The following is a 113,637-nucleotide window of genomic DNA, read 5'->3' on the forward strand; positions in this document are numbered from 1 at the left end:
GACGCGTCCGGCCGAGGATGCCGGCGTACGCGTGGTCCGGATGCGGATCGGCCTGCCGCTGCATCGCGACGGCGGGATGCTCAAGCCCCAGTTGCTGCCGATGCGGCTCGGGATCTCCGGGCCGCTCGGCGGCGGGCGGCAGTGGTGGCCGTGGATCTCGATGGCGGACTGGCTGCGCGCCACCCGCTTCCTGCTCGACTCCGACGAGATCGCCGGACCGGTCAACCTGGTGGGTCCGGCGCCGGTGACGAACAAGGAGTTCACCCGGGAACTGGCCCGGCAGCTGCACCGGCCGGCGTTCCTGCCGATCCCGGCGCTGGCGCTGAAGGTGGTCCTGGGCGGCTTCTCGGTCGAGGCGCTGAGCAGCAGCCGGGTCCTGCCCGGCGTGCTGACCAAGGCCGGCTTCGCGTACCACCACCCCGACCTGCGCTCCGCCCTGCACGCCGCCCTGCAGGAGTGACCGCCCAACCGGGTGATCATGAAGTTGTTGCCGCGACACGCGGGGGTGACGGCAACAACTTCATGATCAACCCGGCGGGGGCGGCGTCAGCAGCCGATCACCCAGTAGTTGGGGCCGGTCTGCTTCAACGTGCTCGTGTAGAAGGTGTTGTAGAGGCCCATCCGCTGGTTGGAGCCGTTCGCGTAGGCGTACCCCAGCGAGTGGTAGGCGCGGCCGGCGGCGACGTGCGCGTAGTTGCTCGCGGTGACGCACGTCGGGCTGGTCGTCGGCGTCGGCGAGGGCGACGCGGTCGGGCTGGCGGTCGGGCTGGGCTGGGTGCCGCCGTTCAGGCCGAAGAAGACCGCGTCCCGGTAGGTCGAGCAGATGGTGTCCAGGAAGTACGCGCCCGCGGTACCGCACTGCTCCGCCCCGGAGCCCGGGTCGACCGGCGTGCCGTGGCCCATGCCGGAGACGCGGTACACGCGTACCCGGTCGGCGCCGTAGACCTCGAGGCTCGTGCCGGCGGGCAGCGAGGACGTGCTGGTCGGGGTCTGGCTCACGCCGAGGACGTTGGTCCACTGGTCGCGGGACTCGGTGGCGTTCGCCACCGCCACCGTGTAGTCGCTGGTGCCGTGCCAGATGGCCACCTTCGGGCGCGGTCCGGAGTAGCCGGAGTACGCGCCGCGCACCAGGTCGCCCCACTGGGCGGGCGTCTTGTCCACGCCCGGGTTCATGCAGGAGAACGCGTTGATCGTGCTGGTGGCGCAGCGGTACGGGATGCCGGCGATGACCGACCCGCCGGCGAAGACGTCCGGGTACGCGGCCAGCATGACCGCGCTCATCGCACCGCCGGCCGACAGGCCGCTGACGTAGACCCGGTTGGTCGCGACGCCGTAGTTGGCCTTGGCGTGGTCGACCATCTGCTTGATGGACAGCGCCTCGCCCTGGCCCCGCGCGGTGTCGCCGGTCTCGAACCAGTTGAAGCAGGTGTTGGAGTTGTTGGCGGACCGCTGCTCCGGCACGATCAGCGCGAACCGCCACTGGTCGGCGTACTTCTGCCAGCCGGAGTTGGCGAAGTAGCCGGTCGCGTTCTGGGTGCAGCCGTGCAGCAGCACCACGGCCGGCGCGCCCGCCGGCAGGTTGTCCGGGCGGTACGCGTACATGGCGAGGTTGCCGGGGTTGGAACCGAAGCCGGTGACCTGCTGGAGGCTGGCGGCCTGGGCGGGGGTGGCGGCGACGACGGCCGCGGTGGCGGCCAGCACGAGACCGGCGGCGACGCCGGCCAGCCGGGCGAGGAGGGAGTGGTTGCGGCGCACGGGGGCCTCCTGACGGGAATGTGAACTGGGTCACCCGCGAATTGCCGCGACGTTACGCCCGAGTGTCGAACCTGTGACATGGGTCGGCGTCACACATTCACCGTCATGGACGTGTGTGCCGGCCGGGGCGGTGTCAAGAGGGGGAGCCTCTGCGACGCGAGGCGTTAAGAAGGGTCCCTTCCTTGCAGGTCTGACCGGCGTGTCCAGGTCCGGTTGGTAACGTCCGCTGCGTGTCGACCTCCCCGTCCGTGGCGTCCGCGCCGGCCGCACCGTCCCGGGTCCACCGCGACCGCCGGGCGGATCTGATCGTGGCGCTCGTCGCGCTCGCCCTGGCCGTGTGGGTGACGAGCGGGCTGTGGCGCGACCCGAACGGCCGCGCGATCACGGTCAACTCCAGCGACCAGGCGCTGTTCGAGTGGCTGCTGGCGTTCGGCGGGCACGCCCTCACCCACGGCCAGGACCCGCTCTTCACCCACCTGATCAACGTCCCGGACGGGGTGAACCTCGCGGTCAACACCTCGATCACGGTGTACGCCGCCGTCTTCGCGCCGCTGACGTACCTGATCGGGCCGCCGGCCACGTTCCTGGTGATCCTCACCCTCAACCTCGCCGCCACCGCGTTCGCCTGGTACTGGCTGCTCAACCGCCAGTTCGGCCGCGGCCCGCTCGCCGCCGGGCTGGGCGGGCTGTTCATCGGTTTCTCCCCAGGCCTGGTCTCGCACGCCAACGCCCACCTGAACTGGACCGCCGGTTGGCTGGTGCCGCTGCTGATCTGGCGGGCGTTCGCGCTGCGCCGTCCCGGCCACCGGTTCCGCGACGGTGTGATCCTCGGCGTGCTGGTCGCGGTCGCCTTCTCCATCGCGGCCGAGGGGCTCTTCTTCACCGCGCTCGCCCTCGCCCTCTTCGTCGCCGTCTGGGCGCTGCACCCGGCCAGCCGTGCCGAGGCACGCGCGGCGCTGCCGGGCTTCCTCGGCGGGCTCGCGGTGACCGCCCTGGTCGCCGCGGTGCTGCTGGCGTACCCGCTGTGGCTGCACTTCGCCGGTCCGCAGCGCTTCGAGGGCACCGGCTTCGACCCGGTGATCCACTCGGAGGACGTCGTCTCGTACGCCGCGTACCCCCGGCGGTCTCTCGCCGGCGAGGCCGGGCTGCGGACCAGCCTCGCCCCGAATCCCACCGAGGAGAACTCGTTCTTCGGGATTCCGCTGCTGCTGCTCGCCGTGGCGGCCTTCGCGCTGCTGTGGCGGCGCACCGCGGATCCGTCCCGACGCCCGGCACCGGCCGGAGCGGCGGCGCGCGACGGGGCCGAGGCACGCGACGGGGCCGAGGCGCCGGGCGGGCCGCCGCGCCGGGCCACCCTCTGGGCGCTCGGCGCGGTGGCGGTGGTCTTCACGGTGCTGTCGTTCGGGCCGGAGGCCAAGGTCGACGGCCGCCGGTTCGACCTGCCGCTGCCCTTCGACCTGCTGGGCCACCTGCCGGTGGTGAACGCCGCCCTGCCGGCCCGGCTGGCGCTGGTCGTGGCGCCGGTGATCGGCGTGCTGCTCGCGTACGCGGTGGACACGCTGCGGGCCGGTCCGCCCCGGTCCCGGCCGGCCCGGGTCGCCTGGGCGGCCGCGTTCGCCGTGGCGCTGGTGCCGCTGGTGCCGACCCCGCTGCTGACGACCGAGCGGGAGCCGATTCCCCGGTTCTTCACCTCCGGCACCTGGCGGGAGTACGTGTCGCCGGGCGGGGTCCTGACACCCGTGCCGCTGGCCCTCGACGTCTACCCGGACGGGCAGCGCTGGCAGGCGTACGCCCTCGCCCACCGGCAGGGCGAGTTCGCGATCCCGTCCGGGTTCTTCCTCGGGCCTGGCGGCCCGGACGGCCGGGGCCGGATCGGCCCGCCGCCCCGGCCGTTGAGCGCGTTGATGGACGAGGCCGCGCGGCTCGGCGCGGTGCCGATCGTCACCGAGGGGACCAGGAAGGACGTGCAGGCCGACCTGCGCCACTGGCGGATCGAGACGGTGGTGCTCCCGGACCGGGTGCACGGCGCGAAGTGGGACGTCGACGAGGACGCGGTCCGCCGCACCGCCACCGCGCTGTTCGGCGAGCCGGAACGCGTCGAGGACGTCTGGGTCTGGCGGACCCCGCAGGAGTGACCCACCAACCGTCCCACGCGGGGCGCGGCCCGGTGAGCCGGCTCACGCGCGGGGGTGACCGGCCAGTACGGGACTAGGCTGAAGCCGTGAGCACGACGACCTCCGGCCTCACGGCCGTCCGCGCCGGTGTCCTCGACTACCAGGCCGCCTGGGCGGAGCAGCGCCGGCTGCACGACTCGGTGGTGGCCGGCGAGCGCGGCGACACCGTGCTGCTCCTGGAGCACCCGAGCGTCTACACCGCCGGCAAGCGCACCGAGCCGTGGGACCGGCCGATGGACGGCACTCCCGTCGTCGACGTCGACCGCGGCGGCAAGATCACCTGGCACGGGCCGGGGCAGCTCGTCGGGTACCCGATCCTGCGCCTGCCCGACCCGGTCGACGTGGTCGCGTACGTGCGCCGCGTCGAGCAGATGCTGATCGACGTGTGCGCGGAGGTCGGCCTGACCGCGGGCCGGGTCGAGGGGCGCAGCGGCGTCTGGGTGCCGGCGGACGACCGGGGTCCGGCCCGCAAGGTCGCCGCCATCGGCATCCGGGTCGCCCGCGGCGTCACCCTGCACGGCTTCTCCATCAACTGCGACTGCGACCTGGCGTACTTCGACCGGATCGTGCCCTGCGGCATCCGCGACGCCGGGGTCACCTCGCTCACCGCCGAACTGGGCCGCCCGGTCACCGTCGCCGACATGCTGCCGGTGGTCGAGCGCCACCTGCGTACCGTCGTCGAGGTCTGAGCCCGCCCGGCGCCTACCCTCGCCGGATGCGTCTCGATCTGGTCACCGTGGTCGTCGCCGAGTACGACCCGGCCATCGCCTTCTTCACCGACGTGCTCGGCTTCGAACTCACCGAGGACTCTCCCTCGCTGACCACCGACGGCCGCCCCAAGCGCTGGGTGGTGGTGCGCCCGCCGGGCGGCGGCACCGGCCTGCTGCTGGCCCGCGCCGACGGTGACCGGCAGGCGGCCGTGGTCGGTGACCAGGTGGCCGGCCGGGTCGGTTTCTTCCTTCGGGTGGACGACTTCGAGGCCAGCTACCGGCGGCTGGTGGCGGCCGGAGTGCGGTTCGTCCGGCCGCCCCGCACCGAGGCGTACGGCAGCGTCGCGGTCTTCCTGGACATGGCGGGCAACCGGTGGGACCTGCTCGGACCCGCACGGCCCGGCACGGCGGCCTGAGCGGGACGGCCGGTTCCGCATCGAGGTGGCCGTGACCAACCGCCGGTTCGGGCCGCTGTTCGGCTACACCGGCAGCCTCTCCGTCCGCTACCTGCGGCCGGACCGCGCGCCGGTCCCCGCCGCCGTACGCCCGTTGCGCGAGAACCCACGGGACTGACCGGCGCGCCCAGCCGCCCGCGTCCACGGTGTCAAGAAGGGACCCTTCCGTTCACGGCGTCAGGCGGTGCAGGTCGCGCGGGAAGGCCGTCACCTCCCGGACGTTGGCCGCGCCGACCACCCGGGCCACGAAGCGCTCCAGCCCGACGGCGAAGCCGCCGTGCGGCGGCATGCCGTGCCGGAACGCGTCGACGTAGGCGGCGTACGGCTCGACCGGCTCGCCCCGCGCCGCGAGCGCCGCCAGGTAGTCGGCGTGCCGGTGCAGCCGCTGCCCGCCGGTGACCAGCTCCAGGCCGCGGAACAACAGGTCGAACCCGTTGGCGTACGCCGGCCGCTCCGGGTCGGGGTGGGTGTAGAAGGGGCGTTTCGCCATCGGGTACCCGGTGACGAAGACGAACTCCGACCCGTGCTCCCGCCGCGCCCACTCCCCCAGCGCGCGCTCGTGCGCCGGGGCGAGGTCCGGCTCGTCGGCGGGCGCTCCGGCGATCTTCAGCGCCTCGGTGAAGTGGACCGCGGGGATCTCGGCGGGCACCTCCGGCGCGGTCACGCCGAGGGTGGCCAGCGCGCCGGCGGCCCGGTCACCGACCGCGTCGAGCATCCCGGCCAGGGCGTCCCGCAGCACCGCCATGACGTCCCGGTGGTCGGCGACGAAGCCGAGCTCGGCGTCGAGCGAGGTGTACTGCGCCAGGTGCCGCACGGTGTCGTGCGGCTCGGCGCGGAACACCGGGCCCACCTCGTACACCCGCTCGAAGACGCCCACCATGAGCTGCTTGTAGAACTGCGGGGACTGGGCCAGGTACGCGGGCCGGCCGAACCAGTCCAGCGCGAAGACGTTCGCCCCGCTCTCGGTGGCGGAGGCGGTCACCTTCGGCGTGTGGATCTCCACGAAGCCCCGGCCGTCGAGCGCGGCCCGGAAGCCGGCGACCGCCGCCGCGGAGACCCGCAGCGCCGCCGAGCGGGTCGGGTGGCGCAGCGCGGACGGCGCGTGGTCGAGCTGCGTGGGCAGGGTGGCGGTCAGCGCCGGCCGGTACAGGTCGAACGGCGGCGGGACGGCGGCCGGGCCGAGCGGCCGTACCGCCGGGCCGGTCAGCTCGACCCCGGCGGGGGCGGCGCCGTTCGCGATTACCGTGCCGGTGACCTCCACGACCGTCTCCTCGGTGAGCTGCTCCAGCTCCGCGCGGACGCCCGGGTCGGTGACGACCACCTGGGCCAGGCCGGCAGCGTCCCGGACGATCAGGAAGGCCACCGACTTGAGCAGCCGGCGGCGGTGGACCCAGCCGGCGATCCGCACGGTCGCGCCGACGTGGGCGGGGAGCTGGGAGGACAGGATGCGTTGCACGGGTGACTACCTCCTTGATCATCGCAACGCGATCCCCAGGGAGGTGTGGGCGAGCGGGAACCTCGCGGTGCCACCACACCTTCGCCCCCGCCGCAGCGGGGGCCTCGTTCGTCGCCTTTTCGCCGGGGCCAGCCGGGCGGGTTCTACTGGGTGTCAAGAGGGGCCCTGCCGCCACCGGAGGGGCCCTTCCCTACCGTTCTTCCCGCGGCTCGGGAGGGTCTTCGCGGCCCGGCGCCAGACCGCCTCGCAGCGAACGGCGGCTCTCTTCAACTGGCGGTCGGGGCGCTACTCGGCTCCGTCACAGCTCTGCGCGCACGCTAGCACCGCCCCGGACCGAATGTGACGGCGTTTTTCCGTCCCGGGTGTCCGGCGTCACAACGTTCCGGGCGTGACGGCGGTCGCCCGAGGTGTATCGACCGGCGCCGACGGGCGTAGGCTCGGTTTCGTGACGATCGAGCACTCCGCGCCGACGAGCCAGGCAGCGCGCCCCGCGACGCCCGCACCCGAGGGGCGGCGTCTCCTGCGGATCGAGGCGCGCAACGCCGAGACGCCGATCGAGCGCAAGCCGCCGTGGATCAAGGTCAAGGCCAAGATGGGCCCGGAGTACACCCAGTTGCGCGGGCTCGTCTCGCGCGAGGGGCTGCACACCGTCTGCCAGGAGGCCGGCTGTCCCAACATCTACGAGTGTTGGGAGGACCGGGAGGCCACCTTCCTCATCGGCGGTGACCAGTGCACCCGCCGCTGTGACTTCTGCCAGATCGACACCGGCAAGCCGGCCGAGTTCGACGCCGACGAACCGCGCCGGGTCGCCGAGTCGGTGGTCTCGATGGGCCTGCGCTACGCCACCATCACCGGCGTCGCCCGCGACGACCTGCCCGACGGCGGGGCCTGGCTCTACGCCGAGACCGTCCGGCAGATCCACGCTCTCCAGCCGGGCTGCGGCGTCGAGCTGCTGATCCCCGACTTCAACGCGGTGCCCGACCAGCTCGCCGAGGTCTTCGGGTCCCGGCCCGAGGTGCTCGCCCACAACGTCGAGACGGTGCCGCGGATCTTCAAGCGGATCCGGCCGGCGTTCCGCTACGAGCGCTCCCTCGACGTGATCCGGCAGGCCCGGGCGGCCGGCCTGGTCACCAAGAGCAACCTCATCCTGGGCCTGGGCGAGGAGCGCGCCGAGGTCTCCCAGGCGCTGCGTGACCTGCACGAGGCGGGCTGCGAGCTGATCACCATCACGCAGTACCTGCGCCCCTCCCCCCGGCACCACCCGGTGGAGCGCTGGGTCAAGCCGGAGGAGTTCGTCGAGCTGCGCGAGGAGGCCGAGGAGATCGGCTTCTCGGGCGTCATGAGCGGCCCGCTGGTGCGCTCGTCGTACCGCGCCGGCCGGCTCTACCAGCAGGCCCTGGCGGCCCGCACGGTCGCCGTCGGCTGACGACACCCGGCCCCCGCGGGGCGCACCGCGGCACGCGGGCCGCCGGCCGGGTGCCATGATCGGCGCATGACCGTCCGGGTACGCGAGGGGCACCGCGCCGCGCCGCGCGCGCTGCCGGCCGCCCGGTGGCCCCGGCTGCCCGACGCGCTGGCCCTCGCGGTGCTCACCGCCGGTGTGGCGTACCGCCTCGGCCTGCTGCTGCACGACACGCCGCCGACGAACAGCGACGAGGCGACGATGGGTCTCGCCGCGCTGCACATCGCGCAGGGGCGGGAGTTCCCGATCTGGTTCTACGGCCAGGCGTACATGGGCGCGCTGGAGGCGTACCTGGCCGCGCCGCTGGTCGCCCTCGCCGGCCCGTCGACCCTGGCGCTGCGCCTGCCCACCCTCGCCCTGTACGCCGCGTTCGCGCTGCTGGCCTGGCGGCTGTCGGTGCGCCTCACCGGGGACCGGTGGTACGCGCTGCTGGTTGTCGGGGTGCTCGCCTTCGGCTCCGACCGGATCGTGAAGAACCAGCTCATCGCCGGTGGCGGCTACCCGGAGATGAACGCCGCCGGGATGGCCCTCGCCGTGCTCGCGTACGACCTGGCGGCCGGCCGGCCGGGCCGGCGGCTGCCTCGCTGGGTGGCGTGGGGGTTCCTCGCCGGACTGATGGTGTGGGTCGATCCGCTGGCGCTGCCGTACGTGGCCGCCGGCGGAGCCGTGCTGCTGGCGTTCCGCTGGCGGGAGCGGCGCGGCCTGCTCCTGCTCGGCCTCGGCGCGCTGGCCGGCGCCGCGCCGCTGCTGCTCGACAGCCTGGCCACCGGCCGCGGCCCGCTGTCCGCCGTGCTCGCCGCGGGTGGCGCCGGGCAGCCGGCCGGCTGGGGCGAGCGGCTGCACGGGGCGCTGGTGCTCGGGCCGGCACTCGGCATGGGCTTCTGTTCGCCCGGCCGCTGCGCCGGCTGGCAGCTCTGGTGGTCGGCCGCCCTGCCGCTGCTCCTGCTCGCCGCCGCGGTGGCGGCGTGGCACCGACTGCGCGGCCCGGGCGATCGGGGACAGGTTCCGGTCGGAGCCAACGGAACCTGGCCAGGATCCGGCGACGACGCGAACGTGACCCGGGTCCGGGCCGCGCTGGCGCTGGCCCTCGTCGCGGCGGCCGCCCTGACGCTGGCCGTGTACGCGCTCAGCAGCTCCGCCGGCCGTACCCCGGTCGAGAGCGCGCGGTACCTGTCCTGCCTGCTGATCTCCGTACCGGTGCTGCTGTGGCCGCTGTGGGCGGCGACCCGGCGGCGGACGGCCGACGGAGCGCGCGCCGGCCGGCCCCAGCTCCCGGGGCTGCCGCTCCGCGCCGCTCCGCGCCGGGCCGTCGCCGTCGCGGTGCTCGCCGCCACGCTCGGCACCGCGGCGGTCGCCACCGCCGGTGCGGTCGCCGCCGCGCCCGCGCACCGCGCCGAGGCGGCCCGGCACGCCGACCTGGTGGCGGCGCTGCGCGAGCTGGGCGTACGGCACGTGTACGGCGGCTACTGGACCTGCAACCGGCTCACCTTCGCCAGCGCGGAGGACGTGGTCTGCGCCGTCGTGGACGACGACCTGGGCCCCGGCCACGACCGCTACCCGCCCTACCGGCGCGCCGTCGACGCGTCCCCGGCCCCGGCCTGGGTGGCCCCGGAGGGTTCCCCCCTCGCCGCCCGCCTGGACGCCCACCCGGGCCCGCTCACCCCGCACACCGTCCCCGGCTGGCGCCTCTACCTCCCACCGCCCTGACCTCGACTCCGTCGATCATGGAGTTCTGCTGCCCGAGAAACCGGCACCAGACGGGACGGAACGCCCACCAGGACTCCATGATCGAAACGACGGGAGGGGCTAGCGCGTGGCGGGGTCGGCCAGCAGGTTCAGGCGATGGGCCAGGGCGGCGGCCTCGACCCGGTTGCGTACGTCCAGCTTGGCGATGATGCGGGAGACGTGGACGCTCGCCGTCTTCGGCGAGATGAACAGCTCCTCGGCGATCCGGCTGTTGCTGTGCCCCTCCGCGACGAGCCGCAGCACCTCCCGCTCGCGCTCGGTGAGCAGGTCGGCGCCGGGGCGGCCCCGGGTCGCGCCGCGCAGCCCCACCCGTCGGGCCAGGGTCGCGGCCTGCTCGGCCAGCGGCGCGGCGCCGAGCCCGTCGGCGAGCGCGGCGGCCTCGGCCACCGCCGCCGCCACCTCGTCCCGCTCCCCCGCCGCGGCGGCCGCCTCGGCCAGTGCGAGGAGCGCCCGCCCGAGCGGGTACGGCTGGCCGTCGACCCGCCAGGCCGCGACCGCGGCCCGCCACCGGGTGAGCCCGTCGACGGGTTCGGCGGCGGCGCGTGGGACGGGCACCACCGGCGTTTCGCTGGCCGGCAGGGGCACGCACAGGGTCGCCGCGATCTGGGCGGCGTGGGCCCGCTCGGCCGGGAAGCGAGCTGGCAGGGCGGCGGCCAGCGCGGCGGTACCGGCGGCCAGGTCGTCGTCGCCGAGGTGTCGGGCGACACGGGCGAGGGCGGCGAGCACCGCCCAGCCGTACCGGGGGTGCCCGGCGAGGGTGGTGTCGGCCAGCGCCGCCTCGGCGGCCCGCCGCGCCTCGGCCGGGTCGTCCGCGGCGAGCGCGCTCTCCAGCCGCAGCTCGAGCAGGGGCAGCCGCTGGTGCGGATGCAGGTACGCCTTGCTGAGGAAGCTCAGCGCCCGCCCGACCGTCTCCTCGGCAGCCGGGTGGTCCTGGGCCAGCCGCAGCGCGGCGCACAACTGAAGCCAGTGCGAGCCGGTCACGCCCGGCGGGTCGATCCGCGCGGCGTCGGCGAGCACCTCCTCCGTCTCCGTCCAGCGGCCGAGCGCCAGCAGCGCCTCGGCACGGTTCGACAGCAGGTACGCGCCGGTCGAGCGGCTGATCCCGTACCGGCGCGCCTCGGTCACGCCGTCGGCGGCGGCGCGGGCCGACTCCTCGTACCGGCCCAGCTCGTACAGCACGTCGGAGATGTTCACCAGGGCGGCGACCAGCTCCGGCGCCGCCCCGGCGGCCCGGGCCAGCGCCTCGGCGCGGCGCAGCTCGGCCAGGCCCAGGTCGGGTGCGTCCTCGCCTCGGCGCAGCGCCGCCAGCTGCATCGGCAGCTGCGCGGCATCCATACCGGCGGCCCGCGCCGCCGCCAGCACCTCGGCGGCCAGCCGGGTGCCCTCGGCCCGGTCCACCCGGGCCACGTGCGAGGCCACGTCGGCGAGCAGCCGCAGCCGCTCCGGGCCGGCCGGCACGCCGGACGCCAGCCGGTAGGCCTCGCGCAGTTCGGCGCCGCCGTCGCTCTTGCCGAGCATGGCGAACATCCGGCCACGCCGGTCGAGCAGCCGCGCGGCGCGCAGCGGCTCGGCCCCCTCGTCCACCTCGGACAGCGCGGCCCGGGTCAGGGTGAGCACCCGGTGGTAGTCGCCGGCCGCGGCCGCCGCCGCGATGGTCTCCTCCAGCAGCGCGAGATGGTCCATGCCCAACCGGTCGCCCGCGTCGGGGACCAGCTCCCACAGCTCGAGGGCCCGCTCCAGCAGGCGGCTCTGCTCGGCGTACGCGTAGCGGTCCGCCGCCGCGCACGCGGCCGTCCGGGCGGCGACCAGCGCGCGGGGGTGGTCGTGCGCGGCGTACCAGTGGTGGGCGATCTCGGCGGGCGCGCGCCCCGCGGCCACCAGGTGCGGCTGTGCCTCGATCGCGGCGGCCCACCGGGCGTGCAGCCGGGCGTGCTCGCCGGGGAGCAGCTCGTCATGGACGGCCTCGCGGACCAGCGCGTGCCGGAACTCGTAGTCGCCCTCCGGGTCGGCGACGACGAGCTGGGCGGCGACGGCGGCGCGCAACGCGTCCTCCAGTTCGGCGTCGGGCAGCCCGGCGACCTCGGCGAGCAGTTGGTGCGCGAAGCGGGTGCCGCCGGCCGCCGCGATGCGCAGCACCCGCTGGGCCGGCTCGGTCAGCCGGTCCACCCGGGCGAGCAGCAGGTCGCGCAGCGTCTCCGGCAGGGTGGCGCAGCCGATCGGGTCCCCCGCCGCGGCCAGTTCCTCGATGAACAGGGGGTTGCCCTGCGTCCGGTCGTGGATGTCGTCGACCGCGCGGGCGGCCGGCTCGCTGCCCAGCAGCCCGGCCAGGACCGCGCCGGTGCCGTTGCGGTCGAGCCGGCTCAGTTCGAGCCGCTCGACACCCCGGGCCCGGTCCAGCTCGGCCAGGAACGGCCGTAGCGGATGGCCGCGGTGCAGCTCGTCGGTGCGGTACGTGCAGATCAGCAGGAGGCGGTCGGCTCGGGCCGCGCGGACCAGGAAACCGATCAGGTCGCGGGTGGAGCGGTCGGCCCAGTGCAGGTCCTCGATGACCAGTACCAGGGGCGTGTCCGCGGCGAGCCGCCCGAACAGGTCGGCGACCAGGTCGAACAGGTAGCCACGGGGCGCGTCGGAGACCGCCGGCACGGTGCCGAGCGGGCCGCGGGCCAGCTCCGGCAGGAGCCGGGCGAACTCGCCCTCGTACCCGTCGAAGACGGCCGGGCCGTCGCTGCGCAGCACCGCGCGCAGCGCCGCGGCGATCGGCGCGAAGGGCAGGCCCGCCTCGCCCAGCTCCAGGCACTGCCCGACCAGCAGCCGGGCCTCGCCGACCCCGCGCCCGAACTCCTCCAGCAGGCGGGTCTTGCCGATCCCGGCCTCGCCGCCGACCAGGACGGTGCTCGGGTCGCCGGCCCGGGCCCGCGCGAGCGCGCCCCGCAGGGCGGCGAGCTCGTCCTGGCGGCCGACGAGGGTGGTGCTGGCGGCGCGTGCGGTCACGGCACCGAGCATGCCACGCCCGCCGCCGTCGCCGTCCCGGCCGGCCCCGTCGAGGTCCGGCGACCCGGGTGGTACGCCGGGAGGCCCACCGGCCTGCCACGGCCGACCGGCGAGCCCCGGTGTGGCGGGGCCCGCCGGGGCCGCGGGCTGCGGGTGGGCGGGTGCGTCAGCCGGGGCGCCGGCCGGCACGCGGGTCGGGGTGCCGGCCGGCGGGGCCGGCGCGGTGCTCACCGGCGGCTGTCGCCGGGTCGGCCGGCCCGGTGCCGGCGACTCAGCCAGCCGCGGGCGGAGCGTTGCGGCACGCTCCGGGCCAGCCGGTCGGCGGCGGCGTCGGCGCGCAACTCGGCGGCGTGCGTACGGTGGACGGAGAGCAGGAACTCCGCGTCGTTGACGAACATCTCGGGCTCCTCGTGGTCGGTCTCGATTTCCGACTCTGACTCTCCGCCGGAAGGTGGCCCGGGGGCATGGGTGCGCCGCCTGATCTTCGCCCGGCCACCCTCCTTACCTCGGCCCCGCCGGACCCGGATCGCGGCGTAAGGTACTCAGCCGCCCGCCGATCACCGCACGTCCCGCCGACCACTAGACTCGGTGGCATGGCAAAGCCCCAGGAGAAGGTGTCGTTCGGCCAGCGGCTGAAGCAGATCGGGATGGTCTTCCGGTTCACCGCCAAGCAGGACAAGTGGTTCGCGCCCTTGGCCTTCGCCGCGGTGGTCATTCCGCTGGCGCTGACCGTGGTCGCGTTCCTCGCCTGGGGCTGGTTCTGGATCCCGCTGGGCATCCTGTTCGCGCTGCTCTGCCTGCTGATCGTGCTCAACCTGCGGTCGAACCGGGCGATGATGAACGCCGCCGAGGGCCAGCCCGGCGCGGCGGCCCAGATCATGGAGAGCATGCGCGGCGACTGGCGGGTCACCCCGGCGGTCAGCTCGACCACCCAGATGGACATGGTGCACCTCGTCATCGGCCGGCCCGGCGTGATCCTGCTGGCCGAGGGCAACCCGTCCCGGGTGCGCGGGCTGCTCGGCCAGGAGAAGCGACGGCTGGCCAAGGTCATCGGCTCGGCGCCGCTCTACGACTACGTGATCGGCCAGGAGGAGGACGAGCTGCCGATCCGCAAGTTGCGGATGACGCTCATGCGGCTGCCGCGCAACCTCAGCGGCAAGGACGTCAACGCGCTGGACAAGCGTCTCAAGGCCCTGACCGCCCGGCCGCAGCTGCCGAAGGGCGCGATCCCCAAGAACATGCGCCCCCCGAAGGGCGCCTTCCGCCAGACCCGCGGCCGCTGACCCACCGCCGCATCAAGACCCGCCCCCCCCACCCGCTCCCCAACCCCGCTCCCCAACCCCGCCCCTCCCCGCCCCTCCCCGCCCCTCCCCGCGGCCCCGCGCCCGGAGCCCCCACGCCTCGTCGATCTTGCAGTTTCGGCCCTCGTTTTGCGCCCTTCATCCCTTATGCCGGGGCACAAAGTGCAAGATCGCGAGCCGGGCGGGGTGGGGTCCCGGGTGGGGGTGGGTGTTTAGGGGGTACGGGGTGGGGCGGGGGTGATCACCGAGCCGGCGGCGCGGTCGTGCAGGCCGCGGCGGTTGCCGTCCATGAGCAGAGCGGGCACCACCAGGGCGAGCAGGACGCCGCGCAGCAGCCCACGGAGCACCCCGATGCGACCACCGTCGGCCCAGGACACGCAGCGGATCCTGGTGATGTACATACCGGGGGTCTGCGCGAACAGGCCGAGGAAGAAGGCGTACTCGAGGATCAGGACCAGCACCGGCGCCCAGCCGTCGGTGAGCGGGTCGGCGAAGCCCCGGGCGACCAGCAGGCAGAGCAGCCAGTCGATGACCAGCGCTCCGAAGCGCCGGCCCAGGTCGGCCGGGGTGAAGGCGGGGTCCGCGGCGGGCGGTCGGGGCGGCTGTCCGGGCGTGGTCACAGCGGTCAGGGTAGCCAGCCGGCCGAGGCGGTCCCCGGGCGGACCACCCGGGCGAGATCCGCTCGACAGCACGAACCCGCGGCGTCCCACCGACCAGGACGCGGCGACCCCCCGACGGCCGGCGACCCCCCGACGACCGGCGACCCCCCGACGGCCGGCGACCTCCCGACGGCCGGGTCGATCAAGAACCTCACTCGCGCAGCGCAAAAAGGGACTAAAGCGTTCAAGTTTCACTACACTGGCACAGCCGGTCGCCTCCCGCCGGCTGGCCGAGCCCCCGTCGAGCCGGCGGGTGACGCTCCGCGAGGGACGTAACACGGCAGAAACACCGGAGACACGGCCGGGCAACGGCGCGGCCATAGCGTCGCCAGCAGCCCAGCCACCCAGTGGACGTGCCAGGAGGACGAGTGTTCGCCAATCCCGAGGAACTCCTGCGTTACCTCAAGAACGAGGACGTGAAGTTCGTCGACGTTCGTTTCTGTGACCTGCCCGGCGTGATGCAGCACTTCAACCTGCCGGTCGAGTCGGTCGACGACGACCTCTTCACCGACGGCCTCGCCTTCGACGGGTCGTCCATCCGCGGCTTCCAGGCCATCCACGAGTCGGACATGCTCCTGCTCCCGGACGTCGCCACCGCCTTCATCGACCCCTTCCGCGCGCAGAAGACCCTCGCGCTCAACTTCTTCATCCACGACCCGTTCACCCGGGAGGCGTACTCCCGGGACCCGCGCAACGTGGCGAAGAAGGCCGAGGCGTACCTGGCGGCCAGCGGCATCGCGGACACCGCGTACTTCGGCCCGGAGGCCGAGTTCTACATCTTCGACTCGATCCGCCACGAGACCTCGGCGCACCAGTCGTACTACTACATCGACTCGATCGAGGGCGCGTGGAACACCGGCCGCGAGGAGGAGGGCGGCAACCGCGGCTACAAGACCGCGTACAAGGGTGGCTACTTCCCGGTGCCGCCGGTCGACCACTACGCCGACCTGCGCGACCGGATCGTCCGCCGGCTGATCGACACCGGCTTCACCGTGGAGCGCTCGCACCACGAGGTCGGCACCGCCGGCCAGGCCGAGATCAACTACAAGTTCTCCACCCTGCTGCACGCCGGCGACCAGCTTCAGCTGTTCAAGTACATCGTGAAGAACGAGGCGTGGGCCAACGGCAAGACGGCCACCTTCATGCCCAAGCCGCTCTTCGGTGACAACGGCTCGGGCATGCACACCCACCAGAGCCTGTGGCTGAACGGCGAGCCGCTGTTCTACGACGAGACCGGCTACGCCGGCCTGTCCGACACCGCGCGCTGGTACATCGGCGGTCTGCTGCACCACGCCCCGTCGCTGCTGGCCTTCACCAACCCGACGGTCAACTCGTACCGCCGGCTGGTGCCGGGCTTCGAGGCGCCGGTCAACCTGGTCTACTCGCAGCGCAACCGCTCCGCCTGCACCCGCATCCCGGTCACCGGCAGCAACCCGAAGGCCAAGCGGGTCGAGTTCCGCGTGCCGGACCCGTCGGCGAACGTCTACCTGGCCTTCTCCGCCATGCTGATGGCCGGCCTGGACGGCATCAAGAACAAGACCGAGCCGCCCGCGCCGATCGACAAGGACCTGTACGACCTGCCGCCGGAGGAGTGGGGCGACGTCAAGCAGGTGCCGGGCTCGCTGCCGGCGGTCCTCGACTCGCTCGAGGCCGACCACGAGTACCTGCTCGACGGCGGCGTGTTCACGCCCGACCTGATCTCCACCTGGATCGAGTGGAAGCGCACCAACGAGGTCGACCCGGTGCGCCTGCGCCCGACCCCGCACGAGTTCGCCATGTACTTCGACTGCTGAGCAGGCACCAGCAGCACCGGCCGGGCCGGCCTCCGCGAGGACGCGGGGCCGGCCCGGCCGGTTCGCGCGGCACGGCGAGGGTGCACGCCCGCCCTCACGCTCGGCGGGCGAGCAGCGCGTCCAGCTTGGTGAAGGAACTGCCCCAGCCCTGCTCGGCGTTCGACGCCACGCCCGCCGGGAACGGCCCCTGCCGCAGCTCCAGCCGCGTCTTCCCGCCCGGCTCGTCGTGGAACTCCAGCCGCAGCGTCATCCGGGTGCCGTCGGGGAAGCCGGGGATGCCCTTGACCTCCTCGTAGCCGACCAGCAGCTCGTGCTCGACGATCTCGGCGAAGGTGCCGTCGCCGGGCGAGGTCAGGCTCGGGTCCTCGTCGTTGACCATCGTGAAGCGCTGGTGCCCGCCGACCCGGACGTCGAAGTCGACCGTGTCGCGGGGCACCGACCAGCCCACCGGGCCGAACCAGGCGGCGAACTGGTCGGGGTCGGTGAAGGCCTGCCAGACCAGTTCCCGGGGCGCGTCGAAGACGCGGGTCATCACGAGCTCGGTGGGGGCCGCGGTCTCGGTCATCGTGTTGTCCTCTCTCACTGCGGATCGTCCGTCGTCTGCCGGGCCTGCGCCTGCATCCGGCGCAGGTGGGCGTCGAGCCGGTCGAAGTTGGCGTCCCAGAACCGCCGGTAGCGCTCCATCCAGGCCGTCGCCTCCCGCAGCGGCTCCGGATTGAGGCTGCTCGACCGCCACTGGGCGGTCCGGCTGCGGGTGATGAGGCCCGCCTGTTCGAGCACCTTCAGGTGCCGGGAGATCGCCGGAAGGCTGATGTCGAACGGCTCGGCGAGCTCCGAGACGGTGGCGTCCCCGTCCGCGAGCCGGGCGAGGATCGCCCGGCGGGTCGGGTCCGCCAACGCCGAGAAGATGACGCTGAGCCGGTCGATCGCCACTTACTTAACCACCTCGTTAATTAGCAGATGCGTTAAATGTAGAGGTCGGCGCGGTGCCGGTCAAGCCTTCCGAGGGGAACGAGTCAGCCGAGACGGGCGTGGCGCAGCCGGGGCAACCCCCACGCCAGCGCACCGACGACCAGCGCGGTCATCGCCACCGCGCCCGGGGCCTTCACCAGCCGGGCCACGTTGGTGCCGTCCGGCAGCGCGAGGAAGGCCGCGACCGCACAGGGCGCCACGAACCAGGCGGTCCGTGCCGCCACGACCGCGAGCACCGCCAACGGCCAGGTCGCGTACCAGGGGTGGAAGACCGGGGCGAGCGCGACCGTGGCGGCCAGCGCCAGCCCGGCGCCGAGCAGGGCCACCCGGGGGCGGGCCGCGCCCAGCCGGACCACCCGCTGCCGGACGTCGTTCAGCCCGCGCAGCGCCGACCACGCCCGCCACCACAGCAGCGCCAGCAGCGCCACCAGCAGCGCCAGGGCCACCGCCCGCGCCACCGGCACCGCGCCCGGCCGCCGGCCCACCACCTCACCGGCGTAGTCGACGACCATGCCGACCGCCGTCGGGGGCGAGGTCCACTGCTCCGAGTCGCCGCTTCGGTTGAGCCCGCCCACCCAGCCGAGACCGAGGCCGGACAGCGCCGAGGCCGCGGCGAGGGCGGCCACCGCGCCGGCGGCCAGCCAGCCGCCGTCGCGCAGCAGCGACCGTACGGTGTAGCGGCCGAGGACGGCGGCGAGGGCCGCGAACGGCAGCACCACCACGGCGGTCGCCTTCACCCCCACCGCCAGCCCGAGCAGCGCCCCGGCCACCAGCAGCGCCGGCCGCCGCCCCGGAAGCCGCACCAGCACCAGCAGGCCGAGCAGCAGCAGCCCGAGCATCACCGCGTCGTTGTGCGCCCCGGCCACCAGGTGCACACCGACCAGGGGGCCGGCCAGCGCCAGCCAGACCGCGCGGCGGGTCGGCACCCCCGCGGCCCGGGCGAGCCCGAGCAGGCACAGCGCGGCGAGCAGCACCCCGGCCACGGCGATCAGGCGCAGCACCACCACCGTGCCGACCAGCCCGCCGCCGAGCGTCACCGCCAGCGCCGCGAGCAGGACGAAGACCGGCCCGTACGGTGCCGGCGTGTCGCGCCAGATCGGGGCGACCGCGTCCACCCACGGGCAGCCGGCGGCCGCCACCCCGGTCGCGTACGGGTCGACGCCGTGCGCGTACGCCCAGCCCTGACAGGCGTACGAGTAGACGTCCCGGCTGCCCAGCGGCGGCGCGAACAGCAGCGGCAGGGCCCACAGGCCGGCGGTCCGGTACGCCCAGCCGGTCGACGGCGCGCCGGACCGCAGCGCCCACCAGGCGCCGGCCAGCAGGCCGGTGCCGAGCAGCCAGAGCCCGACCGTCAGTGGACCGTCATCCGAGTCCCACACCCGGTCGGTGGTCGCCCCGGGCAGCGCTCCGCCGGCGTACCCGGCGACGGCCAGCAGCACGGCGCCGGCCAGTCCGGCGTACCGTGCGACGAGCGCCCGGGTGGGCCCGGGCGGCCCCGGCGAAGCGCCGGGTTCCGTCACCCGCGTACCCCTCCCGACTCGGCGGCGGCCGGCCGGCGGGCCGCCCGAGCCGACCGTACCAAGCGGACCGCCACCACGATCACGAACAGCGTCATCAGGGGCGCCCCCAGGGTCTTGGTGTACCGGGGCAGGCCGGTGCCGTCCGGCAGCACCAGGAACGACGCCACCAGCGTGACCACGACCGCCCAGTCGACCCGGCGGGCAGTGGCCGCCAGCACGGCCAACGGCCACGTCCAGTACCAGGGGTGGAACAGCGGTGCCAGCACGACGGTCGCGGCCAGCGCGAGGCCGGCGTACCGCAGCGGCTCGCCGGTGCGGGCCCGCCACCACAGCCACGGCAGCACCAGCAGGAGCACCACCACGCCGATCACCCGGGTGACCGGCAACGCGTCGATGTGCCAGCCGAAGGGCAGCGCGAGGTACCCGAGGGTCTGCCCCACCGCCGTCGGCGGGGAGGTCCAGGCGATCACCAGGCCGCCCTGTTCCAGGCCGGCGATCCAGCCGAAGTCCAGGCCGGCGGCCAGCGTCACGCCGACCACGGTGCCCACCGCGCCGCCGACCACCCAGCCGCCGTCGCGGAGCAGCCCGCGCACGGAGTACGCCCCGACGAGCGCGGCCAGCGCCGCGAACGGCACCACGACCAGCGCCGTCACCTTGACCGCGCCGGCCAGGCCGAGCAGCACCCCACCGGCGAGCAGCGCACCGGGACGCCCGGGCCGGGACGCCACCACCGCCAGCCCGGTCACGAGCAGCCCGACCATCAGCGCGTCGTTGTGCGCGCCGGAGACCAGGTGCACCCCGACCAGCGGCGAACCGACCGCCAGCCACAGGGCCCGCCGCTCCGGCACCCCGCAGCGGCGGGCCAGCGCCGGCACCCCGGCCGCGATCAGGGCGACGCCCGCGACGGCGAGCACCCGGAACAGCACGATGCTGCCGACCAGCGAGTCGGTCAGCGCCACCACCGCCGCGGAGAGCAGGACGAACAGCGGCCCGTACGGCGCCGGGGTGTCCCGCCAGATCGGCGAGATCGTGTCCAGCCACGGGCACGGCAGGGCGGACACCCCCTGCTCGTACGGGCTGAAGCCGGCCGCGTAGGTGGCGCCCTGGCAGGCGTACGCATAGACGTCCCGGCTGCCCAGCGGCGGCGCGACCAGCAGCGGGACCAGCCAGAGCCCGACGGTGACCAGCGCCCACCGCGCCGACGGCACCCGGTCGCGCAGCGCCCACCACGCCCAGGCGAGCAGCCCCAGGCCGGCGGCCCACAGCGCGATCAGCAGCGGGCCGTTCGGGCCCTGCCACACGCCGAGCGGGGTGACCCGGTGCGGCGAGGAGGGCCGGGCGCCGCCGAGGAAGGCGGCGACGGCGAGCATGATCGAGCCGGCCACGCCGGTCCAGCGCGCGAGGTGGATAGGCACGGAAGGACATGCTGCCAGTACGGTGGTCGCGGTACGGAGGTGGGCATGCGGGGCAGACGGGTGGTGGCGCTGGCCGCCGCGTCGGCCGTGCTGCTCGGTGTGACGTACCTGACGCTGCCGCCGATGGGTTCGGACCTCGCCGCCCAGGTGGCGCGCGCCGACTTCTTCGCCGCGTACGGCCCCACCCCGGTCGACCTGCGCTGGTACGGCGGCGTACACCAGTTCGGCTACAGCCTGGTCGCGCAGCCGGTGATGGCGCTGCTCGGCGTCCGGGCGACCGGCGCGCTGGCGCTGGTCGCCTCGGCGGCCGCGCTGGCCGCCCTGCTGGTCCGCACCGGTGTGCCCCGGCCGCTGCTCGGCTCCCTGGTGGGGGTGGTGACGCTCGCCGGCAACCTGGCCGCCGGGCGGGTCACCTACGGCCTCGGGGTCTCGTTCGGGCTCGCCGCCCTGCTGGCCCTCACGCTGCCGGCCGACCCCGGCGCGGCGTCCCGTCGCCGGGGCGCTCCGGGTCCCGGCGCGGCGTCCCCGGCCGGCCCTCCGCGGCCCGGGTGGCGGCGGCTCGGGCTGGCCGCCCTGGGGGCGCTGCTGGCCGCCGCGACCAGCCCGGTCGCCGGGCTCTTCGTCGGGCTCGCCGGCGCCGCGCTGCTGATCTCCCGCCGGTACGCCGACGGTCTGGCCCTCGGAGTGGCCGCCGCGCTGCCGCTCGTGGTGACCACGCTGCTCTTCGGCGACGGCGGCTGGATGAACATCAGCCGCACCGACGCCGTCCGGGCGGTGGTGACCAGCCTGCTGGTGGCGGCGCTGGTGGGCTACCGGCCGGTGCGGGTGGGCGCGCTGCTGTCCGCCGCCGGGGTGCTCGCCGCGGCGCTGCTGCACACCCCGGTCGGCCTGAACGCGACCCGCCTGGCGACGATGTTCGCGCTCCCCCTGCTCGCCGCCTGCGTACGGAAGGGACCCCGGCCAACGCCTCCGACAGCGGAAGGGTCCCCGGTTGACAGCCGCCGGGCACGGTGGGCGAGCCACCGGTGGACCGCCGGGCTCGCGCTGGCCGGGCTGCTCGCCGCCGTGTGCTGGTGGCAGCCGCCGGTCGTCCCCGCCGACCTACGCAGCGCCGCCGATCCCGCCGCCCGGCCGGCCTACTTCACCCCGCTGCGGGAGTTCCTCGCCGGGCAGCGGCTCACCGGACGGGTGGAGGTGCCGCCGACGCGCACCTACCGGGAGGCGGCCGCGCTGGGCGAGGTGCCGCTGGCCCGGGGCTGGCTGCGGCAGGCCGACATCGATCGCAACGGGCTCTTCTTCACCACCGTTCCGGGCGCCGCGGGCACCGGCGTGCCGTTGACCGAGGCGACGTACCGCGCGTGGCTCGCCGACAACGCGGTGCAGTTCGTCGCCGTACCCGACGCGGCGCTGTCCTGGGTCGGCCGGGCCGAGGCCGACCTGGTGCGCGGCGGCCTGCCGTACCTGCGCGAGGTGTGGTCCGGCGGGCACTGGCGGGTGTGGGCGGTGGTCGAACCGACGCCGCTGGTCGGTGCCCCCGGGGAACTGCTGGGCATCGACGCGGCGGCGGTCACCTTCCGCACGGCCGGCCCGGCCACGGTGCCGGTCCGGGTCCGGCACAGCCGCTGGCTGGCCGCGTCCCGCGGCGCGAGCGTACGGGCCGACGGCGAGTGGACGGCCGTCACGGTCCCGCGCGCCGGGGTCTGGACGCTGACCAGCTGAGCCGTCAGGGGGACCCTTCCGCTACCGGAGGCGTTGACGCGGGGCCCTTCCTCACATCTCGAGCACGCGTTGCATGGCCGCGCGGGACCGGCGGCCGGTGCGCAGGTACTCGTCGAGGAACTCGCCCGGGTCGTCGCGCCCGAGCAGCCGGACCACGCCGGCCAGCTCCACCCCGTGCCGGGGCAGTTGGTCGCCGGCCCGGCCGCGGACCAGCATCAGCGCGTTGCGGACCTGCGCGGCGAGCGTCCACCCGGCCGCCATCGCCTCGGCGTCCGCCGGGTCGACCAGGCCCGCGTCCCGGGCGGCCGCCAGGGCGTCGAGCGTACGCGTGCCGCGCAGCTCCGGGTGCCGTCCGGCGTGCCGGAGCTGGAGCAGCTGCACCGCCCACTCGACGTCGGCCAGGCCGCCCCGGCCCAGCTTCGTGTGGGTGGCCGGGTCGGCGCCCCGGGGCATCCGCTCGGTCTCCACCCGGGCCTTGATCCGGCGGATCTCGATGATCTGCTCGCGGGTCAGGCCGTCCGCCGGGTACCGCACCGGGTCGACCATCGCGACGAACTCGGCACCCAGGTCGTCGTCGCCGCAGACCAGGCGGGCACGCAGCAGCGCCTGCGCCTCCCACACCCTCGACCAGCGGGCGTAGTACTGGGCGTACGCGGCGAGACTGCGCACCAGGGGGCCCTGCCGGCCCTCGGGACGCAGGTCCGCGTCGACGCCGAGCGGCGGATCCGGCGCGGGCATGCCGAGCAGCCGGCGCAGCTCCTCGGCGATCGCCTGGGCGGCTGCGCTCGCCTCGCTCTCGCTCACCCCGGCCGGCGGGTCGTAGACGAACAGCACGTCGGCGTCGGAGAGGTAGTTGGACTCGTACCCGCCGAGCCGGCCCATGCCGATCACGGCGAAGCGCAGGCCCGGCATCGGCGGCTGGGCCGCGCGGGCGGTCCGCAGGGCGGCGGCCAGGGTGGCGTCGGTGACGTCCGCCAGCGCGGTGCCGACCGCGGTCACGTCGGCCAGGCCGAGCGCGGCACGGCCCTCGGCGCGGGGCGGCGACGGCGCCAGCGAGCCGGCCCGGCTGAGCACGTCGGCGCAGGCGAGGCGGACCAGCTCCCGCCGGCGCAGCGCGCGTACCGCCCGGGTCGCCTCGACCGGGTCGTCGGCGTGCCGGGTGGCGGCCGCCGCGAACCCCTCGCAGAGCACGTCCCGGGGGCGCGGGGTCAGCTCGCTCTCCTCGGCGAGCAGGCGCAGCGCCTCCGGCTCGCGGGCGAGCAGGTCGGCCGCGTACCGGGAGGAGGAGAGCACCCGCGCCAGCCGGCGGGCCACCGGGCCCTCGTCCCGCAGCAGCCGCAGGTACCACGGCGTGCTGCCGAGCTTGTCGGAGACCTGGCGGTAGCTGAGCAGGCCGCGGTCCGGCTCGGGGGCGTCGGCGAACTCGCTGAGCAGCACCGGCAGCAGGGTGCGCTGGATCGCGGCGGTGCGGCTCACCCCGCCGGTGAGGGCCTGGAGGTGCCGCAGCGCCCCGGCGGGGTCGGCGAAACCGAGGATCTCCAGCCGGTTGCGGGCCGCCTCCGGGGTGAGCCGCAGCCCGTCGGCGGGCACCCGGGCGACGGACTCCAGCAGCGGCCGGTAGAGCAGCTTGGCGTGCAGCCGGCGGACGTCGGTGGCGTGCGCGATCCACTCGGCCCGGAACTCCTCGACGGCGCTGCGACCGGGTGTCGCGACGTAGCCGAGCGCGGCGGCCAGCCAGCGCAGCGCCGCCGGGTCGGTGGGCACGGTGTGGGTGCGGCGCAGGCCCTGCAACTGCAGCCGGTGCTCGACAGCCCGCAGGAACCGGTAGCCGCGCAGCAGCGCCTCACCGTCGGCCCGCCCGACGTAGCCGCCGGCGACCAGCGCCCGCAGCGCCGGGATGGTGCCCGGCGCCCGCAGCGTCTCGTCGCCGCGGCCGTGCACCAGTTGCAGCAGCTGCACCGCGAACTCGATGTCGCGCAGCCCGCCCGGGCCACGCTTGATCTCGCGCTCCAGCTCCTTCGGCGGAACGTGGTCGATGATCTTGCGACGCATCGCGCGGACGTCCTCGACCGCCTCCGGCCGCTCGGCGGCCCGCCAGAGCAGCGGCGCCAGCTGGTCGATCCACTCCCGGCCCAGCGCCAGGTCCCCCGCCGCCGGCCGGGCCTTCAGCAGCGCCTGGAACTCCCAGGTCCGAGCCCACCGTCGGTAGTAGGCGAGGTGGCTGGCGAGGGTACGCACCAGGGGGCCCCGGTTGCCCTCGGGGCGCAGTGCGGCGTCGACCGGCCACGCGACCAGCCCGCAGATGTGGATCAGCCGGGTGGCGACGGTCGTCGCCACCGGGAGGTCGTCGTCCGCCGCGGCGACGAAGATCACGTCGACGTCGGAGACGTAGTTCAGCTCCCCGCCGCCGCACTTGCCCATCGCCACCACGGCCAGCCGCGGTCGCGGCGTGCCCTCGGGCAGCTCACCGACGGCGATCCCGTACGCGGCGGCGAGCGTCGCGTCGGCCAGCCCGGAGAGCGCGGCCATCGTCTGCTCCAGGCCGCGGCCGCCGGTCAGGTCGGCCGCCGCGATCCGCAGCAACGCCAGGCGGTACGCCGACCGCAGTTCCGCCACCGGCTGTCCCGCGCCGGTCAGGTGGAGCTGCCCGTCGGCGGCTGGCGCCAGCCCGTCCGGGGCGGTCCGCAGGGATGCCCACTGGTCCGGGTTGGCGACGAGGTGGTCGCCGAGGGCCGAGGAGGCGCCCAGCACGGCGACCAGGCGTCGGCGCAGCCCCGGGTCGTCGTGCAACGCGGCGAGCAACGCCGATCCCGCACCGATCCCGGTCGGCGCGGGAGCCGACCCATCCGGCGGGCCGCCCGGTGCGCCGCCGCCCGCCGGACCGGACCCACCGGCGGCCGGACCGCGCGCCGCCGGTACCCCGTCGACCCGCGCCGGTGTGCCGTTGCCGGTGCCGGTCGCCCGGCGCTCGGCCTCCACCAGCCGGTGGAGCTGGCGCAGCGCCAGGTCCGGATCGGCGGCCCGGGACAGCGCGGCGAGCAGCTCCCCGGCCGGCTCGTCGACGGGTTCCTGCGTGTCCGGCCGCCACAGGCCCAGGCCCTCGGGGCCGAGCAGGTCGGCGGCGCGGGCGCCGCCGTCACCGGTGCCGAAGCCGTAGCGGGCCAGCCGCCCCGCGGCTCTGGTCGGCCGGCTCATCCGTGCCCGAGCAGGGGCAGGCTGCGGCGGGTGCCCTCGTCCAACTCGCCGAGGGCCAGGGCGGCGAAGCGCGCCGCGAAGGGCTGCCACACCTCCTCGACGTCGCCCATCACCGCGTCGCACGCGGCCACCACCACCTCCGGGTCGTAACCCAGGTCGGCGAGGAGCGTCGAGTCGCTGGCCCAGTCGGCGATCATGGCGGTGTCGCACTCGATGTGGAACTGCAGGCCCCACGCCCGGTCGCCGACGCGGAACGCCTGATGCGGGTAGCGCGTGGAGGCGGCCAGGAGGGTCGCGCCGGCGGGCAGCTCGGTGATCTCGTCGGAGTGCCACTGGAGCACGTCCGGGATCAGCGGGACGTACCGGAAGAGCGGATCCTTCTCGGCGGCGTCGCGGCGGCCCACCACCCCGGGGCCGACCTCCGGACCGGACGGGCTGCGCTCGACCGTGCCGGCGTGCGCCGTGGCCAGCAGTTGCGCGCCGAGGCAGACGCCCAGGGTCGGCACCCGGTACCGGACGGCCTTGCGCAGCAGCGCCTCGACCCGGGGGAACCAGGGCGCCCCGGGCGAGCCGTCGGGCTGCGGGTACGCCTGCTGCTCGCCGCCCAGCACGATCAGCGCCGACCACCCGTCCAGGTCGGCGGGCAGCTCGTCGCCGGCGTGCGGGCGGACCACCCACAACTCCAGGCCGGCCTCGGTCAGCCACTCCCCCAGCCGGCGCACGTCGTCGGTCGGGTCGTTCTCGATCACCAGCGCGGTTGCCACGACGTCGAGGCTATCCCGTACGGCCGGCGGAGAGCTGGTTAGGCTCGGCCCCTGTGATCACCGACGAGGTCCTCCGTCCCCCGGCGCTGCGCCCGGGTGACACCGTCATGCTGGTCTCGCCGTCCGGGCCCACCCGGCCGGAGCGGGTCGCCCGGGGCGTCGAGCTGCTCACCGGTTGGGGCCTGCGGCCGGTACCCGCCCCGAACGCGTACGCCCGCGAGGGCTACCTGGCCGGCTCGGACGGGCAGCGGGCGGCCGACCTGAACGCGGCCTTCGCCGACCCGGACGTCCGGGGGATCATCTGCACCCGCGGCGGCTACGGGGCCCAGCGGGTGGTCGACGCGATCGACATGGCCGCCGTACGCCGGGATCCGAAGGTGGTGGCCGGCTTCTCGGACATCACCGCCCTGCAGTTCGCGCTCTGGCGGGGCGCCCGGCTGGCCGGGGTGCACGGGCCCGGGGCGGCCTGGCGGGACGAGCGGACGACGCTGGACTCGGCGCAGTCCCTGCACGCGGCGCTGATGACCACCGAGCCGGTGACCGTGGCGGCCCGCGACGGCGAGGAGACCTACGGCGTCCGGCTGCCCGGCCGGGCCACCGGCCGCCTGCTCGGCGGCAACCTCTGCCTGATCGTGGCGTCGCTCGGCACGGCGGACATGCCGGACCTGACCGGTGCGGTGCTGCTCGTCGAGGAGGTGCAGGAGCCGCCGTACAAGATCGACCGGATGCTCACCCAGCTGCGCCGGGCCGGCGTGCTGGCCGGAGTGGCCGGGGTGGCGGTCGGGCAGTTCACCGAGTGCGCCGACGGGTGGGCGGTGGACGTCGCGGACGTCCTGCGCGAGCGGCTCGGCGACCTGGGCGTACCGGTCCTGGGCGGCCTGCCGATCGGCCACGGGGCCGGGCAGCTCACCGTCCCGGTCGGTACCGAGGCGGTGCTCGACGCGGACGCCGGCACCCTCACCGTCGCCCCGGCGGTCCGCTGACCGTCAGCGGGTCAGCCGCGCCAGCGCACCCGTCTCGAGGGCGGCCCAGACCGTGCCGTCCGGGGCGACGGCGAGGCCGTGCGGTTCACTGCCCGGGGTCGGCAGGTCGTACGTCTCGACGCGCCCGCCCGGGTCGACGCGGCCGATCCGGTTGCCGCCCCATTCGGTGAACCAGCAGCCGCCCGCCGGGTCGGCCACGATGGCGTGCGGCCGGGCGGCCCGGTCGGGCAGCGGGAACTCCTCGACCCGGCCGTCCGGCGTGATCCGCCCGAGCTGGCCGGCGAGGATCTCCACGAACCAGACCGCGCCGTCCCGGTCGCAGGTGACGCCCACCGGCCCGGCGCCCTCGGTGGGCAGCGGGTGGACGGTGACGCCGCCGTCGGGCGCCACCCGGGCGAGCGCGTTCGCCCGGTTGAGCGTGCACCACAGTGCGTCCGGCCCGGCGGCCAGCATCGAGGGGAGGCTGTCGGCCGGCAGCGGGAACTCGGTCACCGCGCCGTCGAGGGTGACCCGGCCCACCGTGGCGGCGGTCATCCCCGCGTACCAGAGGGCCCCGTCGGGACCGGCGGCGATGCCGCACGGGCCGGTGCCCGCCCGGAGCACGACGCTGCTCTGCTCCCCGGCCGGGGTGAGCCGGCCGATCCGGTCGTCGCCGGAGCGGGTGAACCACAGCGCGCCGTCCGGGCCGGTGACGACGGCGAGCGGCCGGCTGCCGTCGGCCACCGGGTACGTCCGGACGTCGCCGTCCGCGCCCACCCGGGCCACCGCGCCGGCGTGCACCAGCGTCACCCACAGCGCCTCGTCCGGCCCGACCGTGATCGCGTACGGGCCGTCGCCCGGCCCGGTCAGCGGGAGCTCGCGAATCGGCACGGGTACCACCTCTCCGTCGATCGGCTGCCGACCGCCCACCCTCGCCGCCGTGCCGCACCGACGCAACCGCTTTCGCCCGCCGGCCGGGCTCGGCGTCGCCGTCCGGACGCGGATTGCCAGCCCGCGCACAGGCTCGCCACGGGTCGCCTCCAGCCACCGCGGTCACCGTCGGTGGCGTCATCGCACCACCACGTTGGAGGACGACATGTCCCGCACGATTCGCAAGAAGCACCTGCTGGTCGGGCTCGCCGCGGCGGGTGTGCTCGGCGTCGGGGTCGCCGCGCCGACCGTCGCGCCGGCCGCCGACAACGCCACGCCGACCGTCGCGCCGGCCGCCGAGAACGCCGCACCGGCCCCGAGCGCCGGCACCAGCGAGGGCACCGACCGGGAGCGGCGGCGGGCCGACCGGCAGGCCGAGTTCGCCGAGGCGCTCGCCGCGGAGCTGGGCGTCGACGCCGGGAAGGTGACCGCCGCGCTGGAGAAGCTGCGCGAGCAGCGCAAGGCCGACCGGCCCGAGCGGCCGGACGCCGCCGACCGGCGGGCCGCGCTGACGGAACGGCTGGACCGGGCGGTCGAGGACGGCAAGCTCCCCCGAGCAGGCCGACGCGATCATCGCCGCGGTCGAGGCCGGGGTCTTCCCGGGCCCGTTCGGCCACGGCGACCACCGCGGCCCGGGCGGCTTCGGCGGCCCGGGCGGCTTCGGCGGCAGGTGACCGGACGCCGCCCGCCCCGGTGTCACGGCCGGGGCGGGCGGCGCGGGGTCTGCCGAGGTACGGGCCGTCGGCGTTTCCCGGGACGACGCGGAGCCGTCAGGCGATGCAGGCGCAGACGATCAGCGCGGCCCCGAAGTGCGTGGCCGCGCTGACCCGGGCCGCCGGGTGCGGCTCGTCCGAGCAGATGATCTCGCCCAGCCGGCCCGGGGTGAGCAGGTCGAGCACGACGAACGCCAGCGCCATGATGCCGAGCCCGATCAGGCCGAACACCACTGTCGACGCCAGCCCCTTGGCGAAGTCGCTGTAGCTGGTGAGGATCGCGGTGAACACGATGGCCGCGATGCCGAGCTGGTTGGCGGTCAGCAGCAGCGCCGCGTTGCCGTTGCGCCGGGCCCAGATCAGCTCCCGCAGCCGGCCGGGGGTGAGCAGGTCGACCAGGCCGAACCCGGCCGCCAGCAGACCGACCCCGACCACCCCGAACACGATGCTCTGCCAGGCACCGCTGAGCAGATCCTCCAGCACCCGTACCGCCTCCAGACCTCCGGCGCCCGCCAGGGGTGCGGGCGCGGTGATCGAGACGATATCGGCACCGCGCCGGGCCGACGATCCCCCGATCAGAGCGACAGGTAGCGCTGCCGCTCGTACGGGGTGACCTCGCGGCGGTACTGCTCCCACTCGGCCCGCTTGTTGCGCAGGAAGAAGTCGAAGACGTGCTCGCCGAGCACCTCGGCGACCAACTCGGAGCCGGCCATCACGTCGATCGCCTCGGAGAGGTTCTCCGGCAGCGGCTCGTACCCCATCGCGCGCCGCTCGGCGCTGGTCAGCGACCACACGTCGTCCTCGGCGCCCGGCGGCAGCTCGTACCCCTCCTCGATGCCCTTGAGCCCGGCGCCGAGCAGCACCGCGAAGGCCAGGTACGGGTTGGCGGCCGAGTCCGGCGAGCGGACCTCGACGCGGGCCGAGTTCGGCTTGCCGTAGGCGGGGACCCGGACCAGCGCGGACCGGTTGAGGTGACCCCAGCAGACGTACGCCGGGCTCTCGGTCACCCGGTCCGGCAGGGCCTGCGGGAACAGCCGCTTGTACGAGTTGACCCACTGGTTGGTGACCGCGGTGTACTCCCGGGCGTGGGCCAGCAGGCCGGCGATGAACGCACGGGCCACCTTGGACAGCTTCATCGGGTCGCCGGCGTCGTGGAACGCGTTGCGCTCACCCTCGAACAGCGACAGGTGGGTGTGCATCCCGCTGCCCGGCTGGTCGGTGAACGGCTTGGGCATGAAGGTGGCCTGCACGCCGGTGGAGAGCGCCACCTCCTTCACCACGTGGCGGAACGTCATGATGTTGTCGGCGGTGGTGAGCGCGTCCGCGTACCGCAGGTCGATCTCCTGCTGGCCGGGGGCCACCTCGTGGTGGCTGTACTCCACCGAGATGCCGATCCGCTCCAGGGCGAGCACGGCCTGCCGGCGGAAGTCCCGGGCGACCGCGTGGGTGGTGTGCTCGAAGTAGCCGCCGGTGTCGACCGGGACCGGCACCGAGCCGTCCATCGGCCCGTTCTCCAGCAGGAAGAACTCGATCTCCGGGTGGGTGTAGAAGGTGAAGCCCTTCTCGGCGGCCTTCGACAGCGCCCGGCGCAGGACGTGCCGCGGGTCGGCCCAGGACGGGCTGCCGTCGGGGAGCAGGATGTCGCAGAACATCCGCGCGCTCTCGCCGCTGACCCCGCCCTCGAACGGGAAGACCTGGAACGTGGTCGGGTCCGGCATGGCCACCATGTCGGACTCGAAGACCCGGGCGAAGCCCTCGATCGCCGAGCCGTCGAACCCGATGCCCTCCTCGAAGGCCGCCTCCAGCTCGGCGGGGGCCACCGACACGCTCTTGAGCGTGCCCAGCACGTCGGTGAACCACAGCCGGACGAACCGGATGTCCCGCTCTTCCAGCGTACGGAGGACGAACTCCTGCTGACGGTCCACTTCCACCCCTCGCGACACTGTTGTCCGCCTTCGGCCCGGAGCCGACCCGGCTTGACCGACCAGTCTCCACCGGCCCCGTTACGCCGACGTTACGCGACCGCCCGGCGCGCGTCCCGCCCTGTCCCACCCCGCCACGGCACGACCGCCGGGGGTGCTCGCCATCTCCCCGCCGCCGGCGTGTCGGCCCCCACCGGCTGGGGCAAGATGAGGGCATGCCCACCCTGCGTCTCGCCCTCTGCCAGGTCAACCCGACCGTCGGCGACCTCGCCGGCAACGCCGGGACGGTCCGCTCGTGGACCCGCCGCGCCGCCGACGCCGGCGCCCAGGTGGTCGCGTTCCCGGAGCTGATGCTGACCGGCTACCCGGTCGAGGACCTGGTGTTCCGCCGGTCCTTCGTGGCCGCGTCGAGGGCGGCGCTGGAGCGGCTCGCGGCCGATCTCGCCGCGGACGGCCTCGGCGACCTGCCGGTGCTGGTCGGCTATCTGGACGCGGACGGCCCGCCGCAGGTCAGCGGCGACGCCGAACCGGGCCGCGGCGCGCGCAACGCGGCGGCCCTGCTGCACGGCGGGGCGGTCGCCGCCACCTACTTCAAGCACCACCTGCCGAACTACGGCGTCTTCGACGAGGATCGCTACTTCGTCCCGGGCGACATGCTGACCGTGGTGCGGATCGGCGGGGTGGACGTGGCGCTGACGATCTGCGAGGACCTGTGGCAGGCCGGGGGCCCGTTCGCCGCCGCCCGGCAGGCCGGCGTCGGCCTGGTCCTGAACATCAACGGCTCGCCGTACGAGCTGAACAAGGACGACGTCCGGCTGCCGCTGGTCCGCCGCCGGGCCGCCGAGGCCGGGGCCACCATCGCGTACGTCAACATGATCGGCGGCCAGGACGAGCTGGTCTTCGAGGGCGACTCGATGATCGTGACGGCGGACGGGAGACTGCTCGCCCGGGCGCCGCAGTTCGTCGAGCACCTGCTGGTGCACGACGTGGACCTGCCCGAGGCCGCGCACCGGCCCGACGACGACATCGAGCTGGCCGACGGGCTGCGGGTGGTCCGGCGTACCGTCGGATCGGTGCCGGCGGCCCCCACCGGCCCGGCGGCGGCCGGCGGCGTCATCGAGCCCGTTGCCGACGAGGCCGAGGTGTGGCAGGCGCTGGTGCTGGGCCTGCGCGACTACGTGAACAAGAACCGGTTCCCGTCGGTGGTGCTCGGCCTCTCCGGCGGCATCGACTCGGCGGTCGTCGCGGCCCTCGCGGTCGACGCGCTCGGCCACGAGCGGGTGGTCGGTGTGTCCATGCCGAGCCAGCACTCCTCCGAGCACTCCCGCGACGACGCGGCGGAGCTGGCCAAGCGCACCGGGCTGGACTACCGGGTCGAGCCGATCCAGCCGATGGTCGACACGTTCCTGGCCAACATGTCGCTCTCCGGCATCTCGGTGGAGAACCTGCAGGCGCGGGTCCGCGGAGTGATTCTCATGGCCCTGTCGAACCAGGAGGGCCACCTGGTGCTGACCACCGGCAACAAGAGCGAGCTGGCGGTCGGCTACTCCACCCTGTACGGCGACTCGGTCGGCGGGTTCAACCCCGTCAAGGACGTCTGGAAGACGCTCATCTGGCGGCTGGCCAAGTGGCGCAACGCCGACGCGACCCGGCGGGGCGAGACCCCGCCCATCCCGGAGAGCTCGATCGGCAAGCCGCCGTCGGCCGAACTGAGCCCCGGCCAGTTGGACAGCGACACGCTGCCCGACTACGACGTGCTCGACCCGATCCTCATCGGGTACGTCGACGGCGACCTCGGGCGGGACGGGCTCGTCAAGTCCGGCCACGACCCGGCGATCGTCGACCGGGTGCTGCGGATGGTGGATACCGCCGAGTACAAGCGACGCCAGTCCGCTCCCGGCACGAAGATCTCGATGAAGGCGTTCGGTCGGGACCGCCGGCTACCGATCACCAACCGCTGGCGGGAGGACGGCTGAGATACCCGCGAGCCCGGCTGCCGTCGCGCCGCCGGCGCTCGCGGGGCGGGAGTGAGATCTTCCACTGACCTCTGCCGACAGCCGTCGCCCCGGTGCGACGATCGCGGAGGAACCCGGGGACCGCGCACGCGGCCTCGAGGAAGGAGAGAACCATGGTGGAGTCCACCCCGCCCGAGGTGACCGCCCTCTACGGCGGGCCGGCGACCCGACGGGTCCGCACCCGCGACCTCATCGCCGCCAAGGAGCGCGGCGAGCGGTGGCCGATGCTCACGTCGTACGACCAGTACACGGCGGCGATCTTCGACGCCGCCGGCATTCCGGTGCTGCTGGTCGGCGACTCGGCCGCGAACAACGTCTACGGCTACGAGACCACCCTGCCGGTCACCGTCGAGGAGCTGCTGCCGCTGGTCCGGGCCGTGGTCCGGGCCACCCGGCACACGCTGGTCGTCGGTGACCTGCCGTTCGGCTCGTACGAGGAGGGGCCGGCGCAGGCCCTGCGTACCGCCGTCCGGTTCATGAAGGACGGCGGCTGCCACGCGGTGAAGCTGGAGGGCGGGCGCCGCTGCGCCGACCAGATCGCCGCGATCGTCGGTGCCGGCATCCCGGTGATGGCGCACATCGGCTTCACCCCGCAGAGCGAGCACACGCTGGGCGGCTACCGGGTCCAGGGCCGCGGCGACGCCGCCGACGAGGTGATCGCCGACGCCCGCGCGGTGGCCGAGGCGGGGGCCTTCGCCGTGGTGCTGGAGATGGTGCCCGGCGAGGTGGCCAAGCGGATCACCGCCGAGCTGCACATCCCGACGGTCGGCATCGGCGCCGGCCCGGACACCGACGCCCAGGTGCTGGTCTGGCAGGACATGGCCGGCCTGCGCACCGGCAAGGCTCCGCGCTTCGTCAAGCGGTACGCCGACCTAGCCGGCACGCTCGACGAGGCGACCCGCCGCTTCGCCGACGAGGTCCGGGACGGCGAATTCCCCGGCCCCGAACACACCTTCTGATTACCCGGCCTCCGACACAGCCCGGCCGACGGCCTGCCGATCGGTAGGCCGTCGTCCGGTGGATCGGCGTCGTGCGCTGGATCGTCGCTCGGCAGCCGGCATCCGTCGGGCCGTTGCTCGCAGGCCCACTCGCCCGGCCGCCAACCGCCCGGCCGGCCACTACCCGCCCGGCCACCACCCGTCGGGCCGTCGCTCGTCCGGCCGCTACCCGCCCGGCCGTCCCTCGTCGCGCCGCCCCTCGTCGGGCCGCCACCCGCCCGACCGCGACCCCACCCGGGCCATCGCCTGTCAGGCCGCTGCTCGTCGGGCAGCCACTTGCCCGGCCATCACCCGCCCGACCGCCACCCGTCGCGCCGTCGCTCGTCGGGCCGCCACCCGCGCCCCCCGACCGCCTCGGCCATCACCCACCCGACCACCACTCGTTCGGCCGTCGCTCGTCGGCCGCCGGGCCTGCCGACCGCCGCCTGGCGGGCCGGCGGGCTGGCGGGCTGGCGGGCTGGCGGGCTGGCGGGCTGGCGGGCTGGCGGGCTGGCGGGCCGACAAGACATCGGCACGCGGACGGCCGGCTGCGACACGCCGCGGGCGAAAGTGTCGTACACGTGTTCTAGCGTGATCGTGTGTTGGAGGAGCTTGCGCAAGCGGAGGCGGTGACCCGGCCCTGCGCCGACGCGGCCGTCTGGGCGATGCCCGAGACGCAGCTCATCGACGCCCTCGACGCCGCGCACCGGCTGGAGCAACGGCTCGTCGCGCTGAAGCTGGCGCTGGTCCGCGAGCTGGACGGACGGAGCACCGCGACGGCCCAGGGGGCGACCTCGACCGCGGTGTGGCTACGCGACCGGCTGCGGCTCACCGTTCCCGCCGCCCGCCGCCTCGTCACCCTCGCCGCCGCCGTCGACGCCCAGCCGATCGCGCTACGCCGGGCCCTCGCCGACGGTCTCCTCGACAGCGAACAGGCCCGCGTCATCGCCGAAACCACCGCCACCGTCCGCGCCCAAGCCGACCCGGACGCTGCCGACCAGGCCCTCGACCTCCTCATCGACTGGGCCGGCCAGTTCGACGCCACGCTGCTGCGCCGACTCGGCACCCGAATCCTCGACCACGTCGCCCCCGACGTCGCCGACGCCGCCACCGAACGGGCGCTACGGGCCGACGAAACCACCAAGGACCGGGACCGCCACCTCACCCTCTCCAACCTCCAGGACGGTCGACTCCGCCTCACCGGCAGCCTCGACACCGAAACCGCCGCCCTGCTCCGCGCCGCCATCGACCCACTCACAAAACCATCCGGCCACGACGACACCCGCAGCCCCGGCCAACGCCGCCACGACGCCCTCACCGGCCTCTGCCGCCTCGCCCTACGCACCGGCGACCTCCCCGACCACGGCGGCGACCCCGCCCAGCTCGTCGTCACCACCACCTACGACACCCTCACCCGTCAACTCACCGCCGGCACCCTCGACACCGGCCCGGCCCTCAGTCCCGCGACGGTCCGCCGAATGGCCTGCGACGCCGCCATCCTCCCGGCCGTCCTCGGCAGCGCCGGGCAAGTCCTCGACGTCGGCCGGCAGCGCCGCCTCATCACCGGCCCGCTACGCCGCGCGCTCGTCCTACGCGACCGCGGCTGCGCCTTCCCCGGCTGCGACCGCCCACCCCGCTGGTGCGAAGGCCACCACCTCCACCACTGGTCCGACGGCGGCACAACCAGCCTCACCAACGCCGTCCTGCTCTGCCGCCACCACCACCGCCAAATCCACCACCACCACTGGCAGGTCCGCCTCGGCACCGACGGCCTACCCGAATTCCTCCCACCTGCCTGGCTCGACCCCGAACGCCGCCCCCGCCGCAACCACTGCCACCGACAGGCACACGAACAAGCGCGGAACTCCACGACCACCACCGGCACCGCCACCACCGCCACCACCGGCACCGCCACCACCGCCACCACCGGCACCGCCACCACCGGCACCGCCACCACCGCCAGCGTCGCCACCGCCGCCGCCACTGGCAGGGCCACCACGGGGAGCGCCACCACCGGCAACGTCACCACGGTCACGACAACTGCGCCGGCCGCCGCCGTCGCCACTGGCAGGGCCACCACGGGGAGCGCCACCACCGGCAGCGCCACCGGCACTGCCACCACCGGCAGCGTCACCACGGTCGCGACAACTGCGCCGGCCGCCGCCGGCCGGGCGAGGGCGTTGGCCGCAACCCGGTCCGCCGCGCGTCCTCCGACCCGGACGCGAGTCGCCTCCCGACCACCGTGACCAGTAGCCGATCCGGAACAACCCTGCGTGCTCGCGCCGATCCGGACCGATCGGCGGCGGAAGCTGACCTGACTGCGCAACCGGGGCGGTAGGTCGTCACCGCGAACGCCAGCGGCCCCGTCCACGACCCCGGCACCAGAGCGCCGACGGTTATCCTCCGCCACCATGTCGGACGCCGGCTTCCTCGACGCCACCCGCAACTCCTATGACGCGATGGCCGTCGAGTACGCCGAGGCGCTCGGCACCGAACTGGATCGCCGGCCGCTGGACCGGGCGATGCTGGCCGCCTTCGCCGAGTTGGTCCGCGCCAACGGTTGCGGCCCGATCGCCGACGTGGGGTGCGGTCCGGGTCGGGTCACCATCCTGCTGCATGAACTGGGCCTGGAGGCGTTCGGTGTGGACCTCTCCCCCGCGATGGTCGCCCTGGCCCGCCGTACCTATCCACACCTGCGGTTCGAGGTGGGGTCGATGCTCGCGCTTGATCTTCCGGACGCGTCCCTCGGCGGGCTGCTCGCGTACTACTCGCTCATCCACGTCCCGTGGGACCGACGGCCCGCGGTCCTCGCCGAGTTCCACCGGGTGCTCGCGCCCGGCGGGCAACTGATGCTCGTCTTCCAGGTCGGCGATGAACGGCGCCACCGGAACGAGGCCTTCGGCAAGGCGATCGACCTCGACTCGTACCGGCAGCAACCCGACGAGGTGACCGACCTGCTGCGCGACGCGGGCTTCGAGATGTGGGCGACCGTGGTGAAGGAGGCCGAGGGAACGGAACCGACCCCGCAGGCAATCCTGATCGCCCGACGGCTCGCCGCGAACACCGCGTGAACCCGCAGCCCGCCGCGAGCCCGCACGGGCGCCGCGTGAACCCGCAACCCGCCACTAGCCCGCACGGCCCGCCGCGTGAACCGCGGCCCGCGCGTGAACCGCGGAGCGGCGCCGACAGGATCGGATCGGGCGGCCGCCAGCTAGGACGTTCGCACGGTCAGAGGTCGGTGACCCGGATTCCGGCGTGGGCCTTGTAGCGCTTGTTGATGGCGATCAGGTTGGCGGTGAGCGCCTCGACCTGGTGGGCGTTGCGGAGCCGGCCGGCGTAGATGCCACGCATGCCGGGGATGCGGGCGGCGAGGGCCCCGACGATGTCGACCAGTTCCCGCTCCTCGGTGCAGATGAGCACGTCGAGCTCGATCCGGTCGACCTCCGGATCGGCCAGCAGCGGAGCGCTGACGTGGTTGAACGCGGCGCACACCCGGGAGTCCGGCAGCAGGGCGGCGGCCTGCTGGACGGCGCTGCCCTCCTCGACGGTCAGCGGGTACGGGCCCTGCTTGTCGAAGCCGAGCGGGTTCACACAGTCGACGACGATCTTGCCGGCGAGTGGCCCGGCGAGCGCCGCTACGGTGGCCGCGTGGCCGTCCCATGGGACCGCGATGATGACCACGTCGCTGCGCCGGGCGACCTCCTCGTTGCCGGCGCCGGTCACGGCCGCCCCGGCGGGCACGCCCGGCAGGGCCGCGATCTCCTCGGCGGACTGGGCCGCCCGCTCGGCGGACCGGGACCCGATCAGCACGGTCTGGCCGGCGCGGGCGAACCGGTAGGCGAGGCCCCGCCCCTGGTCGCCGGTGCCGCCGATGATGCCGACGGTGAGCCCGGACACGTCGGGCAGGTTGCTCGCGTCGTAAGCCATGGGCACATCCTCGCAAACACGGCCGTCCCACAGCAGCGGCCGACGCTGTGACAATCGCCGCTGCCCGGTACTGCACCTCACGGCCGATCGCCGTGCGCGCCGCGGCGTCCGGCAGCACCGCCGCCACCCGCGTCGGCCTCGTCCGATGGCGGTCAGGCGCGTTCGAACGTCACCGTCCGGGTGGTCGGGTCGGCGGTGACCAGGCGGACGCGGACCCGCTCGCCGAGCGGCAGGTCACCGACGCAGCGGGCCCGTACCGGCGGGTCGTCCAGAGCCACCGTCCCGCCCGGCGGTCGGGGGCGGGAGCGCCCGTTCGGCGGGGCGTCGACGTCCAGCACCGCCGCGTCGAACGTCTCCCCGACGCGGTGCTCCAACAGCACCGCCTCGGCGAGTTCGATCGCGCCCCGGGTGGCGGCCGAGGCCGTGCGGTCGGTCGCGGCCATCACCTGCGGCAGCCGGGGCAGCGCGGCCCGTGCCCACTCGGGCACGTCGCGGCCGTCGTGCAGAGCCAGGCAGACCTCGGTGGCGTACCGGTCGGCCAGGCGTCGCAGCGGCGCCGTGACATGGGCGTACGCGGCCGCGACCCCGCCGTGCCCGGGCCGCTCCGGAAGGGCGCCGTCGAAGGCGGTGTACGCGGCGCCGCGCATCAGTTCGGCGGCCTGGTCGACGAAGGCGGCGGCCCGGGGACGTGTCGGGTCCAGCCCGGCGATCACCTCGCCGGGGCCGGCCTCGTCCGGCCAGTGCACGCCGAGCGGGGCGGCCGCGGCCCGCAGCCGCTCCACCGCCTCCGGTTTCGGTGCGGGCATCGTCCGCAGCAGGCCGACCCGTCCGGCGAGCATGAGGTCCGCGGCCGCCATTCCGGTCAGCAGCGAGACCTGCGCGTTGTGCTCCTCCAACGGCAGCGGTCCACGCAGCACCAGCCGCCAACCGTCGCCGTCGGGCTCCACGTCCTGCTCCGGCAGGGGCAGGTTGATCGCGCCCCGGCGCAGGCCGCGCGCGGTGAGCAGGGCGCCGATCTCGGGCAGCAGAGCGATGGGCTCGGGCAGCCGGCCGGCGTCGGCGGCCGCCTGCGCACCGGTGTAGTCGAGCTGAGCCCGGCTGCGTACCAGGGCCCGCTCCAGCCGGACGGCGGTGGTCGCGCCGTCACCGTCGAGGTCGATCGTCCACACGACGGCCGCCCGGTCGACGTCGGGCAGCAGGCTGGCGGCGGCCTCGCTGAGCGACTCCGGGTGCAGCGGCACGTTGCCGTCGGGCAGGTACACCGTCTGCCCCCGGTGCCACGTCTCCTGCTCCAGCGCGCCGCCGGGCGCGACGTGGGCGGCGACGTCCGCGATCGCGTACGTCAGCCGGAAGCCGCCGCCCGGACGGCGCGCGAGGTGCATCGCCTGGTCGAGGTCCCGCGAGCCGGCGGGGTCGATCGTGACGAACGGGACGTCGGTGCGGTCTACCGAAGGTCTGGGCGGATCGGCGGCGGCGAGGTCCGCCTCGCGCTGCGCCCCGGCCGGGAACCCGTCGGGGAGTTCCAGTGCGCGGCGCAGCGCGCGGAAGTCGATGCGGGGCGCGAGGACGCGTCGGATCACCACGGCGTCCATCCTGACAGCGCACCGGGCGATCCGCTCCCCGCCGGGAGGCGGTCGGAGGGCCGGCCGGACCCGGGGTCAGCCGGCCGCCTTGCGGGCCACGGCCCGCGTACCCCTGGTGGTGGTCGACCGGGCGGCGGCCGTTCGCGCGGGCGCCTTGCGGGCGGTGGCCTTGCGGGGCGTGGCCTTCGCCGCGGCGGTCTTACGCGCCGGCGCCTTCGTGGCCGCCGTCGTCGTCTTCCTGGCGGTGGTCTTCTTCGCGGTGGCCTTCTTCGCGGGCGCCTTCTTCACCGCGGCGGTCCGGGCGGTGGCGGCCGGGCGGGTCGCGGGAGCCTTCCTGGCCGGTGCCTTCTTGGCCGGCGCCTTCTTCGCGGGGGCCTTCTTCGCGGTCTGCTTGGCCGTGGTGGCGGTCTTCTTCGCGGCCGAGGTGACCTTCCGGGCCGCGGTCGAGGTCTTCGCCGGTGCCTTCCGCGCCGTGGTGGTCGCCTTCGTCGCCGCCTTGCGGACCGGAGTCCGTGCGGACGTCGTCTTCTTCGCGGTCGTCTTCTTCGCCGCCGCCGTGGTCTTCTTCGCCGCCGCGGTCGTCTTGGCGGGCGCCTTCTTCGCCGCCGCGGTCGTCTTGGCGGGCGCCTTCTTCGCCGCTGCGGTCGTCTTCTTCGCCGTGGCCCCGGCCTTCTTGGCGGGCGCCTTCTTCGCGGTGGTGGTCTTCTTCGCCGGGGCCCGACCGGCCCCGCCGGCCGCCTTCTGCGCCGGCGCCTTCCTGGCCGCGGTCGACGACGTACGCGCCGTCCGCGTCGCCCCCGCGGTGCGCTCCGCCGCGGCGGTCCTCTTCGCGGTGGTACGACGGGCCGGGCGGGTGGCCTGCTGTGCTTCGGCCATCTCGGTTCCCTCCTTGGGGGCCGTGCTCTCGCCCTCGCGGAGCACGGAGTGCCTCGGCGCGGGCCGTCCCGCGCCGCCTATCTGTCCTCCCCGGCCCAGCGGGCGTCCTCGGCTTCCCACGCTTCGTTGCGCTCCCGCACCTGCTGCAGCGCGTTCTCCGCGTCGGCGGCTGAGGCGTACGGCCCGAGAACGTGCCGGGCGGGGCACACGTCGGCGTCGGTCTCGACCCGGTGGTGTCGGGTGCACCAGTAGTAGTGGCTCCCGCTTCCGCTGTCGCTCATGGGATCACTGTGCCCCGCGATCCACCCGGCCGCCATCGGAACACCGCAAGTCGCCGATGATCTCCACAGTAGACGTGCTTCCGGCCGCAGGTGGCACGAACAGCGAAAACAGCCACCGAAGGGCCAGCCGGGGTGGCGGCGGACAGTGCGTCGGGGGTCGGCCCGGTGAACGCGGTTAGGGTCGCCGGGTGCCTGTTCCCGAGTACATCCGGCGGTTGCGCGCACGGGTGGGCAACGACCTGCTCCTGCTGCCGAGCGTCAGCGCGGTCATCGTCGACGACGCGGGCGAGCTGCTGCTCGGGCAACGTACCGACGACGCGCGCTGGTCGGTCGTCAGCGGCATCCTCGAACCGGGCGAGCAGCCCGCCACGGCCATCGTCCGCGAGGTCCGCGAGGAGACCGGGCTGGACGTCGAGCCGCTCCGGCTGAGCAGTGTGCTCGTGCACCCGCACACCTATCCCAACGGGGACCGGTGCGAGTACGTCAACCTCGGCTTCCGGTGCCGGGTGGCCGGCGGCGTCGCTCGGGTCAACGACGACGAGTCGGTGGCCGTGGGGTGGTTCGCGCCGGACCGGTTGCCCGAGCTGGATCGGCACGCCCGCCTGGTCATCCGGCACGCCCTGGCCGACGATCCGGCGGCCGGCTTCCTGCCCGCCGGCGCGGTGTGGGAGTGACGTGGACACCGACGTCAACCGCTACCTGACCGCGCTGGTCGCCGGCGCGCGCGGTGTACTCGGTGACGGGCTGGTCGGGGTGTACGCGGCCGGCTCGGTCGGGCTGGGCGCGTACCTGGCGGGCCGCAGCGACGTCGACGTCGCCCTGGTCACCGCGGGTGCCCTCGCCGGGGAAACCAAGCGGGCACTGGTGGCACGGCTGCGGCACGAGATGTTGCCGTGCCCGGCACGGGGCCTGGAGCTGGTGGTCTACCGGCGGGACGTCGCCCGGTCGGGCACCCCGGGACCCGGCTTCGAGCTCGAACTGAACACCGGGGCCCGGATGGCGTTCCGGGCGACCTACGACCCGGCGGACCGGCCGGTCGCCGACGGCCACTTCTGGTACGGCCTGGACCGCAGCATCCTGCACCAGCGCGGACACGCGCTGCTCGGGCCGCCGGCCGGTGAGGCCTTCGCCGACCTCTCCCCCGTCGACCTGCGCCGGCTGCTCGTCGACGCGCTCACCTGGTGGCTCGACCGGCCGGTCCCGCCCGGTGCCACGCCGGCGCCCGGCGCGGAGGACGCGGTGCTGGGGGCGGCCCGGGCGCTGGTGCGGTTCCGGCACGGCGTGTGGCTGTCGAAGGCGGACGCCGGGCGGCGGCTCGCCGCGAACGGAACCGCGCAGGGCGAGCCGTGGATCGCGGAGCTGCTGGAGCGGTCCGTCGCCGCCCGGCACGGAGGTGAACCCCCGCGCGGTCCGGAGGCACAGGCCTTCCAGCGCCGGGTGCTGGCCGAGATAGCGGCCGGCTGACGGCCCGCGCGGCCGTCGGGCCGGGCCGGGCGGCGAACCCGGCGTCCGTCGGGCCGGGGGAACCGCCTACGGCACCCGGCGCGGCGTCGTCAGCGCGACTCGACCGCCAAGGTGGGAGCGGTCGCGGGGCGCGCGCGGGTAGCCCGGACCGTCCACGCCAGCGCGTACGGCGTGACGGCCAGGTAGAAGTGCGGCAACGGCACCACGACGTCGGTGATCCGGAAGACCTCGGGACCGGTCGGCCGGGGCAGGCCCAGCGCCGAGTCGGTCCACGAGATCAGCAGCCACAGCGGCGCCGAGACCGGGTCGACGGTGTCGCCCTGCGGCACGCCGTCGAGGATGGTGTCCGGGCCGGTCGGGACGGCGTTCAGCACCGCCAGCACCACCGCGAGGTCGGCGACCGCGAACGCGCCGAGCAGCCCAACGGCCCAGGCGGCCCGGACCCGTCCCGTCCCGGCGAGCGCCCCGACGGCACGCAGCACCAGGGCGAGGCCGGCCAGCCAGGCGACCAGTGCGGGCGCGCCGGCCGGGAGCACCCGAGCGACCGGAATGGTCATCCGCACGGGCGGGACTATATCCGAACTCTACATAGGGGTGGGGCGGCGCCCGTGCCGCTCGTCAGGCCGGAACCCGCTCCACCGGGATCCACAGCTCCGCGTCCGCGGTCGCCCCGTCGGCCGAGATCCGGCTGCGGGAGATCTGCGGTCCCGGACGGCTGCGGTACGGGTTGGACGGGAACCACTGGGTGAAGACGTCCCGCCACAGGTACTGCACGGCCTGCGGGAACGGCCCCGAGACGGTGAAGACCGCCCAGGTGCCGGCCGGGACCGCCATCGCGTCGAGGTCCTCCGGTACGTCCGAGCCGGTCACCACGCCGTGCCAGTAGTCCAGCTCGGTGCCCTCCTCGTAGCCCTCGGCGACCTTGTCGCTGACGTTGACGATGCCGCGGGGCTCCTGGTCGGACAGCGCCTCGATGCGGGCCACCGTCGCCTTGTCGATGCTCTTGACGAACTCGACGATCGCCGGGTTCATCCCCTCGTGCACCAGCGGCACCCGGGCGCGCCGGCCCACCAGGTGGAAGCCGTCCTTCTCGACGATCCGGTACTCCATGCTGCTGCTCCCTTCGACGGTGAGACGGAAGGACATCCGGGGCTGGGCGCGCAGGGTCGCCCCCGTACGCCGGGCCTCGCCGGGGCCCACGCCGTGCATCGCCTGGAACGCCCGGGCGAACGCCTCGGTCGAGCCGTACCCGTGCCGGACCGCGATGTCGAGCAGCGTGCGTTCCCCCGCGAGCACCTCCGCCGCGGCGACGGTCAGCCGCCGGCGCCGGACGTACTCGGACAGGCCGATCCCGGCCAGCGCGGAGAACAGCCGCCGGAGGTGGTACTCCGACGTCGCGGCGATCCGCGCCAGCTCGGCCACGTCGACCGGTCGGTCGAGCTGCCGCTCGATGTGCTCCATGACCTGGTTGAGCCGTTCCAGCACCCGGGTCTCCTTCCCTTGCGCCGACAACGCTAGGGCCGGGCCGGCACCCTCGACCCGACAAGCCGTGCCCGATCCGGTCGGGTGCCGCGCCGGCGCACGGCGGACCGGCCCGCGGTGCGGGGCTGCCGCGCCGGCCTCACGGCCAGGTCTTCGCCTCGGCGTCGAAGACCTCCGGGGCGCTCTCCACCGGCAGCACGCAGAGCAGGTGTCCGCCCGGTGCGCGCAGCACCCGGCACTCCTGCCAGCGCGCCACCGGTGCGGCGCCGAGCGCGATCAGCCGGGCCGTCTCCGCCTCGACGTCGTCGGTCTCGATGTCCAGGTGGAACCGGGGTGCGTCGTCGACCGACTGGACGGCGGCGACCAGGCCGGGCAGCGCGCCGTGCAGACTGGTGAACTGTGGCGCCGGCGCGTACGGCTCGGGGGTGGCGCCGAGCGCGGCCGCCCAGAACGCGGTGGCGGCGGCCGCCTCGTCCTGCGGCGCGTCGATGATCAGGGCGTAGCGGCGGCTGCGGTGCATCGACGCAGCCTAGCCGGGGGTGTGGCGGCCCCGGGAACCGGCGAGCGAACGGTCAGCCCGAGGCGGTCGCGGCCGACGTCCGGCGGATCGCCAGCAGGGCGACGTCGTCGGCCGGGTCCTCGGCGCCCAGGGTCGCCATGACGGACGTGGCGACGGCGTCGACGGGTGCCGGCGTCACCGCCTCCATCAGTCGCGTCAGCCCGGCGTCGAACAGTTCACCACGGCGTTCGACGAGCCCGTCGGTGTAGGCGACGAGGACCGCACCGGTCGGGAAGTCGACCGTGGTGGTGCGCCGTGGCGGTTGCCGGCGGCCGGCGCCGAGCGGAGGGTCGATGTGCAGGGAGAGCACGGTGGCCGGCTGATCCGGCAGGGCCAGCACCGGCCGCGGGTGTCCGGCCAGCGAGACGCGCACCGTCGCGCCGTCCGGGGAGACCATCGCGTACAGCGCGGTGGTGAGGTTGCCGGCCTCGAAGTGGACCACCTTGCGGTCCAGGAGGGTCAGTGCCTCCGCCGGGTCGTCGCAGATGAGGGCGTACGCGCGCAGCGCGCTGCGAACCCGTCCCATGACCACCGCCGACTGCAGCCCGTGCCCGGACACGTCGCCGACCACCACGCCCAGCCAGCCGGAGGGAAGGGTGAAGACGTCGTACCAGTCGCCGCCCACCCCGGAGGCGTGGCCCGGGACGTAACGGCCGGTCATCTCCAGCCCCGGCACCCGGGGCAGCCCGGTGGGGATGAGGCTCCGTTGCAGCGCCAGCGCGGCGGAGCGATCCAGGGTGTTGGCGCGAGCGCTGCTGGCGAGGCCCACCCGGTCGGCGGCCAGTTCCAGCAGGCGGACGTCGTCGTCCGAGAACCGGCGCGGCGTGAGGCTGCCGACGTGCAGGACGCCGACCAGGTCCCCGGCCGCCACGATCGGCACGCCCAGCAGGGAGCGGACGCCGATCTGGAACAGCAGCGGGTTGACCACGCTGCCCGGCGCCACGTCCGGGATGATCACCGGCCGTCTGGTGAGCGCGACCTGGCCGGCGAAGCCGTGCCCGACGGAGACCCGGAAGCGCTGGCGGACCTCCTCCTCCAGCCCCTTGGCGGCGGTGGCGACGAGTTGCTGGGCTGGCGCGTCGAGCAGGAGGATGGCCGCGGTGTCGACCTGCAGCAGATCGCGCACCCGGTCGAGGAGTTCGTCGAAGAGGTCCGCGACGTCGAGCCGAGACAGCGTGGCATCGGTCACCGCCTCGATGCGGCGTAATCGCTGCTCGTCTCTCAGTACCTCGGCACGGACCACTCCAGGATCTTAGTTGCGTCCGGGCAACTTCCCGAACCCCGGCAGTCGGAGAAAATGAGCCCAATCAGGGACGAAACCGGATTCCGGAACAGCAGACCGCTGTTGCCGGGGGACCGGGCACGCCGGCGGGGCGGGATCGGACGGGACCTGCCGGCTGAAGGCAGCAGAAACGAGCGGCCGCCGCCGCTGGTCGCCGCCGGTGGTCGCCGCCGCTAAGGGAGGCGCTTCCGCATCTGCTGGGTGACAACCTGATAGCCCGAGCTGGCGTAGAGCTGGACGGCGGTGGTGTTGCTACCGAAGACGTTCAACTCGATCTGCTCGGCCCCGTGCTCCCTTGCGACAACCTCGCCGGTCCGCAGCAGCGCGCGGCCGTAGCCCAGTCCCCGGTATTCCTGGTCCACCTCGATGTCGTACAAGAAAGCGCAGCCCGGTACGGCGCGAGGGTGGACGAGGCCGATCCACAGCCGTCCGATCGGCGTCCGGTCCTCCCGCAGCCCCCTGAGCAGCAACATGCCCGGCGTGGCGAGTCCGTTCGGCAACAGCGCCCGATTGCCCTGAAGGGCGAGTTCGAACGCCTCGTCCGCCGACCAGACGCCGGCGGCGACCTGCTCGTCGGCGAACTGGCGGGCGACAGCCCGCTGCCAGCTGTCGAACTCGGCTTGAGTCATGGTGCGGGTGATCACGTCAGGCACCCGGCGATGCTCGCACCGGTTGCGCACGGCCGGCAAGCCGAGCGGAGTGGGCAGATTGGTCCTCGACGGTCAGGCGGCGGCACCTTCGACGGGCCGAGGGCTGGCGTCGACCGGTCCCGCGGTGATCGGGGAGGGCCGGAAGCCGTTGACGATCAGGTAGACCCCCAGCGCGAACTCCCACACTGCGATGGGGAGAACCGCGACCGCCGTCACCGGCGACAGTCGGTCCCAGAGGCCGAACAGCGCGCCGGCGTCGGAAACGACGAGCAGGGGCGCCCCGACGAGCCCGAGCACCGGAAGGACCCGCGGCACGAGGCGTGACTGGTAGAGCAGGGAACCCAGCAACACGGCGTTCACCGCCGGGATGAAGCCCTGGCTGAGAAGGAAGACCGAGTCATAGAAGGCGACCAGCGCCTGGCCGGTCGCCAACGCATCTGCTCCGGCTCCGTCCTGCCGCAGGGCCACCAGGGTCAGGAGGCTCGCGACGCCGACGAAGATGCTGGTGGCTTCGAGCACCCGGGCGCAGACGAAGCCCAGCGCCCGGGCTTCGCCCTGCCGCTTGACCACCGGGTACAGCACGACGGCGGTGCCGATGCAGGCGAGGGCGACGATCACCTCGAGGACGCCACCGATGAGGACCGGGGTTTCCGAGGTGGTGACGATGTAGTCCGCGTCGTGCATCGGACCGTACAGGGCGGCGGCCGGGATCGAGACGAAGGTGAGCAGGTAGAACGTGCCCGCGACCAGCGCGGTCCTCCGCAGAGAGTCCACCGGGGTCCTTTCGGCGCTGTCGTTCAATCGATGACGGTCATGCCGTCACCCTCCTGCGGATCGGTGCGACAGCGAATCGGCCACTCGGGCAATCCTCGCGGCGTGGATCTGACCCGGGATGGACCCGGTGGTCGCAGCCGTGATCGAGGCTGCGACCCGGTGGGCGACGGACGAGTCGACCTGTACGCCGGATTCTGTGCCCGGCGCGTACCCGAAGGCCGCGCCGGCGGCGGTCATCCATCTCGGCCTGCCGTCACCGACAGGCTCCAGCGGCCTACCCGCAGACATCGGGCGGGCAGCCCTCGAGCGTCTGCGCGGATCGCCTCCTAGCGGGGGAACGACCCTTCTTGGCCTTGCTCCGGGTGGGGTTTACCGAGCCACCCCGGTCACCCGGGGTGCTGGTGGGCTCTTACCCCACCGTTTCACCCTTACCGTCCCCGATGGGGCCGGCGGTCTGTTTTCTGTGGCACTGTCCCGCGGGTCACCCCGGGTTGCCGTTAGCAACCACCCTGCCCTGTGGAGTCCGGACGTTCCTCGGCGGCGGGCCGGAGCCCGCCGACGCGACCGCCCGGTCGACTCGTCCGTCGCGCTCTCATCCTAACGATGTGGCGGTGCCGTCCATTTCCGCCCCGAGCCACCCGGCGGCCACCGGGCGGCGCACGGCGCCGAGGCGGCCGGTCGGCGGGCGTACTAGCCTGACCTGATCATGCACATCGCCGACGCCGCCCTGCTCGTCGTCGCCGGTCTGGCCGCGGGCACGGTCAACGCGGTGGCCGGTGGGGGCTCCCTCATCACGTTTCCGGCGATGATCGCCGCCGGGCTGCCGCCGGTCCCGGCGAACGTGAGCAATTCGGTGGCGGTCTTTCCGGGGTACGTGGCGAGCGTCGCGGGCAGCCACCAGGACCTGCCGCCCCGGCGCACGCTGGCCACCCTGGTGCCCACGACCGTCCTCGGCACGATGGCCGGGGCGGCGCTGCTGCTGGCCACGCCCGCGCGGGCGTTCGAGCTGGTCGTACCGTTCCTGGTGCTCGGCGCCACGGCGGTGCTGGCCTTCCAGGATCCGCTGCGCCGGTTGGTCGGGCACCCCCGGGACCTGCCGCCGCGCCGCCGTACCGTCTCGCTGCAGGCCATGGTCGCGCTCGGCGCGGTGTACGGCGGCTACTTCGGCGCGGCGCTCGGGGTGATGCTGGTGGCGGGCCTGGCGCTGGTGCTGGACGCGACGCTGGCGCAGGTCAGCGCGATCAAGAACCTGCTGTCGACGGTGGTCGGGCTCACCACGCTGGTGGTGTTCGCGCTGTTCGGGCCGGTGAACTGGGCGGCGGTCGCGCTGGTCGCGCCCGCGACGCTGGTCGGCGGGTACGCGGGCGCGCGGCTGGTCCGCCGGCTGCCGTCGCTGGTGCTCAAGACGGTGATCGTCGCGTTCGGCACGGTGATCGGCCTGTACCTGCTCTGGCGTGCCGTGGGCTGACCGGGTCCCCGCCGGCGGCCGGCGAGAAGGGCCCCTTTCCAACGCGAGGCGTTGACCAGGGGCCCCTTCCCTCACCTCAGGCGACGGGCTCCGGGGCCGCGTCGGCGTCCTGCCGGGTGCCCGGGGTGACTCGTGCGTCACCCTCGTCGACGAAGTAGTCGTCCGGCGTGGTGCCGTCGCCCTCGTCGCGCACCTTCGCCGCCCGCAGCACCAGCGTCAGCAGCGCCGCCACCGCGAGGTTGACCAGCACCGCCACGATCCCGACGTAGATGGTCTTCGGGGTGTCGAAGCCGAACTTCTCCAGCGGGAACGCCGACCCGGCGAAGTGCTTCCGGGTCGGGCTGGACACCTGGTAGAGCATCCACATGCCGAGCCCCATGCCGGCCACCCAGCCGGCGATCAGCGCCCCCCGGTGGAACCAGCGGGTGTAGAGGCCCAGCGCCACCGCCGGCAGCGTCTGCAGGATGATCACGCCGCCGATCAACTGGAGGTCGATGGAGAACTGCGGGTCGAGGAAGACGATGCAGGCCACCGCCCCGATCTTCACGACCAGCGAGGTGATCTTGGAGACGTTCGCCTCCTGGGCCGGGGTGGCGTCCCGCCGCAGGTACTCCTTGTAGATGTTGCGGGTGAACAGGTTCGCCGCCGCGATCGACATGATCGCCGCCGGCACCAGCGCACCGATGCCGATGGCCGCGTACGCGACGCCGGTGAACCAACTCGGGAACTGCTGGTCGAAGAGCAACGGCACGATGGTGTTGTTGTCCACCGTGCCCTCCTTCGCCCCCGGCAGCGGCGTCACGTCCGCCGCGATCGCCATGAAGCCCAGCAGGGCGATCAGGCCGAGCAGCAGGCTGTACGCGGGCAGCGCCGACATGTTGCGCTTGATGACGTTCCGGTTCCGGCTGGCCAGCACGCCGGTGATGCTGTGCGGGTAGAGGAACAGCGCCAGCGCCGAGCCGAACGCCAGCGTGACGTACTGGAGCTGGTTGTTGGCGTTGAGCAGGACCCCGTCCGCCGGGCTCGGCGAGGCGTCGAACTTCGCCTGGGCGGCGTCGAAGATGTCACCCCAGCCGCCCAGCTTGTACGGCAGGTACAGCACCGCCACCAGGATCACCACGTAGATCAGGGTGTCCTTGACGAACGCGATCAGTGCCGGCGCGCGCAGCCCGGACTGGTAGGTGTACGCGGCCAGGATGGCGAACGCCACGATGATCGGCAGATGCCGGGCCAGGGCACTCTCCCCGGTCACCCCCATCGACTTGAGCACGGCCTCGATGCCGACCAGTTGCAGCGCGATGTACGGCATCGTGGCCACGATGCCGGTGATCGCGACGAGCAGCGCGAGGATCGGCGAGTTGAACCGGCTGCGGACGAAGTCGGCCGGCGTGACGAAGCCGTGCCGGTGCGAGACCGACCAGAGCCGGCACAGCACCAGGAAGACCAGCGGGTAGATCACGATGGTGTACGGCACGGCGAAGAAGCCCATCGCCCCCGCCCCGAAGACCAGCGCCGGCACCGCCACGAAGGTGTACGCGGTGTAGAGGTCACCGCCGATCAGGAACCAGGTGATCCAGCCGCCGAAGTTGCGCCCGCCCAGGCCCCACTCGTCGAGGTGGGCCATGTCCCGTGGGGCGCGCCAGCGCGACGCCACGAAGCCCATGACGCTCACCAGCAGGAACAACCCGCTGAAGATGATGATCTCGGTGAGGTGGTCCCGCCACATCAGCGGCCACCCCGCTTCTTCGTCAGCTGGTAAACGAGCGTGGTGGTCGCGACACCGAGCAGGATGTACGTGAGCTGGAGCCAGTAGAACCGCGGGAAGCCGAGGATCCGCGGTGAGTCGGCGTTGAACAGAGCGGGGATCAGCGGCACGACGATCGGGACGAAGAGGAGCCAGTTCCAGGGGCTCTTGTCCTTCGCCCGGGTCGTCGCGGTGGCCCGCGTCTCCGGGTCGGGTGCGGCCATCGGCAGACCTCCGGTCGGTGGTGGTTGGGATGTGACGGGCGGAGGCTACGGTCGTGTGACTGCTGTCACGTTCGCCCGGCGGATCCCGCTGCGCCTAACGGCCGATCCGCTGCGCCGAATGGTGGGCCACCGGTCGCCGACTGGATCTGGCACGATGCCCCGATGCCGACCTTCTCCTCCTACGACGGCACCACCCTCGCCTACCACCGCCGCGGGCAGGGACCGCCGCTGCTCTGCCTGCCGGGCGGGCCGGCACAACCGGCGCGCTACCTGGGCGACCTCGGCGGGCTGACCGCCGGCCGGACCCTGCTGCTGCTGGACAGCCGGGGATGCGGCGACTCCGCCGCGCCCGCCGACCCGGCCACGTACCGCTGCGACCGGATCGTCGACGACGTCGAGGCGCTCCGCGCCCACCTGGGGCTGGACCGGATGGACCTGCTCGCGCACTCGGCCGGCGCGAGTGTCGCCCTGCTGTACGCCGCCCGCTTCAAGCACCGGCTCCGCCGGCTGGTGCTCGTCACGCCCAGCCTGCGCCTGCTGCTGGCCGCGCCGGTCGGGATGGCCGAGGCGTACGCCCGCCGCGCCGACGAGCCCTGGCATGCGGCGGCGACGGCGGCGCTGGACGCGTGGGGCGAGGCGCTGCGGCGCGGCGCGGACGACGTGGAGATCGCGCCGCTGCGGCTGGCCGCCGCTCCCTTCTGGTACGGCGCGTGGACCGAGCGGGCCCGGGCGCACGCAGCCGCCCAGGAGGACGACCGGGCGGTCGACGCGGCCGCCGGCTTCTACGCCGGCGTGGACGTCGACCGCGACGCCCTCCGCACGGCCCTGGCCGGTGTGGCGGCGCCCACCCTCATCGTGGCCGGCGCCCTCGACGCCGCGCCGGCCCCCGAGGCGGCCGGTCTGCTGGCCGTGCTGCTGCCGGACGCCGAGCTGGTGACGCTGCCGGACACCAGCCACTTCCCCTTCGTGGACGAGCCGGAGTCCTTCGCGGCCACCGTGGAACGGTTCCTCGCCGGCTGACTCACACCGCCGTCAGGTGGGCGGTGTCGTTGACCGTGCGGACCGCGACACCGCCGTCGGGCCACAGGTCCACCAGGGAGATGCCGGCCGCGTCCAGGAACAGCCGGTGCAGCAGGGTGTCGTCGGCCCCGAGCGCGTCGCGCAGGATCAGCTTGATCGGCGAGACGTGGGAGACCACCACGACGGTCTCCCCGCGGTACGCCTGCCGCAGCCCCTCGACCGCCCGGCGGCAGCGCGCGGCCACCTCGGCGAACGACTCGCCCTCGGGCGGCGCGACCCGGGTGGAGGCGAGCCAGGCGTCCAGCTCCCCGGCCCAGCGCTCGCGCACCTCGGCGAAGGTCCGGCCCTCCCAGGCCCCGAAGTCGCACTCGATCAGGTCGTCGTCGACCCGTACCGGAAGGCCGCCGAGCGCACCGGCGATGGCCTCGGCGGTCCGCGTACACCGGGTCAACGGCGAGCTGACCACGGCCGCCGCGGACGGCGCCAGCGCGGCCACCCGGCTGGCCGTCGCCTTGACCTGGGCCTGGCCGCGGTCGGACAGCGGCACGTCGCCCCGGCCGGAGTAGCGGCGCTGTTCGGTGTACTCGGTCTCGCCGTGCCGGACGAGGATCAGCCGGGTCGCCGTGAAGCTGGGCCGTGGCTCCCAGGAGGCCGGGGCGGTGGCCGGGTCGGTGCCGGTGGTCCGCGCGGTCGCCGCGCGGGACGCCGCCTCCCGCGCGGCCGCCCGGGCCGGCGAGTCGGGCGCGGTCACCTGCCGCGGCGGCTCCGCGGCCGGGCGGGCCGGCCGCGCCGGCACCCCCGCGGCGGCGTCCATCGCCGCGTTGGCCAGCGCGTCCGCATGCCGGTTGCGTTCCCGGGGGATCCAGCTGAACCGGACGGCGGCGAACCGGCCGACCAGCGCGGCGGCCTGCGCGGCGAGCGGGCGCAGGCCGGGGTGCTTGATCTGCCAGCGGCCGCACATCTGCTCGACCACGAGCTTCGAGTCCATCCGGGCCTCCACCTCGGTGGCACCCAGCTCGGCGGCGGCCTCCAGGCCGGCGATCAGGCCCCGGTACTCGGCGACGTTGTTGGTCGCGGTGCCGATCGCCTCGGAGCGCTCAACCAGCACCTCGCCCGTGTCCGGGTCGCGGACCACCGCGCCGTAACCGGCCGGACCGGGGTTGCCCCGGGACCCGCCGTCAGCCTCGATGACGACCACACGCGGCGCCACGGCTACAGGCCGGACTCGTTGGTGCGGACCATGATCCGGCGGCACTCCTCGCAGCGGACCACGTCGTCCGGGTCAGCGGTGCGGATCCGGGCCAGGTCGGCGCCGGACAGCTCGATCCGGCAGCCGCCGCACCGCCCGGCGGTGAGCAGCGCGGCGCCCAGCCCGGTGTCCTCGCGGATCCGGTCGTAGAGCGCGACCAGGTCGCCGGGGAGGTCGGCGGCGAGCGGCTGGCGCGCGCCCCGCTTGAACTCCTCCTCCTTGCCGATCTCGGCCAGGCTGTCGTCGCGGCGCTGCTCGACGGCGGCCCGCTTCTCCCGGGCCTCGGCGATCCGCTTCTCGACGCCGTCCAGGACGCCCTGCGCGGTCTCCCGCTGCTCCATCAGCTCCAGCTCGGCGTCCTCCAGGTCGCCCTGGCGGCGGTTGAGCGAGGCCAGCTCGTGCTGGAGCGCCTCCAGTTCCCGCGCCGGGCCGGTGCCGGCGGCGAGCCGGTCCTCGTCCTTGCGCTTGCGGGCACGGACCTGGTCGACGTCCTTCTCCAGCCGGGCGATGTCCCGGTCCAGGTCGTCGACGGCCACCTGGGCGCGTACGCGCTCGTCCTCCAGCGCGGACAGCTCCCGGGCGAGCGCCTCCAGCTCGGCCCGCTCGGGCAGCGCCCGGCGCCGGTGGGCGAGCTGGGCGAGGGCGGTGTCGATGGCCGCCAGGTCGAGCAGGCGGCGCTGGACGTTCGGGTCAGCCTTCACGGTCGGGCTCCTTGTCGTCCGCCACGGGCTGGGCGGCGTGTACGGTCCACGGGTCGGTGTCCAGGTCGGACACGATCGTCTCCACCCCGGTCGCCTCCCGCAGGACGGCGGCGAGGTCGTCCAACCAGGGTCGTTCCGTCGCCCAGTGTGCGGCGTCGAGCAGGGCGGGACCGTCGGCGGCCAGGTGCTCACCGGCGGGGTGGTGACGCAGGTCGGCGGTGAGAAAGGCGTCCACCCCGGCGGCGGTCGCGGCGCCGAGGAAGCTGTCCCCGGAGCCGCCGCTCACCGCGAGCGTACGCACCACACGGCCCGGGTGGCCGGCCGCGCGGACACCCCAGGCGGTGACGGGCAGCACGGCGGCCGCGTGCCGGGTCAGCTCGGCGAGGGTCATCGGCTCGGGCAGCTCGCCGATGCGGCCGATGCCCCGGCCGGCGCCGTGCGCGGCCGAACCGGGAGCGGGCGGGTGCAGCGGGCGCAGGCCGGTCAGCCCGAAGCGGGCGGCCAGCGCGTCGGAGACGCCCGGTTCGGCCACGTCCGCGTTGGTGTGCGCCACGTACAGCGCGACGTCGGCCTTGATCAGCCGGTGGATGATCCGCCCCTTGTACGTGGTCGGGGCCACCGACGAGACGCCGCGCAGCAGCAGCGGGTGGTGCGCCACGATCAGGTCGGCCCCGGCGTCGAGCGCCTCGGCGACCGTCTCGGGCACCACGTCGACGACGCAGAGCACCCGGCGGACCGGCGCACAGGGCTCGCCGAGCACCAGGCCGACCCGGTCCCACTCCTCCGCCCACGCCGGCGGGTAGCGCCGCTCCAGCTCGGCCACCACGTCGGCGACCGTCGGGAGTGCGGTTGTGCTCACGGCGGGCCAGCTTACCCGGCGCGGGTGGCGACGCGGCGCGTCGCCACCCGGACGGGATGCCGACCGCCGGCTACGCGGCGGAGCTGGCCGGGGACGGGTCGCGCAGCGCGGCCACCGCCACCTCCCACGGGAAGGCGTGCAGGTGCCGCTCGCCGGAGCCCGGTGGGTGCAGCGGGACGATGTGGTCGCCGAAGAGCACCGTGACGCCCCACTCGGCGAGCCGGGCCAGCGCCGCCCGGAACGCCGGGTGGGCGGCCATCGCCGCGTTGGTGTACGGCACCGCGACCAGCGGCACCCCGAGGCCCTGCGCCTCGACGAGCAGCCCGAGGGCCAGCGTGTCGGCGATCCCGACCGCCCACTTGTTGACGGTGTTCACCGTCGCCGGACAGACGATCATCGCGTCGGCCGGCGGCAGCACGTCGGGGTCACCCGGGTTCTTGTAGTGGGTGCGTACCGGATGGCCGGTCTGCCGGGCCAGTGCCGGACGGTCGATGAACTTGGCGCCGTCGGGCGTGGTGACGACGCAGACCTCCCACCCGTCCTGCTGGGCCAGCTCGACGAGCCGGCCGACGTGACGCGCCAGCGGCGAACCGCAGGCGATGACGTAGAGCACCGCACGGCGCTCGGCGGTGCGCGGCGGCCCGCCCATCAGACCGGCTCCGCGCTCATACCCCTACTCCCATGTGCTCAGCCAACTCCGCAATCGGCGAAGGCGGCGCACCACGTGTGCGACGGAGGATGTCGGACATCACCTCGTGGGCGATCGGCCGGCAGCGGATCTCCGACGGCGCGAGCCGGTCGCCGCGCAGCAGCGTCTCGCCGGCGTTCGCCACGTCACCGACCTGCGCGTAGCCCCGGGCGATGTCGAGCAGGTGGTGGGCCCGGCGCTCGGGCAGCAGGGCGCTGAAGGCCGGCTCGTGGATGCGCTGCTGGTGGATCTCCACCGCCCGGCCGCCGTCACCCAGCTCGACCGCCGCCGCGGCGCGGTGCAGCTCGACGTTGGTCGGCCCGAAGGACGTCCAGTATCGGTTCTGGTCGCCGCCGAGCAGTTCGGCCGCCTCCGCGGCGCCGCCCAGCAGGTCGTCCACGGTGGCGGAGTCACCGATCCGGGACGCGGCCATCGCACCCTGCAGCAGCAGCATGCCGTAGACCGACAGGCGGTCGGCGTCCGCGTCGTTGCCGCCACCCGGGGCGAGCCGGTTCGCGATCGTGACGTTCAGCTCCAGGGCCGGGCGGGGCCGGCCCATCGCCACGAGCGCGTTGCAGACCCGGGTGGTCGCGATGCCGGCCAGCAGCGGGTCGTCGGCCCGCTGGGCGACCGCCATCGACCGGTCGGCGGCCAGCCAGGCCAGGTCGCACTCGCCCAGCTTGCGCAGCACCGACGAGGCGATCTGGTAGACCTGCCCGAGCAGGTGCGCCGCCTCCCGGGCGTCGTCGCCGCCGAAGCCGGCGTCGGCCGCCTGCGCGTCTCGCAGCAGCTTGGGCAGGGCGCGGGTGAGCATCCCGTACCGGCCGTACTGGTAGGTCAGCCAGGCGTGGGTGAGCGCCTTGCGCATGTCCTGCAGCGGCGGCGGGTACGGCGCCGCGTCGAAGTAGGCGCTCATCGAGTCGTACCGCTCGAGAGCCGCCCGGATCTCCTGCACCTCGACCTGGTCGATGCACTTCAACGCGTCGCTGCGCCGCTCCGGATCCTTGCCGAGCAGCAGTTGCACGTCGACCTGGAGGATGTCGGCGATCTCGTAGAGGACGGAGAACTTGTCGAGCCGGCGTACCCCCCGCTCGACCTTGTCCACCCAGCTCTTCGACTTGCCCAACCGATCCGCGAAGACCTGCTGCGACATCTTGCGTCGCCCCCGCCAGTAGGCCACCCGCCGCCCTATGGGTAACTCGTCCATGTCCCCATCCCTCCCCTAGCGTCCACTCCGGCCGGTCGACCGAGGGTCCCTCCGCGGGCGCGGCGTTGCTTGTTCAGGTTTTCGCTGGTCGCACAGCGTGTGCGTCAGCCGTACGGCCGATCCTCGTAGTTTTCGTGCAAGTTGCATCAGCCGTTCGTCAACTCAACGATCGCGGGTTACGGCAGTGACGGTGCTCGACATGGGACATCGACGCAGGCCAGATCCGGCGAGGGGAGATGACACACATGTGGGGGAATGTCGGACCACGCGTCGCCCAACTGTCGCATCTGGAACGGGTCCGGCTGCGCCGGGTCGCCGTGCGCTACGCGCTGCACGGCTGGGAGGTGACGCCCGGCGCCTGCCTGGCCCGCAGTCGCTTCGTCTGTGGGCGGGCCGGCTGCCCCACGGTCGGCTGCCACCCGGCGCTGGAGGACTGGGAGCGCGCCGCGAGCGCCGACCCGGCCCGCGTGGCGACCTGGTGGCACAGCCGCCCGCACGGGGTGCTGCTGCCCACCGGCCGGGCGTTCGACGTGCTGGAGGTCCCCGCCCACATCGGACGGCAGGTGCTCGCCGCGGTGCAGAACCACCCGGCGGGCCTGGCCGTACGCGGACCGGCCCTGGCCACTCCCACCGGGCGGTGGATGTTCCTGGTCCGGCCCGGCGACCCGCTGCGGCCCGAACTCGACCACTGCTTCCACGTGGTACGGCACGGCCCGGGCTCGTGGATCCCGGCACCGCCCACCCGACTGCCCGAGGGCACCGTCCGCTGGGTGGTCGCGCCGGAGCAGGCCCGCTGGCAGCTGCCCGACTCGTACCTGCTGCAGAACACCCTGATCGGCGAGTTACGCGCCAGCGGGGTGACGCTCGTCGCGGACCTGCTCCCCGGGCACCTGCCGCTGCCCCGCCGCGGCCGCTGACCAGCGGGGCAGCGACGTCGGGCGGGTCCGGATCGTTGAACCGGCCGAGGGGCGCGGACGCGCCACGATCGGGGGTTGGTCGCATGTCCACCGACGACACCACGCGCGAGCCGTGCGGCGCCGAGCCGCCCCGCCACCGTCCCCGGCACCGCTGGGCGGGCACCCGGCCGGCGGGCTCCCGCCCCGGCCGCCCCCGCCCACCCGGTTCCCGCCCCGCCAACACCCACCGCCCCACCCGCTGAACCACCCCACCCCACCCCACCCCGGCGATCTTGCACTTTCGGCCCCGGAATAAGGCGCAGAAAGGGCATAACGAGGGCACAAAATGCAAGATCGCGGCGGTCAGGGGGCGAGGGGCAGATTCGGCGAGTGCAGGAGGCGGGCGTCGTCGGTGACGATGGCGTGGCGGTGGTCGGGGCGGCGGTCGAGCCAGGACCGGCCGGCGGTGCCCATCGCGACGGCCGCGGTGGCGTACGCGTCGGCCACGCCGAGGTCGGTGCCGACCACGGTGACCGAGCGCAGTCCCCGGGCCGGCGCGCCACGGCGCGGGTCGAGCACGTGGTGCCCGCGCTCGTACCCGCCGGACGTGGCCACCGCCAGGTCGGTGCCGGCGAGCACCAGGCAGGTGGCCATCGGGTTCCACGGGTGCCGGACCCCGATCCGCCACGGCCGCCCGGACGCCGAGCGACCCCGGACCCGCACGTCGCCGCCCGCGTTCAGGCAGTGGTTGGCCGCCCCGGCGGCGAGCAGCCGGTCCGAGGCGACCTGGGCGGCCCAGCCCTTGACGTAGCCGGACGGGTCGAAGGCGCCGGTGGCGTACGCGTCGAAGAACCCGTCGGTGGCGGCCCACAGGTCGGCGCAGCGCTCCAGCACCAGCCGCAGGTCCGCCGACGCCTCCGACAGCAGCAGCTCCCCCCGGTCGAAACGGCACACCTCGCTGTCCGGCCGGTACGTGCTGAACCGCGCGTCCACCTCGCGCAGCCAGCGGAAGGTCTCCTCGGCCAGCCGGTCCAGCTCGGCGCGGGGCAGGTCGTCGGCGAGGTCGAGGCTGATCGCCGTACCCATCACCTGCTCGACCCGACGCAGGCCGGGACGGGCCGGCGCGGCCGGCACCCGGGACTGCGTCGCGGTCCCGGCGCGGACCGGCGGTGACGTCGGCACGGGCTAGCCGGCCCGGTCGATCGCGGCCTGCAGCGACCGCTTGTACGACGTGCTGGTCGCGGTCGCCCCGGAGACCGTGTCCAGGTCCGCGCTCTGCAGCTCCACCACCTGCCCGGAGGTGCCGCTGTACGCGTCGTCGACCTGGCGGCTGCGCTGGTCGGACTGGGCCGTGTCCTCCGGGAGTTCGAGCGCGACCACGTCGACGATTCGCGAGCCGGACAGGGTGATCTGCACCTGGACGTTGCCGTACTCGTTCTCCACCACCGGTCCGACCACCGTCCGGGTGGTCGGCTGGGCCGGCCTGCTGCTCGTCTTCCGCCCGGACGGCGTCCGGGTGCCGGCGGTCGGGCTCGAGTTCGGCCGGTCCGCCGGTGCCCGGCTGGCGCTGCGGCCCGGCCGCGGCGCGGCGGCCGTCGCCGACGGCGCGGCGGCCGTGGCCTCGTCGGTGGGGGCCGCGCCGGCCGGAACGACCGGCTGCCCCTCGGCGGGCAGGTCCTGGGCGACCGGAGCGGCGCCCGGCGAGGTCTTCAGCACCACCATCGCGGTGGTGCTGGCCGCCAAGCCGGTGATCGCGAACAGGGCGCGACGCATCAGATGCCTTCCTACAGCTCGAACGTGGCGAGGTGGACCTGCCGGCGGGGCACGCCGGCCCGGCGCAGCGCGGCCAGCGACTGCGCGACCAGGCCGGGCGGGCCGCACAGGTAGACGTCCCGGCGGGCCAGGTCGGGAACCAGCCGGCGCAGCCCCGCCGGGCTGAGCACCTCGCGCGGGCCGGGGTCGCGGCGGGAGCCGATGACGTACCAGATCCGCACGTCCCGGGCCTGGGCCAGCCAGTCCAGCTCGCGGTGCAGCAGCACGTCGGCCGGCGTCCGCGCCCGGTAGATGAGCGCCGAGCCGGGCGGCAGCTCCTCCAGCATCGCCCGCAGCGGGGTGATGCCGCTGCCGCCGGCGATCAGCAGCGCCCGGTCCCGGACGCGGTGGGCCGCGGTGAAGGTGCCCGACGGTCCCTCGGCCCAGACGCGGGTGCCCGGGTCGAGGTCGCGCAGGTCCCGGGTGTACCCGCCGACCACCTTGACGGTCAGTCGCAGCCAGCGGTCGTTGGCGGCGGCCGAGACGGAGAACGGGTGCGACTGCCACCAGCAGCCCCGGGTGAGGAACCGCCAGCGGAAGAACTGGCCGCCGAGCAGGTCCAGCTCGTCGAGCCGCTCGCCGGTCAGGTAGATCGAGACGGTGTCCGGGCTCTCCGCCACCACGTCGGCGACCTGGAGCCGGTGCCGCAGGTTGAACGCGAGCGGCGCGACCACCCGACCCCACACCAGTGCGGCGACGACGAGCACGTACATGGCGATCCACAGGGTGCGGACCGGGCCGGGCCGGAAGAGCTGCGCACCGTTGCTGAACTGGTGGCCGAAGCCGAGCAGCAGCGCGAGGTAGCTGGCGAGGTGCAGGACGTGCCAGAGCTCGTACGGCAGCACCCGCCGGACCGCCCGCACGCCGGTGAACCCGATCAACACCAGGATGCCGGCGGCGGCGAACGCGGACACCATGTCCGGGTAGTCGCGCAGCAGGACGCCCGCCTCGGTGAGGACCGGATTGTCCTCCAGGTCCGCGTAGCCGACCAGGATCAGCGCGGCGTGCGCGAGCACCGCCACCAGCAGCGTCGCGCCGACGTCCCGGTGCCAGCGGGCGAGCTGCTCGCCCCCGATCCAGCGTTCCAGCACCGGCAGCCGGCTCACCATCAGCACCTGCACGAGCAGCAGGTAGCCGGCGACCAGCCCGGTGATCCGGCCGGCGGCGGTGACGGTGGCGGCGGTGCTCTTCAGCGAGCCGGCGGGGGTGTCCAGCCACCAGGGCAGCACGCTGGCGAGCAGGCCGAGCACGAGCAGCACGGCCAGCAGCCGGCGCCCGCCGGGTCCGCGCCGGGCGGGCACCCACGGGTGTCCGCCGGCAGCCGGCCGGCCGTCGGCCCGGGACGGTGTCGTCGCGGTCCGGCGGCCGGCGGCATGGGTACGGGGGTACGTCACGCGTACAGCTTCATCGGGGCGTACTTCATCCGCGGGAAGATCTTCGCCACCTCCGCGTTGGTGAGCCCGAACCGGCCCTGCGCGACGGACCCGTAGACGTTGAACATGTTGTTGTACTCGGGTACGTCGCCGGAGTCGAGCTGGTTCAACCCGTTCCAGGTGCCGAGCAGGGAGCCGGCGAGCTTGCGGCCGGACAGGACGGTGATGACGCCGCCGTGCCCGTGGTCGGTGCCGCCGCCGTTGGAGGCGACGCGCCGGCCGAACTCGCTGGACACCATGATCGTCACGTCGGCCGCCTGGTCGCCCAGGTCGGTGAAGAACGCGGCCATCGCCGAGGCGAGTTCGTTCAGCCGCCGGTGCAGCTGGCCGCCCTCGCGGCTGCCCTGGTTCTCGTGCGTGTCGTAGCCGCCCATGCCGACCGTGGCGACCCGGACGTTCGCCCCGCCCTTGATCAGCTGGGCGAGCTGCTGGAAGGCGCGGCCGACGCCCCGGTACTCGACGCCCTCCGCCGGCTGGTACGGCTTCGCGGCGAGCCGCTGCGCGGTGGCCAGCGCGCCGAGGCCGTCCTGGACCGCCTCCTGAACCGGGTGGTTGATCCCGGTGAACAGGCCACGGATCGCCTTCTCGGTGGCCGCCCGGAACTTCTCCTCACCGTTGAGCCGCAGTTGGCCGACGCTGTTCAACGACAGCGCGCCGTTGGTGCCGACCAGCGACCGGGGCAGGGTGCTGCCGATGCCGACGCTGCGGAAGGCGGTGCCCTTGCCGAGCGCGTCGACCAGGCTGTCCAGCCAGCCCCGGCCGCCGGTCTCACCGGGCAGCCCGCCCAGGTTGCAGGCGTCCGCGGCCTGGAAGTGGCTGCGCGACAGGCGTTCGTCGGACACGCCGGGGATGAAGCCGAGGTTACCCGAGCGCAGCCACGGTTCCAGCGGCTTGAACGCGCTGGTCAGCTTGAAGCCCCGGCCGACGGCCAGGGAGTCGTCGGCGAGCAGCAGGTCGGGGCGGGCCTTGGCGAGCACCGGGTCGTCGGCCGGGGCGACCAGGCTCAGCCCGTCCAGGCCGCCGTAGAGGAAGACGTGGATCAGCGTGCCGGTCTTGGCCGCGGCGAAGGACGCCGACGTGGTGACGAACTGAGCGGTGGCCAGCGCGGTCGCGGTGGCGGCGGCACCGGCGACGAAGGTACGGCGGGTGACGCCGCGGCCGTCCTGCTGGGCCTCCTCCAGTTCCTCCAGCCGGCGGTAGCGGTCCCGCTCGGCGGCGTTCTCGGCGGCCACGACGTCGGCCTCCGCCCGCAGCAGCGCCTCGGCCGGGTTGTCGGCCAGCCGCCGCACGTCGGGGCATTCGGGGTGCAGGGGGTACGAGTACACAGTCTTCTCCATCGGAGGCCTCACCGGAGGTGGTGCTGGGGGGAAGCGAGGATCGCCCGCGCGACGGCGGCGACGGCCCCGTTGAACGTCGCGTCCACCCGGGCACCGGCCGAGACGCCGGCGATGCCGAGGATCAACGCCTTCTCCTTGGCGCTCAGCTTCTGGCCCAGCAGCCGCACGGCGAGCGCGTCCACGTACCCGCCGGCGGTGGCCGGCGGCCGGGCCACCAGCTTCTCCGGCTTGGTGAACGTGAAGACGGTGCGGCGGGCCGCCACCAGGTCACCGGCCTCGTTCCAGCCGTTGACCATCGTGCCGGCCGAGGTCCACGCCACGTAGACGTCCGGGTAGCCGTCCGGCGTGGGCTGGCCCATCGGGTACTGGCCCAGCTCGCGCATCTTGTCGTGGATCTGCCGCAGGCCGCGCCCGAACGGGGTGCGCTGGTTGTCGCCGTTGTCGTGGCCGGGCGCCGCGTCCGGCGAGACGCCGAGCGCCCGGTACGTCGCCACCAGGTACTCCATCGGGCGGCGGACCTTCTGCCCCACCCCGGCCCAGAACTCCGAGGAGCTGAACAGGGTCATCAGCAACGGCTTGACCAGACCCTTGTTGGCCAGGTACGTCTTCGCCAGCCGGTCCACCAGGGACTTCGGCGGGGTGTCCGAGACGAACCGGGTGGCGAGGCTCTGCGCCACGTACCGGGCCGTCGACGGGTGCAGCGCGATGTACGACAGGTACGCGTCGATCGCCGCCTCGGCCTTCTTCGGGTCGTCCGAGTTGTTGGCGTGCGTGAAGCCGAGGATCTTCACCTTGCCGACGTAGTGCCGCTGGGCGCGGAAGACGTACTTGCCGTCCTGCACGCCCCGGCCGGTCTGCAGCAGGGCGGCCTGCCGCACGTCCTTCTCGGTGTAGCCGCCGTCGACGCCGACCGAGTACAGCTCCAGGTTCTCCCGGGCCAGGTTCTCGTTGACCGCGTCGGCGCGGGACTCGTTCTGGTTGAGGTAGAGCAGCAACGCCGGGTGCCGGTTCGCGGCGAGCAGCATCTCCGGGTAGCTGCCGAGGGCGTGCTTGCGGACCACGTCGCGGTCGAACGAGTTGCGGTACACCTCGCCGCCGTCGAAGTCGGCCGCCACGTGGAGGAAGTCGTTCCAGAAGTCGACCATCACCTCGAACAGCTGGCGGTCCGACCAGATCTGGCGGGCGATGGTGGCGTCCACCATCTCCCGCTCCGGCCGGGCGCCCCGCTCGTTGAGCTGGTCGCGCTGCGCGCGGAGCTGCTCGGTGCTGAGCTTCAGGGTGGGCAGCTCGGCGAGCTTGAGCTCGGCCTTCGTCGGCGCGATCCGGTCCGGGTCGAGCTGCCGGCGCAGCCAGGCGTCGATGCCCTGCGCCTTGATGTCGGCGACGACCTTCGGGGTCACCCCGAAGGTGGCCCGCCGGGCCAGGTGCAGGACCGGGTCCTTGGCGAGGACCGTCTTGACGGTCACCTTGGTCTCCGCGGCGGCGGCCGCCGGTCCGGAGAAGACCCGGCCGCCGGCCGGGTTGTTCTTCTTCAGCACCTCACCGGCCCGGGAGCCCATGTAGCTCTCGTTCTGCTCGGTGTAGGTGCGCACGGTGCTCGGCTGCTGCCCGCTCGGCCGGGCCGCGGTGCCGTCGGTCACCTGGGTGCCGGTGGCGTCGCCGGCCACCACGTCGTCGCCGAAGAGGCCGCGGACCTGGGGCGACATCGCCAGTGCGCCGCCGGCGAACACCGCGGCGGTGCCGCCGAACGCGGCGAGCGCCTTGCGGCGGCCCACCTTCGGGCCGGGCTCGTCGCCGTCGTCGTCGTCCAGGGTGGGCAGTCGACCGCCGCCCGGGGCCGGGGCGGTCGTGCCGAAGCCGGCCGGGCCGACCCACTGTGGTCCCTGCGGTGCCGGCGACTGGGGGGCGTCGTAGGCGTACGGGGTGGGCCGGTACTGCTCGTGGTACGAGTCGGGGTGGGATCGCCCGTCCCGTCCGCGGTCGTCCCACGGTCGATGTGGTGGCACATTCTGGTTGGCCATGTACCAATCCGTTCCTGCTGCGCCGCGACGTCCGTGACCGGGCGGGATTCGGGGTGCGGCGGCCGATGCTTGCGGGGGTTGGTACGGGAAAGTAACCAAGGGGTGAGACGCCTTCAAGAAGCCCCGGAGACGGTGAAACCGGCACTTAAGGCAGTGCACAGCGCACTCGTCGCGTCCGCTGCGGCACACCGCTTCGGACCGGCGCTCGCGAGCAGGGCGGACGTGCCGCACGGACGTAACGTTTCCGGACCACGCGACGCTCCCCGCGCCGTTCGACACCACAGGCAAACTTAAGGGTCGGCTAAGCCGGTCCTGAGGCGCCGGCAGCGCACCCGCCAAGCGCCGGGTCGCGTGATCCGGCGCGGGACCGGAAAGTGGCAGCAGCAGGAGCGCGTGAGCCCTCGCCCCAGCGGGTATGCCGCCGAACCGCTGAACACGTGAGGGGAAGGCACATGCTCAGCAAAGAGGATCAGCGCAGGTTCGAGCAGATCACCCGCAATCTCCGGGAGAGCGACCCGGCGTTCTTCGCTCGGCTGGACAACCGGGCACGGGGCCGCCACGGCCGCTGGCTGATGCTGTTCACGATCCTGCTGTGGGCGGCGCTCCCGGCCACGACCGTGCTCGCCGGCCGGGTGGCCGGCGCGATCTGCGCCGTGGTCCTGGTGGCCAACGCCGCGGTCATGTGGCGGTTCCGCCGCCGCTGGCTGTGAGCCACGTCCGGGCTCGCCGATCCTTCCGCCGGCGGACGGTCAGGGGTTCGCGGCGTCCTGCTCACCGAGCCGCCGGTACGCCCGGCGCAGCCGTTCCACCAGCCCCGGGCCGCCGATTGCGGGGGCGGGCGCGCCGAGCTGCCGCAGCACCAGGTCCGTCCCGGTCACCAGGGTGGGCGGCCGGTCGGGCAGCGGAACCGGCGGGGACCAGAACCGGTCCACGGCGTCGCCCAGCGACGCCGGCGGCAGGCCGGTGACCGCCCGCGCGGCACCCACCGCCGGCACGTCCACAGTGGCAGACGCAGCGTCCTCGGCGGACCGCGTGGCCGGCGCGGGCGCGGCGGTTCCGCGCAGCACACGCAGCCGGTCGAGCAGCTCGTCGCGGCTGCGGCCCCGCCAGTGCAGCAGCGCGAACGGGTCGGCGTCGAACGCCTCGGCGAGCAGGTAGAACGTCGCCGCGAGGTGCTTGCACGGCACGGCGACGTCGGGGCAGCTGCACCGCTGGCCCAGCTCGGCCACGCCGGCCGGGAACAGCGGCGCGCCGGCGGCGGCGAACAGCTCCTCCAACTCGGCCGGCAGGTCCCCGGCGAGCAGGCGGGCGCTGAAGAACGCCTGCGCGGCCAGCTCCTCCTCGACCCGGGCCCAGAGCGCGGGCGGGAAGGCCGGCAGGCCGATGCGCACGTCGTACGGCCGGGGTCGGGAACCCTGCACGACGGCGGTCACCGCGCCCGGCGCCACGTCCAGGCGGAGCACCTGCCCGGCCCGCGCGTACGAGCGACCCCGGGTGAGGCGGGTGCCGAGCGCGAACGACTCGAGCACCTCCAGGAAGCGGCGGGACCACCAGGACCGGCCGATCGCGCCGCGGGTGCTGCGGGCGCGGAGCCCACCCGCCACCCGCCGCGGCGGGCCGTAGTCGGCGAACCGCCCGGCGTCGCTGCGCGGGGCGCCGCCGCCGGTGGTACGCGGGCTCACTCGACCACCGCCCCCGCCTCCAGCCGGAACAGGTCACGCAGTTGCGCCGTGGACAGCTCGGTGACCCACTGCTCGCCGGTGCCGACCACCGTCGACGCGAGCCGGCGCTTGTCGGCGATCAGCGCCGCCACCTTCTCCTCCACCGTGCCGGCGCAGACGAACTTGCGGACCTGGACGCGCCGCCGCTGGCCGATCCGGAACGCCCGGTCGGTGGCCTGGTCCTCCACCGCGGGGTTCCACCAGCGGTCGACGTGCACGACGTGGTTGGCGGCGGTCAGGGTGAGTCCGGTCCCGCCGGCCTTGAGCGAGAGCACGAACAGCGCCGGGCCGTCCGGGGACTGGAAACGGGTCACCATCGCGTCCCGGTCGGCCTTGCCGACGCCGCCGTGCAGGAACAGGGCCTCCTGGCCGAACCGCGCCGACAGGTGGCCGCGCAGCATGCCGCCGAACTCGGCGTACTGGGTGAAGAGCAGCGCCCGCTCCCCCGCCGCGAGCACCTCCTCGAGGATCTCCTCCAGCCGGGCCAGCTTCCCGGAGCGCCCGTCGAGCGCGGAGCCGTCCCGCAACAGGTGCGCGGGGTGGTTGCAGACCTGCTTGAGCCGGGTCATGGCGGCCAGCACGAGGCCGCGCCGCTCGATGCCGTCGCTGGACTCGATCCGCGCCAGCATGTCGTCGACCACCGCCCGGTAGAGGGCGGCCTGCTCGGCGGTCAGGTTGCAGACCACCTCCATCTCCAGCTTCTCCGGCAGGTCGGAGATGATCGAGGAGTCGGTCTTGAGCCGGCGCAGCACGAACGGCCCGGTGATCCGGCGCAGCCGCTCGGCCGCCTCCGCGTCGCCGTGCCGCTCGATCGGCTCGGCGTACCGCTTCTTGAACGTCGCGGCCGGGCCGAGCAGGCCCGGGTTGGCGAACTGCATGATCGACCACAGGTCGGCGAGCCGGTTCTCCACCGGGGTGCCGGTGACCGCGATCCGGTGCCGGGCGGGCAGCGCGCGGACCGCCTCGGCCTGGCGGGTCGAGGCGTTCTTGATGGCCTGCGCCTCGTCCACCACCACCCGGTGCCAGTCGATGCCGGCCAGGTCCACCGCGTCGCGCGCGGCCACCGTGTAGGTGGTGAGGACCAGGTCCGCGGCGTGCACGGCGTCGGTGAACGCGGCCCCCCGCGCCCGCTCCGCGCCGTGGTGCACGTGGACCCGCAGGCCGGGGGTGAACCGGGCCGCCTCCCGCTGCCAGTTGCCGACCAGCGACATCGGACAGACCAGCAGCGTCGGGCCGGCGTCCGGCGGGTCGGCCGCGAGCAGGGCGAGCAGCTGCACCGTCTTGCCGAGTCCCATGTCGTCGGCGAGCACCCCGCCCAGCCCGAGCGACTGGAGGAAGGCCAGCCAGGCCAGTCCCCGCCGCTGGTACGGGCGCAGGGTGCCGTGGAACGAGGGCGGCGCGTCGATCGGGGTGAGCCGCCGCTCGACCGCGCCGGCGAGCAGGTCGCCCAGCGCACCATCGGCGCTCACCGCGAGCACGGGAAGCGCGTCCGCCGCGCTGTCGGAGAGGCCGAGCCGCAGCAGGTCGCCGACGGTCAGCTCGCCGGCCGAGCGGAGCAGCCGCAGGCCGGCGGCGAGGCGCTTCGGATCCAGCTCCACCCACCGGCCACGCAGGCGGACCAGCGGCGACTTCAACGCGGCGAGCGAGGCCAGTTCCGCCTCGGTCAGCGGCTGGTCGCCGACGGACACCTCCCAGCGGTAGTCGACCAGGGCGTCGAGCCCGACCCCGCCGCCCGCCCCGGCCACGGTGCCCGGCGCGGTCCGGCTCCGGGCCTGCAGGCGGGCGCCGAGCCGCGCCGAGGGACGCCGCCACCACGACGGCAGCAGCACCGCGAACCCGGCCGCGTGCAGCACCGGCGCCCCCTCCCGCAGGAACCGGTGCGCGCCCTCGACGTCCAGGTCCAGCGACTCCGGCGCGGCGGTACGCAGCGCCGCGTCCAGCTCCGGCCAGAGCCGGCTGGCCCGGCCCAGTTCGGCCAGCAGTGTCTCCTGCGGCGCGTCCAGCCCGGTCACCGTCGCCGGCTCGTGCCAGATCCGCCCGGCGTCGACGTGCAGGCCCGGCTGGTCGGCCGGTTGGAGGCCGAACTCGACCCGCCAGCGCCCGTCCGGGGCGGCGGCCGGCACGACGGTGACCGGCTCGGTGATCTCGTCGAGGAGCGGCTCCACCAGGCGGAAGCTGGCCCGGACCGGGCCGCCGGCGGCGTCGCGCTGCCAGGCGTCCAGCTCGGACCGCAGGGTCTCCAGCGCCGCCGGGTCGGCGGTGAAGTCGCGGCGCGGTCCGGTGAGCGCCGCCAGCCATGCCGGCACCGCGCCCGAGGGGCGTACGCCCCGGGCGAGAGCGACGTCGGCGAGCGTCGCGCGTGCCGCGGCGTCGGCGAGCGCGTCCAGCGCCTCGGCGACCAGCTCCCCCGGCTCCGGCGGCTCGCCGTCCGGCACCGTGCCCGGGAAGGTGGCATCGAGTGGATCGAGCCGGACCTCGACGGCGGAGCGGGCGGCCGGCGGCAGGGCCAGCGCGAGCGACCGCGCCCAGGCGGCGTCGGTGCCGGTGAGCAGGGGCCGCCAGACGGCCCGGGCGGCGACCGCCCGCCCGGCCGGGACCAGGACGCCGGGCAGGATCCGGCCGCGGGCGACCAGGTCGACGGCGAAGTCGGCCAGCTCGGCCAGGTGGCGCAGGGTGGCGCCGGGCACGGCGGCCGCCTCGGCGAGCCGGCGTAGCAGCGGCAGGGCGGCGTCCGGGGCGTACACCAGGACGGGGGCGCGCCACCCGGCCAGGGTGACCGGCCCGCGGACCGGCTCGACCGGCTCGGTGCGGACGAGTTCCGGCGAGTCCAGCGGAGAGCCGCCCCGGGTGGGCAGCGTGAGGCGGGCCGTGCCCAGCGCGGTCGGTTCGGCGAGCTCGGCCACGGCGGCGGCGAGCGCCGCGTGATCGGCGCCGAACGGGTGCGGGCGCTCCCGGGGCGACCGGCCGGGCCGGCGTGCTGCCCGGGGCGGGAGCGCGCTGTCCTCGGCCCAGACGGCGAGCCCGACGCCGGAACGCCACGACCCGTGGATGACCAGCACGCACTCCCCCTCGTCGACGCCCCGCCCAGGATAGGCCGCGCCCCGACGCCCGATCGCAGGCGACTGTCCCGGGCCGGCGCGACACGCCGGGGCGGCGGTCGCGACCGACCGGCTATCGTCCCCGCCGTGGACGACCTGCTCGTGATCGGCGGCCTCGGGGTGGACGTGCGGGTCCGCGTCCCGGCCCTTCCGCTGCCCGACGCCGACTCGGTGACCGTCGACCCGATCGACCTGCGGATCGGCAACACCGGCGCCGGGGTGGCGCTCGCCGCGCACGCGCTCGGCCTGCGGGTGACGGTGGTGGACGTGCTCGGCGCCGACCCGGCGGGGGACGTCGTCCGGGCCGCCCTGGCCCGGACCGGGGTGCGTGCGGTGCTGGCCGAAGCCCCGGCCGGCACCCGACGGTCGGTGAACCTGGTCGACCCCGCCGGGCGGCGCAGCTCCCTCTACGACCCTCGGCCGTGGCAGGGACCGACGCCGTTCCCGGACCTGCCCGCACTCGTCCGGGGCGCGGCACACGTCCACGTGTCGATCATGGATTGGGTCCGGGACCTGCTGCCCGCCGTCCGGGCGGCGCTCGGTGGCGGCGTGGCCCTCTCCACCGACCTGCACGACTGGGACGGCACGAACCCGTACCACCGGCCGTTCGCCGAGGCCGCGGACCTGGTCTTCGTCAGCGGGGTCCGGCTCGGCGACCGGGCCGGCGCGCTGGCCGCCGGTCTCGCACCGCGCACGGTCGTGGTCACCCGTGGCGGGGACGGTGCCGACGTGTACGCGGCCGGCGGGACTCCGGTCCGGGTGCCCGCGGCGACGCCGCCCGCGCCGGTCGTCGACACCAACGGCGCCGGGGACGCCTTCGCGGCGGGCCTCGTCGCCGCCCGACTGCGCGGCGCCACGCTGCGGGACGCCGCGGCGTACGCCGCCCGGGTGGCGGCCGCCGCCTGCACCCGGGACGGCATGGAGTACCCGCCGGGTCTGCTCCCGCCATCCGCCTGAGCCCGCGTCTGGGCGCTGCCGACCGCTTCCGCTGCGCCCCTCCCTCGCGCCGGGCAGGATGGGCGCATGGCATCAACCGTGGAGATCCCCCTGGTCGGTGGCACGGCCGACGGCCAGACGGTCACCGTCGAGCTGGACCCGAACGGCCGTCCCCCGCTGACCCACCATCACATGGGCGACGCCGGGCTGGCCGAGGCGGAGATCTACGAGTTGGAGACGGTGGGGACCGAGACCGGCCGGTGGCGCTACTGCTGGCGCGGCCCCGCGGTCTGACCGGGCTCACGTGCCGACGCGGATCACCGACTGGGCCCGCAGGCTCTCCAGCACCGCCCGGGTGACCTGGGAGGTGCCCCGGGCCTCCTCGCACACGTCGGCCACCCGCCGGGCGGTGGCCGCGGCGCGCTTCTCCCGCTCGTCCCAGAGCCGGTCGACCTCGGCCAGCAGCGGGCCCTCGACCTCCCGCTCCACGCCCCGCAGCGCCGGGACGCCGAGCCGCTGGGCCAGGTCGAAGACCTTGCCGGCGTACGGCAGGGGCAGGAACGGGGTGCCCACCATCGCGGCGAAGATCAGGAAGTGCAGCCGCATGCCGACCGCCAGGTCGAAGTGCCGCATCAGGCCGAGCACCTGCTGGGGCGAGTAGGTGCCGTGCAGGATCCGCCCCCGCTCGGCGGCGATCATGTGGGACAGCACGCCGTGCGAGTGCCGGATGTCGTCCCGCTCCATCGGGACGAACAGGACGTACGCGTCGATCCGGTGCACGAGGAAGTCGCCGATCTGGGCCAGCAGCCGGTGGTACCCGTCGACGTCGAGCCGTTCCGCGGCCCGCCCCGGCTCGCGGACGCTCATGCCGACCAGCCGCTTGCCGGCCGGCACCCCCTCCTCGCGCAGCAGGTGCGCGGGGAAGTCCTCGGCTTCGAGCAGGAACGCCGGATCGGCGGTGACCGTGATCGGGTTGAGCAGGCCGGCCTCCTCGAGGAGCATCCGGGACTCCTGGTCACGCACCGTCACCTGGGTCGCGCCCGCGAGGGTCTCACGGACCATCCCGGTGTCCACGGTCTCGCTGAGCGGGCCGACCCCCACCGCGTAGGTGAGCAGCGGCAGGCCGCGCTCCTGGGCCACCCGAACCACCCGCAGGTAGCGGCGCGCCTCCCGGTCGTAGAGGATGCCGCCACCGCCGAGGATGAGCAGGTCGAGCTGGGCGAGCACCAGGGACGAGTCGGTGCGGCTCACCCCTTCCCACGGCACCGCCTCCACGTACGGGTGCGCCACCCGGGTGTGCTCCGGGTTCCGCGAGAAGACGATGATCCGGGCGTTCGGCTCCTGCTCGCGCAGGTCGGCCAGGAGGCCGGTGAGGATCGCCTCGTCACCGAGGTTGCGACCGCCGTACGAGCCGAGCACACCGATGGTCAAACCGGCGCCACGCGTCATCCGTCGCTCCTCCCCAGGTGCGTCCCGGCCGGTTTCCCGCAACGCCGGGGAACAGTCCTCCCCGGCGGCGGTCACCGCGAATGGGACGCCGGGACCAGGCGGGCGACGAGAGCCGCGGCCACCTCGTCCGGGTCGAAATTGGCGCCGATGCCGGTGGTGAGCAGGTCGAGCAGCAGGCCGTCGACGGCGTAGCGCAGCAGGGCGATCTCGAACGCCCCGCCGGGCAGCCCGGAGGCGGTGTGGAAGGCCACGTCGTCGCGGTAGCCCCGACGCAGCGTGTCGCCCAGGATCCGGGCCAGGTCGGGGCGGCGGACCGCTTCCAGGCGCAGCTCGATCAGGGCCCGGGTCAGATCCGGCTGCCGGGTGGTGCGCTCGACGATGTAGCGCAGGTAGTCGGTGAACAGCTCCAGCGACGGCTCCCGGGCGCCCAGCTCCGCGAGGACCGCCTCGTCCGGAGCGAACCGCTCCATGATCCGTTCGCCGAGCGCGCCGAGCAGCGCGTCCCGGGAGCGGAAGTAGTTGGACGCGGTGCCGACGGGGACGCCCGCCTCGGCGTCGACCGCGCGGTGGGTCAGCCCCCGCGCACCGGTCGCCGCCAGCACCCGCAGCCCGGCGTCCGCCAGAGCCGCCCGCCGCGCCTCGTTCCTCGCCACGGGAACACCCTAGCCAAACCACGACAGCTGTTGTAGCTTCCTCCCGGTAACCACGACAGCAGTAGTGATTGAGGAGATCCTTGCGCAAGCTCGTGTACTTCGTGGCCGCCACCATCGACGGCTTCATCGCCGCCCCGGACGGGTCGTTCGACTTCTTCGGGCTCGAACCCGACGTGGCCGCCCACATCGCGACTCACTGGCCGCAGACGCTCCCCACCTTCGCCCACCCGCAGTTCGGCATCGACCGGCCGGAAGGCCGGTTCGACGCCCTGGTGATGGGTCGGGCCACCTACGACCCGGCCCTGAAGATGGGCGTCACCAGCCCGTACGCCCACCTCAAGCAGTACGTCTTCGCCCGCACCCTGCCGCCGGCCCCCGACCCGGAGGTGGAGATCGTCTCCGGTGACCCGGTCGGGTTCGTCCGGGCGCTCAAGCGCCAGCCCGGCCGCGACATCTGGCTCTGCGGCGGCGGCCAGCTCGCCGGCCAGCTCCTGCCCGAGGTGGACGAGCTGGTCGTCAAGCTCAACCCGTTCGTGGTCGGCAGCGGCGTCCCGCTCGCCGACCGCGACTTCGACCCCCGGCGGTTCACCCTGGTGGAGGCCCGGCCGCTCGCCAGCGGAGTCGTCGTCCTGCACTACACGCGCCCGGCCACCGACGGGACCGCCGGGTAATCCGATTGCCGGCCGGCCCGGCGTCCAGCACGGTGGACCGGGTGAGCACGCGCACCGCGACCCGGATCGGCTGGGCCGACCTGCCCGACCACGTCCGGTCCGCCGTGGAGGACATCCTCGGCGACCGGGTGGTCGAGGCGGTGTCGCAGCCCGGCGGATACTCGCCGGGCACCGCCGACCGGGTCCGCACCGCCGCGGGCGGTCGGGCGTTCGTCAAGGCGGTCAGCCCGGCGCAGAACACCGACAGCGTCCGCATGCACCGCGCGGAGGCGCGCAACACGGCCGCCCTTCCGCCGTACGCCCCGACGCCGCGCCTGCTCGGTCTGCACGACGACGGCGAGTGGGTGGCGCTGGTCCTGACCGACGTGGACGGACGGCACCCGGCCACCCCGTGGCGCCCGGACGAGCTGACCCAGGTGCTGGCGGCGCTCGCCGACCTGGCCGCCGCCCTCACCCCGAACCCGGTGCCGCACGTGCCGGCCGCCGCCGAGCACCTGGCGTACGACCTCGCCGGCTGGCAGCGGATCGCCGCCGACCCGCCACCGGACCTCGACCCGTGGGCGGCGGCCCACCTGACCGACCTCGTCGACGCCGCCCGGCTCGCCCTGGCCGCGCTCGACGGCGACACCCTCTGCCACGTCGACATCCGCGCCGACAACCTGCTCGTGGACGCGGCGGGCACGGTCACCGTCGTCGACTGGCCGTGGGCCTGCCGGGGACCGGCCTGGCTGGACACCGCGCTGCTGCTGGTGAACGTCCGGCTGCACGGCGGGCACGACACCGACGCCCTGCTGGGCCGGCTGCCGCTCACCGCCGACGTCGACCCGGACACGCTGACCGGCCTGTACGCGGGCCTCGCCGGCTTCTTCCTCGACGGCGCCCGGCGGCCGCCCCCGCCCGGCATCCCCACCGTACGGGCGTTCCAGCGCGCCCAAGGTGAGGCGCTGCTGCCCTGGGTGGCGAGCCGCCTCGGATGATCCCGGGCGGTCCTCAACCATCCGTGGGCCCGGCGGCGTTACTGCTGCCGAGGGGGTGGCGATGACCGAGACGTTCCACGACTTCGTGGTGCACCGCTCGCCGGCACTGTCCCGGACCGCCTACCTGCTCACCGGCGACCACCAGCTCGCCGAGGACCTGTTACAGGGCGCGCTGGCGCGGACCTACCGGCACTGGCGGCGGATCCGCGACGGCGACCCGGAGGCGTACGTCCGCCGGGTCATGTACCACCAGCAGGTCTCCTGGTGGCGGCGGCGCAGACTGACGGAACGGCTGGTGGCCGAGCCCGCCGAGCGGGCCGGCGGCGGCCAGCCGGACCACGGCGACGCCACCGCGCTGCGGCTGACCCTGGCCGCCGCGCTGCGGCAGCTGACCCCGCGCCAGCGGGCCGTGGTCGTGCTGCGGTTCTACGAGGACCTGACCGAGGCGCAGGTCGCCACGGTGCTCCGCTGTTCCGTGGGGACCGTCAAGCGGCACGGGCACGACGCACTGCGCCGGCTGCGGGCCCTGGCCCCCGAACTGGTCGACCCGGCGCCGGAGAGGAGCAGCCGATGACCGCCCGGCTCCGCGAGGTGCTCCGCGCCGCGGCGGCGGAGGTGCCCGCGTACGACCTGGCGGAGCGCGCGCTGCTGGCCACGGCCCGGCGCGGCCGGCGGCGCCGGGTCACGGCGGCCGCCGCCACCCTGGTGCTGGTCGCGCTCGCCGGGCTCGCCCTGCCGGCCACCGGCACCTCGCCCGCGGGCCCCGCCGCCACCGCGGCGGCCGGCGCGCTGCCGGACCGGATCGGCCTGCCGCCGATCGGCAACCGGCACGCCACCGACCGCCCCCGGATCGGCGCCGCGTCGGTGGTCTTCACCGGGGAGGCGGGCCGGCTGACCTACGACGACGAAGGCAGCATCATCACGATCGTCGACACCGACTCGGACACCTACCGGATCATCCGGGGAGGCTGGGAGATGACCGCCGGGACGGACGTGGTCCTCTCCCCCGACGGCCGGTGGATAGCGCACGACCCGGCCGAGGAGGAGCCACGGGTCGTGATCGTCGATCTCGTCACCGGAACGACCCGAGACGTCCGCAGCGGGGTGCCGGGCACCACCGGCACCGAGCCCGCCGCATGGTCGCCGGACGGTTCGTCGCTGGTCGTCCGGGACACGGTCCCGACCGACCCGCAACGCAGCGCGCACCGGCGGACGCTCAGCCTGATCCGGGTCGACGGCGGCCCGCCGGTCCGACTCGCCGAGACGCCGGACAGCATGGTGCCCGGGTCGGTGGTGGCCTTCGCGCCCACCGGCGACCGGCTGGCCTGGCAGGCGGGCGGCGTGGTCATGGTCGCTGCTCCCGACGGACAGCGGCTGGCGACGTTCCCGCTCGCCCCGGACACCCACCTCGCGGGCAAGGGCGCCTGGGCTCCGGACGGACGGTCGCTCACCGTCGCCCAGAAGACCGACGAGACGTGGACGCTGCGCCGCGTCGACCCCGCCACCGGACGGGACCTGGGCGAGTTGGGGACGCCCGCGGTCGAGGGCGTGGTCGGCATCCAACTCCTGGGCTGGACGGCGTCCGGGGCGGCGTGGGTGGTGGCGTACCTGCCGCACCCGCCCGGGTCCGCGGCGATGACCCGGCCCTGGCCGAACGACCACCGCGAGCCGTACGGGCTGATCGGCACCGTCCGGGTGCTGTCGCTGACCGTGGGCGCCGCCGCGCCGGCCACCCTGCTCACCGCCCCGGCGCAGGTGGTCTCCATCGACGTCGCCGACGACGTGATCCGGGCCGGCCGCACCCGGGTGGCCGATCCGCCGGGTGGGGTCGGTGCCCGGTTCTGGTACTGGACCGCGCTCATCGCGGTGGTGCTCGGCACGGTCGTGGCGTACCCGAGCCGGACGGCGATCGTCCTGTGGTGGGACGACCGGCGGGTGCGGCGGATCCGCGGCCCGGCGGGTTGACCGGCGGGTCAGCCCGGTGGCCGGGCGGGGTGGGTGAGGAACGGCAGCACCGCCGCCGGCAGCGCCGGCGACGCGAGGATGTCGTGGTGGGTGAGGCCGGGCAGCACCGCCAGCCGCGCGGCCGGCCGCCCGGTGCCGTCCCAGCCGGCGTCCCGGTGCCCGCCGCCGAGCAGCCCGAAGAACTCCACCGCGTGGGCGGTGGTCACCGAGTCCGCGTCGGCGAACACCAGCAGGACGGGCAGGGTCAGGGCGGCCACCTCGGCGGACCAGTCGTACTCGCGGCGCAGCAGCTCACCGGAGCTCGCCCACAACCGGGGCCAGTCCGCCGGGCGGGGCGCGACCCGGGCGTAGCGCTGGTGCACCGGTGTGCCCCGCATCCGCTCGCCGGCCGCCTCGTCCTGCTCGGCCATCGCGGTGAGCACCTCCGGGTACCAGCCCCGCCGGCGGCACGGCGCGGAGACCACCACCAGCCGGCCCACCAGCCCGGGATGCTGGATCGCGGTACGCAGCGCCACCCCACCGCCCAGCGAGTACCCGAGCACGTCCACCTCGGCCAGGCCGAGCTGGGCGGCGAGCGCGGCGACGTCGTCGGCCAGTGACTCGTACCGCAGCGGCCGGTCGACGTCCGGGGTGCGGCCGTGGCCCTGGAGGTCAACCGCGATCACCTGCCGGCGCGCCGCCAGCGCCGGCAGGAGCGGGCCGAACGTCTCCGTCGACCCGAAGCCGCCGTGCAGCAGCACCACCGGGCGGCCGGCGCCGTGCCGCTCGTACCAGATCTGTCGCCCGTCGACCTCGGCGTAGCTCACGACCCGCTCCCCGCCCTCACGCCGCCGCCCGAGTGAGCGCGATGACCGCGCGGGTCGCGGCGGTGCGGACCCGCGCCGACGGGTCCTCCCCGAAGGCGACCACCAGGGGGAACGCGTCGCCCAGGTGATGCCGGGCGACCACCTTGACCGCCATCTCACGCACTCGCCAAGCCGGGTCGCGCAGAGCCGTGAGCACCGCGTCCCGCGCCGCGTCGTCCCACACCCAGAGCAGCCCGCGCAGCCCCCACACCCGCAGCCAGTGCTCCTGGTCCGGGCGCGGTCCGCCCACCAGGACGTGCCGGGCGTGCGGACCACCGAGCACCGTTACCAGGCCGTCGTCGACGTCGCGCCCCTCGACGAGCCGGCGGCAGCCGGCCACCAGCTCAGCGCGGCCTCGCCGCGCCGCCTCTGCCTCCGCCCGCCGCCGGGGAGTCAGCCTGGGTACGCGCGCCGCCATGTCGTGAGTATGCGCACCACCGGTGACGTCGGGTGGGTCACCCGGCCGGCGCGGTCGTGGTGACCTGGATGAGGAACCGGCGTATGGCCTCGGCCAGGTCGGGCCGGCGCAGATCCAGGGCGCCGTGCTCGCCGTCGGTCACCGTCACATGCACCCGGTGCCCGGCGCCGATCAGAGCGGTGGCGAGGTCGAGGGACTGCGTGGCCGGGACCGCCGCGTCGTCGAGCCCGTGCGCGAGCAGCACCGCTACACCGTTGCCGACGTGCGTGGTGACGGTGCAGTCGAGGGTGGCCGGGTCGGCCGACGCCGGCAGGTGCCCGAGCAGTTGGTGCCAGGGGTTCCCCTCGCTCCGGCCGCGCGGCCAGTCCGCAGCGAGCGGGTCGACCGGCGGCTCCAGGGCGACCACCCCGGTCACGTCACCGGGCACGTCCACCCCGCGGAGCCCGACGTGCAGCGCGAGGTGGGCGCCGGCGGAATCACCGGCGATCAGGAACGGCAGGCCGGGCACCCGCGCGGCCCGCGCCCCCGCCCGTACGTCGTCGAGCTGCGCCGGCCAGGTCGCCTCGCGGCGAACTGCGGTACGCGGGACTCTTGGCACGGGTCGAGCGAGAGGTGCGCGGACAGGGCCCGGAGGAAGTCGGCTGCGTCGAACATCTCCCCGGCGGAGGCGACGCCGCTCGTCCTGACCCGGCCGTCGAGAACACGACGGACCGCTTCGACCGCCAGCGGTGCGCTGATGGCGTAGATGTCCTGGCCGCGGGCGACGACGCGCCGCCGCGTGTCGCCGGAACGCACGACGACGTCGACCAGGAACGTCTGCTCGGACCGCCCGCGCTCGTCGGCCGCGACCGGTGCGGGCGTGCCGGGGGCGGCCAGGTCCCGGGCCGCGTCGGTCGTCATGTACGTGCGCACCTCCGGGATGGACAGGTGGCTGGGGACGGTGACGACATCGGCCATCGTGAACTCGCCGAGGACGGTCCGGGTGCCGACCGGAGCGGGGAACTCCCATTCCAGGGTCGGCAGGTCGCCCCCGCAGTACTCCAGTCGGCCGCCGGTGTAGCGGACCCGCCGGCCCGCGCGCCGTTCCCGCGAGACGGTGCCGGAGGCCAGGGTCCCGGCCGTGGGGTGCCAACTGCTCAGTCCGTACGCGACGTGGGCCTCGTCGGCTGTCGCCCAGTCGCCCATCGCCGTGGTGACCAGCAGGTCACCGAGCCCGCCGAAGAAGGCCATCGCCGGGACCACCGCGACACCCGCGGCCCGGGCGCGGTCGGTGAACCGCGTGAACGTGTCGACGTTGGCCTCGATCTCGGCCGCCACGTCCACGTACGGGATCCCGGCGCGCAGGGCGGCCTCGATCACCGGGGCGGCGGTCGAGGCGAACGGGCCGGCGCAGTTGACGACCGCGGCCGCCTCCCGCAACGCCCGGTCGAGTGCGGCCGGGTCGTCGACCGACGCCACCCGGTACTCGAGCCCCGGATGCGACGCCGCCAGCGCCTGGAGCCTGTCGGCGTCGCGGCCGAGGAGCAGCGGGACGAACCCGCGCTCACGCAGCTCCGTCACCACGAACCGCCCGGTGTGTCCGTACGCACCGAACACCGCCACCGGCTGTCCCGCTCCCATCGCGGTTCCTCCCGTTCGCCTGAAAGATCGACTGAGTGAATCCTCCCGGCGGCGGCCGGCCCCGACCAGTGTCTGGAACGCCACGTCCCGTACAGTTTCAGACATGGCCACTGTCGCGATCGCCGCCACCGACGGGATGCTGCACTTCGAGTTCGCCATGGCCTGCGAGGTCTTCGTCCGCGACCCGTCCGGGCTGGCCGACCCGTGGTACGACCTCGTGGTGTGCGGCCCGGGCCCGGTCCGGATGGGCCGTTTCCGCGTCGATCCCGACGACGGGCTGGAGCGGCTCGCCCGCGCCGACACCGTGCTCGTCCCGTCCGTGGCGGACGTCGACGCGGACGTGCCACCCGACCTGGTCGCCGCCGTCCGCGCCGCCCACCAGGCGGGCGCCCGGTTGGTCTCGCTGTGCACCGGTGCGTTCGTGCTGGCCGAGGCCGGGGTGCTGGACGGGCTGCGGGCGACCACACACTGGGCCCACACCGAGGCGCTGGCGGCCCGCTATCCCCGGGTGACCGTCGACCCGGACGTGCTCTACGTCGACAACGGCACCGTGCTCGCCTCCGCGGGCAAGGCCGCCGCGATCGACCTGTGCCTGCACCTGATCCGCCGCGACCACGGGTCGACGGTCGCCAACGCCGTCGCCCGCCGCCTGGTCGTGCCGCCGCACCGCGCCGGCGGGCAGGCCCAGTTCGTCACCACCCCGGTGCCCGCCCGCGACGACCACCCCCTCGCCGACCTGCTCCCCTGGGCGATGAAACGGCTGGACCGTCCGCTGACCGTGGCGGACCTGGCCCGCCAGGCGAACCTGAGCTCGCGCCACCTGACCCGGCACTTCAGGTCGGCAACCGGCACCACCCCGCTGCAGTGGCTGTCCACGCAGCGGATCCGCCGGGCCCAGGAGCTGCTGGAGAACACCGACGACAGCATCGACGCCATCGCACAGGCCGCCGGCATGGGGACCGCCACCACGCTGCGCCGGCACTTCGGCCGCACCGTGGGGGTGGCGCCGGACGCCTACCGCCGCACCTTCCGCAGCGGCCCGACCCGGCCACGGGACAGATCCGCCGACGAAAGTTAGCGATTCCGCCACGTCCGGCGGACGGCCAATCGACATCCTTCGGCAAGAGTGGGGCGCCGGCCTCGAGGTCAACTCCGTGTCGTCCTTCCTCAGCATCCAGCGCCCGACGACCCTCCTGGACGTCACGGTGATCGGCCTGCCCAATGCCTCCGCGGCCCGCACGGCTGCCGGCGAGGCGCGCACCGCAGGCTGCCCCAGTGGTGCGTTCCGCCTCAACACCGGCATGGCGACCGCCCGGTGGGGCGCACGCTCGGTGACCATCGAGTCGACGAGCGCACGGCTGACCACGGCGACGGTGAGCCGGGTGGACCCGCAGACAGCAGGCGGGATGACGTACCTGCCCGGCGACGCGCGGCTGATCTCGCGCACGGCCGGCTGCTGATCAGCATCGAGGCGCTCACTTTCGCGCCACGCGAACTCAACAGTGCCTCCCAGGTCACCGCCATGGCCCAGGAGAAGGCGACCTCCCTGGCCACGGCGATCGTGACGACTCTCCCAGCGGCAACCGAGGATTGAGCAGTCCGGGTCACCCGATCGCCCGGCGAGCGGCCTCGCCCATGGGGTCGTCGCGCGTGGGCAGCTGTTGGATGGTCGGCAGCACTTCCTGCCGGAAGACGCCGTGCAGCCGGCGCAGCTCCCGCACCGGATGCGCGGCGTCGTCGACCCGCACGTCCCAAATCGGGTACGGCTGATCGCCGACCACCGTCACCGTCGCCGACCGTGCGCCGTGCCGGTCACCGCCGGTCGCCTCCCCGGCCTCGACGGCCAGCACGAGCCGCTCCGCCAGGTCGAGTTCCCGGCTCTCCTGGAACACCCGGATGATCTCCGCGAGTGTCTCCGGGCCCACCACCCGGTTGCCCTGCACCGCGTACCCCGGCCCGGTGAGGTGCCCCGCCCAGCCCTTCGTACGAAAGCCGGTGAAGGCGTGCGAGCGGCCCTGCCGGTCGACCATGCCGACCTGCCGCACCTCCCGACCCGGGTCCCGGGCCAGCAGCTCGGCCAGGACGTCCTGCGGCGAGCGGCCCGCGGCGAGCATCGGCAGCCCGTCGTAGGCCAGGAACGGGTTGACGGTGGCCTGGGTCGCCACCGCGCCGCCGCCGGCGTGGACGTGCGCGACCAGCTTGCCGACCGCGGGCCGGGCCGTCAGGGCGCCCACCCCGAGCTGGTTGGTACGCGGACACCGTGCGGCGATCGAGAAGGTCACGCCCGGCAGTACCCGGACGCCCGCCCCGACATGCCCGGGGGCTGGTGGTGAATGGTGGGCGCGGCAGGTTTCGAACCTGCGACCCCTCGCTTGTAAGGCGAGTGCTCTCCCACTGAGCTACGCGCCCGGACACCCGTACGGCGGGCCGGAGTTGGCAAGCTTACCCTGCCGATCCCCGGCCACGCCGCACGGCCGGACCAGGTGTCAGCCAGCGGCCGCCTCGGCGAGCGCCTTGCGCCAGCCCTGCTGGTCGCGGGGCTCCCCCGGCATGTTCATCTCGGCGAAACGGACCACGCCCGCCCGGTCGATGACGAAGGTGCCCCGGTTGGCGATGCCGACGACGTCATTGAAGACGCCGTACGCCTGGGCGACCGCGCCGTGCGGCCAGAAGTCCGCCAGGAGCGGGAACTGGAAGCCCTCCCGGTCGGCCCAGATCTTGTGCGCGTACACCGAGTCGACGCTGACCGTGAGCACCTGGACGTCGTCGTTGACGTACTCGTTCAGGTTGTCCCGCACCTCGCACAGTTCGCCCTGGCAGATGCCGGTGAACGCGAGCGGGTAGAAGACCAGCAGCACGGTGCGCCGACCGCGGAAGTCGGAGAGTCTGACCTCCTGGTTGTTCTGGTCCTTGAGCACGAAGTCCGGCGCCTCGGCGCCAACCTCGATGGGCATGGGTGAACTCCTCGCGGGTCGGGTCGACGTCACGACGAGCGTGCCACACCCCGAGTTACTTCTTGCTCTTCGACCCTCGGCGCAGCACCAGCCGCGCTCCGCTCCAGTCCCGGCCGGCGTTGATCGTGGAGGTCTGCTGGAGACCGGCGGTCGGCGCGGACTCGGCGATCTCGCTGGGCTCGACGTGCCCCTCGCGCCCGGCCTTGGGCGTGAGCAGCCACACCACACCGTTGTCCGCGAGCGGGCCGAGGGCGTCGACGAGCAGCTCGAAGAGGTCACCGTCACCGTCCCGGTACCACACCAGCACCGCGTCGACCACTTCGTCGGTGTCCTCGTCGACCAGCTCCCCACAGCGGTCGGTCAGGGCGTCGCGGAGATCCTGGTCGACGTCGTCGTCGTACCCCATCTCCATGACGACCATCCCCGGTTCGATCCCGAACCGGTCCGCCAGGCTGCGTACCCCGTCGGCGGCCTGACCAGCGGTCGCGCTCACTGTCGCGTGCCTCCTCATCTCATCCCTGCTCGCGGCGTCGTCCGACGCCGTGGGCCAAGTCCACACACTTGCGGCTCGCCGCGCAAGTGGCGCACCGGGTGGAACGGAATTTACCGTGCCAGGAGCGTGCGGGCACCCTGGGTAATGGCATCCTCGGAGACCAGAACCTGTCGGGCAGCCGGACCTAATGGTACAAACGAGTCAACTGCGGCCACCCGCCGCGCCGCACCGACATATCCGGCATCGACCAAAGCGGCGATGATCCCCTCACCGACTCCGCCGGACCGCCGCGTCTCGTCCACGACCAGCACCCGCCCGGTCGCCGTGGCCTCCCGGATGAGGTCGGCGACCGGCAGCGGCGCCAGCCAGCGCAGGTCCACCACCCGGCTGCCGACGCCCTCGGCGGCGAGCGTCTCGGCGGCGCGCAGGGACAGCCGCACCCCGTTACCGAAGGTGATGATCGTGATGTCCTCGGCGGAGCCGACGCCGTAGCTACGGGCCCGGCCGACCGGCACGTGGGCGCCGGGCCAGTCGCCCGGCCCCGCGTACCCGGCGAGCCACTCCCCGTCGCCCTCCGTGTGCAGGTCGCGGGTGTGGTAGAGCGCGATCGGCTCCAGGAACACGCAGACGCTGCCGTCGACCGCCGCGCTGGCCAGGCAGGTCCGCAGCAGGGACGCGGCGTCGTCCGGCCGCGCCGGCACCGCGACCACCAGGCCGGGGATGTCCCGGAGTACGGCCACCGAGTTGTCGTTGTGGAAGTGCCCGCCGAACCCCTCCTGGTACGCGAGGCCGGCGATCCGGACCACCATCGGGTTGCGGTAGGCCCCGCGGGAGAAGAACTGCATGGTGGCCGCCTCGCCGCGCAACTGGTCCTCGGCGTTGTGCAGGTAAGCCAGGTACTGGATCTCCGGGACGGGCAGCAGTCCGGCCAGCCCGGCGCCCAGGCCGAGTCCCAGGATCGACGTCTCGTCGAGCAGGGTGTCGAACACGCGGGCGGCACCGAACCGCTCGCGCAGCCCCTTCGTCACCCCGTACACCCCGCCCTTGGCGCCGACGTCCTCGCCGAACACGGCCATCTGCGGGTGATTGAGCAGGCCGTCGGCGAGGGCGGCGTTGATGCTCTGCGCGAGGGTGAGCGGGCCGGCCAGCTCGGGCAGCTTCCCGCCGAACGCCTCGGCACGGGCGGCCGCGCCCGGACCGGCCGCCCGGACCGCCGCGTCGGCCACCGCCCGGGCCACCCGCGCCGGCCGGCGCGGCGCCAGCGCGGCCACCACTTCGGCCGGGTCGGCCAGCTTCGGCTCGTCCAGCACCTCCTCGGCGATCCGGCGGACCTGCCAGCCGATCCCGTCGTACCGGGCGAGCAGTTCCGCGCCGGTGACGACGCCCGCACCGACCAGCAGCCGCGCGGTGGCCAGCAGCGGATCCCGCTCCAGGTCGGCGGCGATCTCGGCGCCGCTGCGGTACGCGGTCTCGGCGTCCGCGCCGGCGTGCCCCATCAGCCGGACCGTCGACAGGTGCAGCACCGCGGGGCGCCGGTGCCGGCGCACCCAGGCCGCCGCCTCGGTCGCCACCGCGTACGCCCCGGGCAGGTCGCTCCCGTCGGCGGCGAAGTACCGGATCCCCGGCTTGGCGCGCAGGGTCGCCGCCACCCAGCCCTCGGGCGAGCGGACGCTGATGCCGAGGCCGTTGTCCTCGCAGACGAACAGGACGGGCAGGCGCAGCCCGGTGTGGTCGTACCAACCGGCCGTGTTGAGGGCGGCGGTCGCGCTGGCGTGGTTGACCGACGCGTCCCCGAAGGAGCAGACGACGATCGCGTCCGGCGGCCACGGCGCTCGGGGTGCTCCGGCGCCGGCCGGGGATCGCCGGCCCGTCCCGTCGAGCCGCCGCAGCCGCTCCACGGCCAGTCCCAGGCCGACCGCGCGGGGCAGGTGCGAGGCGATGGTGGAGGTGGTGGGCACGACGGCTAGGTCGGCCCGGCCGAAGACCTTGTGCCGCCCGCCGGCGATCGGTTCCCGCGCTGAGGCGACCATGCCGCGCAGCACGTCGCGGGCCGCCTCGGCGTACCCGGGGGCGAGGGGTCGCTCCGCGACCGGCCCGGCGGCGACGGTGGCGGCTCCCGGCCCGTCGTCGACGGCGGGCCGCGGCGGTTGCCCAGCCGGGGCATCCGCGTCGGACGGCCCCGGGGAACCACCGTCCACCGGGCCGGCGGAACGGTCGTCCACCCGGGCGTCCGCCCGGCCCGCGGCGCGGTCGTCGACCGCGTCGGCGGGCCGCTCGTCGACGGTGCCCGCGCCCGGGCTGGCAGAGCCGTCCGGGCCGGCGGAACGGTCCGAGCCGGCAGGACCATCCGAGCCAGCAGGACCACCCGAGCCGGCAGGACCACCCGGGCCAGCAGGACCGTCCGAGCCGGCAGGGTCGCCGTGCTGGTCGGTTGCGTCGTCGCCCGGAGGAGCGACGCCGTCGCCCGGGCCCCGGGCGTCGCCCGGACCGGGCGTGCTCCCGGCCGGATCGGCAGCGGCCTCCCCGTCGACCGGATCGGCGGCCGGCCGGCCGGCCGCGGCACCGGCGCCGGCCGGCACGCCGCCGGCCAGCGGACCGACCGGTACCGCGAGGGGCCGGCCCGCGCCGCCACCGCTCCGCGGCGCCGGGACGGCTCGCCGGCCACCCGACCCCGCCGGCGCCGCCTCCGCGCCGGCCGGCCGGGCGGCGTGGGCCGCCTGGGCGGAGCGGACACAGTAGAAGGCGCCCGAGCGGTAGTGCAGCAGGGCCGGGTCGGTCGGCCGCAGGGCGGCGGCGACGGCGGCGTTGCCCTCGTGACCGGCCGAGCCGATCGTGTAGAACCCTTCGCCGAAGCCGCGCAGCCACCGGCCGGCCAGGTCGAGCTGGCGGCTGACGACCTGCGCGTCGAACAGCTCCAGCGCCTGCGCGCCGCTCAGTGACACGTCGTCCGTGACGGGCCGGGAGGGGTCCCGCCGGTGCTCGGCGGCGGTCAGCGCTCCCAGTGCCTCGCGGAGCCGTTCGTCAAGATCCTGCGGGGTGGTCACGTGGGACAGCATTACCGACCGGGGCCCGCGTCGCCCACCGGGACACGATCGACGCGTCGGGACTACTCGTCCCCACAGGCCTCCGGGCAGCCGCCATCGGACACCTTGAACACCAGGTCGCGCAAGGTGGCGAGCTCGTCGTCGGTGAGCCCGCAGAGGAGGCGGGAGTCGGACATCACCTGGTGGACGCGGGACCGGACGTGCCGCCCGGCCTCCGTCACCACGAGGGTCTTCTGCCGCCGGTCGGCGGGATCGACCCGGCGCTCGACCAGACCCGCCTGCTCCAGCTTGTCCACCAGCGCGGTGACGTTGGAGCGGTCGCACCGCAGCTGCTCGGCGAGGTCACGGGCGGGCAGCGGACGATCCGGATCGAGTTCATGGAGGGCCCGGGCCGCCGCCGGGGTGAGCCCCAGCTCGGCGATGTCCAGATCCTGGTAGTGCCGGATGGCCGAGGCGATGTGCATGATCCTGCGCACCGCGTCTCCGGCCAGCCGGGAGCGGCCGGCCGTCTCGGGGCCGGTCGACGGGACGGTGCTCTGCGCCATGTCTCACATTCTACTCGCGGCTCCATAGTTGGTCTGCTCAGCTGTTTATCAGCTCACGCATCACGCTCGGTGAGCCCACGCCCCGAGTCAGAAAGGTCAACGATGTCCGACTTCTCGGTCCTCGCTCTCTCCGGCAGCCTGCGCGACGCGTCCCTCAACACGGCCCTGATCCGGGCGGCGCAGCACCTCGCCCCGGCCGGCCTCGCCATCGACCGGTACGAGGGCCTCGCCGCGATCCCGCCGTTCAGCGAGGACACCGAGCCGGAGCCGCCCGCGTCCGTCGTCGACCTGCGCGAGCGCATCGCCGCGGCGGACGCGCTGCTGATCGCCACACCCGAGTACAACTACGGCGTGCCCGGCGTGCTCAAGAACGCGCTCGACTGGGCCTCCCGCCCGACCTTCCCGATCACCACCTGGGTGTCGCCGCTGGCCCACAAGCCGGTGGCCATCATGGGAGCCGCCCCGACCGGCATGGGCACCGTCCGGGCCCAGCTCCAGCTCCGGCAGCTCTTCCTCTGGACCGACTCCGCGGTGATCGGCAAGCCGGAGATCATCGTGACCAACGCCCACGAGAAGCTCGACCCGGACGGCACCGTCAAGGACGAGACGACCGAGGTGCTGCTGCGCGGTCTGCTCGACGCACTGGTCACCCGCATCCGCATCACCCAGCTCGCCGCGGCCGCCGCCTGAGCCCGTCCCCGGCGCGGGAGATCACGCTCGGTGTGCGATGTAGTGGCCTCGTTCGCGGGTCGCGGCCGAGGCCACTACGTCGGCGAACCAGCACGATCATGGACCGGCCCCGGCGGCCGGCGTCACGGTCATGGACGGCCCCGGCCGCCGGCGTTCAGCCGGGCAGGAACGAGAAGCGGACCTGGCGGGTGGGGTTGTCGCCGTTCGGGTCCACCAGGCACACCGACTGCCAGGTCCCGAGCGCGAGCCGCCCGTCGACGACCGGAAGGGTCGCGTACGGGGGCACGAACGCCGGCAGCACGTGGTCCCGCCCGTGGCCGGGCGAACCGTGCCGGTGCCGCCACCGGTTGTCGGCGGGCAGCAGCTCGTCGATCGCGGTGAGCAGGTCGTCGTCCGAACCGGAGCCCGTCTCGATGATCGCCAGCCCGGCGGTCGCGTGCGGCACGAAGACGTGCAGCAGGCCGTCACCCGCCCCGGTGACGAACCGCTCGGCCTCGGCGGTGATGTCCCGCACGGTCGGGCGGCTCCCGGTCTGGACGGTGATCACCTCGGTACGCATACCTCACATTCTTCCGCAGCCGGCCCCGCCGCACACCGGCGACCGCCGCCGTCCGGCCCAGCCCGGCCCGACCGGACCGCCGATTGCGCAAAGTTACTGGTCGGTACCTGTGTCCCGCGTCGCGTCTGCTGGCGGTGGAGGTGACGACAGGTGCCACGAGGGGGCAGGATGGCGCTAGAGACCTATCCCACACACAACCGAGGGAACGCCTGTGGCTACGGAACGCAAGCGCCCGGTGATCACCGCCGGTCTGCCGAGCCAGCTTCCGGACATCGACCCTGAAGAGACCAGCGAATGGGTCGAGTCGCTCGACGGTGTCATCGACGAGCGCGGGACAAAGCGCGCCCGCTACGTCATGCTGCGCCTGCTGGAGCGGGCCCGTGAGCGCCAGGTCGGGGTGCCGTCCCTGACCACCACGGACTACATCAACACGATCCCGCCGGAGCGCGAGCCGTGGTTCCCGGGCGACGAGCACGTCGAGCGACGGATCCGGGCGTACGTCCGGTGGAACGCGGCGATGCTGGTGCACCGGGCACAGCGCCCGGAGATCGGCGTCGGCGGGCACATCTCCACGTTCGCCAGCTCGGCCTCGCTGTACGAGGTCGGCTTCAACCACTTCTTCCGGGGCAAGGACCACCCGGGCGGTGGCGACCACATCTTCTACCAGGGGCACGCCTCGCCCGGCATGTACGCGCGGGCGTTCCTCGAGGGCCGGCTCACCGAGCACCAGCTCGACGGGTTCCGCCAGGAGCTGTCACACCCCGGCGGCGGGCTGCCGTCGTACCCGCACCCGCGGCTGATGCCGGACTTCTGGGAGTTCCCCACCGTCTCCATGGGCCTGGGCGGCCTGAACGCGATCTACCAGGCGCGGTTCAACCGTTACCTGCACCACCGGGGCATCAAGGACACCTCCGACCAGCACGTCTGGGCGTTCCTCGGCGACGGCGAGATGGACGAGCCGGAGACGCTCGGTGCGATCGGGGTGGCCGCCCGCGAGGAGCTGGACAACCTCACCTTCGTCATCAACTGCAACCTGCAGCGCCTGGACGGGCCGGTCCGCGGCAACGGCAAGGTCATGCAGGAGCTGGAGGCGTTCTTCCGGGGCGCCGGCTGGAACGTCATCAAGGTGGTCTGGGGCCGCGAGTGGGACCCGCTGCTCGCCGCCGACACCGACGGCGCGCTGGTCAACCTGATGAACACCACGCCGGACGGTGACTACCAGACCTACAAGGCGGAGTCCGGGGCGTACGTCCGGGAGCACTTCTTCGGCCGCGACCCGCGTACCCGCAAGATGGTCGAGCACCTCTCCGACGACGAGATCTGGAACCTCAAGCGGGGTGGCCACGACTACCGGAAGCTCTACGCGGCGTACAAGGCGGCGATGGAGCACACCGGCCAGCCGACGGTGATCCTGGCCAAGACCATCAAGGGCTGGACGCTCGGCTCGCACTTCGAGGGCCGCAACGCGACCCACCAGATGAAGAAGCTGACGCTGGAGGATCTGAAGACCTTCCGCGACCGGCTCTACCTGGACATCCCGGACAAGGCGCTGGAGGAGAACCCCTACCTGCCGCCGTACTACACGCCGGGTGAGAAGTCCGACGAGATCCAGTACCTGCACGAGCGGCGCCGGCAGCTCGGCGGCTACCTGCCGTCCCGGCGGGCCGGCACCAAGCGCCTCGCCATCCCCGGGCCGGAGCGTTTCGCGGACGTCAAGCGCGGGTCCGGCAAGCAGAAGGTCGCCACCACGATGGCCTTCGTACGCCTGCTCAAGGACCTGATGAAGGACAAGGAGTTCGGCAAGCGCTGGGTGCCGATCGTCCCCGACGAGGCGCGCACGTTCGGCATGGACTCGCTGTTCCCGACGCAGAAGATCTACTCGCCGCACGGCCAGCGGTACACGTCGGTCGACCGGGAGCTGTTCCTGTCGTACAAGGAGGCGACCGGCGGGCAGATCCTGCACGAGGGCATCAACGAGGCCGGCTCGGTCGCCTCGTTCACCGCGGCCGGCAGCGCGTACGCCACGCACGACGAGCCGATGATCCCGATGTACATCTTCTACTCGATGTTCGGGTTCCAGCGCACCGGCGACGGGCTCTGGGCGGCGGCCGACCAGATGGCCCGCGGCTTCCTGCTCGGCGCCACCGCCGGGCGGACCACGCTCAACGGCGAGGGCCTCCAGCACGAGGACGGGCACTCGCACCTGCTCGCCGCCACCAACCCGGCGGTGGTCGCGTACGACCCGGCGTTCGCGTTCGAGATCGCGCACATCGTGGAGAGCGGCCTGCACCGCATGTACGGCGAGGCGCAGGAGAACATCTTCTACTACCTGACCGTCTACAACGAGCCGATCCTGCAGCCGGCCGAGCCGGCGGACCTGGACGTCGAGGGCGTGGTCAAGGGCATCTACCGGTACTCTCCGGCGCCCCAGGTGGACGGCCCGAAGGCGAACGTGCTCGCCTCCGGCACCGGCATGCAGTGGGCGCTGAAGGCGCAGGAGCTGCTCGCCCAGGACTGGGGCGTGGCCGCCGACGTCTGGTCGGTGACCTCGTGGACGGAGCTGCGCCGCGACGCGGTCGAGGCCGAGGCGCACAACCTGCTCAACCCGGGTGGTGAGGAGCGGGTGCCGTACGTCGCGCGGAAGCTGGCCGACGCCGAGGGTCCGAAGGTGGCGGTCAGCGACTGGATGCGGGCCGTACCGGACCTGATCTCGCGCTGGGTGCCCGGCGACTGGACCTCGCTCGGCACCGACGGGTTCGGCATGTCCGACACCCGGCACGCGCTGCGCCGGCACTTCCACGTCGACGCCGAGTCGATCGTGGTCGCGACGCTGCGGCAGCTCGCTCTCCGCGGCGCGGTCCCGGCCAACGTTCCGGCCGAGGCGGCCAAGAAGTACGCCATCGAGGACGTGACGGCGGCACCGGTCGGCGAGACCGGCGGCGACAGCTGACCACAACCGTCCAGCACGAGGGGCCCGGCGCGGTGCGCCGGGCCCCTCGTGGCATCCGGACGGGGGCGGGGTGGGACGGCGGGCACCGAGCGGCGGTGGCCCGGGGGTCCCTGGCGGGGACGCCGGGCCACCGCCGGAGCGGGTGGCGCCAGGACGAGGCCCGGTCAGCCGACGGCGGCCAGGTCGGTCAGCCGGGCGAGCGAGTCCTCCAGGTCGGCGCCGACCCGACGCAGGCCGAGCCGGAGCAGGGCGGCCTTGACCGGACCGGCCGGCCAGCGTACGACGATGAGCCGCACGATCGTCCCGCCCTCCTCCTCGTCGGCGGTGAGCTGGACGTAGATCTCGGTGCGCGCCTCCGCCCGGGCACCGGCGCCCTTGGCGCGCTCCCGCCAGCCGATCAGGGTCGGCTCCTGGTAGGCGATCACCTCGGCCTCATGCGCCGCGCCGCGCCCGGCCTGGACCAGCTGTCGTCGGCCGAAGCCCTCCCCCGAGAGCACTTCGGCCGCGCGGACCCCCGCCAGCCAGGCCGGTAGCTGTTCGGCCCGCTGCACGACGTCCCAGACCGCTTCGATCGGCGCCATCACGTGCGCACTGCGTTCCACGAGGATCATTTCCGTCTTCCTCCAGTGAGGACATCCCACGATATCGGCACTCTATGCGCAAATTCGGACGTACTTGGACGGGTTCGGAAAAGACACGCCGAAAAGCATTGCGCTGACGGTATTCCCGCCCTATAGCGCTCCGCGCGGCCGCCCCCTAGAGTCGCGAACACATTTCGCGTACGACGGGAGGGCGCATGCCGACCGCTCCGCTGCCGCAGTTCCCCGCCGGGTTCCGGTTCGGGGTCTCCACGTCCGCCTACCAGATCGAGGGCGCGGTCGACGAGGCCGGGCGCGGTCCGTCCATCTGGGACACCTTCGCCCACTCCCCCGGCCGGATCGTCGACGGCAGCACCGGCGACGTCGCCTGCGACCACTACCACCGGTACGCCGAGGACGTCGCGCTGATGGCGCGGCTGGGCGTGACCGGGTACCGCTTCTCGATCGCCTGGCCCCGCGTCCGGCCGGCGGGCGACGGCCCGGTCGACCCGCGCGGCCTGGACTTCTACGATCGGCTCGTCGACGAGTTGCTGGCCCACGGCATCGACCCCGTGGCGACCCTGTTCCACTGGGACCTGCCGCAGCCGCTCGAGGACGCCGGCGGCTGGCTGAACCGGGAGACCGCCCACCGGTTCGCCGAGTACGCCGACGCGACGGCCGCCCGGCTCGGCGACCGGGTGAAGCTCTGGATCACGCTCAACGAGCCGTTCGTCCACATGAGCCTCGGGCACGGCATGGGCGTGCACGCGCCCGGGCGGATGCTGCTCTTCGACGCGTTCCCCGTCGCCCACCACCAACTGCTCGCGCACGGCCTCGCGGTGGCCGCGCTGCGGGCCCGTACCGCCGCCCCGGTCGCCATCGCCAACAACTACTCCCCGGTGCGGGTGCTCGGCGACACCGACGCGGACGCCGCCGCCGGCGCCGCGTACGAGGCGCTGCACAACCGGCTCTTCACCGACCCGGTGCTGGGCCGCGGCTACCCGGCGGAGCACGGGTTCGACCCGGGCGTGGTCCAGGACGGTGACCTGGCGGTCGTCGCGGCGCCGATCGACGTGCTCGGCGTCAACTACTACAACCCCACCGGCATCCGCGCGCCCGAGGAGGGGTCGCCGCTGCCGTTCGAGATCGTGCCGCTGCCCGGCTACCAGCGGACCGCGTTCGACTGGCCGGTCGCCCCCGACGGCCTGCGGGAACTGCTCGGCTGGCTGCACCGCCGCTACGGCGCCGACCTGCCGCCGGTCCAGGTCACCGAGAGCGGCTGCGCGTACGACGACAGGCCCGACGCCGACGGGCGGGTGCACGACCCGGAGCGGATCGCGTACCTGGACGGGCACCTGCGGGCCGTCCGCGCGGCGATCGACGACGGGGTGGACGTGACCGGGTACTTCGTCTGGTCGCTGCTGGACAACTGGGAGTGGGCCGAGGGCTTCACCAAACGCTTCGGGCTGGTCCACGTCGACTACGCCACCGGGACGCGTACGCCGAAGTCGTCGTACGCGTGGCTCCGCGACGCGATCGCCGCGTCGCGATGACCACCGTCGACCCGACGCCGACGTCGCTGCCGGCGGCGCTCGCCGAACCGACCGTGCCGGTCCGGCGGGGCTGGATCGCGCTGCTGGCCGCCGCCAACCTCGGCGTCTGGATGGCCTTCTTCACCCCCATCCAGGTGCTGCTGCCGCAGCAGGTGGAACGGATCGCGCCGGCCGACAAGGAGACCATGCTGGCCGTCGTCACCGGCCTCGGCGCGCTGGCCGCGGTGCTCGCCAACCCGCTCGCCGGGGCGCTCTCCGACCGGACGGCGCTGCGCCTGGCCGGCCGCGCCCTCGGCCGCCGGCACGTCTGGACCGCGGGCGGGGCGGTGCTCGGCGCGCTCGCCCTGGTGCTGCTGGCGCAGCAGCGCACGGTGCTCGGCGTGACGGTCGGCTGGGTGGCCGCCCAGGTCTGCTTCAACGCGATGCTGGCCAGCCTGACCGCGGCGGTACCGGACCGGGTGCCGGTGGCCCAGCGCGGCGGCGTGTCCGGGTGGGTCGGCATCCCGCAGGCGCTGGGCCTGGTGCTCGGCGTGGTGCTGGTGACCGCCCTGGTCACCGGCAACGCCGCCGGCTACGCCGCGATCGCCGTCGCGGTGCTGGTGCTGGCGCTGCCGTTCGCGCTGCTCACCACGGACGACCCACTGCCACCCGCGCACCGCCCGCCGCTGCGCGGGCTGCTCGCCTCGATGTGGGTGTCGCCCCGCCGGCACCCCGACTTCGGCTGGGCCTGGATCACCCGGTTCCTGGTCCAGCTGGGCAACGCCCTCGGGACCCTCTACCTGCTGTACTTCCTCACCGACGAGGTCCGCCTGGCCGACCCGGAGGGCGGCCTGCTGGTGCTGATCCTGCTCTACACCGTCGGGCTGGCGGCGACCGCGGTGGTGGCCGGGCGGCTGTCCGACCGCTCCGGACGCCGGAAGGTGTTCGTGATCGCCTCCGGCGGCGTCATGGCGGTGGCGGCCCTGCTGCTGGCCGTCGCGCCGGTCTGGCCGGTGGCGGTGGTCGCCGCGCTGCTGCTCGGCGCCGGCTACGGGGTCTACCTGTCGGTCGACGCGGCGCTCATCACGCAGGTGCTGCCCCGGGCCACCGACCGGGCCAAGGACCTCGGCGTGATCAACATCGCGAACTCGGCGCCGCAGGTCCTCGGCCCGGCGATGTCCGCGCCGATCGTGGTCTACCTGGGCGGCTACCCCGCGCTGTACGCGGTCACGGCGGCCGTCACCGTGCTGGGCAGCGTCCTGGTCCTGAAGATCCGCTCGGTGCCCTGAGGCGTACCCCTGGCCAACGGCGGTAGCGCGCCGCCGTAGGCTGGAGGACGTGACGGTACGTGTGCGCTTCGCCCCTTCCCCGACCGGTATGTTCCACGTCGGCGGCGCCCGCTCGGCCCTGCAGAACTGGATCTTCGCCAAGCAGCACGGCGGGGTGTTCGTGCTCCGCATCGAGGACACCGACGCGGCGCGCAACAAGCCCGAATGGACCGAGGGCATCCTGTCGGCGCTGGAGTGGATCGGCATCGCGCGGGGCAGCTACGAGGGGCCGTACTTCCAGTCCTCGTACGCCGGCGAGCACCGCGCCGCCGCCACCCGCCTGTACGAGGGCGGTCGCGCGTACTACTGCGACTGCACCCGCGAGGCGGTGCAGGCCCGGACCGGCTCGCAGCACGCCGGGTACGACGGCTTCTGCCGGGACCGCGGCCTGGGTCCCGGTGCGGGCCGGGCCCTGCGGTTCCGGACGCCGGACGAGGGCGCCACGGTGGTGGTGGACCTGATCCGCGGCGAGCCCACCTTCGAGAACAAGCTGATCGAGGACTTCGTCATCGCCCGCGGCGACGGCTCGGCCGTCTTCCTGCTCGCCAACGTCGTCGACGACATGACCATGGGGATCACCCACGTCATCCGGGCCGAGGAGCACCTGCCCAACACCCCCAAGCAGCAGCTGCTCTGGGACGCGCTGGGCGTCAAGCCCCCGGTCTGGGCGCACGTGCCGGTGGTGGTGAACGAGAAGCGGCAGAAGCTGTCCAAGCGCCGCGACAAGGTGGCCCTGGAGGCGTACCGCGACGAGGGCTACCTGGCCGACGCCATGCGCAACTACCTGATGCTGCTCGGCTGGGCCCCGTCCGGCGACCGCGAGATCGTGCCCTGGTCGGTGATCGAGGAGGAGTTCCGCCTGGAGGAGGTCAACCCCTCCCCCGCGTTCTTCGACGAGAAGAAGCTGCGCGCGTTCAACGGCGAGTACATCCGGGCGCTGCCGCTCGACGAGTTCATCGCGGCGTGCCAGCCGTGGCTGACCGGGACGGACACGATCGCGCCGCCGCCCTGGCAGCCGGACGAGTTCGACGCCGAGGCGTTCGCCGCGGTGGCGCCGCTGGCGCAGACCCGCATCGCGGTGCTCAGCGAGATCGTGCCGAACGTCGACTTCCTGTTCCTCGACTCGCCGTTGATCGAGGAGGCCGCCTGGGCGAAGGCGATGAAGGAGGGCTCCGGCGAGCTGCTCGACGCTGCGGTGGCCGCCTTCGCGGCGCTGCCGTCGTGGGACGCGGAGTCGACCAAGTCGGCGCTGGAGGCGGTCGGCGCGGAGCGCGGGCTCAAGCTGGGCAAGGCCCAGGCCCCGGTCCGGGTCGCGGTGACCGGCCGCACCGTCGGTCTCCCGCTCTTCGAGTCGCTCGAGGTCCTGGGCCGCGAGCGCACCCTGACCCGCCTCCGCGCCGCCCGCCTCCGCCTCCCCTGACCCGCCCCCGGCCGGGGCGGGGGTCAGCGGGTCCGGCGGCGGCGGTGCAGGAGGGCTGCGGTTGCGCCGGTGATGGCCAGGGCAGCCGCGGCCAGCGTCAGCCAGAGCCAGGTCGGCGTTCCCCCGTCGCGGGCGGCCGCCACCGGTGAGTTGCTGGCCGTCGGGGTCGGCGTGGCCGGGGGCGTGGTCGCCGGCGAGGCCACGGCCGGCGGGGTGGCGGGGCTCGGCGTGGCCGACGCGTCGGCGGGCGTGCCGGTGGTCAGGGTGAACCGCACCTCTCCGGAGACCGGGTGGCCGTCACCGGACCGGACCTGGTAGCCGACGATGTAGAGACCGGCCCGCCCGGGGCGGAACGGCACCGTGACCCGGCTGCCGGCGAAGCTCGCCGCGCCGCCGGCGGCCGCCACGTTGTCCGGACCGGTCACGGTGATCTTCGTGGTGGCCGGGTCGAGCCGGGACAGGAAGCGCAGCTCGATGCGGGCCGGCGCCTGGGCCACCCGCGCCCCGTCGCGCGGGTCGCTGCCGGTCAACTGGTTGTGCGCGGCGGCCGGCGCCGGCGGCGCCAGCAGCGACGCACCGAGCGCCAGCAACGACACACCGATCACGCCTGGCCAGGCGCGTGCCGCACGTGCGACCCTGCCCCCCATGGGCCCCTCCTCGAAGGTACGATCCGCCCGTTGATCAACGGCTGCCGGTGAGTTAGTCGGTCGAGGATCGCAGATAGTTCCAAATACAGTTCCACGAGCTGCAACCGATCGCCGTTCCACGGAGTCTCTGAGGTGGGGCCTCCGGCCCGCGGGTCCGACCACCTCCGTCGACCCGCCAACGCGTAACCTGCAGCGAAGCCATCCATCGAACGGGGCGAGGAGGCGGCGATGGTCCGAACGGTACGGCGACTGGTCGCCGTGGTGGCCGCCGGTCTCACGGCGGGTGTGCTGTCGCTCGGCCTGGTGTCGCCCGCGAAAGCGGCTCCGAAGCCGCCCCCCGCCGGTGTGGACATCACCGGTGAGGGCCTGGACGAACCGCTGCGCCTGCGCGCGAACGTCCACCCGGCCGAGGTGGTGGCCGTCATCGACCAGGTGAACTTCCTCGGCCGCACCGGCCAGACCGCCGGGCCCCGCAAGGCCGACCTGGGTCCGAAGTACACCGTCGTCGTGCTCTCCGGCGAGACCCCCAAGCAGACGTACGACCTGTACCCGAAGGCGGTCGGCGGCCCGCGGGTCTACCGGCCGGCCAAGCAGCCCGACTCCCGGAAGACCACCGCCGGTTGGTTCTTCGGCCGGCTCAGCATGTCGGAGACGCTGCGGAGCGTCGGCGTGCCGCTGGAGCGCCAGTTCGACACCGTGACCGGCGGGATCGGCGGCGGCGAGCGGGTGATCCCGGAGGACGCGATCAACCCCGCCCGGGACATCGACGAGGCGCTCGGCGAGTTGCAGCGGCTGCTGCTGCTCAACGTCGCCGTCGTCGTCACGATCACGTCGGGTCTGGCCGGGATCGCGCTGCTGATCCGCCGCCGGACCCGCTGACGCGTCCCGCGGTCAGACCTCCAGGACCACCTTGCCGCGGACGTGGCCCGCCTCGACCAGGCGCTGCGCGGCCGCGGCCTCGGCCAGCGGAAACGTCCGTGCGACGTGGACGGTCAGCCGGCCGGCGTCCACCAGGCCGGCCAGCACGCCCAGGTCCGCGCTCGACGGCTTGACGAAGACGTAGCTGCCGCCGAGGCGGGCCACTCGCTCCGCGTCGGCGATCGAGACCAGCCGGGACGGCCGGGCGAGCAGTTCGGCCGAGACGTCCAGGGCGGCTCCGCCGAACAGGTCGAGTGCCACGTCCACCCCGTCCGGCGCCAGGCCGCGTACCCGGTCCAGCAGCCCGTCCCCGTACGCGACCGGCTCCGCGCCGAGGGACCGTACGAAGTCGTGGTTGTCCGGGCCCGCGGTGCCGATCACCCGGTCGGCGCCGAGTGCCCGGGCGATCTGCACGGCCAGATGACCGACCCCGCCGGACGCGCCGTGCACCAGGACCGTGTCGCCGGCGCCGGTGCGGGCCAGCCGCAGCGCCTGGTACGCGGTGAGGCCGGCCAGCGGCAGGCCGGCCGCCTGCGCCCAGGACCCCTGGACCGGCCGGTCGGCGAGGGCCCGCTCCGGCGCGGGCACCAGTTCGGCGTACGTCCCGTACTGGATGTGGTCGCGCCGGACGTACCCGATGACCTCGTCACCCGCCGCGAAGCCCGGCACCGCCGGACCCGCCGCCACCACGACGCCGGCCACGTCCCAGCCGGGCACCAGCGGGAAGTGGCTGGGGAAGGCGCGGGCCAGGCGACCCTCGCGGATCTTCCAGTCGACGGGGTTGACTCCCGCGGCCCGGGTCCGGACCAGGACGGTGTCCGGCCCGACGGGTGGATCGGGAAGCTCCCGGAGGGTGAGCAGATCGGCCGGGCCGTACTCGTCGATCGCGATCGCCTGCACCCCAACCACGCTAGCCGCTAAACGGCGCGGGCGCGGTCAGCACCAGCGGCGCGGCGGTCGCTCCCGGCGGCCGGCCCGCGGCCGCGGCCGGACCGGACCGTGCCGGTGCGCGCCCGCCCAGCCCCGCAGGTCGCTGAGGCAGCCGCCGAACGGCATCGCCACCGGCAGGACCGGCTCGGCGGACCGCTGCCGCGGCACCGGGACGTCGTCGTCGGCACGCTCGGGCAGCCATCCGGTCGGCGAGTCGCCCGGGTGCGCCGGCAGGCCCCCGACCAGCCGCCGGTGGTGCTTGGTCACCGGCGGCTCGGGGTGACCCGGCCGGCAGGGCTCACCCTGGGCGCAGCCGTGGTCGGCCTCCCCGTGCGCCATCCCGGACTCCTCACATTCGCCGTCGCCCGCCGGCGCTCCCCCGGCGTGCCCTGTCACCGTACTGGCCGGCACCGACGGGCTGTGCAGCGCGTACCCCAGGTCAGCCTCCGCGCGCGGCGCGGGTGGCCCGTCTCCCCGCCGGATGGTGGATGGGGTGGCCTCCGCCCCGCTCGGAGTGCAGGCGGCCATCCCGGTCCAGGAGTCGGGCCTGCCGGCGTCCCCGCCGGCCGGCCCCTGAGCACACCCGGCGCCGGCGGCGTCGGGGCAGCCGGACGTCGGCGACGGCACGGGTCCCGGCGGGGCCGCGTGCCGCCGGGCCCGTGTCGCCGGTCCAGGTCAGGGCGTGTCAGGCTGGTGCGGTGAGCGAGCCGGAGACCGAACTGGCGGCCACGCTGCGCCGGATCGAGCGGGCGGCGGGGGGCCTGGCCACCGCCAGCGTGGCGCGGATGGACGAGACGCTGCCCTGGTTCCGGTCGCTCCCGGCCGACCAGCGCTCCTGGGTCATGCTGGTGGCGCAGGCCGGCGTCCGGTCGCTGGTGCAGTGGCTGCGGTCGGGCGGCGGCACCGCCGACAGCACCCAGGAGGTCTCCGACGAGGTCTTCGCGGCCGCGCCGCAGGCCCTGGCCCGCTCGATCAGCCTCCAGCAGACCGTGGCGCTGATCAAGGTGACCATCGACGTGGTCGAGGAGCAGGTCCCGCACCTGGCCGCCCCCGGCGAGGAGCCGCGGCTGCGCGAGGCGGTGCTGCGCTTCTCCCGGGAGATCGCGTTCGCCGCCGCCCGGGTGTACGCGCGGGCCGCCGAGTCCCGCGGCTCCTGGGACGCCCGGCTCCAGGCGCTGCTGGTGGACGCGCTGCTGCGGGGCGACTCGCCGGACGTGCTGGCCAGCCGGGCGGCGGCGCTGGGCTGGGTGGACGAGCCGCCGGTGGCGGTGGCGGTGGGCCGCTCCCCGGGCGGCGAGGTGCCCGCGGTGCTGCACACGGTCTACCGGCAGGCCCGCCGGATCGGCGCCGAGGTGATCGGCGGGGTGCACGGCGACCGGCTGGTCATCGTGCTCGGCGGCGCCGCCGATCCGGTGGCCGCCACCGGCAAGCTGCTCGAGGCGTTCGGCGACGGGCCGGTGGTGGTCGGCCCGGCCGTGCCGAGCCTGGACGAGGCCACCGAGTCGGCCCGCGCCGCGCTGGCCGGGTTCCGCGCCGCCCCGGCCTGGCCGACCGCGCCGCGGCCGGTGCCCGCCGCCGACCTGCTGCCGGAGCGGGCGCTGGCCGGGGACGCCGAGGCCCGCCGCCGGCTGCGGCACGACGTGTACGCGACGCTGGTGCGCTCCGGCGGGGAGCTGCTGGAGACCCTGGACGCCTTCTTCGCGGCCGGCGGCACGCTGGAGAGCGCGGCCCGGGCGCTGTTCGTGCACCCGAACACGGTGCGCTACCGGCTGCGGCGGGTCGCCGAGGTGACCGGGTTCTCGCCGCTCACCGCGCGTGACGCGTACGCGCTCCAGGTGGCGCTCACAGTGGGCCGGCTGGACCCGGTGGTCACTCTGGTCCCGACCCAGACAATGACCCCAGCCGTGAGGAAAACATCACAGACAGGTGACGACCTCGGCCGATCTTTGTAGGAACCCTCCAAACGTTCTAGTGCGGTTTGGTCGGGGGCGGCACAGCGCTACCCGTGCGTATCCGGGAGAGTCATAGACGTGCTCGCCGTACTCTCCCCCGGCCAGGGTTCACAGAAACCCGGCTTCCTGACCCCCTGGCTCGACCTGCCCGGCGCCGAGGCGCGACTGCGCTGGTGGTCCGCGCTCGCCGGGGTCGACCTGGTCCACCTCGGGACGGCCGCGGACGCCGACGAGATCAAGGACACCGCCCGCACCCAGCCGCTGCTCGTCGCGGCGGCGCTGCTCGCCGCCGAGCACCTGCCGATGTACGACGTCGCCCTCACCGCCGGCCACAGCGTCGGTGAGCTCGGCGCGGCCTCGCTCGCCGGCGTGCTGGCTCCGGAGGCGGCGGTCACCCTGGCCGGTGTCCGCGGCCGCGAGATGGCCGCTGCCTGTGCGCTGGAGCCGACCGGGATGGCCGCGGTGCTGGGCGGCGACCCGGACGAGGTGCTCGCCGCCATCGACAAGCACGGGCTGCATCCGGCCAACCGCAACGGCGCGGGCCAGGTCGTCGCCGCCGGCGTCCTCGGTGGGCTGGACCGGCTCGCCGCCGAGCCGCCCGCCCGCACCCGCATCGTCCGGCTACAGGTGGCCGGCGCCTTCCACACGCCGTACATGGCACCGGCCGAGACGGCGTTGGCGGCCGTGGCGGCCGGTATCACGCCCGCCGACCCGGCCCGCATCCTCCTGTCCAACCTGGACGGGGCGGCGGTGAACCACGGGCGGGAGATGGTGCAGCGGCTGGTCCGCCAGGTCACCGCCCCGGTCCGCTGGGACCTGTGCATGCGTACGCTCGCCGACCTCGGCGTGACCGGCGTCATCGAGCTGCCCCCGGCCGGCACCCTCGCCGGCCTGGTCAAGCGGGAGCTGAGGGGCGCCGGCGCCCCGGAGATCGTCACCCTCAACACGCCGGACGACCTGCCCGCCGCGCGGGACCTGATCGCCCGGCACAGCGGCCTCGGCGGTCACGAGCCGGTCATCCAGTTCCGGGTCGTGGTCTCCCCCGCGGCCGGCACCTTCACCCCGGCCGGGGGCCTGGCCGAGGGCGCCGACCTGCGCGCCGGCCAGGTCATCGGCCACGTCACCACCCGGCAGGGCCCGGTGGAGGTCACCGCCCACGACAGCGGCCTGCTCACCGAGTGGCTCGCCCACGACGACGACCCGGTCGCACCGGGACAACCGCTGGCCCGCATCGGCGGCCACGCATGACGCCGCGGCACGCGCGGCCACGCAGGGAAGGACAGCTCCGATGACGGGCAGCCGGATCGTCGCGCTCGGCCACTACCAGCCGTCGCGGGTGGTGACCAACGACGAGATCGCACAGCTGGTGGAGACCAGCGACGAGTGGATCCGCGACCGCGTCGGCATCGTCACCCGGCGCATCGCCGACAGCGAGACGGTGGCCGACATGGCCGCGGCCGCCGCCGGCAAGGCGCTGGCCAACTCCGGCCTGACCGCCGCCGACATCGACCTCGTCGTGGTGGCCACCTGCACCTCGGTCGACCGCAGCCCGAACGTCGCCTGCCGGGTCGCCGCCAAGCTCGGCATCCGCGCGCCGGGCGCGTACGACATCAACACCGCCTGCTCGGGCTTCGCGTACGCGCTGGGGACCGTCGATCACGCGATCCGGGCCGGCGCCGCGCGCAACGCGATCGTCATCGGCGCGGAGAAGCTCTCCGACTTCACCGACTGGACGGACCGTTCGACCTGCATCATCTTCGGCGACGGCGCGGGCGCCGCGGTGGTCACCGCCGCCGCGGCGGACGAGCCGGCCGGTGTCGGCCCGGTGGTGTGGGGCTCGGTGCCGGAGCGCGGCGACGCGGTCCGCATCGAGGGCTGGCGCCCGTACATCCAGCAGGAGGGGCAGTCGGTCTTCCGCTGGGCCACCACCGCGCTCGCGCCGCTCGCGCTGCAGGCGTGCGAGCGGGCCGGGGTCGCCCCGTCCGAGCTGGCCGCGTTCGTGCCCCACCAGGCCAACGCCCGCATCATCGACGGCATCGTGAAGCGCCTCGGCATCCCGGACGCGATCATCGCCAAGGACATCGTCGAGTCCGGCAACACCTCGGCGGCCAGCGTGCCGCTGGCCCTGTCCAAGCTGGTCGAGCGGCGCGAGGTGCCCTCGGGCGCCCCGGTGCTGCTGTTCGGCTTCGGCGGCGGCCTGACCTACGCCGGTCAGGTCGTCCGCTGCCCCTGAGACCCGGAGCGGTCCCACCGCGCCGCCTTCGCCACCCGGCGAAGAACAACCCCCCATCGAGAGGAACCAACCGCAATGACCCGTGACGAGATCACCGCCGGCCTCGCCGAGATCCTCGAAGAGGTTGCCGGGGTGAACCCGGACGACGTGGCCGAGGGGAAGTCCTTCACCGACGACCTGGACGTCGACTCGCTGTCGATGGTGGAGGTCGTGGTGGCCGCCGAGGAGAAGTTCGGTGTCAAGATCCCGGACAACGAGGTGCAGAACCTGAAGACCGTCGGGGACGCCGTCAGCTACATCGAGGCGCAGTCCTGACATGACGCACACCGACGTCGTCGTCACCGGGCTCGGCGCGACCACCCCGCTGGGCGGGGACGTCGCGTCGACCTGGGACGCCATGCTCAGCGGACGCTCCGGGGTGAGTGCGCTCACCCAGGAGTGGGCCGAGCAGTTGCCCGTCCGGATCGCCGCCCAGCTCGCGGTCGATCCGGCCGGCCTGCTGGATCGGGTGAAGCTGCGCCGGCTCGACCGCTCCGAGGCGATCGCGATCATCGCCGCGCAGCAGGCCTGGGCGGACGCCGGCCTGGCCGACTCCGGGCTGGACCGGGACCGGCTCGGGGTCAGCGTCGGTTCGGGCATCGGCGGCGCGCTGACCCTGCTCGCCCAGGACGACGTTCTCGAGGCGTCCGGTCCGCGGCGGGTCTCCCCGCACACCATCCCGATGCTGATGCCCAACGGCCCGGCCGCCTGGGTCGGCCTGGAGCTGGGCGCCCGCGCGGGCGTGCACTCGGTGGCCAGCGCCTGCGCGACCGGCGCGGAGGCGATCGCCCTCGGCCTGGACATGATCCGGGCCGGCCGCGCCGACGTGGTGGTGGCCGGCGGCACCGAGGCGGTCATCCACGCGCTGCCGATCGCCGGCTTCTCCTCGATGCGGGCGATGTCCACCCGCAACGACGAGCCCGAGCGGGCCTCCCGCCCGTGGGACAAGGGCCGCGACGGCTTCGTCCTCGGCGAGGGCGCGGGCGTGCTCGTACTGGAGCGCGCCGACCACGCCGCGGCCCGGGGCGCCCGGGTGTACGCGCGGCTCGCCGGCGCCGGCATCACCTCCGACGGCTACGACATCGTCCAGCCGCACCCGGAGGGCGTCGGCGCGGTCCGGGCCATCGCGAAGGCGATCGCCGACGCGGACGTCGCCAAGCGGGACATCGTGCACGTCAACGCACACGCCACGTCGACCCCGGTCGGCGACATGGCCGAGATCAAGGCACTGCACCAGGCACTGGGTGACCACCCGGTACTGACCGCGACGAAGTCGATGTCCGGGCACCTGCTCGGGGCGGCGGGTGCGCTGGAGTCGATCGCCACGATCCTGGCGATCCGCGACGGCGTTGTGCCGCCCACGATCAACCTGGACGACCCGGACGACGGTCTCGACCTGGACGTGGCCGCCAACAAGGCGCGCCACCTGGAGATCCCCGCCGCGCTGAACAACTCCTTCGGCTTCGGCGGACACAACGTGGCTCTCGTCTTCACGCGGGCCTGAGACCACAGCCTTGGAGGCTCACGTGACCACCACTGTTGCCGGGCCGGACACGGCCACCGTCGATTACCGGGACCCGGAGCTGCGGCTCCGCTCCCTGTTCGACGCGGGCACGCTGCGTCTGCTCGCACCCCGCGACACCTCCGGCGTCCTCTGGGCCCGGGGCGAGATCGAGGGCACGCCGGCGATCGCGTACGCCACCGACGCCACGAAGATGGGCGGTGCGATGGGCACCGACGGGTGCCGGCACATCGTCGACGCGATCGACACCGCCGTCCGCGAGCGGGTGCCCGTGCTGGGGCTCTGGCACTCCGGCGGCGCCCGGCTGGCCGAGGGCGTGGTCGCGCTCGACGCGGTCGGCCAGGTCTTCGCCGCGATGGTCCGGGCCTCCGGCCGGGTGCCGCAGATCTCCGTCGTGCTCGGCCCCGCCGCCGGCGGCGCGGCGTACGGGCCGGCGCTCACCGACGTCGTGGTGATGAGCGGCAGCGGCCGGATCTTCGTGACCGGGCCGGAGGTGGTCCGCAGCGTCACCGGTGAGCAGGTCGACATGGAGCGCCTCGGCGGCCCCGAGCCGCACGGCCGGCGCTCCGGCGTCGTGCACGTGACCTGCAAGGACGACGAGGAGGCGCTGGCCGAGTCGCGCAAGCTCGCCGCGCTGCTGGGCCACCAGGGCCGGCTCTCGCCGGACGACGTGCCCACCTCCGGCGGCGACGGGCACGACCTGGCCGCGAAGATGCCCGCCGAGGCCAACCGGGCGTACGACGTCAAGCCCGTCGTCAAGGCGCTGCTCGACGTACCCGGCGTGGAGCTGCACGCCAAGTGGGCGCCGAACATCGTCACCACGCTGGGCCGGTTCGCCGGCCGGACGGTCGGCGTGATCGCCAACAACCCGCTGCGGCTGGGCGGCTGCCTCGACGCGTCCAGCGCCGAGAAGGCGGCCCGGTTCGTGCGGATGTGCGACTCGCTGGGCGTGCCGCTGATCGTGCTGGTCGACGTCCCCGGCTACCTGCCCGGCCTCGGCCAGGAGTGGGACGGCGTGGTCCGGCGCGGCGCGAAGCTGCTGCACGCCTTCTCGGAGGCGGTGGTGCCGCGGGTGACGCTGGTGACCCGCAAGGCGTACGGCGGCGCGTACATCGCGATGAACTCCCGCTCGCTGGGCGCGACCGCGGTCTTCGCCTGGCCGAACGCGGAGGTCGCGGTGATGGGTGCCAGCGCGGCGGTGAACATCCTGCACCGCAAGAAGCTGGCCGCCGCTCCGGCGCAGGAGCGCGAGGCGCTGCGCGCCCAGCTGATCGAGGAGCAGATCCGGGTCGCCGGCGGGGTGAACCGGGCGCTGGAGATCGGCGTCGTCGACGACGTCATCAAGCCGGCCGAGACCCGGCGGCGGATCGCCGAGGCCCTCGCGGCCGCCCCGGCCGCGCGCGGCGCCCACGGCAACATCCCGCTGTAAGCGAGTAACGAAGGGCCCCTTTTCAACGCCTCGGGCGGTAGAAGGGGCCCTTCTCAACGCCCCCCTGACGTCCGCTCCCCGCACCGGCTCGCGGTCGGCGGGCTCACCGCCGGCTGATCGCGCTTGACCCTCCAGCCGCTGGAGGGTGGAGGCTGACCGTCGTGGACGACCGCACCGAACTGTTCACCATCGGGCAGCTGGCCCGGCGGACCGGCCTGTCGGTCCGGACCATCCGGTTCTGGTCCGACCTCGACCTGCTCCCGCCCACCGCCCGCTCCGGCGGCGGGTACCGGCTCTACGACGCGCGGGCGGTGGCCCGCCTGGAGCTGGTACGCAGCCTCCGCGAACTCGGCGTCGGGCTGGACGACGTCCGGCGGATCCTGGCCCGGCAGAGCACGGTCGCGGACGTGGCGCGGGCGCACGTGCGTGCGCTGGACGCGGAGATCCGAACTCTGCGGCTACGCCGGGCGGTGCTGCGGTCGGTCGTCCGCCGAAGCGGCACGACCGAGGAGTTGAGACTGATGAACGACCTGGCCCGCCTCTCCGCGCAGGAGCGGCAGCGGATCCTCGACGACTTCGTCGCCGAGGTGTTCGAGGGGGTGGCCGACGGCCCCGCCGCCGGACTGGCCCAGGCGATGCGGACCCTCCCCGCCGACCTGCCCGACGAGCCGACCGACGCGGAGGTGGACGCCTGGATCGAGCTGGCCGAACTGGTGGCCGAGCCGGATTTCCGCCGCCGGGTGCGCGAGATGGCGGTGGCGGGGGCGTCGGACGTGGGCGGTCCCCCGCCCGAGCCGATGCCGCCGCTGGAGCCGGCCCGGGACGCGCTGGCCTCGGGCATCGACCCGGCGTCCCCGGAGGGGCGCGCGGTGCTCGACCGGATGGTCGATCCCGCGCTCGCGGCGGCCGAGCGCCGCGCGATGGCCGACGGGATCGAGGCCTTCACCGACCGCCGGGTGGAGCGCTACTGGCAGCTGATCGGGGTGCTCAACCGGAGGGAGCCGTTCCCGTCGGTGGTGCCGGCGGTGGAGTGGTTGATCGCCGCGCTGCGGGCAGCCGGCTGACCCCGGCCCGGGGCACCCAGCCCGGCGCCGGTCAGGAACAGGCGGTGGCCGGCAGGCCGGACACCGGCACCGGGGAGCGGCCGGCGGGGGTCGCCCTGCCCGCCAGCACCGCGGCGAGGGCGGTCATCGACGCGCGGCTCGACGAGTAGGTGGCCAGCAGCGCCGGAGAGGCGGCCTTCGCCAGCACGTACGGCGTGTCCATGGCGACCGTCACGGCGGCGTCGGCGCGCAGGTCGTCGGCGCCGTCGCCGTACCCGACCAGGTGGACCACCGCGCCACCACGCGGGACCACGGGCACCCCGGCGGCGGTCAGCGCCTCGGTCAGCGCGGCCCGGGTGCGGTCGCGGCCGGCGGAGGCGGTCACCGTCAACGGCCCGCGCACGGGCGGGCCGCACGGGCCGCGCAGCACGGTCACCGAGGCGGCGGCGAGCGCCGCGGCCGCGTCGCGGTGCGCGGGTGCGCCGAGCGTGGACAGCTCGGGGGCCGGCCGGTCGGCCAGCGTGAACTTCATGGTCAGCACCCGGGTCGCCGCCTCGACCAGCCGGGCCCGGGGCAGCGAGCCGTCCCGCAGGGCGGCCAGCAGGCCGTCGTACGCCTTGCCGACGTGCGGCGGCATGAGGATCAGGTCGTTGCCGGCGTTCAGCGCGCGGACCGCCGCCTCCCCCGGGGGCCAGCGCTTCGCCGGCTCCATGTTCATCCCGTCCGTGACGACCACGCCGCGGAAGCCGAGCTGATCCCGGAGCACGCCGGTGAGCAGCTTGTGCGAGAAGGTCGCCGGGGTGCCCGGGTCGACCGCCCGTACGTCGAGGTGGCCGGACATCACCGCGAGGGCACCCGCGTCCACCCCGGCGCGGAACGGCACCCACGCGCCGGCCTCCAGGGTCGCGCGCGGCTGGGTCAGCACCGGCAGCGCCTTGTGCGAGTCGGCGGCGCTGTGGCCGTGCCCCGGGAAGTGCTTGAGGGTGGCCGCCACTCCGGCGGCCTGCAGGCCCCGGACCGCCCCGCCCACCTGGGCCGCCGCCACCTTCGGGTCGGCGCCGTAGGACCGGGAGCCGATGACGGTGCTGGGGGTGGCGAGCACGTCGGCGACCGGCGCGAAGTCGACGTTGACGCCCATCGCGGCGAGCTCCGTGCCGGCGGCCCGCCAGGCGGCCTCGGTCAGCTCGGGCCGGCCGGCGGCGCCGGCGGCGAGCGCGCTCGGCAGCAGGGTGACGCCGTCGGTGATCCGGGTGACCACCCCGTACTCCTGGTCGGTCCCGATCAGCAACGGCGCGGCGCCGGCGGGCAGCCGGGCGGCGGCGTCGCGCAGGCCGGTGGTCAGCGCGCGGACCTGCTTCGGGTTGTCGACGTTGGTGGTGGCCTGGTTGCTCCCGGTCGGGTCGTCGGCGCTGAAGCCGACCAGGATCAACCCGCCCAGCCGGTACCTGGCGATCATCTCGGCGGGGGTGTCGACGCCGGCGAGGGCCTGGTTGCCGGCGGCCGAGCCGGGCGAGACCCGGGTCGCGGCGTCGCCGTAGGCGTACGGCATGAGCACCTGGCCGACCAGGTCCTCGTCGGCGAGCGAGCCGACCAGGGCGGCGGCGCGGCCCGCCGGGTCGCCGGCGGGGACCGGGACGGGGGTGGCCGACGCCGCCGGGGAGGCGCCGCCGGACGCGCCGGCGCCGTGCCCACCCTCGCGCAATGTCGGGCCGCTCCGCTCCGGCGCGCCGGAGCAGCCGGAGACGAGCAGCGCGGTCAGTGTGGCGACCGCGACACCACGTCGCGAGAAAATCGACACGCGAGCCATCCCACCAGGTCGACGCTAATCGGGGCAACCCGACCCTACTCGCACCGACCGGACGATCGCCGCCTCACGCGCTCCGGACGCGGCGGCGGCGTAGGGCTCAGCCGACGCGGGTGAGCAGAGTCACCGGTGCGCCGTCACCGGCGTACCGGTAGGGCTCCAGCTCGGCGTCCCAGGCCGTGCCGAGCGCCTTGTCCAGGGCGTGCGCGAGGGCCTCCGGCGCCCGCGCGCCCGCCATGATGCTGCGTAGCCGGTCCTCGCCGAGCTGGATGTCACCGGCCGCGCCGACCGTGGCCCGGAACAGCCCCCGGCCCGGAACGTGCATGAAGCGCTCCCCGTCGGCGCCCGGGCTGGGCTCCTCGGTGACCTCGAAACGGATCATGGGCCACTGCCGGAGGGCAGCAGCCAGCTCGGCGCCCGTCCCCGGGCTACCGGTCCACCCGCACTCCGCCCGGCGGGCACCGGGGTCGACGGGTTGGGCCGTCCACTGCAGGTTGACCGGCGCGGAGAGGACGCGCGCGATCGCCCACTCGACGTGCGAGCACACGGCGAGCGGGGTCGAGTGGACGTATACGACGCCACGCGTTGGCACGGTGACCTCCCGGAGAGCGAGGTGCGTCTTCCCCTACGACCTCGACCAGCCGGGTGGCCCTGGGACACATCATGACCGGTGTGACGGATGGTGCGCCAGAGAATCGGAAAACTCGCCGGTGGAATAGCCGGTCGGGTGAGCGCGGTTGACCCGCACGACGCGGTGACCAGCCAGGGATCGTGGTCGTGTACAGTTCCATCGGCGGCCTGTGCCGCGAACGTCTTCCGCGGGTCCACCCACCGGGTGCGAGCCGCATCCAGCCCCCGGACGTCTACCCGCGTCCTCCCGTACGTCTTGCAAGGAGTACCTCCGTGGCGAGCAACACCTCTAAGACCGCGCGCGCGTCTGTCCGGGCCGGCCAGGGCCAGGGTGGCGCCCTCAGCGTGCTGGGCGAGTTCAAGTACCTCATCCCGCTCAACGGCGGCAAGCACGCCTACCTGCGGAACCTCACCAACGGCAAGACCTCGCACCTGCGCACCGACTCCGAGGCCTTCATCGAGGAGATGCGGACTCTCGCCGCCGCCGGCCACGCCGCCAAGATCCGGGCCGAGCTGGCCACCCTCAACGCCGCCCACCCGGGTGACGGCTGGGACGCCACCGAGAAGCGCCTGGTCGAGGCCGGCGTCTTCGAGGGCTGAGTCCCTCCGCCTGCACGACCGAACCGCCCGCCGGGATACGTCCCGGCGGGCGGTTTCGTGTCTGCGGGGCCCGTCGGGAAGGGATCCTTCCGCTACCGGAGCCGCCACGATCTTCTCACTCCCGCGGTTGGCGTGGTGTCATGACGGGTAGCCGGTGTTACCACCGGGTATCGCCGGTGTGAACGGATCCGCGCGGCCCGGGGGGAGGTGGCGATGCCGGAGGTACACGAGGTCCGCCTGCCCGACGAGGTCCGTCTGCACGTCGAGGTGCACGGCCCGGCCGACGCCGAGGTGACCGCGGTGCTCCTGCACGGCTGGACGCTGGACGGGCGCGCGTGGCACCGGCAGCTCGCCGACCTGCGCGAACGGTTCGCCGGGGCGGTCCGCGTGGTGGCCTACGACGCGCGCGGCCACGGGCGGTCCAGTTGCATGGCGCTGCCCACCGCCACCCTCGCCCAGCTCGGCGACGACCTCGCCGCGGTGCTCGACGCGGTGGCCCCGACCGGGCGGACCGTGCTCGTGGGGCACTCCATGGGCGGCATGACGATCATGGAGTACGCGCACCGCCACCCCGCGCACTTCGCCGCCCGGGTCGCCGGGCTGGTCTTCGTCTCCACCACCGCCGAGGGGCACACGCACACCGCCTACGGTCTGTCGCCCCGGATCGCCCGGTTGATCCGGCTCGCCGAGACCACCGGCGCCGGGGTCCTGGCCCGGTGCGGATCCTGGCGACCGCCCCGGGCGCTGCTGCGCGCGCTACGGCCCAGCATCCGCTGGATGCTCTTCGGTGACCGCTGTGATCCGGGCGACATCCGCCTGGTCACCTCCGCGGTGGCCCGGGCGTCGCTGCGGTCGATCGGCGGTTTCCGGGCCTCGATCGGGGCGCAGCACCGGCTGGAGACGCTCGCCGAGTTGGCCCACCTGCCGGCCGCGGCGCTGGTCGGCGACCGGGACCGGCTGACCCCGCCGCCGTGCGCGGAGTCGATCGCGGCCGCGCTGCCGGCCACCGAGCTCACCGTCTGTCCCGGCGCGGGACACATGCTGATGATGGAGCGCCCCGACGAGGTGAACGGCGCCCTGGCGGGGGTGCTGCGCCGGATCCTGGACCGTCCCGCCGCGACCGTGGAGGTCACCGGGTAACGCCTGCGTACCTCCAGCGGGCGGGGTGACGCCGGGGCGTACCCTCGTGCGTTGGCCGGCGTACGGCCGCGCGTACCGCGCCGCCCTCGCCGCCGTTGTCAGGAGGAGCGAGCGTTGACCGACCAGACCGCGCTGGAGCAGGAGATCGCCGTCGAGCAGCGGCATCTCGACCGGGTGTACGCGCGCCTGGCCGAGCTGCGCCGGTCGGCGGTCCGCGCGGAGAAGGAGGGCTACCGGCTGGCCCGGGTCGGCAACTTCGGCGCCCTGGTGGAGCGGGACGCGATGGTGTTCCACGCGGCGCAGCGCCGGCACCTGTTCGACGCCGAGCACGAGGGCCTGGTGTTCGGCCGGCTCGACCTGCGCGACGGGCAGGTGCTGCACGTCGGGCGGCTCGGCATCCGCGACGAGAACGCGGCCACCCTGGTGGTGGACTGGCGCGCGCCGGCGGCCGCCGCCTTCTACCAGGCCACCCCGGCGCGGCCGCTCGGCGTGGTCCGGCGTCGCATGATCCAGTCGAGCGGCGAGCGGGTCACCCGGATCGAGGACGACCTGCTCGACCCGGCCGCCGCCCCGCCCGACCTGACCGTGGTGGGCGACGGCGCCCTGCTGGCCACCCTGTCGAAGGCGACCGGGCGCGGCATGCGGGACATCGTGGCCACCATCCAGCGGGAGCAGGACGAGGCGATCCGGTCGCCCGGCCCGGGTGTCACGATAGTCTCCGGCGGCCCGGGGACCGGCAAGACGGCGGTCGCCCTGCACCGGGCCGCGTACCTGCTGTACTCCGACCGCAGCCGGTACGCCGGCGGCGGCATCCTGGTGGTCGGGCCGTCGGCGGTCTTCGTCGAGTACATCGCCTCGGTGCTGCCGTCGCTGGGCGAGGACACCGCCACGCTGGCCTCACTCGGCAGCCTCTTCCCGGGGATGCGGGCGACCCGCACCGACCCGCCGGAGGTGGCCGCGGTGAAGGGCTCGCTGCGGATGCGGCGAGTGCTGGAACGGGCCGCCCGGGACGCGGTCCCGGGTGCCCCCGGGGAGTTGCGGCTGCTGTACCGGGGCCAGCTGCTGCGCGTCGACCGCCGGGAGCTGGACACGATCCGGGACCGGGCGCTGCCCCGGGGGGCGCGGCGCAACGAGGTGCGCCGTGCCGGCTTCGACGGCGTCTTCGCCGCGCTCTGGGCGCAGGCCCGGCGGTCGGGGATCCCCCGCCTGCCCGACCAGCGCGCGTTCGAGGACGAGATCGCCGACCGGCCGGAGTTCCGCGAGTTCCTGAAGGCGTGGTGGCCCCGGCTGCACCCGCGCCACGTGCTGGGCTGGCTGACCCGGCCCGAGCGGCTGCGCCGGTACGCCGGGGGTGTGCTCTCCGGCCGCGAGATCCAGCTGCTCGTCGAGGCGTACCGGACCCTGGACACCGAGGGGCTGACCGTCGCCGACATCGCCCTGCTCGACGAGTTGGACACGCTGCTCGGCAAGCCGATGCGGCCGGCGAAGCCGAAGCGGGACCCGTTCCAGCTGACCGGCGGCGTACGCGAGCTGAGCACGTTCGCCGACCGGCAGCGGGCCGCCCGGGAGGCGGCCCGGCAGCGCCCCGAGGACTACCGCGAGTACGCGCACGTGGTGGTCGACGAGTCGCAGGACGTCTCGCCGATGCAGTGGCGCATGATCGGCCGTCGTGGCCGGCTGGCCTCGTGGACGGTGGTGGGCGACCCGGCGCAGACGGCGTGGACCGGCGACCCGGACGAGCTGGCCCGGGCCCGCGACCAGGCGCTCGGCCGGCGGCGGCGGCACCACTTCACGCTCACCACCAACTACCGCAACTCGGCGGAGATCTTCGCGGTGGCGGCGGCGGAGATCCGGCGGGTCGACCCGGACCTGCCGCTGCCGACCGCCGTCCGCTCGACCGGCGTCGACCCGATGCGGCTGGTCGTGCCGCCGGACGAGCTGGAGACGGCTGTCGTGGAGGCGGCCGGCACGCTGCTCGGTGAGGTGGCGGGGACGGTCGGGGTGATCACGCCGGTGCCGCGCCGGGACGCGGTCGCCGGGTGGCTGGGCGGCCTCGGCGCCCCGCGGCTGCAGGTGGTGACCAGCCTGGAGGCCAAGGGCATGGAGTACGACGGCGTCGTCCTGGTGGCGCCGGGCGAGATCCGGGCCGACCCGGGGTCGGGCGTGCGGACGCTGTACGTCGCGCTGTCGCGCGCCACCCAACGGCTCACCACCATCGACCCCACCGGCTGAGCCGGCACCGCGACCGACAGTTGCATACATAGCGATGTGAGCATAGGTTAGGCACGGATCGGGACGGGCGACGGAAGGTGTCCGCGTGGGCGCAGGTCATGACCACCACCACGGGTCGGTCGCGAACGCCGCGCAGCGGCACCGGGGGCGCCTCTGGGCGGCCTTCGGCCTGCTCGCCACCCTGATGGTGGTGGAGGCCGTGGCCGCCTTCCGCACCGGGTCGCTGGCCCTGCTCAGCGACGCCGGGCACATGTTCACCGACGTGCTCGGCATCGGCATGGCGCTGGCCGCGCTCACCGCCACCCGCCGGCGCAGCGGTGACCCGCAGCGCACCTTCGGGCTCTACCGGCTGGAGGTGCTGGCCGCCCTCGCCAACGCCCTGCTGCTCTCCGGCGTGGCGGTCTACGTGCTGGTGGAGGCCGTCCGCCGGTTCGGCGACCCACCGGAGGTGCGCACCGGGCCGATGCTGGTGGTGGCCATCCTCGGCCTGCTCGCCAACCTGGTCGCCTTCGCCCTGCTGCGGCCCGGCGCGAAGGAGAGCATCAACCTCCAGGGCGCCTATCTCGAGGTGCTGGGCGACCTGCTGGGCAGCCTCGGCGTGATCGCCGCGGCCCTGATCATCACCGGCACCGGCTGGTGGTGGGTCGACCCGCTGGTCGCGGTCGCCATCGGCCTGTTCATCCTGCCCCGCACCTGGCGGCTCGGGCGGGCGGCGCTGCGCATCCTGGTCCAGGCCGCGCCGGAGCACCTCCAGGTCACCAGCGTGCACGACCGGCTGGTCGCCGTGCCCGGCGTCGCCGAGGTGCACGACCTGCACGTCTGGACGCTGACCTCCGGGATGGAGGTGGCCTCCGCCCACCTGACGATCGCCACCGGCGCCGACGTCGCCGTCGTCCTCGCCGCCGCCCGGGCCACCCTGCGCGACGAGTTCCGCATCGAGCACGCGACGCTGCAGATCGAGCCGGGCGCGGCCGCCGGGACCTGTGGGGCCGTTGAGTGGTGAGGGGCACACGGCGATCCGCGCTGAGCTTCGTACCCTTATGTCTGATTGAGCGGTGACCACGCGGGCACCCTCAGTAACATCCGCTGCATGCGTCACCCCTGCCCCGGTAGGCTCTGACCCGGCCTCCGCCAGGCGGCACCCACCGGTGCCGGCGGCGGCCGCCGCCTAATCGCCCGCCCGGGCGAGCCGGGGAACCAGGTACCTGGGGTGCATCCGCGCCAGCGGTAGGGATCTTCCGTCCCGAACCCGTCAGCTAACCCGGTCGGCGGCTGACGGAAGGACATGTGCATATGCCAGCAGTGGCACCCGTACGACGACGACCCGCCGCCCGCGTGGCGGCCCTGATCATCGCGGCGCTCGCGCTCGGTCTCGGCGTCGCACCGGTCGCCCCGGCGGCGGCCGCTCCCCCGGCCCGCCAGGCCGCCGCACCCGGGGACGACCCGGAGGGCGGCACCCCCGCCCTCCGCGCCCAGCTCGAGGCGGCCAGCAAGGGGTATCTGGACGCCAAGCGGGCCCTGGAGACCTCGGTCAAGCGGCAGCAGGAGCTCGCCGCCCAGCTCAAGGCCACCGAGACGCAGCTCGCCGAGCACACCAGCCGGGTCGGGCAGATCGCCGGCCTCGCGTACCGCACCGGGCGCCTCGGCGCCGCGTCCGCGCTGCTCAACAGCTCGTCCCCCGAAGGCTTCATGGACCGGGCCGCCGCCCTCGACGCGGTGGCCGCCAACGAGGACCAGGCACTGCGCGAGCTGCTGGACACCCGCGACCAGGTCAACCAGGCCAAGCTCGCGGTGGAGGTCGAGATCGGCGAGCAGCGCAAGCAGCAGGCCGTGATGGCCAAGCGGAAGCAGCAGGCCGAGCGGGCGCTCACCGTGGCCAACGAGCGGGCCGGTTCCGGCCCCGCCAGCCGCGGTTCGACGCGGGCGGCACCCGCGCCCCGGAACTCGGACGGCTCCTGGCCCTCCGAGTCGTGCAGCGTCAACGACCCGACCCCGGCCAACGGCTGCATCACCCCGCGTACGCTGCACGCGCTCAACCAGGCCAAGGCGGCCGGCTTCACCCGGTACGTCTCGTGCTTCCGCTCGGGCGGCTCCGGTGAGCACCCGAAGGGCCGGGCCTGCGACTTCGCGGCCCAGAAGAACGGGTTCGGCGGGGACGCGACCGGTGGCGACCGGACGTACGGCAACAACCTGGCGGCGTTCTTCGTGAACAACGCCGACCGGCTCGCCGTGCTCTACGTGATCTGGTACCGGCAGATCTGGTTGCCCAGCAGCGGGTGGAAGTCGTACAGCGGCGCGGGTGGCGACCCGTCCAGCGACCACACCAACCACGTGCACCTGTCGGTCTACTGACGCGGGCGCCCGGGCGGGGCCGTCGGGCGACCGGCGGCCCCGGTCCGCCGGCGGCTTCAGGCTGCTTCCAGCGCGGCGCCGAGCCGGCTGGCGAGCGCCAGGTGCGCGGCACGGGCCCGCGCGAACGCGTACCCGAACAGCGGTGCCGGCGCCGCGAGGGTGATCTCCACGTCGATGCGTACGCCCTCCGGCTCCGGCGAGAGCCGGGTGCGGTTGCGTATCATCGTGGCCGGCCACTGCCGGGCCACGGTGACCACCTCGTCCTCCGTCGCGACGAGCACGTCGGCGCGGTAGGTGACCGGCAACCGCAGCCGGCCGAGCGGGAGCCGGTCGGTGATCGCGTAGCTGGCACGGGCGCCGCGCCGGGGCGCGACCCGGCGGACCCGGGCGATCAGCGGATGGAACTCGCCGTGCCGGAGCAGGTCGGCCAGCAGGTCGGCGGCGGCCGCGGGCGAGGACCGCGCCTGGACGGTGTAGCTGAAGGATTCCCGCCTGAGCACGCCGTCTCCCGCCGTCGTCGCTCCCCCGATCGTCACCCACTCCCGCCCGGGCTGGCAACGTCCGGCCGGTGACCGCC

102 protein-coding genes, 1 tRNA gene, 1 other RNA gene, 5 pseudogenes and 1 riboswitch (1 of these 110 cut by a window edge) are annotated in these 113,637 nt (G+C 74.5%); of the genes and pseudogenes, 49 read left to right on the forward strand and 60 right to left on the reverse strand.

Annotation, left to right across the window (positions count from 1 at the left end):
- On the forward strand, positions 1–460 hold the 3' portion of the coding sequence (locus EV376_RS27875; protein ID WP_130328083.1) for a TIGR01777 family oxidoreductase. Its footprint begins 440 nt before the window's first position; only the last 460 of its 900 coding nucleotides appear in the window; its start codon lies beyond the left edge, outside the window; its stop codon occupies positions 458–460.
- An 86-nt stretch (positions 461–546) separates the two neighbouring features.
- Here the strand turns inward: EV376_RS27875 and EV376_RS27880 are convergent, their stop codons facing one another.
- The gene (locus EV376_RS27880; protein ID WP_130328085.1) at positions 547–1,755 is read right to left on the reverse strand and encodes an extracellular catalytic domain type 1 short-chain-length polyhydroxyalkanoate depolymerase; all 1,209 of its coding nucleotides are present in this window, start codon (positions 1,753–1,755) and stop codon (positions 547–549) included.
- Between the two features lie 230 nt (positions 1,756–1,985).
- Between EV376_RS27880 and EV376_RS27885 the strand changes: the two genes are divergently transcribed.
- The 4 genes and pseudogenes from EV376_RS27885 to EV376_RS27900 form a co-directional block, all read left to right on the forward strand.
- Complete coding sequence (locus tag EV376_RS27885; RefSeq protein WP_130328087.1) at positions 1,986–3,890, forward strand: DUF6311 domain-containing protein; 1,905 nt, start codon at positions 1,986–1,988, stop codon at positions 3,888–3,890.
- Between the two features lie 86 nt (positions 3,891–3,976).
- Entirely contained in the window at positions 3,977–4,618 is a 642-nt protein-coding gene (lipB, locus tag EV376_RS27890) for a lipoyl(octanoyl) transferase LipB (protein WP_130328089.1), read from the forward strand.
- A 26-nt stretch (positions 4,619–4,644) separates the two neighbouring features.
- Entirely contained in the window at positions 4,645–5,055 is a 411-nt protein-coding gene (locus EV376_RS27895) for a VOC family protein (RefSeq protein ID WP_130328091.1), read from the forward strand.
- Positions 5,056–5,068: 13 nt separating this feature from the next.
- Positions 5,069–5,212 (forward strand): annotated as a pseudogene (locus tag EV376_RS27900) (DUF4166 domain-containing protein); the annotation flags it as partial.
- A gap of 51 nt (positions 5,213–5,263) precedes the next feature.
- Here the strand turns inward: EV376_RS27900 and aspS are convergent.
- Positions 5,264–6,550, reverse strand: coding sequence for an aspartate--tRNA(Asn) ligase (gene aspS, locus EV376_RS27905; protein WP_130328093.1), 1,287 nt, complete (start codon positions 6,548–6,550; stop codon positions 5,264–5,266).
- A 388-nt stretch (positions 6,551–6,938) separates the two neighbouring features.
- Here aspS and lipA point away from each other — a divergent pair, with 388 nt between their 5' ends.
- A complete protein-coding gene (gene lipA / locus EV376_RS27910; protein WP_130328096.1) occupies positions 6,939–7,976 on the forward strand; it encodes a lipoyl synthase in 1,038 nt (345 codons plus the stop codon).
- A 66-nt stretch (positions 7,977–8,042) separates the two neighbouring features.
- A complete protein-coding gene (locus tag EV376_RS27915; protein WP_130328097.1) occupies positions 8,043–9,719 on the forward strand; it encodes a hypothetical protein in 1,677 nt (558 codons plus the stop codon).
- Positions 9,720–9,818: 99 nt separating this feature from the next.
- On the opposite strand, the gene EV376_RS27920 is transcribed toward EV376_RS27915, so the two are convergent.
- Entirely contained in the window at positions 9,819–12,749 is a 2,931-nt protein-coding gene (locus tag EV376_RS27920; RefSeq protein WP_486482825.1) for a helix-turn-helix transcriptional regulator, read from the reverse strand.
- 227 nt (positions 12,750–12,976) lie between these two features.
- Entirely contained in the window at positions 12,977–13,147 is a 171-nt protein-coding gene (locus EV376_RS30390) for a hypothetical protein (protein ID WP_165438131.1), read from the reverse strand.
- Positions 13,148–13,342: 195 nt separating this feature from the next.
- Here EV376_RS30390 and EV376_RS27925 point away from each other — a divergent pair, with 195 nt between their 5' ends.
- A complete protein-coding gene (locus EV376_RS27925; RefSeq protein ID WP_130328099.1) occupies positions 13,343–14,032 on the forward strand; it encodes a DUF4191 domain-containing protein in 690 nt (229 codons plus the stop codon).
- Positions 14,033–14,262: 230 nt separating this feature from the next.
- On the opposite strand, the gene EV376_RS27935 is transcribed toward EV376_RS27925, so the two are convergent.
- Complete coding sequence (locus tag EV376_RS27935) at positions 14,263–14,607, reverse strand: RDD family protein (RefSeq protein WP_486482944.1); 345 nt, start codon at positions 14,605–14,607, stop codon at positions 14,263–14,265.
- Between the two features lie 470 nt (positions 14,608–15,077).
- On the opposite strand from EV376_RS27935, the gene glnA (EV376_RS27940) reads away from it, so the two are divergent.
- Positions 15,078–16,502 carry a type I glutamate--ammonia ligase gene (gene glnA / locus EV376_RS27940; RefSeq protein ID WP_130328103.1) on the forward strand — a complete coding sequence of 475 codons (1,425 nt, stop codon included), beginning with the start codon at positions 15,078–15,080 and terminating at the stop codon, positions 16,500–16,502.
- 94 nt (positions 16,503–16,596) lie between these two features.
- Here the strand turns inward: glnA (EV376_RS27940) and EV376_RS27945 are convergent, their stop codons facing one another.
- The 4 genes from EV376_RS27945 to mptB (EV376_RS27960) all read right to left on the reverse strand — a co-directional run bounded on the left by EV376_RS27945 (position 16,597) and on the right by mptB (EV376_RS27960) (position 20,409).
- Positions 16,597–17,067: an SRPBCC family protein gene (locus EV376_RS27945; protein WP_130328104.1), complete on the reverse strand. Its 471-nt coding sequence runs from the start codon at positions 17,065–17,067 to the stop codon at positions 16,597–16,599.
- 14 nt (positions 17,068–17,081) lie between these two features.
- Complete coding sequence (locus EV376_RS27950; RefSeq protein WP_207228452.1) at positions 17,082–17,435, reverse strand: metalloregulator ArsR/SmtB family transcription factor; 354 nt, start codon at positions 17,433–17,435, stop codon at positions 17,082–17,084.
- 83 nt (positions 17,436–17,518) lie between these two features.
- Positions 17,519–18,994 (reverse strand): polyprenol phosphomannose-dependent alpha 1,6 mannosyltransferase MptB, encoded by a 1,476-nt coding sequence (gene mptB / locus EV376_RS27955; RefSeq protein WP_130328105.1) that lies wholly within the window; start codon positions 18,992–18,994, stop codon positions 17,519–17,521.
- Complete coding sequence (gene mptB, locus EV376_RS27960) at positions 18,991–20,409, reverse strand: polyprenol phosphomannose-dependent alpha 1,6 mannosyltransferase MptB (RefSeq protein WP_130328106.1); 1,419 nt, start codon at positions 20,407–20,409, stop codon at positions 18,991–18,993. The genes mptB (EV376_RS27955) and mptB (EV376_RS27960) overlap by 4 nt, the downstream gene beginning before the upstream one ends.
- A gap of 45 nt (positions 20,410–20,454) precedes the next feature.
- Here mptB (EV376_RS27960) and EV376_RS27965 point away from each other — a divergent pair, with 45 nt between their 5' ends.
- Positions 20,455–22,128: a hypothetical protein gene (locus tag EV376_RS27965; protein WP_130328107.1), complete on the forward strand. Its 1,674-nt coding sequence runs from the start codon at positions 20,455–20,457 to the stop codon at positions 22,126–22,128.
- A 51-nt stretch (positions 22,129–22,179) separates the two neighbouring features.
- On the opposite strand, the gene EV376_RS27970 is transcribed toward EV376_RS27965, so the two are convergent.
- Positions 22,180–25,323, reverse strand: a complete 3,144-nt coding sequence (locus tag EV376_RS27970; RefSeq protein ID WP_130328108.1) for a bifunctional [glutamine synthetase] adenylyltransferase/[glutamine synthetase]-adenylyl-L-tyrosine phosphorylase — start codon at positions 25,321–25,323, stop codon at positions 22,180–22,182.
- Complete coding sequence (locus tag EV376_RS27975) at positions 25,320–26,087, reverse strand: type 1 glutamine amidotransferase (protein ID WP_130328109.1); 768 nt, start codon at positions 26,085–26,087, stop codon at positions 25,320–25,322. The genes EV376_RS27970 and EV376_RS27975 overlap by 4 nt, the downstream gene beginning before the upstream one ends.
- A 53-nt stretch (positions 26,088–26,140) precedes the next feature.
- On the opposite strand from EV376_RS27975, the gene EV376_RS27980 reads away from it, so the two are divergent.
- The gene (locus tag EV376_RS27980; protein ID WP_130328110.1) at positions 26,141–27,070 is read left to right on the forward strand and encodes an LD-carboxypeptidase; all 930 of its coding nucleotides are present in this window, start codon (positions 26,141–26,143) and stop codon (positions 27,068–27,070) included.
- A gap of 3 nt (positions 27,071–27,073) precedes the next feature.
- On the opposite strand, the gene EV376_RS27985 is transcribed toward EV376_RS27980, so the two are convergent.
- Positions 27,074–27,940 (reverse strand): virginiamycin B lyase family protein, encoded by an 867-nt coding sequence (locus EV376_RS27985; protein ID WP_165438132.1) that lies wholly within the window; start codon positions 27,938–27,940, stop codon positions 27,074–27,076.
- A gap of 205 nt (positions 27,941–28,145) precedes the next feature.
- On the opposite strand from EV376_RS27985, the pseudogene EV376_RS31145 reads away from it, so the two are divergent.
- Positions 28,146–28,653 (forward strand): annotated as a pseudogene (locus EV376_RS31145) (hypothetical protein).
- Positions 28,654–28,749: 96 nt separating this feature from the next.
- Here the strand turns inward: EV376_RS31145 and EV376_RS27995 are convergent.
- A complete protein-coding gene (locus EV376_RS27995) occupies positions 28,750–29,175 on the reverse strand; it encodes a DUF350 domain-containing protein (protein WP_130328111.1) in 426 nt (141 codons plus the stop codon).
- 92 nt (positions 29,176–29,267) lie between these two features.
- Positions 29,268–30,617: a type I glutamate--ammonia ligase gene (gene glnA / locus EV376_RS28000; RefSeq protein ID WP_130328112.1), complete on the reverse strand. Its 1,350-nt coding sequence runs from the start codon at positions 30,615–30,617 to the stop codon at positions 29,268–29,270.
- A 212-nt stretch (positions 30,618–30,829) separates the two neighbouring features.
- On the opposite strand from glnA (EV376_RS28000), the gene EV376_RS28005 reads away from it, so the two are divergent.
- The 4 genes from EV376_RS28005 to EV376_RS28025 all read left to right on the forward strand — a co-directional run bounded on the left by EV376_RS28005 (position 30,830) and on the right by EV376_RS28025 (position 36,677).
- Positions 30,830–32,590 carry an NAD+ synthase gene (locus EV376_RS28005; RefSeq protein ID WP_130328113.1) on the forward strand — a complete coding sequence of 587 codons (1,761 nt, stop codon included), beginning with the start codon at positions 30,830–30,832 and terminating at the stop codon, positions 32,588–32,590.
- Between the two features lie 152 nt (positions 32,591–32,742).
- Positions 32,743–33,588: a 3-methyl-2-oxobutanoate hydroxymethyltransferase gene (gene panB / locus EV376_RS28010; protein WP_130328114.1), complete on the forward strand. Its 846-nt coding sequence runs from the start codon at positions 32,743–32,745 to the stop codon at positions 33,586–33,588.
- A 617-nt stretch (positions 33,589–34,205) separates the two neighbouring features.
- Complete coding sequence (locus tag EV376_RS28015; RefSeq protein ID WP_486482826.1) at positions 34,206–35,852, forward strand: HNH endonuclease signature motif containing protein; 1,647 nt, start codon at positions 34,206–34,208, stop codon at positions 35,850–35,852.
- Between the two features lie 165 nt (positions 35,853–36,017).
- Entirely contained in the window at positions 36,018–36,677 is a 660-nt protein-coding gene (locus EV376_RS28025) for a class I SAM-dependent methyltransferase (protein ID WP_130328115.1), read from the forward strand.
- A gap of 157 nt (positions 36,678–36,834) precedes the next feature.
- On the opposite strand, the gene npdG is transcribed toward EV376_RS28025, so the two are convergent.
- The 4 genes from npdG to EV376_RS28045 form a co-directional block, all read right to left on the reverse strand.
- Positions 36,835–37,533 carry an NADPH-dependent F420 reductase gene (gene npdG / locus EV376_RS28030; RefSeq protein ID WP_130328116.1) on the reverse strand — a complete coding sequence of 233 codons (699 nt, stop codon included), beginning with the start codon at positions 37,531–37,533 and terminating at the stop codon, positions 36,835–36,837.
- A gap of 152 nt (positions 37,534–37,685) precedes the next feature.
- On the reverse strand, positions 37,686–39,116 hold the full coding sequence (locus EV376_RS28035; protein WP_130328117.1) for an RNB domain-containing ribonuclease: 1,431 nt from the start codon (positions 39,114–39,116) through the stop codon (positions 37,686–37,688).
- Between the two features lie 75 nt (positions 39,117–39,191).
- Complete coding sequence (locus EV376_RS28040) at positions 39,192–39,992, reverse strand: histone (RefSeq protein WP_486482827.1); 801 nt, start codon at positions 39,990–39,992, stop codon at positions 39,192–39,194.
- Positions 39,993–40,069: 77 nt separating this feature from the next.
- Positions 40,070–40,273, reverse strand: a complete 204-nt coding sequence (locus tag EV376_RS28045) for a hypothetical protein (RefSeq protein WP_207228456.1) — start codon at positions 40,271–40,273, stop codon at positions 40,070–40,072.
- Positions 40,274–40,461: 188 nt separating this feature from the next.
- Between EV376_RS28045 and EV376_RS28050 the strand changes: the two genes are divergently transcribed.
- Together EV376_RS28050 and EV376_RS28055 are read left to right on the forward strand one after the other, a co-directional pair.
- A complete protein-coding gene (locus EV376_RS28050; RefSeq protein ID WP_130328120.1) occupies positions 40,462–40,947 on the forward strand; it encodes an NUDIX hydrolase in 486 nt (161 codons plus the stop codon).
- 1 nt (position 40,948) lies between these two features.
- Positions 40,949–41,737, forward strand: coding sequence for a nucleotidyltransferase domain-containing protein (locus EV376_RS28055; RefSeq protein ID WP_130328121.1), 789 nt, complete (start codon positions 40,949–40,951; stop codon positions 41,735–41,737).
- An 89-nt stretch (positions 41,738–41,826) separates the two neighbouring features.
- On the opposite strand, the gene EV376_RS28060 is transcribed toward EV376_RS28055, so the two are convergent.
- From EV376_RS28060 to rnpB, 7 genes are all read right to left on the reverse strand, one after another.
- The gene (locus EV376_RS28060; RefSeq protein WP_130328122.1) at positions 41,827–42,300 is read right to left on the reverse strand and encodes a hypothetical protein; all 474 of its coding nucleotides are present in this window, start codon (positions 42,298–42,300) and stop codon (positions 41,827–41,829) included.
- A gap of 55 nt (positions 42,301–42,355) precedes the next feature.
- Entirely contained in the window at positions 42,356–43,222 is an 867-nt protein-coding gene (locus EV376_RS28065) for an AraC family transcriptional regulator (RefSeq protein ID WP_130328123.1), read from the reverse strand.
- Positions 43,223–43,358: 136 nt separating this feature from the next.
- A complete protein-coding gene (locus tag EV376_RS28070; protein WP_130328124.1) occupies positions 43,359–43,739 on the reverse strand; it encodes a VOC family protein in 381 nt (126 codons plus the stop codon).
- Between the two features lie 52 nt (positions 43,740–43,791).
- Positions 43,792–45,021, reverse strand: a complete 1,230-nt coding sequence (locus EV376_RS28075) for a GAF domain-containing SpoIIE family protein phosphatase (RefSeq protein WP_130328125.1) — start codon at positions 45,019–45,021, stop codon at positions 43,792–43,794.
- Positions 45,022–45,233: 212 nt separating this feature from the next.
- Positions 45,234–45,713, reverse strand: coding sequence for a GNAT family N-acetyltransferase (locus tag EV376_RS28080; RefSeq protein WP_486482828.1), 480 nt, complete (start codon positions 45,711–45,713; stop codon positions 45,234–45,236).
- 69 nt (positions 45,714–45,782) lie between these two features.
- Positions 45,783–46,484: a DUF4386 domain-containing protein gene (locus EV376_RS28085; protein ID WP_130328126.1), complete on the reverse strand. Its 702-nt coding sequence runs from the start codon at positions 46,482–46,484 to the stop codon at positions 45,783–45,785.
- A gap of 167 nt (positions 46,485–46,651) precedes the next feature.
- Positions 46,652–47,064, reverse strand: an RNA gene (gene rnpB, locus EV376_RS28090) — RNase P RNA component class A.
- Between the two features lie 126 nt (positions 47,065–47,190).
- Between rnpB and EV376_RS28095 the strand changes: the two genes are divergently transcribed.
- The gene (locus EV376_RS28095; protein ID WP_130328127.1) at positions 47,191–47,952 is read left to right on the forward strand and encodes a sulfite exporter TauE/SafE family protein; all 762 of its coding nucleotides are present in this window, start codon (positions 47,191–47,193) and stop codon (positions 47,950–47,952) included.
- A 76-nt stretch (positions 47,953–48,028) separates the two neighbouring features.
- Here the strand turns inward: EV376_RS28095 and mctP are convergent, their stop codons facing one another.
- Together mctP and EV376_RS28105 are read right to left on the reverse strand one after the other, a co-directional pair.
- Complete coding sequence (mctP, locus tag EV376_RS28100) at positions 48,029–49,678, reverse strand: monocarboxylate uptake permease MctP (RefSeq protein ID WP_130328128.1); 1,650 nt, start codon at positions 49,676–49,678, stop codon at positions 48,029–48,031.
- Positions 49,678–49,920 (reverse strand): DUF3311 domain-containing protein, encoded by a 243-nt coding sequence (locus EV376_RS28105; protein ID WP_130328129.1) that lies wholly within the window; start codon positions 49,918–49,920, stop codon positions 49,678–49,680. Before EV376_RS28105 ends, mctP begins: the two co-directional genes overlap by 1 nt.
- A gap of 162 nt (positions 49,921–50,082) precedes the next feature.
- On the opposite strand from EV376_RS28105, the gene EV376_RS28110 reads away from it, so the two are divergent.
- The gene (locus EV376_RS28110) at positions 50,083–50,940 is read left to right on the forward strand and encodes an alpha/beta fold hydrolase (protein WP_130328130.1); all 858 of its coding nucleotides are present in this window, start codon (positions 50,083–50,085) and stop codon (positions 50,938–50,940) included.
- A 1-nt stretch (position 50,941) separates the two neighbouring features.
- On the opposite strand, the gene EV376_RS28115 is transcribed toward EV376_RS28110, so the two are convergent.
- The 5 genes from EV376_RS28115 to EV376_RS28135 form a co-directional block, all read right to left on the reverse strand.
- Positions 50,942–52,150: a bifunctional RNase H/acid phosphatase gene (locus EV376_RS28115; RefSeq protein ID WP_130328131.1), complete on the reverse strand. Its 1,209-nt coding sequence runs from the start codon at positions 52,148–52,150 to the stop codon at positions 50,942–50,944.
- Positions 52,151–52,152: 2 nt separating this feature from the next.
- Positions 52,153–52,890, reverse strand: coding sequence for a CT398-like coiled coil hairpin domain-containing protein (locus EV376_RS28120; protein WP_130328132.1), 738 nt, complete (start codon positions 52,888–52,890; stop codon positions 52,153–52,155).
- On the reverse strand, positions 52,880–53,716 hold the full coding sequence (locus EV376_RS28125) for a Nif3-like dinuclear metal center hexameric protein (RefSeq protein ID WP_207228622.1): 837 nt from the start codon (positions 53,714–53,716) through the stop codon (positions 52,880–52,882). Before EV376_RS28125 ends, EV376_RS28120 begins: the two co-directional genes overlap by 11 nt.
- 103 nt (positions 53,717–53,819) lie before the next feature.
- Positions 53,820–54,398, reverse strand: a complete 579-nt coding sequence (locus EV376_RS28130; RefSeq protein ID WP_130328134.1) for a flavoprotein — start codon at positions 54,396–54,398, stop codon at positions 53,820–53,822.
- A gap of 16 nt (positions 54,399–54,414) precedes the next feature.
- On the reverse strand, positions 54,415–55,644 hold the full coding sequence (locus tag EV376_RS28135; RefSeq protein WP_130328135.1) for a helix-turn-helix domain-containing protein: 1,230 nt from the start codon (positions 55,642–55,644) through the stop codon (positions 54,415–54,417).
- Between the two features lie 236 nt (positions 55,645–55,880).
- Here EV376_RS28135 and EV376_RS28140 point away from each other — a divergent pair, with 236 nt between their 5' ends.
- Entirely contained in the window at positions 55,881–56,561 is a 681-nt protein-coding gene (locus tag EV376_RS28140) for a bifunctional DNA primase/polymerase (RefSeq protein ID WP_130328136.1), read from the forward strand.
- Positions 56,562–56,644: 83 nt separating this feature from the next.
- Positions 56,645–56,803 (forward strand): hypothetical protein, encoded by a 159-nt coding sequence (locus tag EV376_RS30395; protein ID WP_165438133.1) that lies wholly within the window; start codon positions 56,645–56,647, stop codon positions 56,801–56,803.
- 100 nt (positions 56,804–56,903) lie between these two features.
- Here the strand turns inward: EV376_RS30395 and EV376_RS28145 are convergent, their stop codons facing one another.
- The 5 genes from EV376_RS28145 to EV376_RS28165 form a co-directional block, all read right to left on the reverse strand.
- Complete coding sequence (locus EV376_RS28145) at positions 56,904–57,626, reverse strand: FAD:protein FMN transferase (protein ID WP_130328907.1); 723 nt, start codon at positions 57,624–57,626, stop codon at positions 56,904–56,906.
- A gap of 99 nt (positions 57,627–57,725) precedes the next feature.
- A complete protein-coding gene (locus tag EV376_RS28150) occupies positions 57,726–58,313 on the reverse strand; it encodes an FMN-binding protein (protein WP_130328137.1) in 588 nt (195 codons plus the stop codon).
- Between the two features lie 11 nt (positions 58,314–58,324).
- The gene (locus tag EV376_RS28155; protein ID WP_130328138.1) at positions 58,325–59,746 is read right to left on the reverse strand and encodes a ferredoxin reductase family protein; all 1,422 of its coding nucleotides are present in this window, start codon (positions 59,744–59,746) and stop codon (positions 58,325–58,327) included.
- The gene (locus EV376_RS28160; protein ID WP_130328139.1) at positions 59,743–61,122 is read right to left on the reverse strand and encodes a DUF1501 domain-containing protein; all 1,380 of its coding nucleotides are present in this window, start codon (positions 61,120–61,122) and stop codon (positions 59,743–59,745) included. Before EV376_RS28160 ends, EV376_RS28155 begins: the two co-directional genes overlap by 4 nt.
- A gap of 8 nt (positions 61,123–61,130) precedes the next feature.
- Positions 61,131–63,143: a DUF1800 family protein gene (locus EV376_RS28165; protein WP_130328140.1), complete on the reverse strand. Its 2,013-nt coding sequence runs from the start codon at positions 63,141–63,143 to the stop codon at positions 61,131–61,133.
- A 452-nt stretch (positions 63,144–63,595) separates the two neighbouring features.
- On the opposite strand from EV376_RS28165, the gene EV376_RS28170 reads away from it, so the two are divergent.
- Positions 63,596–63,853 (forward strand): DUF3040 domain-containing protein, encoded by a 258-nt coding sequence (locus EV376_RS28170; RefSeq protein WP_130328141.1) that lies wholly within the window; start codon positions 63,596–63,598, stop codon positions 63,851–63,853.
- A 39-nt stretch (positions 63,854–63,892) separates the two neighbouring features.
- On the opposite strand, the gene EV376_RS28175 is transcribed toward EV376_RS28170, so the two are convergent.
- From EV376_RS28175 to EV376_RS31150, 3 genes and pseudogenes are all read right to left on the reverse strand, one after another.
- A complete protein-coding gene (locus EV376_RS28175) occupies positions 63,893–64,825 on the reverse strand; it encodes an SWIM zinc finger family protein (protein ID WP_130328142.1) in 933 nt (310 codons plus the stop codon).
- A pseudogene (locus tag EV376_RS28180) lies at positions 64,822–67,281 on the reverse strand (DEAD/DEAH box helicase); the annotation flags it as partial. The gene EV376_RS28175 and the pseudogene EV376_RS28180, both read right to left, overlap by 4 nt.
- Positions 67,282–67,329: 48 nt before the next feature.
- Positions 67,330–67,923, reverse strand: a pseudogene (locus EV376_RS31150) (ATP-dependent helicase); the annotation flags it as partial.
- Between the two features lie 126 nt (positions 67,924–68,049).
- Between EV376_RS31150 and EV376_RS28185 the strand changes: the two are divergent.
- Together EV376_RS28185 and EV376_RS28190 are read left to right on the forward strand one after the other, a co-directional pair.
- Positions 68,050–68,919 (forward strand): PfkB family carbohydrate kinase, encoded by an 870-nt coding sequence (locus tag EV376_RS28185; RefSeq protein WP_130328144.1) that lies wholly within the window; start codon positions 68,050–68,052, stop codon positions 68,917–68,919.
- Between the two features lie 66 nt (positions 68,920–68,985).
- Complete coding sequence (locus EV376_RS28190) at positions 68,986–69,192, forward strand: hypothetical protein (RefSeq protein WP_130328145.1); 207 nt, start codon at positions 68,986–68,988, stop codon at positions 69,190–69,192.
- A 6-nt stretch (positions 69,193–69,198) separates the two neighbouring features.
- Here EV376_RS28190 and EV376_RS28195 read toward each other — a convergent pair whose 3' ends face one another.
- Complete coding sequence (locus tag EV376_RS28195) at positions 69,199–70,347, reverse strand: polysaccharide pyruvyl transferase family protein (RefSeq protein ID WP_130328146.1); 1,149 nt, start codon at positions 70,345–70,347, stop codon at positions 69,199–69,201.
- 71 nt (positions 70,348–70,418) lie between these two features.
- The gene (locus EV376_RS28200; protein ID WP_130328147.1) at positions 70,419–71,000 is read right to left on the reverse strand and encodes a TetR family transcriptional regulator; all 582 of its coding nucleotides are present in this window, start codon (positions 70,998–71,000) and stop codon (positions 70,419–70,421) included.
- Between the two features lie 80 nt (positions 71,001–71,080).
- Between EV376_RS28200 and EV376_RS28205 the strand changes: the two genes are divergently transcribed.
- The 4 genes from EV376_RS28205 to EV376_RS28220 all read left to right on the forward strand — a co-directional run bounded on the left by EV376_RS28205 (position 71,081) and on the right by EV376_RS28220 (position 74,613).
- The gene (locus tag EV376_RS28205) at positions 71,081–71,671 is read left to right on the forward strand and encodes a dihydrofolate reductase family protein (protein ID WP_130328148.1); all 591 of its coding nucleotides are present in this window, start codon (positions 71,081–71,083) and stop codon (positions 71,669–71,671) included.
- A 41-nt stretch (positions 71,672–71,712) separates the two neighbouring features.
- Positions 71,713–72,648, forward strand: coding sequence for a phosphotransferase (locus EV376_RS28210; RefSeq protein ID WP_130328149.1), 936 nt, complete (start codon positions 71,713–71,715; stop codon positions 72,646–72,648).
- A 61-nt stretch (positions 72,649–72,709) separates the two neighbouring features.
- A complete protein-coding gene (locus tag EV376_RS28215) occupies positions 72,710–73,222 on the forward strand; it encodes a SigE family RNA polymerase sigma factor (protein ID WP_130328150.1) in 513 nt (170 codons plus the stop codon).
- Positions 73,219–74,613 (forward strand): hypothetical protein, encoded by a 1,395-nt coding sequence (locus tag EV376_RS28220; RefSeq protein WP_130328151.1) that lies wholly within the window; start codon positions 73,219–73,221, stop codon positions 74,611–74,613. The genes EV376_RS28215 and EV376_RS28220 overlap by 4 nt, the downstream gene beginning before the upstream one ends.
- Before the next feature lie 8 nt (positions 74,614–74,621).
- On the opposite strand, the gene EV376_RS28225 is transcribed toward EV376_RS28220, so the two are convergent.
- Genes EV376_RS28225 through EV376_RS28240 form a run of 4 tightly spaced genes read right to left on the reverse strand, consistent with a single transcriptional unit; the run spans position 74,622 to position 77,496 of the window.
- Positions 74,622–75,419, reverse strand: coding sequence for an alpha/beta hydrolase (locus EV376_RS28225; protein ID WP_130328152.1), 798 nt, complete (start codon positions 75,417–75,419; stop codon positions 74,622–74,624).
- A 16-nt stretch (positions 75,420–75,435) separates the two neighbouring features.
- A complete protein-coding gene (locus EV376_RS28230) occupies positions 75,436–75,876 on the reverse strand; it encodes a HEAT repeat domain-containing protein (RefSeq protein ID WP_130328153.1) in 441 nt (146 codons plus the stop codon).
- Between the two features lie 37 nt (positions 75,877–75,913).
- Positions 75,914–76,384: an alpha/beta hydrolase gene (locus tag EV376_RS28235; protein WP_165438134.1), complete on the reverse strand. Its 471-nt coding sequence runs from the start codon at positions 76,382–76,384 to the stop codon at positions 75,914–75,916.
- The gene (locus EV376_RS28240) at positions 76,363–77,496 is read right to left on the reverse strand and encodes a saccharopine dehydrogenase NADP-binding domain-containing protein (RefSeq protein ID WP_130328155.1); all 1,134 of its coding nucleotides are present in this window, start codon (positions 77,494–77,496) and stop codon (positions 76,363–76,365) included. Before EV376_RS28240 ends, EV376_RS28235 begins: the two co-directional genes overlap by 22 nt.
- A 103-nt stretch (positions 77,497–77,599) precedes the next feature.
- Between EV376_RS28240 and EV376_RS28245 the strand changes: the two genes are divergently transcribed.
- Together EV376_RS28245 and EV376_RS28250 are read left to right on the forward strand one after the other, a co-directional pair.
- The gene (locus EV376_RS28245; RefSeq protein ID WP_130328156.1) at positions 77,600–78,574 is read left to right on the forward strand and encodes a helix-turn-helix domain-containing protein; all 975 of its coding nucleotides are present in this window, start codon (positions 77,600–77,602) and stop codon (positions 78,572–78,574) included.
- Positions 78,575–78,650: 76 nt separating this feature from the next.
- Positions 78,651–78,956, forward strand: a complete 306-nt coding sequence (locus EV376_RS28250; protein WP_130328157.1) for a hypothetical protein — start codon at positions 78,651–78,653, stop codon at positions 78,954–78,956.
- A 144-nt stretch (positions 78,957–79,100) separates the two neighbouring features.
- Here EV376_RS28250 and EV376_RS28255 read toward each other — a convergent pair whose 3' ends face one another.
- The 6 genes from EV376_RS28255 to EV376_RS28285 all read right to left on the reverse strand — a co-directional run bounded on the left by EV376_RS28255 (position 79,101) and on the right by EV376_RS28285 (position 84,532).
- Positions 79,101–79,778: a DUF1028 domain-containing protein gene (locus tag EV376_RS28255; protein WP_165438135.1), complete on the reverse strand. Its 678-nt coding sequence runs from the start codon at positions 79,776–79,778 to the stop codon at positions 79,101–79,103.
- Between the two features lie 52 nt (positions 79,779–79,830).
- Positions 79,831–79,905, reverse strand: a tRNA-Val gene (locus EV376_RS28260).
- A 77-nt stretch (positions 79,906–79,982) separates the two neighbouring features.
- Positions 79,983–80,450: a peroxiredoxin gene (locus EV376_RS28265; protein ID WP_130328159.1), complete on the reverse strand. Its 468-nt coding sequence runs from the start codon at positions 80,448–80,450 to the stop codon at positions 79,983–79,985.
- A gap of 55 nt (positions 80,451–80,505) precedes the next feature.
- The gene (locus tag EV376_RS28270) at positions 80,506–80,943 is read right to left on the reverse strand and encodes a DUF3052 domain-containing protein (protein ID WP_130328160.1); all 438 of its coding nucleotides are present in this window, start codon (positions 80,941–80,943) and stop codon (positions 80,506–80,508) included.
- 110 nt (positions 80,944–81,053) lie between these two features.
- The gene (locus tag EV376_RS28275; RefSeq protein WP_486482829.1) at positions 81,054–83,999 is read right to left on the reverse strand and encodes a transketolase C-terminal domain-containing protein; all 2,946 of its coding nucleotides are present in this window, start codon (positions 83,997–83,999) and stop codon (positions 81,054–81,056) included.
- A 50-nt stretch (positions 84,000–84,049) separates the two neighbouring features.
- Positions 84,050–84,532 (reverse strand): MarR family winged helix-turn-helix transcriptional regulator, encoded by a 483-nt coding sequence (locus EV376_RS28285; protein WP_130328161.1) that lies wholly within the window; start codon positions 84,530–84,532, stop codon positions 84,050–84,052.
- 102 nt (positions 84,533–84,634) lie between these two features.
- On the opposite strand from EV376_RS28285, the gene EV376_RS28290 reads away from it, so the two are divergent.
- Entirely contained in the window at positions 84,635–85,222 is a 588-nt protein-coding gene (locus EV376_RS28290; protein ID WP_130328162.1) for an NADPH-dependent FMN reductase, read from the forward strand.
- 154 nt (positions 85,223–85,376) lie between these two features.
- On the opposite strand, the gene EV376_RS28295 is transcribed toward EV376_RS28290, so the two are convergent.
- A complete protein-coding gene (locus EV376_RS28295) occupies positions 85,377–85,781 on the reverse strand; it encodes a YjbQ family protein (RefSeq protein ID WP_130328163.1) in 405 nt (134 codons plus the stop codon).
- Positions 85,782–85,992: 211 nt separating this feature from the next.
- Between EV376_RS28295 and aceE the strand changes: the two genes are divergently transcribed.
- Complete coding sequence (gene aceE, locus EV376_RS28300) at positions 85,993–88,731, forward strand: pyruvate dehydrogenase (acetyl-transferring), homodimeric type (RefSeq protein ID WP_130328164.1); 2,739 nt, start codon at positions 85,993–85,995, stop codon at positions 88,729–88,731.
- A gap of 164 nt (positions 88,732–88,895) precedes the next feature.
- Here aceE and EV376_RS28305 read toward each other — a convergent pair whose 3' ends face one another.
- Positions 88,896–89,342, reverse strand: coding sequence for an SRPBCC family protein (locus EV376_RS28305; protein ID WP_130328165.1), 447 nt, complete (start codon positions 89,340–89,342; stop codon positions 88,896–88,898).
- Between the two features lie 185 nt (positions 89,343–89,527).
- On the opposite strand from EV376_RS28305, the gene EV376_RS28310 reads away from it, so the two are divergent.
- From EV376_RS28310 to gltX, 3 genes are read left to right on the forward strand one after another with little or no spacing between them, the layout of a single operon-like run.
- The gene (locus EV376_RS28310) at positions 89,528–90,862 is read left to right on the forward strand and encodes a GH1 family beta-glucosidase (RefSeq protein WP_130328166.1); all 1,335 of its coding nucleotides are present in this window, start codon (positions 89,528–89,530) and stop codon (positions 90,860–90,862) included.
- A complete protein-coding gene (locus EV376_RS28315) occupies positions 90,859–92,130 on the forward strand; it encodes an MFS transporter (RefSeq protein WP_130328167.1) in 1,272 nt (423 codons plus the stop codon). The genes EV376_RS28310 and EV376_RS28315 overlap by 4 nt, the downstream gene beginning before the upstream one ends.
- 49 nt (positions 92,131–92,179) lie before the next feature.
- On the forward strand, positions 92,180–93,589 hold the full coding sequence (gltX, locus tag EV376_RS28320) for a glutamate--tRNA ligase (RefSeq protein WP_130328168.1): 1,410 nt from the start codon (positions 92,180–92,182) through the stop codon (positions 93,587–93,589).
- Positions 93,590–93,612: 23 nt separating this feature from the next.
- Here gltX and EV376_RS28325 read toward each other — a convergent pair whose 3' ends face one another.
- Positions 93,613–94,236 carry a copper resistance CopC family protein gene (locus tag EV376_RS28325; RefSeq protein ID WP_130328169.1) on the reverse strand — a complete coding sequence of 208 codons (624 nt, stop codon included), beginning with the start codon at positions 94,234–94,236 and terminating at the stop codon, positions 93,613–93,615.
- Positions 94,237–94,464: 228 nt separating this feature from the next.
- Between EV376_RS28325 and EV376_RS28330 the strand changes: the two genes are divergently transcribed.
- A complete protein-coding gene (locus EV376_RS28330; protein ID WP_130328170.1) occupies positions 94,465–95,115 on the forward strand; it encodes a hypothetical protein in 651 nt (216 codons plus the stop codon).
- A 12-nt stretch (positions 95,116–95,127) separates the two neighbouring features.
- Here EV376_RS28330 and EV376_RS28335 read toward each other — a convergent pair whose 3' ends face one another.
- Together EV376_RS28335 and EV376_RS28340 are read right to left on the reverse strand one after the other, a co-directional pair.
- On the reverse strand, positions 95,128–96,054 hold the full coding sequence (locus EV376_RS28335; protein WP_207228459.1) for an NADP-dependent oxidoreductase: 927 nt from the start codon (positions 96,052–96,054) through the stop codon (positions 95,128–95,130).
- Between the two features lie 36 nt (positions 96,055–96,090).
- A complete protein-coding gene (locus EV376_RS28340) occupies positions 96,091–96,423 on the reverse strand; it encodes a hypothetical protein (protein WP_130328171.1) in 333 nt (110 codons plus the stop codon).
- Between the two features lie 332 nt (positions 96,424–96,755).
- Here EV376_RS28340 and EV376_RS28345 point away from each other — a divergent pair.
- The 7 genes and pseudogenes from EV376_RS28345 to EV376_RS28375 all read left to right on the forward strand — a co-directional run.
- Positions 96,756–98,036: pseudogene (locus tag EV376_RS28345) on the forward strand (PucR family transcriptional regulator); the annotation flags it as partial.
- Between the two features lie 78 nt (positions 98,037–98,114).
- The gene (locus tag EV376_RS28350) at positions 98,115–99,284 is read left to right on the forward strand and encodes an acyltransferase domain-containing protein (RefSeq protein ID WP_130328173.1); all 1,170 of its coding nucleotides are present in this window, start codon (positions 98,115–98,117) and stop codon (positions 99,282–99,284) included.
- Between the two features lie 40 nt (positions 99,285–99,324).
- The gene (locus tag EV376_RS28355; protein WP_130328174.1) at positions 99,325–100,269 is read left to right on the forward strand and encodes a beta-ketoacyl-ACP synthase III; all 945 of its coding nucleotides are present in this window, start codon (positions 99,325–99,327) and stop codon (positions 100,267–100,269) included.
- Positions 100,270–100,344: 75 nt separating this feature from the next.
- Positions 100,345–100,584, forward strand: coding sequence for an acyl carrier protein (locus EV376_RS28360; protein WP_007072348.1), 240 nt, complete (start codon positions 100,345–100,347; stop codon positions 100,582–100,584).
- Between the two features lies 1 nt (position 100,585).
- The gene (fabF, locus tag EV376_RS28365) at positions 100,586–101,812 is read left to right on the forward strand and encodes a beta-ketoacyl-ACP synthase II (RefSeq protein WP_130328175.1); all 1,227 of its coding nucleotides are present in this window, start codon (positions 100,586–100,588) and stop codon (positions 101,810–101,812) included.
- Between the two features lie 22 nt (positions 101,813–101,834).
- A complete protein-coding gene (locus EV376_RS28370; protein ID WP_130328176.1) occupies positions 101,835–103,259 on the forward strand; it encodes a carboxyl transferase domain-containing protein in 1,425 nt (474 codons plus the stop codon).
- 161 nt (positions 103,260–103,420) lie between these two features.
- On the forward strand, positions 103,421–104,323 hold the full coding sequence (locus EV376_RS28375; RefSeq protein ID WP_130328177.1) for a MerR family transcriptional regulator: 903 nt from the start codon (positions 103,421–103,423) through the stop codon (positions 104,321–104,323).
- A 31-nt stretch (positions 104,324–104,354) separates the two neighbouring features.
- Here the strand turns inward: EV376_RS28375 and EV376_RS28380 are convergent, their stop codons facing one another.
- On the reverse strand, positions 104,355–106,109 hold the full coding sequence (locus tag EV376_RS28380; RefSeq protein WP_130328178.1) for a glycoside hydrolase family 3 N-terminal domain-containing protein: 1,755 nt from the start codon (positions 106,107–106,109) through the stop codon (positions 104,355–104,357).
- 97 nt (positions 106,110–106,206) lie between these two features.
- Entirely contained in the window at positions 106,207–106,698 is a 492-nt protein-coding gene (locus tag EV376_RS28385) for a DUF3145 domain-containing protein (RefSeq protein WP_130328179.1), read from the reverse strand.
- Positions 106,699–107,009: 311 nt separating this feature from the next.
- Here EV376_RS28385 and EV376_RS28390 point away from each other — a divergent pair, with 311 nt between their 5' ends.
- The 5 genes from EV376_RS28390 (at position 107,010) to EV376_RS28410 (ending at position 113,060) form a co-directional block, all read left to right on the forward strand.
- Entirely contained in the window at positions 107,010–107,336 is a 327-nt protein-coding gene (locus tag EV376_RS28390; protein ID WP_130328180.1) for a hypothetical protein, read from the forward strand.
- 213 nt (positions 107,337–107,549) lie between these two features.
- Entirely contained in the window at positions 107,550–108,476 is a 927-nt protein-coding gene (locus tag EV376_RS28395; RefSeq protein WP_130328181.1) for an alpha/beta fold hydrolase, read from the forward strand.
- Between the two features lie 114 nt (positions 108,477–108,590).
- Entirely contained in the window at positions 108,591–110,708 is a 2,118-nt protein-coding gene (locus EV376_RS28400) for an AAA family ATPase (RefSeq protein WP_130328182.1), read from the forward strand.
- Positions 110,709–110,793: 85 nt separating this feature from the next.
- Positions 110,794–111,711: a cation diffusion facilitator family transporter gene (locus tag EV376_RS28405; protein ID WP_130328183.1), complete on the forward strand. Its 918-nt coding sequence runs from the start codon at positions 110,794–110,796 to the stop codon at positions 111,709–111,711.
- Between the two features lie 152 nt (positions 111,712–111,863).
- Positions 111,864–111,995, forward strand: a riboswitch (cyclic di-AMP (ydaO/yuaA leader).
- Between the two features lie 15 nt (positions 111,996–112,010).
- On the forward strand, positions 112,011–113,060 hold the full coding sequence (locus tag EV376_RS28410; RefSeq protein WP_207228624.1) for a VldE C-terminal domain-containing protein: 1,050 nt from the start codon (positions 112,011–112,013) through the stop codon (positions 113,058–113,060).
- A 56-nt stretch (positions 113,061–113,116) separates the two neighbouring features.
- On the opposite strand, the gene EV376_RS28415 is transcribed toward EV376_RS28410, so the two are convergent.
- A complete protein-coding gene (locus EV376_RS28415) occupies positions 113,117–113,560 on the reverse strand; it encodes an SRPBCC family protein (RefSeq protein ID WP_130328185.1) in 444 nt (147 codons plus the stop codon).
- Between the last annotated feature and the right edge of the window lie 77 nt (positions 113,561–113,637).

The sequence above is a fragment of the Micromonospora sp. CNZ295 genome (assembly GCF_004217535.1).

Bases quoted from the DNA above. Each gene is read 5' to 3' on its own strand.
- EV376_RS28130 (WP_130328134.1), bottom strand. From the start codon at position 54,398: ATGGGCGGGCCGCCGCGCACCGCCGAGCGCCGTGCGGTGCTCTACGTC.
- EV376_RS28245 (WP_130328156.1), top strand. From the start codon at position 77,600: ATGGCCACTGTCGCGATCGCCGCCACCGACGGGATGCTGCACTTCGAG.
- EV376_RS28045 (WP_207228456.1), bottom strand. From the start codon at position 40,273: ATGAGCGACAGCGGAAGCGGGAGCCACTACTACTGGTGCACCCGACAC.
- EV376_RS28135 (WP_130328135.1), bottom strand. From the start codon at position 55,644: ATGGACGAGTTACCCATAGGGCGGCGGGTGGCCTACTGGCGGGGGCGA.
- EV376_RS28230 (WP_130328153.1), bottom strand. From the start codon at position 75,876: ATGGCGGCGCGCGTACCCAGGCTGACTCCCCGGCGGCGGGCGGAGGCA.
- EV376_RS28315 (WP_130328167.1), top strand. From the start codon at position 90,859: ATGACCACCGTCGACCCGACGCCGACGTCGCTGCCGGCGGCGCTCGCC.
- EV376_RS28070 (WP_130328124.1), bottom strand. From the start codon at position 43,739: ATGCACCGCAGCCGCCGCTACGCCCTGATCATCGACGCGCCGCAGGAC.
- EV376_RS27895 (WP_130328091.1), top strand. From the start codon at position 4,645: ATGCGTCTCGATCTGGTCACCGTGGTCGTCGCCGAGTACGACCCGGCC.
- EV376_RS28025 (WP_130328115.1), top strand. From the start codon at position 36,018: ATGTCGGACGCCGGCTTCCTCGACGCCACCCGCAACTCCTATGACGCG.
- EV376_RS28355 (WP_130328174.1), top strand. From the start codon at position 99,325: ATGACGGGCAGCCGGATCGTCGCGCTCGGCCACTACCAGCCGTCGCGG.
- EV376_RS28310 (WP_130328166.1), top strand. From the start codon at position 89,528: ATGCCGACCGCTCCGCTGCCGCAGTTCCCCGCCGGGTTCCGGTTCGGG.
- npdG (WP_130328116.1), bottom strand. From the start codon at position 37,533: ATGGCTTACGACGCGAGCAACCTGCCCGACGTGTCCGGGCTCACCGTC.
- EV376_RS28160 (WP_130328139.1), bottom strand. From the start codon at position 61,122: ATGGAGAAGACTGTGTACTCGTACCCCCTGCACCCCGAATGCCCCGAC.
- EV376_RS28145 (WP_130328907.1), bottom strand. From the start codon at position 57,626: ATGGGTACGGCGATCAGCCTCGACCTCGCCGACGACCTGCCCCGCGCC.
- EV376_RS28165 (WP_130328140.1), bottom strand. From the start codon at position 63,143: ATGGCCAACCAGAATGTGCCACCACATCGACCGTGGGACGACCGCGGA.
- EV376_RS28330 (WP_130328170.1), top strand. From the start codon at position 94,465: ATGGTCCGAACGGTACGGCGACTGGTCGCCGTGGTGGCCGCCGGTCTC.
- fabF (WP_130328175.1), top strand. From the start codon at position 100,586: ATGACGCACACCGACGTCGTCGTCACCGGGCTCGGCGCGACCACCCCG.
- EV376_RS28395 (WP_130328181.1), top strand. From the start codon at position 107,550: ATGCCGGAGGTACACGAGGTCCGCCTGCCCGACGAGGTCCGTCTGCAC.
- EV376_RS28305 (WP_130328165.1), bottom strand. From the start codon at position 89,342: ATGATCCTCGTGGAACGCAGTGCGCACGTGATGGCGCCGATCGAAGCG.
- EV376_RS28360 (WP_007072348.1), top strand. From the start codon at position 100,345: ATGACCCGTGACGAGATCACCGCCGGCCTCGCCGAGATCCTCGAAGAG.
- EV376_RS28295 (WP_130328163.1), bottom strand. From the start codon at position 85,781: ATGCGTACCGAGGTGATCACCGTCCAGACCGGGAGCCGCCCGACCGTG.
- panB (WP_130328114.1), top strand. From the start codon at position 32,743: ATGGTGGAGTCCACCCCGCCCGAGGTGACCGCCCTCTACGGCGGGCCG.
- EV376_RS28325 (WP_130328169.1), bottom strand. From the start codon at position 94,236: ATGGGGGGCAGGGTCGCACGTGCGGCACGCGCCTGGCCAGGCGTGATC.
- EV376_RS28095 (WP_130328127.1), top strand. From the start codon at position 47,191: ATGCACATCGCCGACGCCGCCCTGCTCGTCGTCGCCGGTCTGGCCGCG.
- EV376_RS28220 (WP_130328151.1), top strand. From the start codon at position 73,219: ATGACCGCCCGGCTCCGCGAGGTGCTCCGCGCCGCGGCGGCGGAGGTG.
- EV376_RS28290 (WP_130328162.1), top strand. From the start codon at position 84,635: ATGTCCGACTTCTCGGTCCTCGCTCTCTCCGGCAGCCTGCGCGACGCG.
- EV376_RS27945 (WP_130328104.1), bottom strand. From the start codon at position 17,067: ATGACCGAGACCGCGGCCCCCACCGAGCTCGTGATGACCCGCGTCTTC.
- EV376_RS28150 (WP_130328137.1), bottom strand. From the start codon at position 58,313: ATGCGTCGCGCCCTGTTCGCGATCACCGGCTTGGCGGCCAGCACCACC.
- EV376_RS27925 (WP_130328099.1), top strand. From the start codon at position 13,343: ATGGCAAAGCCCCAGGAGAAGGTGTCGTTCGGCCAGCGGCTGAAGCAG.
- EV376_RS28340 (WP_130328171.1), bottom strand. From the start codon at position 96,423: ATGGCGCACGGGGAGGCCGACCACGGCTGCGCCCAGGGTGAGCCCTGC.
- EV376_RS28110 (WP_130328130.1), top strand. From the start codon at position 50,083: ATGCCGACCTTCTCCTCCTACGACGGCACCACCCTCGCCTACCACCGC.
- EV376_RS28005 (WP_130328113.1), top strand. From the start codon at position 30,830: ATGCCCACCCTGCGTCTCGCCCTCTGCCAGGTCAACCCGACCGTCGGC.
- EV376_RS28170 (WP_130328141.1), top strand. From the start codon at position 63,596: ATGCTCAGCAAAGAGGATCAGCGCAGGTTCGAGCAGATCACCCGCAAT.
- EV376_RS28275 (WP_486482829.1), bottom strand. From the start codon at position 83,999: ATGCTGTCCCACGTGACCACCCCGCAGGATCTTGACGAACGGCTCCGC.
- EV376_RS28105 (WP_130328129.1), bottom strand. From the start codon at position 49,920: ATGGCCGCACCCGACCCGGAGACGCGGGCCACCGCGACGACCCGGGCG.
- EV376_RS28040 (WP_486482827.1), bottom strand. From the start codon at position 39,992: ATGGCCGAAGCACAGCAGGCCACCCGCCCGGCCCGTCGTACCACCGCG.
- EV376_RS27915 (WP_130328097.1), top strand. From the start codon at position 8,043: ATGACCGTCCGGGTACGCGAGGGGCACCGCGCCGCGCCGCGCGCGCTG.
- EV376_RS28285 (WP_130328161.1), bottom strand. From the start codon at position 84,532: ATGGCGCAGAGCACCGTCCCGTCGACCGGCCCCGAGACGGCCGGCCGC.
- EV376_RS30395 (WP_165438133.1), top strand. From the start codon at position 56,645: ATGTCCACCGACGACACCACGCGCGAGCCGTGCGGCGCCGAGCCGCCC.
- EV376_RS28195 (WP_130328146.1), bottom strand. From the start codon at position 70,347: ATGACGCGTGGCGCCGGTTTGACCATCGGTGTGCTCGGCTCGTACGGC.
- EV376_RS28190 (WP_130328145.1), top strand. From the start codon at position 68,986: ATGGCATCAACCGTGGAGATCCCCCTGGTCGGTGGCACGGCCGACGGC.
- EV376_RS27970 (WP_130328108.1), bottom strand. From the start codon at position 25,323: ATGAGCCGGCCGACCAGAGCCGCGGGGCGGCTGGCCCGCTACGGCTTC.
- EV376_RS28265 (WP_130328159.1), bottom strand. From the start codon at position 80,450: ATGCCCATCGAGGTTGGCGCCGAGGCGCCGGACTTCGTGCTCAAGGAC.
- mctP (WP_130328128.1), bottom strand. From the start codon at position 49,678: ATGTGGCGGGACCACCTCACCGAGATCATCATCTTCAGCGGGTTGTTC.
- EV376_RS28380 (WP_130328178.1), bottom strand. From the start codon at position 106,109: ATGGCTCGCGTGTCGATTTTCTCGCGACGTGGTGTCGCGGTCGCCACA.
- EV376_RS30390 (WP_165438131.1), bottom strand. From the start codon at position 13,147: ATGTTCGTCAACGACGCGGAGTTCCTGCTCTCCGTCCACCGTACGCAC.
- EV376_RS27965 (WP_130328107.1), top strand. From the start codon at position 20,455: ATGCGGGGCAGACGGGTGGTGGCGCTGGCCGCCGCGTCGGCCGTGCTG.
- EV376_RS28240 (WP_130328155.1), bottom strand. From the start codon at position 77,496: ATGGGAGCGGGACAGCCGGTGGCGGTGTTCGGTGCGTACGGACACACC.
- EV376_RS28215 (WP_130328150.1), top strand. From the start codon at position 72,710: ATGACCGAGACGTTCCACGACTTCGTGGTGCACCGCTCGCCGGCACTG.
- EV376_RS28140 (WP_130328136.1), top strand. From the start codon at position 55,881: ATGACACACATGTGGGGGAATGTCGGACCACGCGTCGCCCAACTGTCG.